Source organism: Pseudomonas sp. IT-93MI4, from assembly GCF_949767635.1.
Taxonomy (GTDB): Bacteria; Pseudomonadota; Gammaproteobacteria; order Pseudomonadales; family Pseudomonadaceae; genus Aquipseudomonas; species Aquipseudomonas putida_A.
Map to the genome: position 1 here is coordinate 1 of NZ_CATKPP010000058.1, position 113,236 is coordinate 113,236.

The 113,236-nt window shown below is 60.2% G+C and carries 103 protein-coding genes, 4 tRNA genes and 2 pseudogenes (1 of these 109 cut by a window edge); 51 read left to right on the forward strand and 58 right to left on the reverse strand.

Going from position 1 to position 113,236, the window contains the following annotated elements:
- Window positions 1-194: 194 nt before the first annotated feature.
- From msrQ to ACM6I7_RS26065, 6 genes are all read right to left on the reverse strand, one after another.
- Entirely contained in the window at window positions 195-806 is a 612-nt protein-coding gene (gene msrQ, locus ACM6I7_RS26040; protein ID WP_414889531.1) for a protein-methionine-sulfoxide reductase heme-binding subunit MsrQ, read from the reverse strand.
- On the reverse strand, window positions 806-1,819 hold the full coding sequence (gene msrP, locus ACM6I7_RS26045; RefSeq protein WP_414889532.1) for a protein-methionine-sulfoxide reductase catalytic subunit MsrP: 1,014 nt from the start codon (window positions 1,817-1,819) through the stop codon (window positions 806-808). The genes msrQ and msrP overlap by 1 nt, the downstream gene beginning before the upstream one ends.
- 63 nt (window positions 1,820-1,882) lie before the next feature.
- Window positions 1,883-2,740, reverse strand: a complete 858-nt coding sequence (gene pssA / locus ACM6I7_RS26050) for a CDP-diacylglycerol--serine O-phosphatidyltransferase (protein ID WP_027614080.1) — start codon at window positions 2,738-2,740, stop codon at window positions 1,883-1,885.
- 146 nt (window positions 2,741-2,886) lie between these two features.
- The gene (gene ilvC, locus ACM6I7_RS26055; protein ID WP_007959661.1) at window positions 2,887-3,903 is read right to left on the reverse strand and encodes a ketol-acid reductoisomerase; all 1,017 of its coding nucleotides are present in this window, start codon (window positions 3,901-3,903) and stop codon (window positions 2,887-2,889) included.
- A gap of 48 nt (window positions 3,904-3,951) precedes the next feature.
- Window positions 3,952-4,443, reverse strand: a complete 492-nt coding sequence (ilvN, locus tag ACM6I7_RS26060; protein WP_003205610.1) for an acetolactate synthase small subunit — start codon at window positions 4,441-4,443, stop codon at window positions 3,952-3,954.
- Between the two features lie 2 nt (window positions 4,444-4,445).
- Window positions 4,446-6,170: an acetolactate synthase 3 large subunit gene (locus ACM6I7_RS26065; RefSeq protein ID WP_098968456.1), complete on the reverse strand. Its 1,725-nt coding sequence runs from the start codon at window positions 6,168-6,170 to the stop codon at window positions 4,446-4,448.
- Between the two features lie 399 nt (window positions 6,171-6,569).
- Between ACM6I7_RS26065 and ACM6I7_RS26070 the strand changes: the two genes are divergently transcribed.
- Window positions 6,570-6,986, forward strand: a complete 417-nt coding sequence (locus ACM6I7_RS26070) for a DUF4124 domain-containing protein (RefSeq protein ID WP_027614082.1) — start codon at window positions 6,570-6,572, stop codon at window positions 6,984-6,986.
- A gap of 45 nt (window positions 6,987-7,031) precedes the next feature.
- Here the strand turns inward: ACM6I7_RS26070 and ACM6I7_RS26075 are convergent, their stop codons facing one another.
- From ACM6I7_RS26075 to mrcB, 3 genes are read right to left on the reverse strand one after another with little or no spacing between them, the layout of a single operon-like run.
- Window positions 7,032-7,367: a YqcC family protein gene (locus tag ACM6I7_RS26075; RefSeq protein WP_414889533.1), complete on the reverse strand. Its 336-nt coding sequence runs from the start codon at window positions 7,365-7,367 to the stop codon at window positions 7,032-7,034.
- A complete protein-coding gene (locus ACM6I7_RS26080) occupies window positions 7,367-8,122 on the reverse strand; it encodes a tetratricopeptide repeat protein (protein ID WP_150367921.1) in 756 nt (251 codons plus the stop codon). Before ACM6I7_RS26080 ends, ACM6I7_RS26075 begins: the two co-directional genes overlap by 1 nt.
- Before the next feature lie 16 nt (window positions 8,123-8,138).
- On the reverse strand, window positions 8,139-10,463 hold the full coding sequence (mrcB, locus tag ACM6I7_RS26085; RefSeq protein WP_098965621.1) for a penicillin-binding protein 1B: 2,325 nt from the start codon (window positions 10,461-10,463) through the stop codon (window positions 8,139-8,141).
- Between the two features lie 116 nt (window positions 10,464-10,579).
- Between mrcB and ACM6I7_RS26090 the strand changes: the two genes are divergently transcribed.
- From ACM6I7_RS26090 to ACM6I7_RS26105, 4 genes are all read left to right on the forward strand, one after another.
- Window positions 10,580-12,136 carry an AAA family ATPase gene (locus ACM6I7_RS26090; RefSeq protein WP_414889534.1) on the forward strand — a complete coding sequence of 519 codons (1,557 nt, stop codon included), beginning with the start codon at window positions 10,580-10,582 and terminating at the stop codon, window positions 12,134-12,136.
- Between the two features lie 91 nt (window positions 12,137-12,227).
- Complete coding sequence (locus ACM6I7_RS26095; protein WP_007963914.1) at window positions 12,228-12,572, forward strand: pentapeptide repeat-containing protein; 345 nt, start codon at window positions 12,228-12,230, stop codon at window positions 12,570-12,572.
- A 280-nt stretch (window positions 12,573-12,852) separates the two neighbouring features.
- Window positions 12,853-13,125 carry a TfoX/Sxy family protein gene (locus ACM6I7_RS26100; protein ID WP_003228231.1) on the forward strand — a complete coding sequence of 91 codons (273 nt, stop codon included), beginning with the start codon at window positions 12,853-12,855 and terminating at the stop codon, window positions 13,123-13,125.
- 16 nt (window positions 13,126-13,141) lie between these two features.
- On the forward strand, window positions 13,142-13,942 hold the full coding sequence (locus tag ACM6I7_RS26105) for a Crp/Fnr family transcriptional regulator (RefSeq protein WP_414889535.1): 801 nt from the start codon (window positions 13,142-13,144) through the stop codon (window positions 13,940-13,942).
- 226 nt (window positions 13,943-14,168) lie between these two features.
- On the opposite strand, the gene ACM6I7_RS26110 is transcribed toward ACM6I7_RS26105, so the two are convergent.
- Genes ACM6I7_RS26110 through ACM6I7_RS26125 form a run of 4 tightly spaced genes read right to left on the reverse strand, consistent with a single transcriptional unit; the run spans window position 14,169 to window position 17,714 of the window.
- Entirely contained in the window at window positions 14,169-15,020 is an 852-nt protein-coding gene (locus tag ACM6I7_RS26110) for a ChaN family lipoprotein (RefSeq protein WP_414889536.1), read from the reverse strand.
- 20 nt (window positions 15,021-15,040) lie between these two features.
- A complete protein-coding gene (locus ACM6I7_RS26115; protein ID WP_414889537.1) occupies window positions 15,041-15,808 on the reverse strand; it encodes a heme ABC transporter ATP-binding protein in 768 nt (255 codons plus the stop codon).
- On the reverse strand, window positions 15,808-16,791 hold the full coding sequence (locus tag ACM6I7_RS26120; protein WP_177416216.1) for a FecCD family ABC transporter permease: 984 nt from the start codon (window positions 16,789-16,791) through the stop codon (window positions 15,808-15,810). The genes ACM6I7_RS26115 and ACM6I7_RS26120 overlap by 1 nt, the downstream gene beginning before the upstream one ends.
- A 50-nt stretch (window positions 16,792-16,841) precedes the next feature.
- Window positions 16,842-17,714, reverse strand: a complete 873-nt coding sequence (locus ACM6I7_RS26125; protein WP_414889538.1) for a heme/hemin ABC transporter substrate-binding protein — start codon at window positions 17,712-17,714, stop codon at window positions 16,842-16,844.
- A gap of 162 nt (window positions 17,715-17,876) precedes the next feature.
- Here ACM6I7_RS26125 and ACM6I7_RS26130 point away from each other — a divergent pair, with 162 nt between their 5' ends.
- Entirely contained in the window at window positions 17,877-18,194 is a 318-nt protein-coding gene (locus ACM6I7_RS26130; protein ID WP_414889539.1) for a Rieske (2Fe-2S) protein, read from the forward strand.
- On the opposite strand, the gene sfsA is transcribed toward ACM6I7_RS26130, so the two are convergent.
- Together sfsA and ACM6I7_RS26140 are read right to left on the reverse strand one after the other, a co-directional pair.
- Window positions 18,191-18,904, reverse strand: coding sequence for a DNA/RNA nuclease SfsA (sfsA, locus tag ACM6I7_RS26135; RefSeq protein WP_414889540.1), 714 nt, complete (start codon window positions 18,902-18,904; stop codon window positions 18,191-18,193). The two genes, ACM6I7_RS26130 and sfsA, sit on opposite strands and share 4 nt — an antisense overlap.
- Entirely contained in the window at window positions 18,904-20,076 is a 1,173-nt protein-coding gene (locus ACM6I7_RS26140) for a pyridoxal phosphate-dependent aminotransferase (RefSeq protein ID WP_414889541.1), read from the reverse strand. The genes sfsA and ACM6I7_RS26140 overlap by 1 nt, the downstream gene beginning before the upstream one ends.
- Window positions 20,077-20,410: 334 nt before the next feature.
- On the opposite strand from ACM6I7_RS26140, the gene dksA reads away from it, so the two are divergent.
- The 16 genes from dksA to ACM6I7_RS26220 all read left to right on the forward strand — a co-directional run bounded on the left by dksA (window position 20,411) and on the right by ACM6I7_RS26220 (window position 41,591).
- Window positions 20,411-20,854 carry an RNA polymerase-binding protein DksA gene (gene dksA / locus ACM6I7_RS26145; protein WP_027614094.1) on the forward strand — a complete coding sequence of 148 codons (444 nt, stop codon included), beginning with the start codon at window positions 20,411-20,413 and terminating at the stop codon, window positions 20,852-20,854.
- 340 nt (window positions 20,855-21,194) lie between these two features.
- Window positions 21,195-22,091 (forward strand): tRNA glutamyl-Q(34) synthetase GluQRS, encoded by an 897-nt coding sequence (gene gluQRS / locus ACM6I7_RS26150; RefSeq protein WP_414889542.1) that lies wholly within the window; start codon window positions 21,195-21,197, stop codon window positions 22,089-22,091.
- Window positions 22,092-22,168: 77 nt separating this feature from the next.
- Window positions 22,169-22,345, forward strand: a complete 177-nt coding sequence (locus tag ACM6I7_RS26155) for a hypothetical protein (RefSeq protein WP_003176118.1) — start codon at window positions 22,169-22,171, stop codon at window positions 22,343-22,345.
- Window positions 22,329-25,283, forward strand: a complete 2,955-nt coding sequence (locus tag ACM6I7_RS26160; protein ID WP_027614096.1) for a sensor histidine kinase — start codon at window positions 22,329-22,331, stop codon at window positions 25,281-25,283. The genes ACM6I7_RS26155 and ACM6I7_RS26160 overlap by 17 nt, the downstream gene beginning before the upstream one ends.
- Window positions 25,284-25,305: 22 nt before the next feature.
- On the forward strand, window positions 25,306-26,742 hold the full coding sequence (locus ACM6I7_RS26165) for a sigma-54-dependent transcriptional regulator (RefSeq protein WP_103367311.1): 1,437 nt from the start codon (window positions 25,306-25,308) through the stop codon (window positions 26,740-26,742).
- A gap of 724 nt (window positions 26,743-27,466) precedes the next feature.
- Window positions 27,467-28,867, forward strand: coding sequence for a polynucleotide adenylyltransferase PcnB (locus ACM6I7_RS26170; RefSeq protein ID WP_103367310.1), 1,401 nt, complete (start codon window positions 27,467-27,469; stop codon window positions 28,865-28,867).
- A gap of 3 nt (window positions 28,868-28,870) precedes the next feature.
- Window positions 28,871-29,356: a 2-amino-4-hydroxy-6-hydroxymethyldihydropteridine diphosphokinase gene (gene folK / locus ACM6I7_RS26175; protein ID WP_414889543.1), complete on the forward strand. Its 486-nt coding sequence runs from the start codon at window positions 28,871-28,873 to the stop codon at window positions 29,354-29,356.
- Between the two features lie 397 nt (window positions 29,357-29,753).
- Window positions 29,754-30,554: a 3-methyl-2-oxobutanoate hydroxymethyltransferase gene (gene panB / locus ACM6I7_RS26180; protein ID WP_414889544.1), complete on the forward strand. Its 801-nt coding sequence runs from the start codon at window positions 29,754-29,756 to the stop codon at window positions 30,552-30,554.
- Entirely contained in the window at window positions 30,551-31,411 is an 861-nt protein-coding gene (gene panC, locus ACM6I7_RS26185; protein WP_097089210.1) for a pantoate--beta-alanine ligase, read from the forward strand. Before panB ends, panC begins: the two co-directional genes overlap by 4 nt.
- Window positions 31,412-31,610: 199 nt before the next feature.
- Window positions 31,611-31,991 carry an aspartate 1-decarboxylase gene (panD, locus tag ACM6I7_RS26190; RefSeq protein ID WP_007963888.1) on the forward strand — a complete coding sequence of 127 codons (381 nt, stop codon included), beginning with the start codon at window positions 31,611-31,613 and terminating at the stop codon, window positions 31,989-31,991.
- Window positions 31,992-32,221: 230 nt separating this feature from the next.
- Window positions 32,222-33,886: a glucose-6-phosphate isomerase gene (pgi, locus tag ACM6I7_RS26195; RefSeq protein ID WP_027614102.1), complete on the forward strand. Its 1,665-nt coding sequence runs from the start codon at window positions 32,222-32,224 to the stop codon at window positions 33,884-33,886.
- Between the two features lie 213 nt (window positions 33,887-34,099).
- The gene (gene acs / locus ACM6I7_RS26200; protein WP_098965651.1) at window positions 34,100-36,037 is read left to right on the forward strand and encodes an acetate--CoA ligase; all 1,938 of its coding nucleotides are present in this window, start codon (window positions 34,100-34,102) and stop codon (window positions 36,035-36,037) included.
- Between the two features lie 51 nt (window positions 36,038-36,088).
- A complete protein-coding gene (locus tag ACM6I7_RS26205; RefSeq protein WP_414889545.1) occupies window positions 36,089-36,961 on the forward strand; it encodes an oxygenase MpaB family protein in 873 nt (290 codons plus the stop codon).
- Window positions 36,962-37,110: 149 nt separating this feature from the next.
- The gene (locus ACM6I7_RS26210) at window positions 37,111-38,127 is read left to right on the forward strand and encodes a class I SAM-dependent rRNA methyltransferase (RefSeq protein WP_414889546.1); all 1,017 of its coding nucleotides are present in this window, start codon (window positions 37,111-37,113) and stop codon (window positions 38,125-38,127) included.
- 219 nt (window positions 38,128-38,346) lie between these two features.
- On the forward strand, window positions 38,347-41,295 hold the full coding sequence (locus tag ACM6I7_RS26215; protein WP_414889547.1) for a DUF748 domain-containing protein: 2,949 nt from the start codon (window positions 38,347-38,349) through the stop codon (window positions 41,293-41,295).
- Window positions 41,295-41,591, forward strand: a complete 297-nt coding sequence (locus ACM6I7_RS26220; protein WP_027614107.1) for a DUF2845 domain-containing protein — start codon at window positions 41,295-41,297, stop codon at window positions 41,589-41,591. The genes ACM6I7_RS26215 and ACM6I7_RS26220 overlap by 1 nt, the downstream gene beginning before the upstream one ends.
- A 270-nt stretch (window positions 41,592-41,861) precedes the next feature.
- Here ACM6I7_RS26220 and ACM6I7_RS26225 read toward each other — a convergent pair whose 3' ends face one another.
- Together ACM6I7_RS26225 and ACM6I7_RS26230 are read right to left on the reverse strand one after the other, a co-directional pair.
- Window positions 41,862-42,218, reverse strand: coding sequence for a BON domain-containing protein (locus ACM6I7_RS26225; RefSeq protein WP_007963876.1), 357 nt, complete (start codon window positions 42,216-42,218; stop codon window positions 41,862-41,864).
- A gap of 296 nt (window positions 42,219-42,514) precedes the next feature.
- Window positions 42,515-42,955, reverse strand: a complete 441-nt coding sequence (locus tag ACM6I7_RS26230) for a pilin (RefSeq protein ID WP_027614108.1) — start codon at window positions 42,953-42,955, stop codon at window positions 42,515-42,517.
- A gap of 228 nt (window positions 42,956-43,183) precedes the next feature.
- On the opposite strand from ACM6I7_RS26230, the gene pilB reads away from it, so the two are divergent.
- From pilB to yacG, 5 genes are read left to right on the forward strand one after another with little or no spacing between them, the layout of a single operon-like run.
- Complete coding sequence (gene pilB, locus ACM6I7_RS26235) at window positions 43,184-44,884, forward strand: type IV-A pilus assembly ATPase PilB (RefSeq protein WP_097089222.1); 1,701 nt, start codon at window positions 43,184-43,186, stop codon at window positions 44,882-44,884.
- Window positions 44,885-44,886: 2 nt separating this feature from the next.
- On the forward strand, window positions 44,887-46,104 hold the full coding sequence (locus ACM6I7_RS26240) for a type II secretion system F family protein (RefSeq protein WP_098965663.1): 1,218 nt from the start codon (window positions 44,887-44,889) through the stop codon (window positions 46,102-46,104).
- A 1-nt stretch (window position 46,105) separates the two neighbouring features.
- Window positions 46,106-46,978, forward strand: coding sequence for a prepilin peptidase (locus ACM6I7_RS26245; RefSeq protein WP_414889548.1), 873 nt, complete (start codon window positions 46,106-46,108; stop codon window positions 46,976-46,978).
- Entirely contained in the window at window positions 46,975-47,598 is a 624-nt protein-coding gene (gene coaE / locus ACM6I7_RS26250; RefSeq protein WP_414889549.1) for a dephospho-CoA kinase, read from the forward strand. The genes ACM6I7_RS26245 and coaE overlap by 4 nt, the downstream gene beginning before the upstream one ends.
- Window positions 47,595-47,792 (forward strand): DNA gyrase inhibitor YacG, encoded by a 198-nt coding sequence (yacG, locus tag ACM6I7_RS26255; RefSeq protein ID WP_003228296.1) that lies wholly within the window; start codon window positions 47,595-47,597, stop codon window positions 47,790-47,792. The genes coaE and yacG overlap by 4 nt, the downstream gene beginning before the upstream one ends.
- Before the next feature lie 6 nt (window positions 47,793-47,798).
- On the opposite strand, the gene ACM6I7_RS26260 is transcribed toward yacG, so the two are convergent.
- On the reverse strand, window positions 47,799-48,014 hold the full coding sequence (locus ACM6I7_RS26260; RefSeq protein ID WP_003228298.1) for a hypothetical protein: 216 nt from the start codon (window positions 48,012-48,014) through the stop codon (window positions 47,799-47,801).
- Window positions 48,015-48,079: 65 nt separating this feature from the next.
- Window positions 48,080-48,769 (reverse strand): energy-coupling factor ABC transporter permease, encoded by a 690-nt coding sequence (locus ACM6I7_RS26265; RefSeq protein ID WP_123588154.1) that lies wholly within the window; start codon window positions 48,767-48,769, stop codon window positions 48,080-48,082.
- A gap of 117 nt (window positions 48,770-48,886) precedes the next feature.
- Here ACM6I7_RS26265 and ACM6I7_RS26270 point away from each other — a divergent pair, with 117 nt between their 5' ends.
- The 4 genes from ACM6I7_RS26270 to ACM6I7_RS26285 all read left to right on the forward strand — a co-directional run bounded on the left by ACM6I7_RS26270 (window position 48,887) and on the right by ACM6I7_RS26285 (window position 51,624).
- The gene (locus ACM6I7_RS26270; RefSeq protein WP_025108806.1) at window positions 48,887-49,513 is read left to right on the forward strand and encodes a DUF1780 domain-containing protein; all 627 of its coding nucleotides are present in this window, start codon (window positions 48,887-48,889) and stop codon (window positions 49,511-49,513) included.
- Window positions 49,510-50,037 carry an MOSC domain-containing protein gene (locus tag ACM6I7_RS26275; RefSeq protein WP_414889550.1) on the forward strand — a complete coding sequence of 176 codons (528 nt, stop codon included), beginning with the start codon at window positions 49,510-49,512 and terminating at the stop codon, window positions 50,035-50,037. Before ACM6I7_RS26270 ends, ACM6I7_RS26275 begins: the two co-directional genes overlap by 4 nt.
- A gap of 51 nt (window positions 50,038-50,088) precedes the next feature.
- Window positions 50,089-50,262 carry a DUF3094 family protein gene (locus ACM6I7_RS26280; protein ID WP_003228304.1) on the forward strand — a complete coding sequence of 58 codons (174 nt, stop codon included), beginning with the start codon at window positions 50,089-50,091 and terminating at the stop codon, window positions 50,260-50,262.
- A gap of 63 nt (window positions 50,263-50,325) precedes the next feature.
- The gene (locus ACM6I7_RS26285) at window positions 50,326-51,624 is read left to right on the forward strand and encodes an NAD(P)/FAD-dependent oxidoreductase (RefSeq protein ID WP_150367937.1); all 1,299 of its coding nucleotides are present in this window, start codon (window positions 50,326-50,328) and stop codon (window positions 51,622-51,624) included.
- Window positions 51,625-51,765: 141 nt separating this feature from the next.
- Here ACM6I7_RS26285 and ACM6I7_RS26290 read toward each other — a convergent pair whose 3' ends face one another.
- The 9 genes and pseudogenes from ACM6I7_RS26290 to rluD form a co-directional block, all read right to left on the reverse strand.
- On the reverse strand, window positions 51,766-52,629 hold the full coding sequence (locus tag ACM6I7_RS26290; protein WP_414889606.1) for a methyl-accepting chemotaxis protein: 864 nt from the start codon (window positions 52,627-52,629) through the stop codon (window positions 51,766-51,768).
- A pseudogene (locus ACM6I7_RS26295) lies at window positions 52,621-53,391 on the reverse strand (MCP four helix bundle domain-containing protein); the annotation flags it as partial. The gene ACM6I7_RS26290 and the pseudogene ACM6I7_RS26295, both read right to left, overlap by 9 nt.
- Before the next feature lie 161 nt (window positions 53,392-53,552).
- Window positions 53,553-53,629 (reverse strand) — tRNA-Pro (locus ACM6I7_RS26300).
- A 97-nt stretch (window positions 53,630-53,726) separates the two neighbouring features.
- A tRNA-Lys gene (locus ACM6I7_RS26305) sits at window positions 53,727-53,802 on the reverse strand.
- Window positions 53,803-53,807: 5 nt separating this feature from the next.
- Window positions 53,808-53,884: transfer RNA gene (locus tag ACM6I7_RS26310), tRNA-Pro, on the reverse strand.
- A 9-nt stretch (window positions 53,885-53,893) separates the two neighbouring features.
- Window positions 53,894-53,969, reverse strand: a tRNA-Asn gene (locus tag ACM6I7_RS26315).
- A 296-nt stretch (window positions 53,970-54,265) separates the two neighbouring features.
- Window positions 54,266-56,830: an ATP-dependent chaperone ClpB gene (clpB, locus tag ACM6I7_RS26320; RefSeq protein ID WP_007963856.1), complete on the reverse strand. Its 2,565-nt coding sequence runs from the start codon at window positions 56,828-56,830 to the stop codon at window positions 54,266-54,268.
- 130 nt (window positions 56,831-56,960) lie between these two features.
- A complete protein-coding gene (gene pgeF, locus ACM6I7_RS26325; RefSeq protein WP_414889551.1) occupies window positions 56,961-57,683 on the reverse strand; it encodes a peptidoglycan editing factor PgeF in 723 nt (240 codons plus the stop codon).
- On the reverse strand, window positions 57,680-58,642 hold the full coding sequence (gene rluD, locus ACM6I7_RS26330; RefSeq protein WP_007963852.1) for a 23S rRNA pseudouridine(1911/1915/1917) synthase RluD: 963 nt from the start codon (window positions 58,640-58,642) through the stop codon (window positions 57,680-57,682). Before rluD ends, pgeF begins: the two co-directional genes overlap by 4 nt.
- Window positions 58,643-58,792: 150 nt before the next feature.
- On the opposite strand from rluD, the gene ACM6I7_RS26335 reads away from it, so the two are divergent.
- The 4 genes from ACM6I7_RS26335 (at window position 58,793) to ACM6I7_RS26350 (ending at window position 63,098) form a co-directional block, all read left to right on the forward strand.
- Window positions 58,793-59,815, forward strand: coding sequence for an outer membrane protein assembly factor BamD (locus ACM6I7_RS26335; protein ID WP_027612809.1), 1,023 nt, complete (start codon window positions 58,793-58,795; stop codon window positions 59,813-59,815).
- 127 nt (window positions 59,816-59,942) lie between these two features.
- Entirely contained in the window at window positions 59,943-60,176 is a 234-nt protein-coding gene (locus ACM6I7_RS26340; protein WP_027612810.1) for a PP0621 family protein, read from the forward strand.
- The gene (locus ACM6I7_RS26345) at window positions 60,166-61,755 is read left to right on the forward strand and encodes a sensor histidine kinase (protein WP_027612811.1); all 1,590 of its coding nucleotides are present in this window, start codon (window positions 60,166-60,168) and stop codon (window positions 61,753-61,755) included. The genes ACM6I7_RS26340 and ACM6I7_RS26345 overlap by 11 nt, the downstream gene beginning before the upstream one ends.
- On the forward strand, window positions 61,752-63,098 hold the full coding sequence (locus ACM6I7_RS26350) for a sigma-54-dependent transcriptional regulator (protein WP_134787358.1): 1,347 nt from the start codon (window positions 61,752-61,754) through the stop codon (window positions 63,096-63,098). Before ACM6I7_RS26345 ends, ACM6I7_RS26350 begins: the two co-directional genes overlap by 4 nt.
- Before the next feature lie 115 nt (window positions 63,099-63,213).
- Here ACM6I7_RS26350 and thiO read toward each other — a convergent pair whose 3' ends face one another.
- From thiO to ACM6I7_RS26385, 7 genes and pseudogenes are all read right to left on the reverse strand, one after another.
- Entirely contained in the window at window positions 63,214-64,314 is a 1,101-nt protein-coding gene (gene thiO / locus ACM6I7_RS26355; RefSeq protein ID WP_414889552.1) for a glycine oxidase ThiO, read from the reverse strand.
- A gap of 58 nt (window positions 64,315-64,372) precedes the next feature.
- The gene (locus ACM6I7_RS26360; RefSeq protein ID WP_103367293.1) at window positions 64,373-64,774 is read right to left on the reverse strand and encodes a type IV pilin protein; all 402 of its coding nucleotides are present in this window, start codon (window positions 64,772-64,774) and stop codon (window positions 64,373-64,375) included.
- Between the two features lie 15 nt (window positions 64,775-64,789).
- On the reverse strand, window positions 64,790-67,873 hold the full coding sequence (locus ACM6I7_RS26365; protein ID WP_414889553.1) for a pilus assembly protein: 3,084 nt from the start codon (window positions 67,871-67,873) through the stop codon (window positions 64,790-64,792).
- Window positions 67,860-68,339: a PilX N-terminal domain-containing pilus assembly protein gene (locus tag ACM6I7_RS26370; protein ID WP_045122842.1), complete on the reverse strand. Its 480-nt coding sequence runs from the start codon at window positions 68,337-68,339 to the stop codon at window positions 67,860-67,862. The genes ACM6I7_RS26365 and ACM6I7_RS26370 overlap by 14 nt, the downstream gene beginning before the upstream one ends.
- 10 nt (window positions 68,340-68,349) lie before the next feature.
- Window positions 68,350-69,063, reverse strand: coding sequence for a PilW family protein (locus ACM6I7_RS26375; RefSeq protein WP_330207123.1), 714 nt, complete (start codon window positions 69,061-69,063; stop codon window positions 68,350-68,352).
- A pseudogene (pilV, locus tag ACM6I7_RS26380) lies at window positions 69,060-69,509 on the reverse strand (type IV pilus modification protein PilV). Before pilV ends, ACM6I7_RS26375 begins: the two are co-directional and overlap by 4 nt.
- Window positions 69,506-69,979, reverse strand: coding sequence for a GspH/FimT family pseudopilin (locus ACM6I7_RS26385; protein ID WP_285376178.1), 474 nt, complete (start codon window positions 69,977-69,979; stop codon window positions 69,506-69,508). Before ACM6I7_RS26385 ends, pilV begins: the two are co-directional and overlap by 4 nt.
- Window positions 69,980-70,110: 131 nt before the next feature.
- Here ACM6I7_RS26385 and ACM6I7_RS26390 point away from each other — a divergent pair, with 131 nt between their 5' ends.
- Window positions 70,111-70,680, forward strand: coding sequence for a GspH/FimT family pseudopilin (locus ACM6I7_RS26390; RefSeq protein ID WP_414889554.1), 570 nt, complete (start codon window positions 70,111-70,113; stop codon window positions 70,678-70,680).
- On the opposite strand, the gene ispH is transcribed toward ACM6I7_RS26390, so the two are convergent.
- The 6 genes from ispH to murJ form a co-directional block, all read right to left on the reverse strand.
- On the reverse strand, window positions 70,637-71,581 hold the full coding sequence (ispH, locus tag ACM6I7_RS26395; RefSeq protein ID WP_097089253.1) for a 4-hydroxy-3-methylbut-2-enyl diphosphate reductase: 945 nt from the start codon (window positions 71,579-71,581) through the stop codon (window positions 70,637-70,639). The genes ACM6I7_RS26390 and ispH overlap by 44 nt on opposite strands.
- A 234-nt stretch (window positions 71,582-71,815) precedes the next feature.
- Entirely contained in the window at window positions 71,816-72,253 is a 438-nt protein-coding gene (gene fkpB / locus ACM6I7_RS26400; RefSeq protein ID WP_177325639.1) for an FKBP-type peptidyl-prolyl cis-trans isomerase, read from the reverse strand.
- Window positions 72,254-72,260: 7 nt separating this feature from the next.
- Window positions 72,261-72,773 (reverse strand): signal peptidase II, encoded by a 513-nt coding sequence (gene lspA / locus ACM6I7_RS26405; RefSeq protein WP_007963824.1) that lies wholly within the window; start codon window positions 72,771-72,773, stop codon window positions 72,261-72,263.
- Complete coding sequence (gene ileS / locus ACM6I7_RS26410; protein ID WP_027612823.1) at window positions 72,766-75,597, reverse strand: isoleucine--tRNA ligase; 2,832 nt, start codon at window positions 75,595-75,597, stop codon at window positions 72,766-72,768. The genes lspA and ileS overlap by 8 nt, the downstream gene beginning before the upstream one ends.
- Window positions 75,598-75,610: 13 nt before the next feature.
- Window positions 75,611-76,549, reverse strand: coding sequence for a bifunctional riboflavin kinase/FAD synthetase (gene ribF, locus ACM6I7_RS26415; protein WP_003228347.1), 939 nt, complete (start codon window positions 76,547-76,549; stop codon window positions 75,611-75,613).
- Between the two features lie 129 nt (window positions 76,550-76,678).
- A complete protein-coding gene (gene murJ, locus ACM6I7_RS26420) occupies window positions 76,679-78,217 on the reverse strand; it encodes a murein biosynthesis integral membrane protein MurJ (protein ID WP_027612825.1) in 1,539 nt (512 codons plus the stop codon).
- 252 nt (window positions 78,218-78,469) lie between these two features.
- On the opposite strand from murJ, the gene rpsT reads away from it, so the two are divergent.
- Window positions 78,470-78,742: a 30S ribosomal protein S20 gene (gene rpsT, locus ACM6I7_RS26425; protein WP_003228351.1), complete on the forward strand. Its 273-nt coding sequence runs from the start codon at window positions 78,470-78,472 to the stop codon at window positions 78,740-78,742.
- Between the two features lie 182 nt (window positions 78,743-78,924).
- On the opposite strand, the gene ACM6I7_RS26430 is transcribed toward rpsT, so the two are convergent.
- The 5 genes from ACM6I7_RS26430 to rplU form a co-directional block, all read right to left on the reverse strand.
- Entirely contained in the window at window positions 78,925-79,392 is a 468-nt protein-coding gene (locus ACM6I7_RS26430) for a CreA family protein (protein WP_003228353.1), read from the reverse strand.
- Window positions 79,393-79,404: 12 nt separating this feature from the next.
- Window positions 79,405-80,523: a glutamate 5-kinase gene (gene proB / locus ACM6I7_RS26435; protein WP_027612826.1), complete on the reverse strand. Its 1,119-nt coding sequence runs from the start codon at window positions 80,521-80,523 to the stop codon at window positions 79,405-79,407.
- A gap of 137 nt (window positions 80,524-80,660) precedes the next feature.
- Entirely contained in the window at window positions 80,661-81,884 is a 1,224-nt protein-coding gene (gene cgtA, locus ACM6I7_RS26440) for an Obg family GTPase CgtA (RefSeq protein ID WP_097089258.1), read from the reverse strand.
- Between the two features lie 194 nt (window positions 81,885-82,078).
- Entirely contained in the window at window positions 82,079-82,336 is a 258-nt protein-coding gene (rpmA, locus tag ACM6I7_RS26445) for a 50S ribosomal protein L27 (RefSeq protein ID WP_003228360.1), read from the reverse strand.
- A gap of 35 nt (window positions 82,337-82,371) precedes the next feature.
- Window positions 82,372-82,683: a 50S ribosomal protein L21 gene (gene rplU / locus ACM6I7_RS26450; RefSeq protein WP_003228361.1), complete on the reverse strand. Its 312-nt coding sequence runs from the start codon at window positions 82,681-82,683 to the stop codon at window positions 82,372-82,374.
- Window positions 82,684-82,924: 241 nt separating this feature from the next.
- Here rplU and ACM6I7_RS26455 point away from each other — a divergent pair, with 241 nt between their 5' ends.
- From ACM6I7_RS26455 to ACM6I7_RS26465, 3 genes are all read left to right on the forward strand, one after another.
- Entirely contained in the window at window positions 82,925-83,893 is a 969-nt protein-coding gene (locus ACM6I7_RS26455) for a polyprenyl synthetase family protein (RefSeq protein WP_003228362.1), read from the forward strand.
- A 124-nt stretch (window positions 83,894-84,017) separates the two neighbouring features.
- The gene (locus tag ACM6I7_RS26460) at window positions 84,018-84,359 is read left to right on the forward strand and encodes a zinc ribbon domain-containing protein YjdM (RefSeq protein ID WP_003228364.1); all 342 of its coding nucleotides are present in this window, start codon (window positions 84,018-84,020) and stop codon (window positions 84,357-84,359) included.
- 204 nt (window positions 84,360-84,563) lie between these two features.
- Window positions 84,564-84,821: a hypothetical protein gene (locus ACM6I7_RS26465; protein ID WP_003228365.1), complete on the forward strand. Its 258-nt coding sequence runs from the start codon at window positions 84,564-84,566 to the stop codon at window positions 84,819-84,821.
- 136 nt (window positions 84,822-84,957) lie between these two features.
- Here the strand turns inward: ACM6I7_RS26465 and ACM6I7_RS26470 are convergent, their stop codons facing one another.
- From ACM6I7_RS26470 to ACM6I7_RS26480, 3 genes are all read right to left on the reverse strand, one after another.
- Window positions 84,958-85,575 carry an FKBP-type peptidyl-prolyl cis-trans isomerase gene (locus ACM6I7_RS26470; RefSeq protein ID WP_003228367.1) on the reverse strand — a complete coding sequence of 206 codons (618 nt, stop codon included), beginning with the start codon at window positions 85,573-85,575 and terminating at the stop codon, window positions 84,958-84,960.
- Between the two features lie 121 nt (window positions 85,576-85,696).
- Window positions 85,697-86,002 (reverse strand): DUF6482 family protein, encoded by a 306-nt coding sequence (locus ACM6I7_RS26475; RefSeq protein ID WP_027612827.1) that lies wholly within the window; start codon window positions 86,000-86,002, stop codon window positions 85,697-85,699.
- A 135-nt stretch (window positions 86,003-86,137) separates the two neighbouring features.
- Entirely contained in the window at window positions 86,138-86,626 is a 489-nt protein-coding gene (locus tag ACM6I7_RS26480; protein ID WP_007963798.1) for a TIGR00645 family protein, read from the reverse strand.
- Between the two features lie 174 nt (window positions 86,627-86,800).
- On the opposite strand from ACM6I7_RS26480, the gene ACM6I7_RS26485 reads away from it, so the two are divergent.
- Window positions 86,801-88,633, forward strand: a complete 1,833-nt coding sequence (locus ACM6I7_RS26485) for a hypothetical protein (RefSeq protein ID WP_414889555.1) — start codon at window positions 86,801-86,803, stop codon at window positions 88,631-88,633.
- A gap of 6 nt (window positions 88,634-88,639) precedes the next feature.
- On the opposite strand, the gene ACM6I7_RS26490 is transcribed toward ACM6I7_RS26485, so the two are convergent.
- Window positions 88,640-88,969, reverse strand: a complete 330-nt coding sequence (locus ACM6I7_RS26490; RefSeq protein WP_007963794.1) for a hypothetical protein — start codon at window positions 88,967-88,969, stop codon at window positions 88,640-88,642.
- Between the two features lie 264 nt (window positions 88,970-89,233).
- Window positions 89,234-91,672, reverse strand: coding sequence for a Lon protease family protein (locus tag ACM6I7_RS26495; protein ID WP_027612829.1), 2,439 nt, complete (start codon window positions 91,670-91,672; stop codon window positions 89,234-89,236).
- Between the two features lie 277 nt (window positions 91,673-91,949).
- On the opposite strand from ACM6I7_RS26495, the gene ACM6I7_RS26500 reads away from it, so the two are divergent.
- The 4 genes from ACM6I7_RS26500 (at window position 91,950) to ACM6I7_RS26515 (ending at window position 95,529) form a co-directional block, all read left to right on the forward strand.
- Window positions 91,950-92,438, forward strand: coding sequence for a DUF3015 domain-containing protein (locus ACM6I7_RS26500; RefSeq protein WP_007909797.1), 489 nt, complete (start codon window positions 91,950-91,952; stop codon window positions 92,436-92,438).
- Between the two features lie 96 nt (window positions 92,439-92,534).
- Entirely contained in the window at window positions 92,535-94,388 is a 1,854-nt protein-coding gene (locus ACM6I7_RS26505; protein ID WP_414889556.1) for a DUF4105 domain-containing protein, read from the forward strand.
- Window positions 94,389-94,606: 218 nt separating this feature from the next.
- On the forward strand, window positions 94,607-94,963 hold the full coding sequence (locus ACM6I7_RS26510) for a hypothetical protein (RefSeq protein WP_007963787.1): 357 nt from the start codon (window positions 94,607-94,609) through the stop codon (window positions 94,961-94,963).
- A 71-nt stretch (window positions 94,964-95,034) separates the two neighbouring features.
- Window positions 95,035-95,529 (forward strand): GreA/GreB family elongation factor, encoded by a 495-nt coding sequence (locus ACM6I7_RS26515; RefSeq protein ID WP_096795243.1) that lies wholly within the window; start codon window positions 95,035-95,037, stop codon window positions 95,527-95,529.
- Here ACM6I7_RS26515 and gdhA read toward each other — a convergent pair.
- A complete protein-coding gene (gene gdhA, locus ACM6I7_RS26520; RefSeq protein WP_150367950.1) occupies window positions 95,526-96,863 on the reverse strand; it encodes an NADP-specific glutamate dehydrogenase in 1,338 nt (445 codons plus the stop codon). The genes ACM6I7_RS26515 and gdhA overlap by 4 nt on opposite strands.
- Window positions 96,864-97,212: 349 nt before the next feature.
- On the reverse strand, window positions 97,213-98,877 hold the full coding sequence (ettA, locus tag ACM6I7_RS26525) for an energy-dependent translational throttle protein EttA (protein WP_003228391.1): 1,665 nt from the start codon (window positions 98,875-98,877) through the stop codon (window positions 97,213-97,215).
- Window positions 98,878-99,164: 287 nt separating this feature from the next.
- Between ettA and morA the strand changes: the two genes are divergently transcribed.
- The 5 genes from morA (at window position 99,165) to ACM6I7_RS26550 (ending at window position 107,621) form a co-directional block, all read left to right on the forward strand.
- Complete coding sequence (gene morA, locus ACM6I7_RS26530) at window positions 99,165-103,013, forward strand: cyclic di-GMP receptor MorA (protein WP_183784152.1); 3,849 nt, start codon at window positions 99,165-99,167, stop codon at window positions 103,011-103,013.
- Between the two features lie 239 nt (window positions 103,014-103,252).
- Window positions 103,253-104,506: a serine hydroxymethyltransferase gene (gene glyA, locus ACM6I7_RS26535; RefSeq protein ID WP_003228394.1), complete on the forward strand. Its 1,254-nt coding sequence runs from the start codon at window positions 103,253-103,255 to the stop codon at window positions 104,504-104,506.
- Between the two features lie 278 nt (window positions 104,507-104,784).
- The gene (locus ACM6I7_RS26540; protein ID WP_414889557.1) at window positions 104,785-106,098 is read left to right on the forward strand and encodes a C4-dicarboxylate transporter DctA; all 1,314 of its coding nucleotides are present in this window, start codon (window positions 104,785-104,787) and stop codon (window positions 106,096-106,098) included.
- A gap of 84 nt (window positions 106,099-106,182) precedes the next feature.
- A complete protein-coding gene (locus ACM6I7_RS26545) occupies window positions 106,183-106,887 on the forward strand; it encodes a FadR/GntR family transcriptional regulator (protein ID WP_414889558.1) in 705 nt (234 codons plus the stop codon).
- Between the two features lie 23 nt (window positions 106,888-106,910).
- Window positions 106,911-107,621: a GntR family transcriptional regulator gene (locus ACM6I7_RS26550; protein ID WP_414889559.1), complete on the forward strand. Its 711-nt coding sequence runs from the start codon at window positions 106,911-106,913 to the stop codon at window positions 107,619-107,621.
- An 87-nt stretch (window positions 107,622-107,708) separates the two neighbouring features.
- On the opposite strand, the gene yjiA is transcribed toward ACM6I7_RS26550, so the two are convergent.
- The 3 genes from yjiA to ACM6I7_RS26565 all read right to left on the reverse strand — a co-directional run bounded on the left by yjiA (window position 107,709) and on the right by ACM6I7_RS26565 (window position 111,112).
- On the reverse strand, window positions 107,709-108,680 hold the full coding sequence (yjiA, locus tag ACM6I7_RS26555) for a GTPase (RefSeq protein ID WP_414889560.1): 972 nt from the start codon (window positions 108,678-108,680) through the stop codon (window positions 107,709-107,711).
- 152 nt (window positions 108,681-108,832) lie between these two features.
- A complete protein-coding gene (locus ACM6I7_RS26560; protein ID WP_003228401.1) occupies window positions 108,833-109,030 on the reverse strand; it encodes a YbdD/YjiX family protein in 198 nt (65 codons plus the stop codon).
- Between the two features lie 15 nt (window positions 109,031-109,045).
- Complete coding sequence (locus ACM6I7_RS26565; RefSeq protein ID WP_007963766.1) at window positions 109,046-111,112, reverse strand: carbon starvation CstA family protein; 2,067 nt, start codon at window positions 111,110-111,112, stop codon at window positions 109,046-109,048.
- Between the two features lie 159 nt (window positions 111,113-111,271).
- Between ACM6I7_RS26565 and ACM6I7_RS26570 the strand changes: the two genes are divergently transcribed.
- Window positions 111,272-111,640, forward strand: coding sequence for a PilZ domain-containing protein (locus ACM6I7_RS26570; protein ID WP_103367278.1), 369 nt, complete (start codon window positions 111,272-111,274; stop codon window positions 111,638-111,640).
- 111 nt (window positions 111,641-111,751) lie between these two features.
- On the opposite strand, the gene radA is transcribed toward ACM6I7_RS26570, so the two are convergent.
- Window positions 111,752-113,119, reverse strand: a complete 1,368-nt coding sequence (radA, locus tag ACM6I7_RS26575; protein ID WP_007963764.1) for a DNA repair protein RadA — start codon at window positions 113,117-113,119, stop codon at window positions 111,752-111,754.
- A gap of 43 nt (window positions 113,120-113,162) precedes the next feature.
- Window positions 113,163-113,236: the final stretch of an ankyrin repeat domain-containing protein gene (locus ACM6I7_RS26580; RefSeq protein ID WP_097089277.1), read on the reverse strand. It continues 463 nt past the right edge of the window; 74 of the gene's 537 nt are visible here — the last part of the coding sequence; the start codon falls outside the window, past its right edge — the gene reads right to left on this strand; it ends in the stop codon at window positions 113,163-113,165.

Below are 113,236 nucleotides of genomic sequence, written 5' to 3' on the forward strand. Positions count from 1 at the left end.
CGAGAAGATCGAACCGTCAAAAGAGCCAAACATCACTGCTCTTTCAACTCCTTCAAGACTTCGATGAACTGAAGTAAGCCGCTGCCGAAAACTGCGTAACTCATTGAATCTCAAGGAGTTTTCCGTTTCGACTGCGCCGGAAGTGGGGCGAATTATAGACTTCCTGAATCTGCCGTCAACCGTTAATTTCAGTTTTATTGCAAAACCTGCTTTTTAGTCAGCAAACGAGGGATGCGACGCGCAACAGCGGGCACACGTAGCAGCAAAAGCGCTGCACCTATAAAGGCGTAGATTGCCCACTCTTTAAGATCAGCTCGCACAATCCACAGCATGTGCAGCAATCCAAGCCCGAGAATCACGTACACCAACCGATGCAGTTTCTTCCAGCGCACACCTAAATGACGCTGGCTGTAGCGATTAGAGGTTACTGCCAACGCCAACAACCCGATAAAACCCAGCGTACCCACAATGATGTACGGCCGCTTACGCAACTCCACGCCCAACTGCGACCAGTCGAAGCCGAGGATAAACGCCATATAGCTGAACAAATGCAGACTCACATAGGCAAAACACCAGAGTCCCAACTGACGGCGCACAGCAATCCAGCCCGCCCACCCCGTCAATTTCTGCAGCGGCGTCATGCTCAATGTAATCAACAGCAATACCAACGTCCCCAGCCCCAATCGATCAACCAGGACTTTGCCAGGATCCGGCCCGAGCAAATCGGCGAACGCTTGATAAAACCAAAGCAATGGCCAAATCGCCGCAGCGATAAAAACGCCTACACGCCAGAACGGATATCGCATCAGTAGTTCTTCCGCAGATCGAGCCCTGTATATAAAGAAGCGACTTCATCCGCATAGCCGTTGAACATCTGTGTATCACGCACATTCGGCTTGAACAGACTGTTCGGCAGACGCCGCTCCCGTGCCTGAGTCCAGCGCGGGTGATCAACCGTCGGATTCACGTTGGCATAAAACCCGTACTCATCTGCCGCGATGCTCTGCCAGGTAGTTTTCGGTTGCTCGCTGACCAGACTGATACGCACGATGGACTTCACACTCTTGAAGCCGTACTTCCACGGCACCACCAGACGCAACGGCGCACCGTTCTGATTCGGCAATTCACGGCCATACATGCCAACCGCCAGAATCGCCAAGGGATTCATTGCCTCATCCAGGCGCAAGCCTTCTACATAAGGCCAATCGATCAGGGCGAACCCCGAACGCTGGCCTGGCATGCTCTTGGGATCCTGCAGGGTTTCGAAGCGAATGTATTTGGCCTTGGAGGTCGGCTCGACCTGTTTGAGCAGCGCAGAGATCGGAAAACCAATCCACGGGATGACCATCGACCACGCCTCAACACAGCGAAGGCGATAAATACGCTCCTCCAACTGGTACGGTTTCATGAAGTCTTCCAGGGCGTAACGTCCTGGCTTACCCACCTCCCCATCGACGACAACGCTCCACGGCTCGGTTTTCAGCGAGCCAGCATTCGCCGCAGGGTCACCCTTGTCGGTGCCGAACTCATAGAAGTTGTTGTAATGGGTTGCGTCTTTATAAGGCGTGATCGCCTCATCCTTGACGTTGACTGCGCCCCATTTAGTAGAGGACAGCTTGTCGGTAAACCAGGCAGGCGCTTTACCGGGTTCGACATCGGCGTACCGAGCGGCATCCTCGGCATTGGCCCAGCGCGGCAGGCTACTGACAGCAAGTCCGGCAGCAGTAGCCCCCAACAATTGGCGACGAGAAAGATAAATGGATTCAGGCGTGACATCCGACTCATGGCAGTCGGACGCTTTGGGGATTTTGATCAGCATGGCAACTCCGCAGTTTTGGAGGACAGATGCACCCATAGACTGCGGAGTATGCGGGAAATTACATCATTCGGCGTTTTTGTGACGACGAAGACGCAACAGGTATTGCACAGGGCCGGAAGCGGCGTAACCGAGGAACACCAGCAGTAGAATTCGCGGTGGATCGCTGAACACCACGGCGAACACCAGCACCACGGCGAGGATCGCCACGAACGGCACGCGCCCCTTCAAGTCCAGCTCCTTGAAGCTGTTGTACTTGATGTTGCTGACCATCAGCATGCCGGCAGCCGCCACCATCAGCGCGACCAGGAACGACATCTTCGAACCCTGAATGCCGTAATCGCTGAAGGCCCAGACGATGCCTGCGACCACGCCGGCAGCTGCCGGGCTGGCCAGGCCGATGAAGTATCGCTTGTCAGCCGTACCGACCTGGGTATTGAAACGCGCCAGACGCAATGCTGCACCGGCTACATAGATGAAGGCGACCATCCAGCCGACCTTGCCCATGTCGCCCAATGCCCAGCCAAAGGCCAGCAGCGCCGGCGCTACACCGAACGCGACCATGTCCGACAACGAGTCATACTCGGCGCCGAAGGCACTTTGCGTATTGGTCATGCGCGCTACACGGCCATCAAGACCATCGAGCACCATGGCCACGAAAATCGCGATCGCGGCGAAGGCGAAATACTTGCTCGCATTCGCAGAGTCACCGGCGCTCAAGGCAGCCTGGGCACTCATCGAGTTGATGATGGAATAAAACCCTGCGAACAGGTTCGCAGTGGTGAACAGATTCGGCAGCAGATAGATACCACGATGCCGGACTTTACGACCTTCTGCGTCGTGCCCTTCCTCGACATGTTCATCGATGGGCAGCAGGCTTTCGGCGTCAGAAGCCTGGTTCGGCTCTTCGGGACGTTCGCTCATGGACATTACCTTGCAACGGTTTGGAAAAATTCGACAGGTGCCTGTGACGACGGTTCGGCCACAAACGATGCAGCTTTATACCAGAACCATCGGTTTCAAACGAAAAAACGCGGCCGAGGCCGCGTTTTTCGTACAAAGATGACGACTTAGTTTTTGGCTTTGTCGACGATCTTGTTGGCACCGATCCACGGCATCATGGAGCGCAGTTGCTCGCCGATGATTTCGATACCGTGAGCGGCGTTGTTACGACGCTTGGCGGTCATCGAAGGGTAGCCGGTAGCGCCTTCGCTGATGAACATTTTGGCGTATTCGCCGTCCTGAATACGTTTCAGGGCATTGCGCATGGCCTGACGGGATTCGGCGTTGATCACTTCCGGGCCGGTCACGTACTCGCCGTATTCAGCGTTGTTGGAGATCGAGTAGTTCATGTTGGCGATACCGCCTTCGTACATGAGGTCAACGATCAGCTTCAGTTCGTGCAGGCACTCGAAGTAGGCCATTTCCGGCGCGTAGCCAGCTTCAACCAGAGTTTCGAAACCGGCTTTCACCAGCTCAACGGTACCGCCGCACAGTACGGCTTGTTCGCCGAACAGGTCGGTTTCGGTCTCGTCCTTGAAGGTGGTTTCGATGATGCCGGTACGACCGCCACCCACGCCAGCTGCGTAGGACAGTGCAACGTTTTTGGCGTTGCCCGAAGCGTCCTGGTAGATCGCGATCAGGTCAGGGATACCGCCGCCCTTCACGAACTCGGAACGCACGGTGTGACCCGGGGCTTTCGGCGCGATCATGATCACGTCGAGGTCGGCACGCGGAACAACCTGGTTGTAGTGAATAGCGAAGCCGTGGGAGAAGGCCAGGGTGGCGCCTTTCTTGATGTTCGGCTCGATTTCGTTCTTGTACAGCTGGGACTGGAATTCGTCCGGGGTCAGGATCATGACCAGGTCGGCGCCAGCAACAGCGGCAGCCACGTCGGTCACTTTCAGGCCGTGAGCTTCGGCTTTGGCAACAGTGGCCGAACCTTTACGCAGACCAACGGTAACGTCGACACCGGAATCTTTCAGGTTGCACGCCTGGGCGTGGCCCTGGGAACCGTAACCGATGATGGCAACTTTCTTGCCCTGGATGATCGACAGGTCGCAGTCTTTATCGTAGAAAACTTTCATGAATTTCCCCTATATATCCAGGCCGTTCAGGCCATTCGCTAATTTGGTTTAGATGCTGAGTACTTTGTCGCCGCGGGCAATGCCGGTCACGCCGCTACGGACGGTTTCCAGAATCGATGCGGTGCCGATGGACTGAATGAAGCTGTCGAGCTTGTCGCTGGTACCGGTCAGTTGAACGGTATACACGCTGGCGCTGACGTCGACGATCTGTCCACGGTAAATATCGGTGGTGCGTTTGATCTCGGCGCGCTGGGCGCCAGTGGCCTTGACCTTGACCAGCATCAGCTCGCGCTCGATGTGAGCGCTTTCCGACAGGTCCACCAGCTTGACCACTTCGATCAGCTTGTTCAGGTTTTTGGTGATCTGCTCGATGATTTCATCGTGGCCAACAGTGGTCAGCGTCAGACGCGACAGAGTCGGGTCTTCGGTTGGCGCCACCGTCAGGCTTTCAATGTTGTAGTTGCGCTGCGAGAACAGGCCGACTACGCGAGACAAAGCGCCGGGTTCGTTTTCCAGAAGCAGGGAAATAATGTGCCGCATGATTAAGTACGCTCCGTCTTGCTCAGCCACATATCGCGCATGGAGCCGTCTTTGATCTGCATCGGATAGACGTGCTCGCTGGTATCGACCGAAATATCGATCACCACCAGACGATCTTTCATGGCGAACGCCTCTTCCATCTTCGACTTCAAGTCTTTCGAATCGGTGATGCGCACGCCGACGTGACCGTAGGCTTCAGCCAGTTTGACGAAGTCAGGCAGCGACTCCATATAAGAGTGCGAGTGGCGGCTGCCATAGCTCATGTCCTGCCACTGACGAACCATCCCCAGAACACCGTTGTTCAGGATGACGATTTTCACCGGCAAGCCATATTGCAGGCAGGTCGACAGCTCCTGGATGTTCATCTGGATGCTGCCTTCACCGGTGACGCAGGCAACGTCGTCATCCGGGAAGCTCAACTTGATGCCCATGGCCGCCGGGAAACCGAAGCCCATGGTGCCCAGACCACCGGAGTTGATCCAGCGGTTCGGCTTGTTGAACTTGTAGTACTGCGCCGCGAACATCTGGTGCTGGCCCACGTCGGAGGTGATGAAGGCATCGCCCTTGGTCACTTCGCACAGGGTCTCGATCACGGTCTGCGGTTTGATCAGGCTGCCGTCGCCCTTTTCATAAGGAAACAGGCCGCGATCACCACGCCACTCATCGACTTGCTTCCACCAACTGGCAACGGACTCCTTGTTCGGGGTCTCACCGATTTCCTTGAGGATCGCGACCATTTCGGTCAGGACGCTCTCCACCGGGCCAACGATTGGCACGTCGGCCTTGATGGTCTTGGAGATCGAAGCCGGGTCGATGTCGATGTGGATGATCTTGGCGTTCGGGCAGAACTTCGCCGCGCCGTTGATCACACGGTCATCGAAACGCGCGCCGACAGCCAGGATCACGTCGGCATGGTGCATCGCCAAGTTGGCGGTGTAGCTGCCGTGCATGCCGAGCATGCCGATGAACTGCCGGTCGGTGCCAGGGAAACCGCCCAGGCCCATCAAGGTGTTGGTCACTGGCAGGTTAAGCATTTTCGCCAGTTCGGTCAGCGGTGCGGAACCGTTGCCGAGGATCACGCCGCCACCGGAATAGAGCACTGGGCGTTTGGCTGCCAGGAGCATTTCTGCCGCCTTGCGGATTTGCCCGGAGTGGCCGCGGACGGCCGGGCTGTAGGAACGCAGCTTGGCTTTTTTCGGGAAGATGTATTCGAACTTCTCGGCCGGGTTGGTCATGTCTTTCGGGATATCGACCACGACCGGGCCCGGACGACCGGATTGCGCCAGGTAGAAGGCCTTCTTCATGACTTCCGGGATTTCCGAGGCGTGCTTGATCATGAAGCTGTGCTTCACGATCGGCCGGGAGATACCGATCATGTCGGTTTCCTGGAACGCGTCGGTGCCGACCATGGTGCTTGGCACCTGACCGGAAATGATCACCATTGGAATCGAATCCATATAGGCGGTGGCGATACCGGTGATGGCGTTTGTGGCGCCAGGACCTGATGTCACCAATACCACGCCGGCTTTACCGGTGGCACGGGCATAGCCGTCAGCCATATGGGTAGCCGCTTGTTCGTGACGAACCAGGATGTGGGTCACTTCCGGTTCTTTGAACAGGGCATCGTAAACATGAAGAAGAGCACCACCCGGGTACCCGTAGATATATTTGACGCCTTCGTCACGCAAGAAGCGGACGAGCATCTCACCGCCAGATAAAAGCTCCACGTTGTTCACCTCTAAAACGCCAGAATACCGTCCACACAAAAGGGGCGGGTCTTAATAGGTTTACTTCTCGGCAGAGCATGAGCGACGGTGGTCGCCGACTACGTCAGCACTGACTGAGCAAGTATTGGGATCGTCCCAAGTGTTGCGGGCCTTTCCCACCCAGCGCGAGGTAACGCGTTGCGGGTGTAACAGGTCGACGCGGATATGCGCCTCATGATCTACCGAGTGGGTCTGCTTCTGGCAGTCCCTCTACAGCGGACTTTGGATTCTTCTGTTTCGCCCTCTCCAAGTCAAGCCGTCAATGTGCTTAATTGTGGGTAAGCACATGAGAACGCAAGAAAAAACCTGAAAACAGCTACTCTGTTAGCGTCAATTGCGCAATTTTGCCAAGGAATCAGCATGCGAACGCTTCTGTTAACTCTGCTGATCGGCCTCAGCCCCTGGTGCTCGGCCGCTCAAATCTACAAATGGGTAGATGCCCAGGGCGTCACGCACTTCGATGCGCAGCCACCGCAAGGGCTGCCGGCGACGACTGTGCAGACGCCCTCCTCGCCCCCAACGAAACCTGCCGCCATGCCTGGCAGTGGTGCGCTGGGCGATCAGAAAGCCATCGACGACAAGGTGAAGAAACAGGTGGCGGAGCAGCAGGCGCAGCTCAAGGCGTTTTGCGAGCAGGCACGGACGAACCTGGCGCAATTGCAGAACAATCCGCGGTTGAGGGAGGAAGTGGAAGGACAATTACGGCGGCTGGATGATGCGCAGCGGCAGGAGCGCATTGTCGAAGCGCAGAAGCAGATTGCGCAGAACTGCGAATAAAAATCTGTAGGAGCTGCCGCAGGCAGCTCCTACAGGGGATCGGCTCTAGCGGGAAGCGGTAATCAGCAGGTCAAACTCTTTGAGCAGCACCTGCAGCTGTCGATCCTTGCCCTGCAGATTGCGCTGGGCGAAGACCATTTCAGCCATTTCCTGAATGCCCGAGGCGTTGGGCAACGACAGATCCTGCTCAAGGATCATTTTCATCCGTGGCAGGAAGATCCATTGCAGCCATTGCTCGAAATCCAGCGTGTCGACCGAAAACGGCTCCACACTGCTCAAAGCCTCGGCGGACGGCTGGACCTCGTCCCACCAACCCTGCGCGCGCAGTTCACGCTCGATCAGCAGCAACTGATCGGCGATTTTCGGGAAACGGGAATCCATCACAGCGAAACCTTGGCCTTCTGACGAGCCAGCGCTGCGCCGGCGGAATCGCCTTGTTTCTCACGGGACTGCGCGATGATCTCCCACAGGTTGGCCTGCAAGTCCGGACGACCGTTGGCCATGGTCAGCGCACGACGGGCGAACTGCTCGGCCTGTGGCGCGTCGCCTTGGGCCATGCGCACTTGCGCCAGACGATAGAGCACTTGCGGCTCACGCGGGGCTACACGCTGAGCACGCTCGAGGCTGGAAGACGCACCGTTGAGGTCGCCACCAGCCTGCTGCTGTTGCGCAGTGGTCAGCAAGGCGAGCACCGGGCCATCGAGCTGTTCGTCCGCCGACAGACCACCGCCACTGCTGGCCGAAGGAATCCCGCTTGGCGTTGAAGGCATGCTGTAGCTGCCGGAGTTGATCGGTGCCGACTCGACCGGCGACGGGTTGTACGGCCCTGCGGTGATTCCGCCGGAAGCCGGGCCCGGCACGATCGGCGAGGAGCTGATCGGCGCCGATGTTGTGGCGCCACCACCCGGCACCATCACCACCACGCCGGTATCGCCTTGCGGGATGGCCTGGGATTGCGCCTGGCCCTGGACTGGGCGTTTGACCGTCGTCTTGCGGAAACCGCCGTTGGCCGACAGCCGTTCGCTGTTGGACACGGCTGTGCCGGCGTCCACCACCGGGATCGAACCACGCTGTACGGTAGAGCAGCCACTGAGCAAAGCCACGGCAGTCACCGCCGGAATCAACCACTTGTTCACTTGAAACCCTCTTTGCTTAATTCATCCAGCCCTTGACCCAATCCATCACCGACTCCGGCGAGGCAGGCGTTTCGCTTGCACACGCGGCGCCGGGTGGCGGTTCGCTGCCGCGAATATACGGCATCTGCACCGCCCCCGGACAGTTGGCATCGGAGCCTTGCCCGGTACGCGAATCGACCCACGCCTGCACAATGTTGTCCGGCTGCGGCATGTCCAGCGGCAGCGGATCGGCCTTGCGCATGAAACTGGTCCAGACCTGCAATGCACCGGTCGCCCCGGTGAACGGGGTCTTGCCGTTGTCGTCGCGACCCAGCCAGACCACGGCCAGCAGATCCTGACTGAAACCGGCGAACCAGCTGTCACGCGAATCGTTACTGGTACCGGTCTTGCCGGCCAGCGTCAGGGTCTTGGGCAGCACGTTATAAACCGAGCTGCCGGTACCTTCACGCATCACCCGCTGCATGGCGTTCTGGATCAGGTAGATGGACGCCGGATCGAAACGCTGCTCGATCTGGAACGGATAACGCTTGAGCGGCTCGCCCTCGGCGGTCAGCACACTGCGAATCCCGCGCATCGGCGTATTGAAACCACCGTTGGCGAGGGTCTGATACATGGTCGCCACTTCGATCGGGGTCATGCCGCCAGCCCCGAGCAGCATCGACGGGAACGCCGGGAATTCCCGGGTCACGCCCAGACGCGCAAGGGTCTTGAGCACATTCGGCACACCGACTTCCAGACCCAGGCGCGAGGTCGACAGGTTGTACGAATGCGCCAGCCCTTGATAGAGGAAGACTGTGCCGTGGGAGCGACGGTCATAGTTCTGTGGTTTCCACACCTGGCCGTCCGCGCCTTTGATCGACAGCGGATCATCCGACAGCCAACTGGTCAGCGTGTAACGGCTCGGCTTTTCCAGTGCGGTCAGATACACCGCTGGCTTGACCAGGGAACCGATCGGCCGCACGGCGTCCAGCGCCCGGTTGAAACCGGCATAACTGGCCTGACGACTACCGATCATCGCCTGCACTTCGCCGGTTTCCGGGTTGGTCACGACCATCGCCGCTTCCACGTCATCGGAGCCCTTGCGTCCAGCCAGCCGTTTGAAGGTGTCATTCACCGACGCTTCGGCCTTCATCTGCAGAATCGGGTCGAAACTGGTGAAGATCCGCAAGCCTTCTTCGGTCAAGTCCTCGTCGCGATAGTCTTCGCGCAACTGGCGTTTGACCAGATCGATAAAGCCCGGGAACGAGCTGTCGGCAAGCTTGCCGCGCGTGGTCACGCCCAAGGGCATTTTCTTCGCCGCTTCAACCTGTTCGGCAGTCGCCACGCCTTGCTGCTCAAGCACGTCGAGCACCAGATTACGGCGCTCTAGCGCTCGCTCCGGGTTGCGACGCGGGTTGTAATAGGACGGGCCCTTAACCATGCCGACCAGCAGCGCGACCTGATGCAGCTTCAGCTCGGACAGTGGCTGACCAAAGAAGAACTGGCTGGCCAGACCAAAACCGTGCACAGCACGCTGACCGTCCTGCCCGACAAAGACTTCATTGAGGTAGGCCTCAAGGATTTCCTTCTTGTCGTAATGCAGCTCCAGCAGCATTGCCATCATCGCTTCAGTGAGCTTACGGCTCAGGCTGCGCTCGTTGGTGAGGTAGAAGTTCTTGACCAATTGCTGGGTCAGCGTACTGCCGCCCTGGGTCATCTTGCCGCCAGAGGTATTGACCCAGATCGCCCGGGCAATCGATTTCGGCGATACGCCCCAGTGGCTGTAATAGTCGCGATCTTCCACCGCTACCAGGGTTTCCAGCAGGTACGGTGGCACCTGATCGAGCTTGATCAGGATGCGGTCTTCGAGGTTTTTCGGGTAGATGCCGCCGATCATCAGCGGCTCGAGCCGCACCACGGACAATTTACCGCCGTTGAGCCCGGAGAGCTCGGCCACATAGTCGCCAGAGAAACGCACGCGTACTGGCTGGGCTTTTTCCAGGCCTTCATAGAACTGGAAGCCGCGGGTATTCAGATCAACGGTATTGCCGTTGACGGCGGCAGCGCCGGGGCCATTGCTCACAGCTTCGCGGCGATAGCCCAGGGCATCGAGTTCGGTGAGGAAATCGTCCTTGCTCAGCTTTTGTCCGACGAACAGCTCAAGCGGACGCGCGTAGACCTTGGCCGGGATGGTCCAGCGCTTGCCGGAGAACTTCTCCTGCACCACGGCATCGAGGTAAACGGCGAAGCCGGCCAGCACCACAAGGCCGACCAGACTGAGTTTAATGGCCCAGCTCAACCATGGGCTGAGGCCCTTGGAGACTGGTTTTTTCTTGGTACGGGGGGATCGAGTTCGAGTCATGGCGGCGGATTATACGCACTTTATTCATACTCAACAGGAGCGCTCCGAGGTTTGCGTCAGGCTGGCGAGCGGCCATAATGGCGACCTCGAATTTCCCAGTCTCTGAAGGATCGCCCGTGAGCCAGTCCCTGATCGCTGCCCTGCAAAACCCGGCCCTCTACCCGCACCCCGTCGAAGGGTTCCAGGTCATCGAAACCCATATCTCGTGGGTGATCCTCACCGGCCCGTTTGCTTATAAAGTGAAGAAGCCAGTGAATTTCGGCTTCCTCGACTTCACCAGCCTCGAAGCGCGCGAGCATTTCTGCGCTGAAGAACTGCGCCTGAACCAACGTCTGACCGATGATTTGTATCTGGACGTGTTGCCGGTGACCGGCAGCGTCGAGGCGCCACAACTGGGTGGCGACGGCCCGGTGATCGAATATGTGCTGAAAATGCGTCAATTCCCGCAGACCGGCCTGCTCAGCACCCTGCAAGCCAACGGTGAGTTGACCACCCAGCACATTGATGAAATGGCCGAGCAGATCGCCAAATTCCACCTCAGTGCGCCAAAAGTCCCGGCCGAGCACGACGCCGGTACCCCGGACAGCGTGATGGCCCCGGTGCGCCAGAACTTCGAGCAGATCCTGCCGTTCCTCAGCGACAAAAACGATCTGCTGCAACTCGAAGCCCTGCAAGCCTGGGCCGAAAGCAGCTTCGATCGTCTCAAGGCACTGTTCAGCCAGCGCAAGGCCGAGGGTTTCACTCGCGAATGCCACGGTGACATCCACCTGGGCAACGCCACTGTCATCAATGGCAAAGTGGTGATCTTCGACTGCATCGAGTTCAACGAACCGTTCCGCTTCACTGACGTCTGGGCCGACACCGGTTTCCTGGCGATGGACCTGGAAGACCGTGGCCTGAAATCCCTGGCCCGCCGCTTCATCAGCCAGTACCTGGAGCTGACCGGCGACTATCAAGGCCTGGAAGTGCTGAATTTCTATAAAGCCTACCGCGCACTGGTTCGTGCCAAAGTCGCGCTGTTCAGCATGCCGGCGGATGCCACCCCGGTGCAGCGCGCAACCACCCTGCGCCAGTACCGCAACTACGCCAACCTGGCGGAAAGCTACAGCACCATTCCATCGCGCTTCATGGCCATCACCCACGGCGTATCGGCTGTCGGCAAGAGCCACGTGGCCATGCGTCTGGTCGAAGCGCTGGGGGCGATTCGCCTGCGTTCCGACGTCGAGCGCAAGCGCCTGTTCGGCGAGCAGACCGTAGCCAACGACGTGCAGGCCGGGATTTACAGCGCCGACGCCAGCGCCGCCACTTATGCCCGCCTGCATGAGATTGCCGGAGTGATTCTGCACGCCGGTTTCCCGGTGGTGATCGATGCGACCTACCTCAAGCGCGAGCAACGCGACAACGCCGCTCAAGTGGCCGAAGCCACCGGCACGCCGTTCCTGATCCTCGACTGCAACGCACCGCAAGCCGTGATCGAAAGCTGGCTGGCGATTCGTCAGGCCGACAAAAAGGACCCTTCCGACGCCACGCTGGCCGTGATCGAGGCCCAGCAATCTAGCCGCGAAGCCCTGACGCCAGAGGAAATTCTGCGCAGCAAGCGCGTGCAGACCAATGAAAGCGGGACCCTCGACACCGTAGTCGCACAGATTCGTCAGCGCCTGCCAGGCCTGTAAGAAACTATTTCGGCCGTGAAGCCCTCGCTTGCTTCACGGCCGTCAAATAGTGGCACTATACTGGCGTCATAAAACCAACAGGTGATGTGACATGAGCCAGCCGAAACTTCTCGACACCCCGCTTTATGCCCTGCTGCACAAAGACGACATCGCAGGCTTCAACAAGGAACGCCCGAACGACGGCCCGATCGATATGGTCGGTGGCGACTTCCGTGGTCTCGACTTGCGTGAACTGAACGCCGATGGCGTGGATTTCCGGGACGCCTACTTCCGCTCTGCCGATTTGCGTGGCATCGATTTCCGTAATTCATCGCTCGAAGGCGCGAGCCTGGCCCATGCGCAGATTTCCGGCGCGTACTTCCCGCCGGAACTGAGTGCGGACGAGATCCTGATGTCGATGAATTTCGGCACCCGCCTGCGCTATCGCACTCGCTGATAATTTTTATCTTTCTCTGACCCGACGCCTTTCCCGTGTGGGAGCGGGCTTGCTCGCGAAGGCGTAGTGTCAGTCGATACATCTGTTGGCTGAAAGCCCCCCTTCTCGAGCAAGCCCGCTCCCACATTATTTCCGCGTTTCTTCCCTCCTTTCTGCGTTCGCAGCCCCTTTCTTAGAAGCGTTTGCGTCTAATCCGACCAAACAACCACGCTTTTCCTACTGATGGCTACACTCCTGAGAAGATCGCCCACGCACCATTCGGCCGTCGCAAGGAGGCTTGATGAATGATGAACTGCAACACCTGAAGAATCTTGGCAAGACGTCGGCGCAGTGGCTGCATGCCGTGGGCATCCACAGCGCCTCGGACTTGCGTCGCCTGGGGGCGGTGGACGCCTATCGGGCCGTGCGTACCCGCGGGTTTCGCGCATCAAAGGTGTTGTTGTACGCGATCGAAGGGGCGCTAATGGATGTGCACTGGAACGACATCCCGGCCGAACGCAAAGACGCCTTGAACAAGCAGCTCGAAGCCATCTCCTCGCGTCACAAGAACTGAACAGGCGCTGACGGCCATGTATTTGCTCGGGGAACAATCGGCACCGGTCGATGCACTGATCAATCGTTTGCAGAGCTTGCCCGCGCGCTGGCTGGAAGGCCTTGCGCCGTGCGGGCGAGCCTTTGAGCCAGAAGTCTCTGACGACCTGATGGCGCAGCTCCCACACGATCAGCTGTTTCTGCTGACAGAAGGCGTGATCCACGGCTACATCGGCGGCCGTGCGTTGTTTTACTGGCAAGAGGGCGATCTGATCGGTCTACAGCAAAGTGACGCCTGGGCCGATTGCCGACTGCGCAGCGACGGACCATCGCGCTTGTTGCCCTATCGGCGAACCGAACTGTTCCAGCATTTGTATGCCGAACCGGATCGGGCCGAGCAATGGCTTGAGTATCTGCTGGGGCAGATGGCGCTGCTGGCACACGCGGTGGCCGAACTGAAACCGCGGGAGTTTCGCAGCACCAATGGCTTCAAACGGGTCGAGAGTGGTGAGGTGTTGATCCGGCAGGGCGATGCCGCTGATCACGTCTTCGTGATCATTGAGGGGCATGCCGAAGCGTTTGTTGATGGGCACAAGGTCGGCGAAGTGCCCAAGGACGAGATTTTCGGCGCCATGGCGGTGTTCACCGGTGAACCGCGCAATGCCACTGTCATCGCTCACGAGCCAAGCACGGTGATGCTGATTCCAGGCGAGCAGTTTCTGAGCATGACCCGCAACAATCCGAAGATTGCCCACAGCCTGATTGAGAGCATGGCCCGGCGCATTGGCCAGCTCAATCAACAGATCACGCAACTGAGTGCGATCAAGGCTGCGCGTTAAGCCCCCTGTTTCCGGGACATTCCGGCCATTTGTACGACTAAATCAAGTAAATGGAAAAACAGTGGTTGACTCGCTAATGAGAATCGCTATGATTATCACAACTGGTCGCGAGATCAGTCGATATTCTGAAAAGCCCTTGGTTCGGACTCTCAGATTATCTCCTCATCAGGCTAATCACGGTTATTTGACCCGGTTTTTACCGGGTCTTTTTTTGCCTGTGGAAAAGTCACTGGCCGAACTGTTTGCGCATCTGTGCGCAGTAATCCTGCGCGGGCGTGGCCGGGGTGTACCAGACGTAATCGGCCATCGCCGCAGTCACCTCGGCGCCCTGCTCGGCCAGCATCAGCACCGTTGGCGCTTGGGCTGCGCCCAGATCCAGCACATGCAGCGGCACGCCAGCATCCTTGCGCGCATGCCAGGCACCCGCCAGCAGCAAGGCTGGCATCGGCGCTGCCAGCAAACGTTCGGCCATGCGTCGATCGCGCTGTTGCTGAACCGCGAGCATCGCCGGCATCTGTGATTTGGGCAGCAAGCCGCAATGTGAATCGCTGATCTGTTCGAGCAGCGTGGCTTTCACCAATGCCGCATTGCTGCGAACACCGCTCAGGGCGGGCGACTGGCGATAGACAGCGCGGATTTCGCCGTCATCCAGATTGGCCGCCAACAGCGGATAGGGTTGCGTGAGGGCAAACCGAATGATCGGTCCATAGAAATTCCAGTCCCAGCCATCCTGCCAGGCCAACGCGGCGGGAAGATCAGTAGGGGGCGCTGCTGCATGGCGAACCTGGTCAACGTTCGGCTGTTGCTTCGGCGTGAGCATTTCCAGCAGCAGACTGCCCTGAGGACGCTGCTCCCCAAGTGCCTGCAACAGCCACAACTGCGCGGCGTGGTGATCGGCGTTGTCATGCTGCTCGCCGATGATGAGCAGTTGCGGCCCCGACAGTCGCGTCAGCAGTTCCTGTGCCGTCAGTATCTGGCCGCTGTGCAGATCACGAATTTCGCCACTGATTGGCGGGGGCGGGGCAACATGCTGACACCCTGCAAGCAGCAACACCGCTAACAACCACATCCCGCGCATACCAACACCTCAATGAGAAATCAGCGGGCGATGATCAGCGGATGCCCACGCTCCGGGTGCGGCTGCACCAATACCTCGAGACCGAACACAGCTTTGAGCGAGTCCGGTCGCAAGACTTGCTGCGGCGTATCCAGCGCCACCGGGCGCCCGCCTTCGAGCAGCAACACCCGATCACAATAGCGCGCCGCCAGATTCAGATCATGCAGGATGACCAGCACCGCCGCGCCACGATCGGCAAACTCGCGCACCGCCTGCAACGTGGTGTGTTGATGCAAGGGATCGAGCATCGAGGTCGGCTCATCCAGCAACAAGGTTTGCCCGACCTGCCCCGGCCATAACTGCGCCAGCACCCGCGCCAGATGCACACGCTGGCGCTCGCCGCCCGACAGCGCCAGATAACTGCGCCCGCTCAGATGCCCGGCATCCGCAGCGGCCAGCGCTGCCACAACGATCTCGTCGTCGCGCGCCCGACCGCTTTGATAAGGCAGGCGGCCCATGCCGACCACTTCTTCCACGCGAAAGGCAAAATCCAGCGTCGACACCTGCGGCAACACCGCCAGGCGCTGAGCGCGCTGTGTACCTGTCCAGTGACTCAGCACCTTGTCGTCGAGCAACACCTCACCGTCACTGGCCGTCAGCTCACCGCACAAGGCACCGAGCAAGGTGCTTTTGCCGGCACCGTTCGGTCCGAGCACACCCAACACCTCACCGGGTTCAAGCTGCAGGGTGACGTCGCTGAGCACGGTCTTGCGCCCGCGGCGGATGTGCAGATTGTGCGCACGCAGCATCAGGCACGACCTCGCAACAGCAGGTAGAGGAAGAACGGCGCGCCGATAAACGCCGTGACGATACCGATCGGCAACTCCGCCGGCGCCAGCGCCAGCCGCGCCACCAGATCCGCCAGCAACAACAGGCTCGCACCCGCCAGTACCGACGCTGGCAGCAACACCCGGTGATCGGGCCCGGCCAATAAACGCACCAGATGCGGCACCACCAGCCCGACGAAACCGATCATCCCGGCTGCCGCTACCGCCGCGCCAACACCCAACGCCGTGCAGAACACCAATTCACGTTTGAGCCGCTCGACATCGATCCCCAGATGCCCCGCCTCGGACTCCCCGAGCAACAACGCATTCAGCGCCTTGGCACGCCGCGGCAACCACAGCGCGACGCCAGCGCTGATAATCAGCAACGGCCACAAACGCGCATAACTCGCACCATTGAGGCTGCCCAGATTCCAGAAAGTCAGCGTGCGCAAAGTCGCGTCATCCGCCAGATAGGTGAACAGACCCACCGCCGAGCTTGCCAATGCCGTCAGGGCGATCCCTGCCAGCAGCATGGTCGCGACGTTAGTCTGGCCGTTGCGCCGACCGAGCCGATAGACCAGCGCCGTCACCCCCAGTCCACCGAGAAACGCGCACGCCGACAACAGGTACGGCCCGAACCACTCCGGCAAACCGCCAAAAAATGACCCGCCGACAATCGCCACCGCCGCACCCAGCGCTGCCCCACTGGAAACCCCGACCAACCCGGGATCGGCCAGCGGATTGCGAAACAAGCCCTGCATCGCCACACCCGACAGTGCCAGCACACCGCCGACGGCCAGACCGAGCAAGGTGCGCGGCAGACGGATCTGCCCGAGGATCAGCTCGGCCTGCTCCAGACCGTCCGGCGCCAACGGCACACCGACCATGCGCAATGCAGCGCGTAACGTATCGAACAGCGGCAGGCTCACCGGCCCCAGCGCCAACGACAGCCAGATGGCCAGCAAACACAGGAGCGTCAGGCCGATAAACAGGCTTCGTGGTTTGACCAGTACGGTCATTGGCCGCTCGCAGTCAGGTAGAAGCCGTCAGACAAATTCTTCAGTGCCGCCGGTAAACGCGGCCCGAGCCCGCCGACCAGCAGCGTCGGATCCAGCTCCAGCACCCGTCCGGCCTTGGCCGCGCGGCTTGAATTGAGAATGGGGTTTTCCTTGAACAATGCCGCTTTTGCCGCCTCACCGCTCAACGCGCGATCAGCAAACACCAGCACCTCAGGATCGAGCCCGGCCAGCGACTCCACGGAGAACGGCTTGTAACCGGTATGCGTCGCCAAGTTATGTCCGCCGGCCCGTTGCAGCAGCCAGTCGGCGGCAGTGTCCTTGCCGGCAATCAATGGCTTGCCGCCGGCATGCCCGATCAGCACCAGCACACCGGGCGCTTTATGTTTGGTCTGCAACTCGGCGACTCGGGCTTTCTGCGCGGTTAGCTGCTGTTGATAACTTTCCAGCAACTGCGCCGCCTGGGCTTGCGCGCCGAGCAACTGCCCCAGATGCGTGATGTTTTTTTCCAGTGTCGGCAGATCCGGCTGCGCCGAGAACAGTTCGACCTGTACCTTGGCGTTTTTCACTTGAGCGATAACCGGTGGCGGGCCCATTTCTTCGGTACCGATGAGAATGTCCGGGCGCAGGCTGAGAATGCCTTCAGCCGAGAGGCTGCGTTGATAACCGATGCTTGGCAGCTGCTTCAGCGACTGCGGATGCTGGCTGGTGGTGTCGACCCCGACCAGTTTGGATTCGCCACCCAATGCACTCACCCACTCCGAAAGCGCCCCACCGGCGCTGACCCAACGCTGTGGCAAATCGGCAGCTGTCGCCTGAAGGCTGGCGAGCAGTCCGACACACAGCACGGCAACGCGGGTAATCAGGCGCATACGCAGCTTTCCTTGAAAAGTTTTCCCGGGCAGCGAACCGGCGGGCCAAGTATCCTTGACGGCGGTTGCGCGCAGTGGGCGAAGGCGGCCATTTGATAATTGTTTGCATTTAAACGTCAAGCTCGGACATTTCCTGAAACGAGCAGACATTTGAGGATAGCCATGAAGTTTTTGTGCGCCGGTACCGATCTCGCTGAGGCCGGCAGCCGTGGGTTCGACATCGATGGCAACAAACTGTTTGCCGTGCGCCGCAATGGCCAGGCCTATGTTTATCTCAACCGGTGCCCGCATCGCGGCGTCGGTCTGGAATGGCACCCCGACCAGTTTCTCGACCCGAGCAACAGCCTGATCCAGTGCGCCACCCACGGCGCACTGTTTCTGATCGAGGACGGTGAATGCGTCGCCGGGCCCTGCGCCGGGCAATCGCTGACCGCCATCCCCTGCCGCGAAGATGCCAAAGGGTTGTGGATAGATATTTAACCGCTGAGCAAAACGTCCAGCCGCCGGTCGATCACCATCTCTTCGTGGTTCAAACGCACACCGTAGGCCAACACCTCGACCCCGCACGCCACCGCTTCACGCAGGGCATCCGCGTACGCCGAATCGATTTCTTCGGCCGGTCGCACCGCTTCAATCCCGCTGAGATTGACGCAATACAACTGCACCGCACGAATACCGTCACGGGCCAGATGCGCCAGCTCGCGCAGATGCTTGGCGCCGCGCTGGGTAACTGCGTCGGGAAACGCCGCCACATTCGTCCCGTCGAACCCCAAAGTGACACTCTTCACTTCCACATAAGCCGGCCCGCTCGGGTATTCGAGGCGAAAGTCGATACGGCTCTTTTCCTGACCGTACGCCACTTCGCGTTTAAGCGCCGTGAAGCCGTTCAACTCGCTGATGACACCGGCCTGCAGCGCCTCTTCAACGAGGGCGTTGGCGCGGCCGGTGTTCACGCAGAACAGTCGACCCTGCGGCGTTTCCCCGATTTCCCAAGTGCCGGGCAGTTTGCGCTTCGGGTCGTTTGAGCGACTGAACCACACTTGCCCGCCTTCGACCTGACAGTTGAGCATCGAGCCGGTGTTCGGGCAGTGCAGGATCAACAGCTCGCCATTGACCGTTTCAACGTCCGCCAGAAAACGTTTGTAGCGGCGAATCAGCCGCGCCTCTTCCAGAGCCGGATAAAAGCGCATCAGCCTTGCCAGCTCTTCAAGCCGCGAGCGATACGTTCCGCCGCTTCCTGTAAGCGAGGGAGGTTTTGCGTGTAAGCGAAACGCACATGGTGGCTGGCCTGATAACGCCCGAAATCCAGCCCTGGGGTGAAGGCAACGTGTTCGGTTTCGAGGAAATGACGGCAGAACGCGAAGGCATCACCGCCGAACTGGCTGATATCGGCATACAAGTAAAACGCACCTTCAGGCTCGACGGCGATATTGAAACCCAACTCGCGCAACGCCGGCAGCAGGAAGTCGCGGCGGCGGCCAAATTCGGCGCGGCGCTCTTCAAGAATGCTGATGGTGTCCGGTTCGAAACAGGCCAGTGCCGCGTACTGCGCTATGCTCGGGGCGCTGATGTAGAGGTTCTGTGCGAGCTTTTCCAGCTCACTGACCGCAGCCTCCGGCGCCACCAGCCAGCCGAGCCGCCAACCGGTCATGCCGAAATATTTGGAGAAACTATTGAGGACAAAGGCACTGTCATCGACTTCCAGCACGCTCGCGGCATCAGTGCCATAAGTCAGGCCGTGGTAGATCTCGTCCACCACCAGATGCCCGTGGCGCGCCTTGATCGCTGTGGATAACCCGGCCAGTTCATCGCGGGTCAGGATAGTCCCGGTGGGGTTGGCTGGCGACGCCACCAAGGCACCAACGCTGTCGTGGTCCCAGTGCCGCGCCACCAGATCCGGAGTCAGTTGGTAACGCACCTCCGGCCCGACCGGCACCAGTTGCGCCGCGCCTTCGACCAGACGTAGGAAGTGCCGGTTGCACGGGTAGCCCGGATCTGCAAGCAGCCAGTGTTTGCCGGGATCCACCAGCAAGGCACTGGCCAGCAACAGCGCACCGGAGCCACCGGGGGTGATCAGGATCCGCCGCGGATCGATGTTCAAACCGTAACGCGATTGATAGAACCCGGAAATCGCCTCGCGCAGTTCAGGAATACCGCGCGCCGCGGTGTAGCGGGTCTTGCCCGCCGTCAGCGCAGCCTGCCCGGCACGGATGATCGGCTCGGCCGTGGTGAAGTCCGGCTCGCCGATTTCCAGGTGGATCACGTCGTGACCTTCGGCCTGCAGTTCGTTTGCCCGCGCCAGCAGCGCCATCACATGGAACGGTTCGATCGCACGACTGCGCGCACTGTAAGGCTGAGCCATTGGTTTTCCTTCGACGGGGAAAAAGAGACGATTCTACCCATCTGCCGGAACGAGCGAGAACCCGTCGCGGTCACAGCCTCAAGAACGCTGGACTGTAACGATATGCGCGTACGCTCCAGGATTGACTAAAATCAGAGATTGATCAGGTCTCCATCACTGTCAGACATGGCTTGCCAGACTTCTGCAAGCGCCACCCGCCGGGGCCTCGACATCCGGGAGTAGCGCAGGCCGAATTGATCTGGTAAGTTCGCCCGCTTGCAGCCGCAGGGCCGGCAGGTGTCGGTGATGGAGCAATCCTGCGCAATGGATTACAAGAGTAGAGGCGGTCCATTTCATGCCCACCCAAGCAAAGCAACAGCAGCAAGTGACGATCAGCGGCTTCGAACCTTACGTTCCGAAGGAAGGCGAGGAGTACATGGGCGCCCCGATGCGCGCGCACTTCACCAAGATCCTGAACAAGTGGAAACAGGACTTGATGCAGGAAGTCGACCGTACTGTTGATCACATGAAAGACGAAGCGGCCAACTTCCCTGACCCGGCCGACCGTGCCAGCCAGGAAGAAGAATTCGCACTCGAGCTGCGCGCCCGCGATCGCGAGCGCAAACTGATCAAGAAGATCGACAAGACCCTCGAACTGATCCAGGACGAAGAGTACGGCTGGTGCGAGTCCTGCGGCATCGAAATCGGCGTCAAGCGCCTCGAGGCCCGTCCTACTGCGGATCTGTGCATCGACTGCAAGACCCTGGCGGAAATCAAAGAAAAGCAGGTCGGCAAGTAATCTCGACCTGAATGAAAAACGGAGCGTGCGAACGCTCCGTTTTTGTTTCTGCCTTTTGCCTTTGCCCTTTATGCCTTGCTTTTGTGGGAGGGGGCTTGCTCCCGAATGCGGCCGGCAATTCAACATCCAGGTTGTCTGAACTGACGCTTTCGCGAGCAAGCCCGCTCCCACAAGGGTAATGTTTCTACCTTTTGCCCTGTTTGCGCTTTTGGTGGGAGGGGGCTTGCTCCCGAATTCGGTGTGTCATTCAACATCAAAGATGTCTGAGCCGACGCTTTCGCGAGCAAGCCCGCTCCCACAGGGGTAATCTGCGCGGATCCTGAAAAGTTATATTGTCCACATGACTGCCAAAACCGCCCCCGCCTACATCGGCCGCTTCGCCCCGACCCCCAGTGGCCATCTGCACTTCGGCTCGCTGATTGCCGCCCTCGCCTCTTATCTCGACGCGCGCGCGGTCGGCGGGCGCTGGCTGGTGCGTATGGAAGATCTCGATCCACCCCGGGAAGAGCCCGGCGCGCAGGCGGCCATTCTCAAAGCGCTGGAAAGCTACGGTTTCGAATGGGACGGCGAAATGGTGCGCCAGAGTGACCGGCACGACGCCTACGCCGAAGTCCTCAACAGTCTGTTCAATCATGGCCTGGCCTACGCCTGCACCTGTTCGCGCAAGCAACTGGAGCCGTATCACGGCATGTACCCGGGCTTGTGCCGCAACGCCGGGCATGAGCAGCAAGACGCGGCGATCCGCCTGCGCGTGCCGGAACTGGAATACCACTTCATCGACCGGGTGCAGGGCGAGTTCCGCCAGCATCTGGGGCGCGACGTCGGCGATTTCGTGATTCGCCGCCGCGACGGCCTCTACGCCTATCAACTGGCGGTGGTGCTGGATGACGCCTGGCAAGGCATCACCGACATCGTGCGCGGTGCCGACCTGCTCGATTCCACGCCGCGCCAGCTCTACCTGCAAGAACTGTTGGGCCTGCGTCAGCCCCGCTATCTGCACCTGCCATTGATCACGCAGCCGGACGGCAACAAGCTCGGCAAATCCTACCGTTCGCCGCCGCTTGAGGTCGATCAGGCCACGCCGCTGCTGTTGCGAGCCTTGCGTGCGCTGGGGCAAAACCCCGGTGCCGAACTGGCCCATGCCACCCCCGAGGAATTGCTGAAATGGGGCGCAGCCCACTGGGATGCGACAAAGATCCCGCGCACACTGACCCTGCCCGAAGCGCAACTGCAATGACGACACTTGCAGTGGCGCGCCCATCCGTTACCATCGCCGCACGTTTTCGGGCACGCGCATAAAAAAGAGAGGCCGGGATGTACATCTATCGCTTGGTCCTGCTTCTGGTCGTGGGAATCTATCTGTTTTCGCCAGCCATCATGGATTGGTGGATCGACGCCACGGGCGCCTGGTATCGGCCGTATCTGCTCTGGTTGATCCTGATTGTCGTGACCTTCATCCTGCAGAGCCAAAAAGATGCCGATGAGCTTTAGCCTGACCCAGATGATCCTGGTCAGCGCCGCGTACCTGACGGTGCTGTTCGGCGTCGCCTGGATCAGCGAACGGGGCATGATCCCGCGAGCGATCATTCGCCACCCGCTGACCTACACCCTGTCGCTGGGGGTCTATGCCAGTGCCTGGGCGTTTTACGGCACCGTGGGCCTGGCCTATCAGTACGGCTACGGTTTTCTCTCCAGTTATCTCGGGGTGTCCGGCGCGTTTCTGCTGGCACCGGTGCTGCTGTATCCGATCCTGAAAATCACCCGCACCTATCAACTGTCGTCGCTGGCGGACCTGTTCGCCTTCCGCTTCCGCAGCACCTGGGCCGGCGCGCTGACCACGATCTTCATGCTGATCGGCGTACTGCCGCTGCTGGCATTGCAGATTCAGGCGGTGGCCGATTCCATCGGCATCCTCACCGGCGAGCCGATCCAGAGCCGCGTCGCGCTGGCGTTCTGTGCGCTGATCATTCTGTTCACGATCTTTTTCGGCTCCCGGCATATCGCCACCCGCGAGAAACACGAAGGGCTGGTGTTCGCGATTGCCTTCGAATCGGTGATCAAACTGATAGCCCTCGGCGGCGTCGGCCTCTATGCGCTGTACGGCGTGTTCGACGGCCCGCAACAGCTTGAACTGTGGCTGCTGCAAAACCAGACCGCCCTCGCCGCGCTGCACACGCCGCTGCAGGAAGGGCCGTGGCGCACGCTGTTGCTGGTGTTCTTCGCCTCGGCGATCGTGATGCCGCACATGTACCACATGACCTTCACCGAAAACCTCAATCCGCGCTCGCTGGTCAGTGCCAGTTGGGGCCTGCCGCTGTTCCTGTTGCTGATGAGTCTGGCGGTGCCGTTGATTCTCTGGGCCGGCCTGAAGCTCGGCGCCACCACTGACCCGGAATACTTCACCCTCGGCATCGGCATTGCCGCCAACAGCAAACCGCTGGCCTTGCTGGCGTACGTCGGCGGATTATCGGCGGCCAGTGGCTTGATCATCGTCACCACCCTGGCGCTGTCGGGCATGGCCCTGAACCATCTGGTGCTGCCGCTCTATCAGCCGCCGGCCGAAGGCAATATCTACCGCTGGCTGAAGTGGACCCGCCGGGCGCTGATCGTCGCGATCATCATGGCTGGCTTCTGCTTTTACCTGATGCTCGGCGCCGGGCAGGATCTGGCCAACCTCGGCATCGTCGCCTTCGTCGCCACCTTGCAGTTCCTGCCCGGCGTGCTCTCGGTGCTGTACTGGCCGACCGCCAACCGTCGCGGCTTTATCGCCGGCCTGCTGGCGGGGATTCTGGTGTGGGTGGTGACCATGCTGTTGCCGCTGGTCGGCAACCTGCAGGGTTTCTACATCCCCCTGTTGAACATGATTTACGTACTGGACGACACCAGTTGGCACATGGCGGCCATCGCCTCGCTGGCAGCCAACGTATTGATGTTCACGCTGATCTCGCTGTTCACCAACGCCAGCCCCGAAGAGGCCAGCGCCGCCGAAGCCTGCGCAGTGGATAACGTGCGCCGTCCGCAACGTCGCGAACTGCACGCCGCCTCGCCCCAGGAATTCGCCACGCAACTGGCCAAACCCTTGGGCGCCAAAGCCGCGCAGAAAGAAGTCGAACAGGCCCTGCGCGACCTCTATCTGCCGTTCGACGAACGCCGTCCTTATGCCTTGCGCCGCTTGCGCGACCGGATCGAAGCCAACCTCTCAGGCCTGATGGGCCCGAGCGTGGCGCAGGACATGGTCGAAACCTTCCTGCCGTACAAGGCCGGCGGCGAAAACTATGTGACCGAAGACATCCACTTCATCGAAAGCCGCCTTGAGGATTACCACTCGCGCCTCACCGGGCTGGCCGCCGAGCTCGACGCCTTGCGCCGCTATCACCGCCAGACCCTGCAGGAGCTGCCAATGGGCGTCTGCTCGCTGGCCAAGGATCAAGAAATCCTGATGTGGAACAAGGCCATGGAAGAACTTACCGGCATCGCCGCGCAACGCGTGGTCGGCTCGCGCCTGAGCACCATCGCCAATCCGTGGAAGCAGTTGCTGCAAGGCTTCATCAACCTGCCCGACGAGCATTTGCATAAACAGCACCTGGCCCTCGACGGCCAGACCCGCTGGCTCAATCTGCACAAAGCGGCGATCGATGAACCGTTGGCCCCGGGCAACAGCGGACTGGTGCTGCTGGTGGAAGACCTGACCGAAACGCAGATGCTCGAAGACAAACTGGTGCACTCGGAACGTCTGGCGAGCATCGGCCGACTGGCGGCGGGTGTGGCTCATGAAATCGGCAACCCGATCACGGGTATTGCGTGTCTGGCGCAGAACCTGCGCGAAGAGCGCGAAGAAGATGGCGAGCTGACGGAAATCAGCGGGCAGATTCTCGAACAGACCAAGCGCGTGTCGCGCATTGTGCAGTCGCTGATGAGCTTCGCCCACGCCGGCAGCCACCAGCACAGCGACGAGCCCGTCTGTCTGGCCGAAGTCGCGCAGGATGCAATTGGCCTGCTGGCGCTGAACCGGCGCAACTTCGAAGTGCAGTTCTACAACCTGTGCGACCCCGATCACTGGGTCGAAGGCGATCCGCAGCGCCTCGCCCAGGTGCTGATCAATCTGCTCTCCAATGCCCGCGACGCCTCGCCGCCGCACAGTGCCGTACGGGTCAAGAGTGAAGCCGGCGAACACACGGTCGATCTGATCGTCGAAGACGAAGGCAGTGGTATTCCGCAGAACATCATGGACCGATTGTTCGAACCTTTCTTCACCACCAAGGATCCGGGTGAAGGTACCGGTCTGGGCCTTGCACTGGTCTATTCCATCGTTGAAGAGCATTATGGACAAATCACCATCGACAGCCCGGCTGATGTACAAAGCCAGCGCGGCACCCGTATCCGGGTGACCTTACCGCGTCATGTCGAAGCGACGTCCGCTGTGAACTGAGACCGTCGAGAGTATCGAATCAATGCCGCACATTTTGATCGTCGAAGACGAAACCATTATCCGCTCCGCCTTGCGCCGCCTGCTGGAACGCAACCAGTATCAGGTCAGCGAAGCCGGTTCTGTGCAGGAAGCACAAGAACGCTTCAGTATTCCCACATTCGATCTGATCGTCAGCGACCTGCGCCTGCCTGGCGCCCCCGGCACAGAGCTGATCAAGCTTGGCCAGGGCAAACCGGTGCTGATCATGACCAGCTACGCCAGCCTGCGCTCGGCGGTCGACTCGATGAAGATGGGCGCGGTGGACTACATCGCCAAGCCTTTCGATCACGATGAAATGCTTCAGGCGGTCGCGCGGATCCTGCGTGATCACCAGTCGACGCCTGCCGCCGGCGAAGTGCCTGCCGGCAAAGCAGCCAATGGCAGCGGCAAGTCGTCTGTCGACAACAGCAACGGCGAGATCGGCATCATCGGTTCGTGCCCGCCGATGCAGGATCTGTACAGCAAGATCCGCAAAGTTGCGCCGACCGATTCCAATGTCCTGATCCAGGGCGAGTCCGGCACCGGTAAAGAGCTGGTGGCCCGCGCCCTGCATAACCTGTCCAAGCGTGCCAAGGCACCGATGATTTCGGTGAACTGCGCTGCCATTCCGGAAAGCCTGATCGAGTCCGAACTGTTCGGCCACGAAAAAGGCGCGTTCACTGGCGCCAGCGCCGGTCGCGCCGGTCTGGTGGAAGCGGCGGACGGCGGCACGCTGTTCCTCGACGAGATCGGCGAACTGCCGCTCGAAGCCCAGGCCCGTCTGCTGCGCGTGCTGCAGGAAGGCGAGATTCGCCGCGTGGGGTCGGTGCAGTCGCAAAAGGTCGATGTGCGTTTGATCGCCGCGACCCACCGTGACCTCAAGAGCCTGGCGAAAATCGGCCAGTTCCGTGAAGACCTGTATTACCGCCTGCACGTGATTGCCCTGAAATTGCCAGCCCTGCGTGAACGTGGCGCCGACGTCAACGAAATCGCCACGGCGTTCCTCGCTCGCCAGAGTGCGCGCATCAACCGTACCGACCTGAAATTTGCCGCCGATGCCGAACAGGCCATCCGGCACTATTCCTGGCCGGGTAACGTGCGCGAGCTGGAAAACGCGGTGGAGCGCGCGGTGATTCTGAGCGAAAGCCCGGAAATCTCTGCCGACCTGCTGGGCATCGACATCGAGTTGAGCGATCTGGAAGACGACGAGTTCATCGGCTTGCCTGCGCAAACCGCAGGTAACACCAGCAACAGCAGCCATGAGCCGACGGAAGACCTGTCGCTGGAAGATTACTTCCAGCACTTCGTTCTTGAGCATCAGGACCACATGACCGAGACCGAGCTGGCGCGCAAACTGGGCGTCAGCCGCAAGTGCCTGTGGGAACGCCGTCAGCGCCTGGGCATTCCACGGCGCAAGACCGGGGTCGCCAGCGAGAGCTGAACGTTACCTGTCGAGTGTGCGCGTAACGCTTGAAGATGTGAAAAAACTGTTACCTCAGTCCTTTCACGTAACAGAAGCCGGGGCTATCGGTAACGAAACCCCGGCTTTTTTTCGCCCCGAGAAAACCGTTATATCGACCTAACCCCTTGTTTTATTGGGCTTCGCAAAAGTTGGCACGGCACCTGCTATATGTTTGGTACAAGAACAATAACAAGCAATGCACAAGACAATAAAAATAAGACGAATCGACTCACGCACAATAAAAACAAGACGGCGAGAGGCGCAGCTAACTGATTCTTTTGGAGAGGCGTTGTATTTGGGGCTAGCCCCACGACCAGGCCGAGAACAACAAAAACTGTCCTAAGACAGAGCCTGTACTGGTTGGATCGCAAGATCACTGCAACACAGCGACCAAAGCAATCCGTTTGCTCTTGGCTCCCGATTGGGAGGGTCATGAAGGAAAAGCTTCATGGCGAGGGCACTCAACAAAAACAAGAAGCCCGAATCAATAATAAAAAGAGCACGCAACTACTTCTGGGGGAGCTTCGGCTCCCCTTGTAGTTTCTTCCCCCCCCGCAAAAAACCGCGCCCAAAGCCTTTAGCCTGCGACTTACAGCGCAAATCCGCTGCGTCCTACACCATCCCCCGACTAAATGCTAGAATCTGCGCCCATCATGCGGTCATTCTTTGGTATGGCCGAACATTCCTTCAAACAGTGCATCCCATGCTGAAGAAGCTGTTCCAGTCATTCCGAACTCCCGTGCGTCGTACGCAACACATCCGCAGCACCCCTGAAGTGCTCAACAGCGGCCAACATTCGCTGCAGAAGGGGCAATTCAGCCGCTATGCGGTCAATATCGTCGAACGCTTGCAGGGCGCCGGCTACCAGGCCTATCTGGTCGGTGGTTGCGTGCGTGACATGCTGTTGGGCATCACGCCCAAGGACTTCGACGTCGCCACCAGCGCCACCCCCGAGCAAGTCCGTGCCGAATTCCGCAATGCGCGGATCATCGGTCGCCGCTTCAAACTGGTGCATATCCATTTCGGTCGCGAAATCATCGAAGTCGCGACCTTCCGCGCCAATCACCCGGTCAATGAAGACGACGAGGACAGCAACCAGTCTTCGCGCAACGAGAGCGGGCGGATTCTGCGCGACAACGTCTACGGCACCCTGGAAGAAGACGCGCAACGCCGCGACTTCACCATCAACGCCTTGTATTACGATCCGGTCAGCGAGCGCATTCTCGATTACGCCAACGGCGTACACGACATCCGCAATCACCTGATCCGCCTGATCGGCGATCCGAAGCAGCGTTACCAGGAAGACCCGGTGCGCATGCTGCGTGCCGTGCGTTTCGCCGCCAAGCTGAATTTCGGCATCGAAAAACACACTGTGCAACCGATCCGCGAACTGGCGCCGATGCTGCGCGAGATCCCGTCGGCCCGCCTGTTCGAGGAAGTGCTCAAGCTGTTCCTCTCCGGCCATGGCGCGATCACGTTCGAGATGCTGGTCGATCTGCAGCTGTTTGCCCCGTTGTTCCCGGCCAGTGCCGACGCACTGGAGCACAACCCGGAATACACCCACACGCTGATCAGCGAAGCGCTGACCAACACCGACCTGCGCATCAAGCAGAACAAGCCGGTAACCCCGGCATTCCTGTTTGCCGCCCTGCTCTGGCCTGCCCTGCCGGCCCGCGTGTTGCGTCTGCAAGAGCGTGGCATGCCGCCGATTCCGGCGATGCAGGAAGGTGCGCACGAGCTGATCGCCGAGCAGTGCCAGCGCATCGCCATTCCAAAGCGCTTCACCATGCCGATCCGCGAGATCTGGGACATGCAGGAACGCCTGCCACGCCGCAGCGGCAAACGCGCCGACCTGCTGCTGGACAATCCACGTTTCCGCGCCGGTTACGACTTCCTGCTGTTGCGTGAAAGCGCTGGCGAGCAGACCGATGGCTTGGGCGAATGGTGGACGGATTATCAGGACGCCAACGACAGCGAGCGTCGCGAGATGATTCGCGAACTCAGCGGCAAGGGCGATGACGGCAGCGGCGCGCCGCGCAAACGTCGCCGCAGCAGCGGTTCCAAGCGCAAGCGCGCCGGAGCTCCGAGCGCGTCGGGCGAATAAGGCATGGAACGCATCTATATCGGCCTGGGCAGCAACCTCGCTGACCCGGCCGAACAATTGCGCAGCGCGCTCAACGCGCTGGGGCATTTGCCGCAGACTTCCCTTGCTGGTGTTTCGGCGTTCTATCAAAGCGATTCACTGCTGCCGGGACAACCGCGTTACACCAACGCGGTCGCCGCCCTCGACAGTGATCTCGCGCCGCTCGATTTGCTCGATGCGCTGCAAGCCATCGAGAACGACCAGGGCCGCGAACGCCTCGAACGCTGGGGCCCGCGCACGCTTGATCTGGACATCCTGTTGTTCGGCGATCGCCTGATCGACGAGCCACGCCTGAAAGTCCCGCATTATCAGATTCAAGAACGGGCGTTCGTGCTCTATCCCCTGGCCGAACTGGCTCCCGAGGATCTGCGCCTGGCCGATGGCCGCGCGCTGTCCGATCTGCTCGCCGCCTGCCCCTTCGTAGGCCTCGAACGCCTCCCGACAGATTGATTACAATCCCCTGTGGGAGCGAGCCTGCTCGCGAAAGCGGTGTGTCATTCAACACTGCGTTGACTGATCCGTCGCCTTCGCGAGCAGGCTCGCTCCCACATTGGTTTATTGCATACGCTGGATTTTGTCGGACAAAAAACCCGCCAATCAGCCCCGCCGCGCCGCTGAATCGCATCAGTAACGCCGGTAACACTCCCCTCGTAACAATGCGGTAACACACGCAATTGACTTCCGCTTGGCTCCTCACGACTATAGGCGTCCCGCTGCCGCCAACCCGGCACATACGGGCGCAATCCAGGCCTTATAAGCACGACAAAAGAGCGTGCGCCTGAGTAGACGAAGAATCACGCGCGTTACTCGCAGTAGTTTCCAGAGCGCCTGAACGAGGATTTTTTACATGCCAGCCATCACCCTGACCACGCTCCAGAGCCTCAAGCAGAAAGGTGAAAAGATCACCATGCTGACCTGCTATGACGCGACCTTCGCCCACGCCTGCAACGAGGCCGGTGTCGAAGTGCTGCTGGTGGGCGACTCCCTCGGCATGGTTCTGCAAGGGCACGACAGCACCTTGCCGGTGACCATCGCAGAAATGGCCTACCACACCGCCTGCGTCAAACGCGGCAACACCGACGCCCTGATCCTGGCTGACCTGCCGTTCATGGCCAACGCCACCCTCGAACAAACCATGACCAACAGCGCCATGCTGATGCAGGCCGGTGCGCACATGGTCAAGGTCGAGGGTGCGCTGTGGCTGGCGGAGTCGATCCGCCTGCTGGCCGAGCGCGGTGTGCCGGTCTGCGCGCACATGGGCCTGACTCCACAAGCGGTGAACATTCTTGGTGGCTATAAAGTGCAGGGCCGCAACGAGAACCAGGCGCGGCAGATGCGTGCCGACGCGATCTCGCTGGAACAGGCCGGTGCTTCGATGCTGCTGCTCGAATGCGTGCCGAGCGAGCTGGCTGCGGAAATCAGCCAGGCGGTGAAGATTCCGGTCATCGGCATCGGCGCCGGTAGCGATACCGACGGCCAGGTGCTGGTGCTGCACGACATGCTCGGCCTGTCGATCACCGGCCGCGTGCCGAAATTCGTCAAGAACTTCATGCAGGGTCAGGACAGCATCCAGTCCGCACTTAAAGCCTACGTCAACGAAGTCAAAGGCGTTACTTTCCCTGGGATCGAACACGGATTCTCTGCATGAACACCGTTAAAACCGTACGCGAACTGCGCGCCGCCGTGGCGCGCGCCCGCAGTGAAGGCAAGCGCATCGGCTTCGTGCCGACCATGGGCAACCTGCACAGCGGCCATATCGCGCTGATCACCAAAGCCACTCAGCGCGTGGATTTCGTGGTCGCGAGCATTTTCGTCAACCCGCTGCAGTTCGGCGCCGGCGAAGACCTCGACAAGTACCCGCGCACCCTGGCGGCGGATCAGGAAAAGCTGCTGCAAGCCGGCTGCCACTTGCTGTTCGCCCCGACCGTCGAAGAGATGTACCCCGACGGCATGGCCGGGCAGACCCGGGTCAGCGTTCCGCAACTGTCCGAAGGCCTGTGCGGCGCCAGCCGTCCGGGGCACTTCGAAGGTGTGGCGACGGTGGTCAGCAAGCTGTTCAACATGGTCCAGCCGGATCTGGCGATCTTCGGCCAGAAAGACTTCCAGCAACTGGCGGTGATCCGCGCGCTGGTGCATGACCTGAACATGCCGATTCAGATCATCGGCGAACCCACCGTGCGTGCGGCCGATGGCCTGGCGCTGTCGTCGCGCAACGGCTTCCTCAGCGAAGACCAACGTGCGGTGGCCCCGGTGGTCTATCGCACCCTGAGCACGATTGCCGAGTCGATCAAGCACGGTGAGCGTGACTACCCGGCGCTGATCGCAGCCCAGGTGCAACAGCTGGAGGCCGCCGGCCTGCGTCCGGATTACCTGGAAATTCGCCACGCCCTGACCTTGCGTCCGGCGACGGCTGAAGACCGCGATCTGGTGATTCTGGTGGCCGCGTTCCTCGGCACCACGCGGTTGATCGACAACCTGCACCTGAACCTCGATAGCCCGACTTAAAAAACAGCGCAATACCCCTGTGGGAGCGGGCTTGCTCGCGAATGCGGTGCATCATTCAGCCGATAGGTTGACTGACACACGGCATTCGCGAGCAAGCCCGCTCCCACAGGGGTTTCTGGTGTCCACACAGACCATATTGCCGCCCCCAAAGCCTTCGGGCACACTGCCCGCCGTTTGCTTCCAACCCGGGAAATCCCTCATGCACGCCATCATGCTCAAGGCCAAGCTGCACCGCGCCGAAGTCACTCATGCGGTACTCGATTACGAAGGTTCCTGCGCCATTGATGGCGAGTGGCTGGACTTGTCCGGCATCCGTGAGTACGAGCAGATCCAGATTTACAACGTCGACAACGGCGAGCGCTTCACCACCTACGCGATTCGTGGCGAAGAAGGTTCCCGGATGATTTCGGTGAACGGCGCAGCCGCGCATAAAGCCAAGGTCGGCGACCGCGTGATCATTTGCGCCTACGCCCATTACAGCGAAGCGGAACTGGTCAATTTCAAACCGCGCATGCTGTACATGGCCCCGGGCAACGAGCTCAGCCACACCAGCAACGCCATACCGGTTCAGGTGGCCTGAGCCGCTTCGAGACGCCACTCCCCTTCCGTTGGTCGGCCCGTTCCCGGTATTGATGTTAAAAAAGTACAGGGAACAGGTCAGAAGAAGTCAAGACAGATCGCAGCGCGAGGTTTACTGTATTCGCCCTGCGTTGAAAAATCGTGTCGACGCATTTGACCCTCGCCCAAACATGGCGTATCGGTCTGTTCTGTGTTCAAAAGGCCGTTCAAGTAAAAAGGAAAACCGCAGCGATGGCGTACTACCGCACTCCTCATGACGTTACCGCTCTGCCTGCCTGGCAAGCGTTGAAAGATCACCGCCAAGCCATGCAGGATTTCAGCATGCGCGAAGCCTTCAACGCCGATCCGCAGCGCTTCAATCAATTCACGCTCAGCAGCTGCGGACTGTTTCTCGATTATTCGAAGAACCTGATCAACGCCGAAACCCGCAACCTGCTGGTGGGTCTGGCCAATGAAGTCGATCTGAAAGGCGCGATCAAAGCGCTGTTCGACGGCGAAATCGTCAACGCCTCCGAAGGCCGCCCGGCGCTGCACACCGCCCTGCGCCGTCCGGTCGGCGACAAGCTGTCGGTCAACGGCGTCAACGTGATGCCGGAAGTGCACAAGGTGCTGAACCAGATCACGGATCTGGTCGGCCGCATCCACGACGGCCTGTGGCGTGGTTACACCGAGAAGCCGATCACTGACGTGGTCAACATCGGCATCGGTGGCTCGTTCCTCGGCCCGGAGCTGGTCTCCGAAGCGCTGTTGTCCTACGCGCAGAAAGGCGTGCGTTGCCACTACCTGGCGAACATCGACGGCAGTGAGTTCCACGAACTGACGCAAAAGTTGCGCGCCGAAACCACACTGTTCATTGTTTCGTCGAAATCCTTCAACACCCTCGAAACCCTGAAGAACGCGCAGGCCGCCCGCGCCTGGTATCTGGCTCAGGGTGGTTCGGAAGCCGAGCTGTATCGCCACTTCATCGCGGTATCGAGCAACAACGCTGCGGCCGTTGCGTTCGGCATCCGTGAAGAAAACATCTTCCCGATGTGGGATTGGGTCGGCGGTCGTTACTCGCTGTGGTCGGCCATCGGTCTGCCGATTGCTTTGGCCATCGGCATGTCCAACTTCAAGGAACTGCTGTCCGGTGCCTACACCATGGACCAGCATTTCCAGAGCGCACCGTTCGAACAGAACATGCCGGTGCTGCTGGCCCTGCTCGGCGTCTGGTACGGTAACTTCTGGGGTGCGCAAAGCCACGCGATCCTGCCGTACGACCACTACCTGCGTAACATCACCAAGCACTTGCAACAGCTGGACATGGAATCCAACGGCAAGAGCGTGCGTCAGGACGGCACCTCGGTGTCGACCGATACCGGCCCGGTGATCTGGGGCGGCGTCGGCTGCAACGGTCAGCACGCTTATCACCAGTTGCTGCACCAGGGCACCCAACTGATCCCGGCTGATTTCATCGTGCCGATCGTCAGCTTCAACCCGGTCTCCGATCACCATCAGTGGCTGTACGCCAACTGCCTGTCGCAAAGCCAGGCGCTGATGCTCGGCAAGACCCTGCCGGAAGCCGAAGCCGAACTGCGCGAAAAAGGCATGAGCGAAGAGCAGGTGCACAAACTCGCACCGCACAAGGTGATCCCGGGCAACCGTCCGAGCAACACCATTGTGGTCGAGCGCATCAGCCCGCGTCGTCTTGGCGCGCTGGTCGCCATGTATGAGCACAAAGTGTTCGTGCAGAGCGTGGTCTGGGGCATCAACGCCTTCGACCAGTGGGGCGTGGAACTGGGCAAGGAATTGGGCAAAGGCGTTTACAACCGTCTGGTCGGCAGCGATGAAACCGTTGCTGACGATGCCTCCACCCAGGGCCTGATCAACTACTTCCGCGGTCGTCACCGCGGGTGATGTGAATGGGTTGCCCACAATTCCTGTGGGCAACCCATTTCCAATGTGGGAGCGAGCCTGCTCGCGAATTCGGTGTGTCATTCAGCATCTTTGTGACTGATACACCGCATTCGCGAGCAGGCTCGCTCCCACAGTTGTTTTAGGGATGACTTGAACCTCCGGGCCGCTCGGCGCATCTTTATTCCTGTCGCACAACAAGAATAAGGAACCGTCATGTTCGATATCAGCACGTTCCCCAAAGCCGATGCCGTCCGCCGGGCTGCGCAGTTGAGTCAGGACGACTATAAGCGTCTGTACCGCGAATCCATTGAACACCCCAGCGCCTTCTGGGCCGAACAGGCCACCCGCTTCCTCGACTGGAGCACACCGTGGCAGACCGTTCAGCGTTACGACCTGAAAACCGGTGAAGCGTCCTGGTTTGCCGGCGGCCAACTGAACGTCAGTTACAACTGCATCGACCGTCACCTCGCCCAGCGCGGCGAGCAGACTGCGATCCTCTGGGAAGGCGACGACCCGGCCGAATCAGCGCAGATCACCTACAAAAAACTCCACCATCACGTCTGCCGCCTGGCCAATGTGCTGAAAAGCCGTGGGGTGAAAAAAGGCGATCGGGTGTGCATCTACATGCCGATGATCCCCGAGGCGGCCTACGCCATGCTCGCCTGCGCGCGGATCGGCGCGATTCATTCGGTGGTGTTCGGTGGTTTTTCCCCGGACTCCTTGCGCGACCGCATCCTCGATGCCGACTGCCGCACCGTGATCACCGCCGATGAAGGCGTACGCGGCGGCAAGTTCGTGCCGCTCAAGCACAACGTCGACAAGGCCCTGCAAAGTTGTCCGGACGTCAGCACCGTCGTCGTAGTCGAGCGCAGCCAAGGCAAAGTCGATTGGGTCGAAGGCCGTGACCTCTGGTATCACCAGGCCGTGCGTGACGTCAGCGATGACTGTCCACCGGAGCCAATGGACGCCGAGGATCCGCTGTTCATCCTTTATACCTCCGGCAGCACCGGCAAACCCAAGGGCGTGCTGCACACCACTGGCGGCTACCTGCTGCAAGCGGCGATGACCTTCAAATACGTGCTCGATTACCGCGATGGCGAAGTGTTCTGGTGCACCGCCGACGTCGGTTGGGTTACCGGCCACAGCTACATCGTCTACGGCCCGCTGGCCAACGGCGCGACCACGCTGATCTTCGAAGGCGTGCCAAGTTATCCGAGCACCTCGCGCTTTTGGCAGGTGATCGACAAACACAAAGTGAACATCTTCTACACCGCACCGACCGCCCTGCGCGCGTTGATGCGCGAAGGCGCCGGGCCGTTGCAGGAAACGTCGCGCCAAAGTCTCAGATTACTCGGCAGTGTCGGTGAGCCAATCAACCCGGAAGCGTGGGAATGGTATTTCAACGTGGTCGGCGAGCAGCGCTGCCCGATTGTCGATACCTGGTGGCAGACCGAAACCGGCGGCATCATGCTCAGCCCGCTGGTCAGTGCGCAACGCATCAAGCCGGGTTGCGCCACGCAGCCGATGTTCGGCGTGCAACCGGTGCTGCTCGACGAGCACGGCAAGGAAATCAAAGGCGCCGGCAGCGGCGTGCTGGCGATCAAATCCAGTTGGCCGGCGCAGATCCGCAGCGTCTACGGCGATCCGCAAAGAATGGTCGACACCTATTTCAAACCCTACCCCGGCTATTACTTCACCGGTGACGGCGCACGCCGCGACGAGGACGGCGATTACTGGATTACCGGGCGCATCGACGACGTGATCAACGTCTCCGGCCACCGCATCGGCACCGCCGAAGTGGAAAGCGCGCTGGTGCTGCACGACAGCATCGCCGAAGCCGCCGTGGTCGGTTACCCGCACGATGTCAAAGGCCAGGGCATCTACGCCTTCGTCACCCCCATGAACGGCGTCGAGCCGAGCGACGAGCTGAAGAAGGAACTGCTGGCCCACGTCAGCAAGGAAATCGGCAGCTTCGCCAAACCGGACCTGATCCAGTGGGCGCCGGCCTTGCCGAAAACCCGTTCAGGCAAGATCATGCGGCGCATCTTGCGCAAGATTGCCTGCAATGAGCTCGACAGCCTTGGCGACACGTCGACCCTGGCCGATCCGAGCGTGGTACAGGGCTTGATCGATAAGCGCCTGAATCAGTAACGTCCGTGGCGCGGTCACCCGGCCGCGCCCGTCCACCACCAATGAGTTGTCATGGAATTCATCCGCAGCCGTATCGAAAACCAACTCATGAGCCTGACCGGTTTGTCCCTCGGTCAGCTCGATCTGGAAAATCCCAAGGGCGATCCCGGGCTGTTCGGGCCGGACTCGGTCAGTTGGCAAGTGCATGGCGACTTCAGCAGCATGCTGATTGGCGGCATCAGCGCGTTGTTGTTGCAAGCCCTGCATCCGCTGGCGCTGGCCGGGGTCTGGGATCATTCGAATTTTCGTCAGGACATGCTCGGTCGTTTGCGCCGCACCAGTCAGTTTGTCTCCGGCACCACCTTCGGCTCGCGCCGCGACGCCGAATGGCTGATCGACAAAGTGCGCACCATTCACCTGCAAGTGGTCGGCACTGCGCCGGATGGCCGGCCTTACTCGGCCAGCGATCCGGACCTGCTGACCTGGGTGCATGTGGCCGAGGTCAGTCACTTTCTCGCGGCGCATTTGCGTTACCGCAACCCGCAATTGTCGGGGACGGATCAGGATCGTTACTACGCGGAAATCGCCGTGGTCGCCGAGCGTCTGGGTGCGCGGAATGTGCCGAAATCGCGGCAGGCCGTGGCCGACTATCTGCAACGCATGCGCCCGCAACTGCTCTGTGATGACCGCAGCCGCGAAGTCCTGCGCCTGCTGCTCGACGCCCCGGCACCGAGCGTGCTGGCCCGTCCGTTTGGCGACCTGATGATGAAGGCCGGCATCGACCTGCTGCCGGACTGGGCCAGCGCCATGTTCGGCATACGGCAGAGTCCGCTGCAACGCCAGCTGATCCGAGCCAGCGTGAAGCGCAGCGCGCCGATGCTGCGCTGGGCGATGCGCAACGGTTCGGTGCAGCGCGCCAAACGCCGAATGGGACTGCTGACCTAAAAGCTTCGCGAGCAGGCTCGCTCCCACAGGAGATTTGATTTGCAGCATAGATCCTGTGTGGGAGCGAGCCTGCTCGCGAAGGGCGCAACTCGATTGCCCGCCAAGCTGCTAAACTCCCGCGCCCCCATTCTCATCAGCAAGGCGCACGCATGTCTTCCTTGAATCAGGCGCTGCGCGCCGCTCTCGATAAACGCCAGAATCTGCTCGCTGAGCTGCACAGCCAGGGCACCGATTGCTATCGGCTGTTTCATGGCAGCCAGGAAGGCGCCGGTGGCCTGACCGTCGACCGCTACGGTCCGCAATTGCTGGTGCAAAGTTTTCACCAGACGCTGGAGCGTGACGACCTGCTGCAACTGCACGCCATGGTCAATCAGACCCTGGGCTTTGAAACGCTGCTGGTCTACAACGACCGCTCCCGGGGCAACTCGCGGATCGACCGCGAAGACAGCGTCTACAAAGCTGACGCCGCCGCGCTGGCGGATCTGGTCGGTCACGAATGGGGCCTGAACTATCGCGTGCGCGGGCGGCATGCCGGGCAGGATCCGCTGCTGTTTCTCGACCTGCGCAACACCCGTGGCTGGGTCAAGGATCACGCCAAGGGCAAAAGCGTGCTCAACCTGTTTGCCTACACCTGTGGCGTCGGCCTGAGTGCCGCTGCCGGCGGTGCGCGCGAGGTGTGCAATTTGGATTTCGCCGAGGGCAATCTGGCGGTCGGCCGGGAAAACGGTCTGCTCAACCCGCAATTGCCCGAGATGCAATTCATCCAGTCCGATTACTTCCCGGCGATCCGTCAGCTCGCCGGCCTGCCGATCAGCCAGCGGCGCGGGCAGAAACTGCCGAGCTATCAGCGACTCGACCAGCGTCAATACGATCTGGTGCTGCTCGACCCGCCCGCTTGGGCCAAGAGCGCCTTCGGCACCGTCGACCTGCTGCGCGACTATCAGAGCCTGCTCAAGCCGGCGCTGCTGACCACCGCTGACAACGGCGTGCTGATCTGCTGCAACAACCTGGCAAAAGTCAGCATGGACGACTGGCGCGAACAGGTCCTGCGTTGTGCAGAGAAGGCCGGGCGACCGGTCCGCGAATGGAGCGTGTTGACTCCGGGCGCGGACTTCCCGTCGCTGGATCAACAGCCACCGCTGAAAACCCTGATCCTGCAGTTGTAACCCTCCTCTGTGGCTGACAGCTGCCCACTGTGGGAGCGAGCCTGCTCGCGAAAGCGGTGTATCAGCCACCAGACAGGGTGACTGATAGAACGCCTTCGCGAGCAGGCTCGCTCCCACAGGGTTTTGTGTTGCTGCAGAACAATCTGAACAATCCTGCCCCCCACGATGTACTTCGGAACCAGAATCGCGTGCCATACTCCAAGGCACTCCGATTCAGAGATGACGCCGCACATGCCCAAAGGATTGATTCGCGCGATTGGCGCCTTGCTGACTGCTCTGGCTCTCTACAGCCTGCTGGGGTTTCTGATTTTGCCGGGCATCGCCCTGCGCATCGCCAACCAGCAACTGGCGAACTACGCCACGGTGCCGGCGCATATCCAGCGCATCGAACTCAATCCGTTCAGCCTGGAAGTCACCCTATGGGGCTTGGTCGTCGGTGAGCCGGGCAAGGAGCAGGTCGGCTTCGAGCGGCTGTACGCCAACCTGCAACTCGACAGCCTGTGGACCAAGGCGCTGCACCTGGCCGATATCGAGCTGGACAAGCCCAAGACCGAAATCCTCTTCGCCAAGGACGGCCAGCTCAATCTGCTGGGCCTGTTCAAGATTCCCGCCAGCGAACCGACCCCGGCCGATCCGAATGCCAAGCCGTTCCCGCTGCGCATCGATCGCATCCAGCTGGCCGGTGGCAATGTACATTTCCAGGACGCCCGTCCGAGTGAACCGATCGAGTTCATCTACGACAAGCTCGACTTCGAGCTGAAAAACCTCAGCACTCTGCCCGACGACAACGCCGACATGACACTGGTCGCCGCCGGCCCGGCCGGTGGGCAGATCGACTGGAAGGGCAACTTCAGCCTGATCCCGTTCACCTCCGAAGGCACCTTGAAAGTCACCGACGGCAAGATGAAATCATTCTGGCCCTACGTGCGTGACGCGCTGCCGCTGGTACTCGAAGACGGCGTGCTGAATCTCAGCACCGAGTACAAACTGAATCTGTCGAAAGAAACCGAACTGCTGTTGAACAACGTCGCGGTGAGCATTGCGCCGTTCGCGATCAAGGCGCCGGACGGACGCCAATTGGCGAAACTTGAACGCCTCGACGTCAGCGAAACCTCGCTGGACCTGGCCAAACAGCAAGTGGTAGTCGGCAAGATCCGCAGCAACAAACTGGAAACCTGGGCCGCGCTCGAAGCCGACGGCCAGCTCGACTGGCAGAAACTGTTCGCCAGTCAGCCATCAAAACCTGCCGCCAAGGCCGCCGCCGAACCCAAGACCACTCCGGCCGCCGCCGACTCGCCGAAAGAACCGGTCGCGCCGAGCAAGCCCTGGCAAGTGCTGCTCAAAGACGTCCAATTACGCAACTACACCGTGCATCTCGCCGACCGTTCGGCCAACCCGCCGGTGGCACTCGATGTCACCCCGCTGAATATCGATCTGCAGGATTTCGACAGCCTCAACGGTTCGCCCTTCAAGGTCAGGCTCGACAGCGGCCTGGGCAAGCAAGGCAAGATCAACGCCGACGGCGTGGTCAACCTCGCGCCGGTCACCGCCCAGCTCAATGTGAAAACCCAGGACATCGATCTGCGTGTCGCGCAGTCCTACATCAATCCGTTCATTCGCCTGGAGCTGCGCAGCGGCATGCTCGGCAGCGACCTCAAGGTCAACCTCAAGAGCACCGCCCCGCTCGCACTCGGCGTGACCGGGCGCGCGCAGATCGATCAACTGCACACTCTCGACACCCTGAAAACCCGCGACTTCCTCAAGTGGCAGCAAGTGGTGGTTGAAGGCATCAACTATCAACACGGTGACAGCCTGTCGATCGACAAGGTCAACCTGTTCCAGCCCTATGTGCGTTTCATGATCAACGATGACCGCACCACCAACATCGACGATCTGCTGATCCCGCAGCCCGCCGACAATGGTGCGAAAACCGCAGCGGCGAAACCGGCCAGTAAAGACAAACCACTGGGCATTCACATCGGCGCGATTGCAATCAACGATGGCTCGGCCAACTTCGCCGATTTCAGCCTGACGCCGAATTTCGCCACAGCAGTTCAACAGCTCAACGGCCAGATCGGCACCATCGACAGCCGTCAGGCGAAACCGGCCAGCGTCGACATCAAGGGCAAGGTCGACCGCTATGCCCCGGTGACCATCAAAGGTGCGGTCAATCCGTTCGACCCGATGGCCAGCCTCGACATCGCCACCAGTTTCAAACGCGTCGAGCTGACTACCCTGACCCCGTATTCCGGCAAGTTCGCCGGTTACCGCATCCGCAAGGGCCGGCTCAACCTCGACCTGCATTACCTGATCACCAAGGGCCAGTTGAAGGCTGAAAACAAAGTGGTGGTCGAGCAACTGCAACTCGGCGAGAAAGTCGACAGCCCGGATGCCGTGAGCCTGCCGCTGAAACTGGCGATTGCCCTGCTCAAGGACGTCGATGGCAAGATCTCCATCGAACTGCCAGTGACCGGCGACCTCAACAACCCGCAGTTCAGCGTGATGCCGATTGTCTGGCAGACCCTGCGCAACCTGATCGTCAAGGCCGCCGCCGCACCGTTCAAGATGATTGGCGGGCTGATCAACGGTGGCGGCTCCGAAGACCTCGGTACCGTGTCCTTTGCTGCGGGCTCAAGCGATTTGAGCAAGGATGCCGAAGCAGCGCTGGATAAACTGTCCCAAGCCCTCAAGGAACGTCCAGCCCTGCGTCTGGAAATCGAAGGCACTGCCGCACAGAGCAGCGACGGCCCGTTGATTGCCGAGCAGCGTCTGGAGCGCGAATACCAGTACAACTACTACAAGATGCTCCAGCGCCGTGGCGACAAGGTGCCGGCGCAAGCGTCCCTGCTGCAAGTGCCGGAGAGCGAGAAAGGCCCGCTGCTCGAAGGCATCTACCGCACCCGTCTGAAAACCCAGCCACCTGCCGAATGGAAGGATCTGGGCAAGGAAGAACGCACGGCGAAAATGCGTGATGGTGTGATCAAGTTCTGGAGTTCCAGCGATGTACTGCTGCGGCAGCTGGGTCAGGAACGCGCCAGCAGCATCAAGGACTATCTGGTCGACAAAGGTCAACTGGCCGATGATCGGGTGTACTTCATCGATGCCAATCTGGGCGAAGCCGAGAGCGATGGCCGAGTGGTGACGCAAATGCACCTGGACGCCGAATGATGAACCACAAGTGGCTGCTTGCGCTGATGCTGGTGCTCGCCGCCAGCCCGGCTCTGGCCTCTGACACGCTGCGTTGTGGCAGCCAGTTGGTCAGTCTCGGTGACCGCGCCAGCGAAGTACTGCAGAAGTGTGGCGAACCGGTGAGCCGCGATGTCCTCGGCTACAAGCGCAGCGCCAACCGCCGCGAAGAATTTCAGGTCGAGGAATGGACATACGGCCCGAGCAACGGCATGTATCAATACCTGCGCTTTGAAGGCAATCGCCTGCGGCAGATCAACAGCAAGCGCGGTAATTGAACCAAAACCTATATCCCTGTGGGAGCGGGCTTGCTCGCGAATGCGGTGGGTCAGTTAATGAATATGCCTGCTGACACACCGCATTCGCGAGCAAGCCCGCTCCCACATTTCGTTTTTTATCACCTGAAAATAGAACAGGCCCCGACACAAGTGCCGGGGCCCGTAATGGTCACATCCGTGTGACCGTTCGCATGAACTCTAAAGTTGCGGCAGACGTATTGCTCGGCCCGTCTGTCGCGTCTTCTCCCGGTCCAGGCGAGAAGTCATGCCTTACTCGGCTTTCAGGCCGTCAGCGGAGACCGCTTTGACGCCTTTGATTTTCTTGGTGATGTTCACAGCGGTGGTTTTCTGAGCTTCGGTGACAGCGACGTCAGAAGACAGGGAAACCACACCCTTGTTGGTTTCGACTTTGATGTCGGTACCAGGAATGCCTTTTTCGGTTACCAGATCGCTTTTGACTTTGGTAGTGATCCAGGTATCGGAAGTAGCTTCTTTAGCCTTGGTCATTTCACCAGCAGCCAGAGTCATTGGAGCCTGAGTAGCCTGGGTGGATTGTGCGAAAGCACCGGAAGCCATGGTCAGGGTCAGCGCGGTAGCAGCAGCGGCAGTGATAGCGAACTTCTTCATACGAGTAACTCCTGTTTTTCTGGAAAGTCTGCTGGTTGTCTTGTCAGCAGGGTTACTGGGTATATTGCGAAGGCTGTGCCAACTTTTCGAAAGACAATAAATCCTTTTAAATCAATGATTTACGAATTAAGCAAATTTTCGGAATCATGCAATTTGCATGACAAGTGCATTATCGACATGCAAGTTGCGGCTTTTCGGAAAGTTCCTAACACGCTGAAATTCTTGAAGCTTTTTTCCAGCGTCAAAAGACAAAAAAATGCCCCGCAAAGCAGGGCATTTTCCTTCAGACCATCGCATCAAGTGCCGCTGGCGGTGCAGCCTTTTGGCGAATAGTCAGCATTGACTGTTGTGGCGCAGGTCCACACACCAGAGGTGTTGCCTGTTGCGGCACCCGAACGGCTGAGTGTGATGGTTTTGCCCAATACCGGACCCGGTGCGTTCACCAATGTGCAAGTAATCGAGCCGGCACCGGTCGAGGCAGTTCCCGACGCCGCCAGCGTGCAGTTGGAGGTAGTGGCTGAAGCGCCCCCCGCCACCAGTGTCAGCGTAGGGTCAGTACCTTGATTAATGGTGTCCTCGAACGGCACCTTCAGCGCACTGATTTCGGCCAGACCTGCCGTCACTTTCGAACGCGCCTGGTATTTTGAGTATTGCGGCAAGGCAATCGTCGCCAGAATCCCGATGATCGCCACCACAATCAGCAGCTCGATCAGAGTGAAACCTTTTTGGTTGTTCATAGACAGGCTCTCCATGCATGAGTCGGAATCTCATGATCTGCAAAGGGCTCAGCATAGGCCGTGCCAACCGCTTGCAGACCCCATGCGCTCGGCATAAAGGTGCCGTGTCGCGCTTTCCTACAACCCGTAACCGCACTATCTGACACTTTTTGTCACCTGTACCGGGCGTGTTTGGCGCTGTCACTTGACTAGGCTATAAGTCATGAACTGTCAGCATCCGGAATCCCCATGAATGACATCGCTCTGAGCGGTCTGGCCAAGCAATTGGTGCAGGCCGAACTGCTTACGGAAAAAAGCGCCCAGCAGGCCTGGCAACAGGCGCAGCGCAATCGGCTGTCGCTGGTCAGCTACCTGGTGCAGAACAAACTGGTGAAGAGCTCACAGGTGGCCGAGATCGCTTCCGAGCATTTCGGTATGGCCTTCATGGACCTCAATTGCCTGGACAAGGAAACCCAGCCCAAAGGCCTGGTCAGTGAAAAACTGGTGCGCCAGCATCACGCCCTGCCCTTGTGGCGCCGTGGCAACAAGCTGTTCGTGGGCATTTCCGACCCGAGCAATCATCAGGCGATCAATGACATTCAGTTCAGCACCGGGCTGAGCACCGAAGCCATTCTGGTGGAGGACGACAAGCTCACCGAGGCCATCGAGAAATTCTTCGACACCCACGCCAGCGGCCTCGAAGAAATGGCCGACGTCGATCTCGACGGCGTGGATGTCGAGTCCGTCGACGACAGCCGCCAGGACGCCATCGGCGGACTCGACGCCGATGACGCGCCGGTCGTGCGTTTCGTGCACAAGATGCTGCTCGACGCGATCAAGAGTGGCTCCTCTGACCTGCACTTCGAACCTTACGAAAAGACCTTCCGGGTGCGGGTGCGCACCGATGGCATCCTGCGCGAGGTGGCCAAACCGCCGATCCAGTTGGCCGGGCGAATCGCCGCACGCCTGAAAGTCATGGCTAGCCTCGACATCTCGGAACGGCGCAAACCCCAGGACGGGCGGATCAAGATGCGCCTGTCGAAGACCAAGTCCATCGACTTCCGGGTCAACACTTTGCCGACCCTATGGGGCGAAAAAGTGGTGATCCGGATCCTCGATCCGTCCAGCGCGCAGATCGGCATCGATGCATTGGGTTACGAACCGGCGCAGAAAGAACTGTACATGGCCGCGCTCAAGCAGCCCCAAGGGATGATTCTGGTAACCGGGCCAACGGGTTCGGGGAAAACCGTATCGCTGTACACCGGCCTGAATATTCTCAACACCGTCGACATCAACATTTCCACCGCCGAAGACCCGGTGGAAATCAACATGGAAGGCATCAACCAGGTCAACGTCAATCCGAAACAGGGGCTGGATTTTGCTCAGGCCCTGCGTTCGTTTCTGCGGCAGGATCCGGACGTGATCATGGTCGGGGAAATCCGCGACCTGGAAACCGCCGAAATCGCGATCAAGGCCGCGCAGACCGGCCACCTGGTGCTGTCCACGCTGCACACCAACAGCGCCGCTGAGACTCTGACCCGCCTGCACAACATGGGCATTCCCGGGTTCAACATCGCCACCTCGGTCAGCCTGATCATCGCCCAGCGCCTGGCGCGCAAGCTGTGCAGCCACTGCAAAAAACCGATCGAGATCCCCCGCGAAACACTGATCAAGGAAGGTTTCCCGCCGGAACAGATCGGCAGTTTCACGATCTATGAGCCGGTCGGTTGCGACCTCTGCAACGGCGGCTACAAGGGACGCGTGGGGATTTACGAAGTGGTGAAAAACACTCCTGACCTGCAACGGCTGATCATGGCCGAAGGCAATTCGCTGGAAATCGACAGCCAGATGCGTCGCGACGGCTTCGACGACCTGCGCACCTCCGGCCTGCACAAGGCCATGCAAGGCATCACCAGCCTGGAAGAAATCAACCGGGTCACCAAGGACTGAACATGGCGGTCAAGGCAGCGAAAATCAGCATCTACGCCTGGGAAGGCACGGATCGCAAAGGCAGCAAAGTCACGGGCGAGTTGAGCGGGCAGAACCCCGCGCTGATCAAGGCTCAACTGCGCAAGCAAGGAATCAATCCGGGCAAGGTACGGAAGAAATCCACCTCCCTGCTCAGCCTCGGCAAACGCATCAAGGCCCAGGACATCGCCCTGTTCACCCGGCAGATGGCAACCATGATGAAAGCCGGCGTACCGCTGCTGCAGTCGTTCGACATCATTGGCGAAGGCTTCGACAACCCGGCGATGCGCAAACTGGTAGACGAGGTGAAGCAAGAGGTGGCGGCCGGCAACAGCTTCGCCGCCGCACTGCGCAAGAAACCGCAGTATTTCGATGAGCTGTATTGCAACCTGGTGGATGCCGGCGAGCAATCCGGCGCCCTCGATACGTTGCTTGAGCGGGTCGCGACCTATAAGGAAAAAAGCGAAGCACTCAAGGCCAAGATCAAGAAAGCCCTGACCTACCCCAGCGCCGTGGTGCTGGTGGCAATGGTCGTCACCGGGATTCTGCTGGTAAAAGTGGTGCCACAGTTTCAATCGGTATTTTCCGGCTTCGGCGCCGAATTGCCGGCCTTCACCCTGATGGTGATCAGTATCTCGGAGTTCCTGCAGCAATGGTGGTGGGCCGTGCTTGGTGCGCTGATCGCGGCGGTGTTCGGCATCCGCCATGCGCTGAAGAAATCCCAGGCCTTGCGCGACCGCAAAGACACCTGGCTGCTGAAGCTGCCGCTGGTGGGCACGCTGATGTACAAATCGGCGGTGGCGCGATTCGCCCGCACTCTGTCGACTACCTTTGCCGCTGGCGTACCGCTGGTGGAGGCACTGGATTCGGTGGCGGGTGCCACCGGTAACGTGGTGTTCAAACGCGCGGTGCTGCGCATCCGTCAGGACGTCGCCACCGGCATGCAGCTGAATTTCTCAATGCGCAGCACTGGAGTCTTCCCCAACATGGCGGTGCAGATGACCGCCATCGGTGAGGAATCGGGCGCGCTGGATGACATGCTCGACAAGGTCGCCGGTTTTTATGAAGAGGAAGTGGATAACATGGTCGACAACCTCACCAGCCTGATGGAGCCGTTCGTCATGGTGGTACTCGGGGTCATCGTCGGCGGGCTGGTCGTGGCCATGTACCTGCCGATCTTCCAGCTTGGCTCAGCGATCTGACATGCCTATCGACGAACTCTTCAGTCTGTATCCGCTGGCCTTTGTGTGCACCGCCCTGCTGCTGGGTCTGGTGGTCGGCAGTTTTCTCAATGTACTGGTCTGGCGTCTGCCGAAAATGCTCGAGCGCGATTGGCGCCAGCAGGCGCAGGACGTCCTCGGCCTGCCGAGCGAAACACCACTGCCGACCTACAACCTGATGCTGCCGCACTCCCAGTGCCCGCACTGCGGCCACCGGATTCGTGCATGGGAAAATATTCCGCTGCTCAGCTATCTGCTTCTGCGAGGGCGCTGTTCCGCGTGTGCCGCGCCCATCAGCAAACGTTATCCCCTGACCGAACTGGCCTGCGGCCTGCTTTCGGCATTCGTTGCCTGGCATTTGGGTTTCGGCTGGCCGGCCGGTCTGTTGATCGTCCTTACCTGGGGGCTGCTGGCGATGAGCCTGATCGACACCGAACATCAACTGCTGCCCGATGTGCTGGTGTTGCCGTTGTTGTGGCTGGGGCTGATCGTCAACAGTTTCGGGCTGTTCGTCTCGCTGCACGCGGCGTTGTGGGGTGCGGTGGCCGGTTACATGGCGCTGTGGTCGGTGTTCTGGCTGTTCAAGCTGCTGACCGGCAAGGACGGCATCGGCCACGGCGATTTCAAGCTGCTGGCGCTGCTCGGGGCCTGGGGCGGCTGGCAGATTCTGCCGCTGACGATCCTGCTTTCATCGCTGGTGGGGGCGATTGTCGGGGTGGTTCTACTGCGTCTGCGTGAGCAGAAAACCTCGACGCCGATGCCCTTCGGCCCGTATCTGGCAATTGCCGGCTGGATTGCCTTGCTCTGGGGTGGTCAAATAACCGACTTCTATTGGCAGTTTGTCGGTTTGAAATGAATACCCCTGTGGAAAAACCCTGGATTCTCGGCCTGACCGGCGGCATCGGCAGCGGCAAAAGCGCCGCGGCCCAGCACTTCATCGATCTCGGGATCCATGTGGTCGACGCCGACCACGCGGCGCGCTGGGTGGTCGAGCCGGGGCGTCCGGCACTGGCGAAGATTGCTGAACACTTCGGTTCCGGCGTCCTGCAATCCGATGGCACGCTGGACCGTGCGGCCCTGCGCAAGTTGATCTTTGAAGTGCCTGAAGAACGCCGCTGGCTCGAAGCCCTGCTGCATCCGTTGATCGCCGAGGAAATCGCTCACCATCTGGGGCTGGCAACATCGCCTTACGCGATTCTGGTTTCACCGTTGCTGATCGAATCCGGGCAGTACGCGATGACTCAAAGAATTCTGGTGATCGATGCCCCGCAACAACTGCAGATCGAACGCACCTTGCAGCGTGACCAGACCAGCGAACAGCAGGTCCAGGCGATCCTCAAGGCCCAGTCGAGCCGCGAAGACCGCGTGAGCCGTGCCGACGATGTGGTGGTCAACGACCGCGACCTCGCCTGGTTGCACAGCGAAGTCGAGCGCCTGCATCACTTTTACCTGACTTTATCCGGAGGCCAGTCATGAGCCCTACAACCGTCGAATGCCCAACCTGCGGCGCCCCCGTGGAATTTACCCCCGAGAACAAATTCCGCCCGTTCTGCTCCGATCGCTGCAAGCTGATCGACCTCGGCGCCTGGGCGTCCGAAGAGCACAAGATTCCGGTCGCCCCGGATGCCGAAGACGAAATGTTCTCCGGCGATTTCGACCCGCGTCACTGATCGCGATCAGGGCCGCATGAAGCCGTAGTCCTGATCGTCGTCGAGGTTTTCCGCGAGAAAGCGCAACTCGTCGGCCAGGTCTTCGGCGTTGCGCACCGTCTTGCTCTGTTGCACCACCGCGCTGAGCAAGGCGCGCAAACTCAGGCCCGGATCGAAGCCCACCTCCAGCGCCATGTCCAGACTCTGCCGCGTCTCCTGCCTCGCCCACTCGTAAACACTCATGCCGCTGCTCCTGAAGGAATTTGGCCGAGCATGAAATGCCGCGTGGATGACGGATTTGATGTGGATCAAGACTTGGGGTCGTCGTCCTTCCACGGCGCCGAAAGGTAGCGGGTACGATTGAAGGTTTCCAGCCACTCGGGGCTGAACACCACCAGCGCGCTGATCACCATGCCGTTGATAAAGGCTTCGGGGAAAATCAGCAGCCACAGGTAGCCGATGAAGTCTTCCAGCCATTCCGGCATGGCAAACAGGCCGTCGTACCAGAGCAGGCCCAGACTCAGCGTCAGACACAGCAATGCGGACAACGCTGCGGCAAAGAACCCGGAACAGAAGATATACACAAACGGATTACGCGGCTGGGCGCGCTCGACCACCATCGCCACACACTCGGTGATCAACACCGGCAACAGGATCAGCAACGTACCGTTGACCCCGACCGCCGCCAGATCCTGGCGCCCGAGCAACACCAGCCCGAGCTGCGCCACCAGCCCGCCGATGATCGCCAGCGGCCAGTCGAGCAGCAACGTCACGGCGGTCATGCCGATGAAGTGATAAGAAACCCCGGTGTCGAAATCCCTGCGCACCATCCACAGCAGAAACAAGGCGAACACAGTGCCGAACAGCAGATGCTGACGACGACTGTCGCTGAACAACTCGACCCACGGCGCGCGAACAACCGCCCACAGCAGCACCGGCAGATAAATCAGCCAGCCGAGTGTCAGGCTCGTCGAGGACAGCAGTTCTGCACCGATCATGAATCCCTTACCTTCTCCATGGGTTTAATTCCTTCATCGGAGTCTACACCGCCCTCTTCCGGGCATCAGCCGATGCAAAGCTTTCTGCTTGTCGCATTTGAACGCTAAGCTTGGCCTATGGATGACTCAGATTACTTACGCCTGCTGACCATTGCGGCCGAGCAAGCCAACGCGTTCCTGTCCAATGCCCGCAAATGGGAGCGTGAGCGTTGGGTCTGCCAGCGCCTGCTGCAAGGCTTGAACATTCCCTACCGTGTCGATGAGTTCGCCCCCGCCGGCGAGCCGCCGGACGTGCTGTTTCGCGACGCCAATTTCGAGGTGTTCTTCGTTCTTGATGAAGGGCGCCGACTCAACGACGAATGGCGCGACGAACTGCAACGCCGGCGCAGTGCGTTTTCCCTCAGCCAATTGGTGCGCCGTGAAGCCAAGCCACGGCGGATCCCGGCCAATGAGTTCCTGTTGCGACTGGCGCCGACCTTGCGCAAAAAAGCGCACAACTACAAGGAACGCGGCATGGACCTGGGCGAACTGGACATCATTGCCTTCGCCAGCCTCAAGCGCGAGGTGCTGGACCTCAACAGCCACTTCCCTCCGCCCACCGAATATCTGCGTCAGGGTTGGCGCTCGCTGTCGCTGGTCGGCCCGACCTTCGCCCGGGTGCTGTTCGCCCATCCCGATGCGCCGGACTTTCTGCGCAGCAACCTCGGTCGCAGTATCGTCTTCGATGTCGGGATCAGCCTGTGACGCCGCTGCAGCAGTTGATTGCCGACGTCCCGCAGACTGGCCGCGTACGCTGGATCGGCGTGCGCCCCGAGTCTCGCGGCCCGATGATCGAGCTAGACGCGGTCGAGGCACGGCTCGAAGCCGGATTGACCGGTGACCACGCCCGCCCCGGCGTGCGCAACGCGCGGCAAGTAACGTTGATTCAGTTCGAACACCTGGCCGTGATCAGCGCGCTGATGGGCCGGCCTAAAGATCAACCCGTGAGGCCTGAAGACCTGCGGCGCAATCTGGTCATCAGCGATATCAATCTGTTTAGTCTGAAGGGTCGGCGCTTTCGCATCGGTCAGGCAATATTCGAGACCACCGGTTGGTGCCAGCCCTGCGCGCGCCTGCAAAACAACCTTGGCCCCGGCACCTTTCAAGCGGTGCGCGGGCATGGCGGAATAACCGCGCGGGTGTTACAAAGCGGGATCATTCGCCTCGACGACGGTGTGTCTGTCGAACCGGTTCCGGACAGCGGCTATGCTGCGTTCAACCCCGGTTGAAAACCGCTGTAGCTTCTGCACATTCAGCAACGTCTACCTGACGAGGCCTTTATGACCAGCCGCCTGAACCCCGAAGACCAAAAGCATGTCGAAGAGTACCTGCAACTGTCCCAACACCGTGTCGAGCGCCGGCCTTTTCGGCCGTGGATGCTCCTGGTGCTGGTGCTGGCAGTGACCATTGGTCTGGGCCTGCTGAGCCGACTTATCAGTTACCTGACGCTATGAGCAGCATTGCGCTCGCGAAGGTGATTGCACCGATTTCCTTTAAAAACCTTGCGAGTGATCCCTATGTCCCATCGTATTGTTATTGTCGGCGGCGGCGCCGGCGGTCTGGAGTTGGCTACCCGTCTGGGTAAGACTCTGGGCAAGCGCGGCACGGCCAGTGTGATGCTGGTCGACGCAAACCTCACGCACATCTGGAAGCCCCTGCTGCACGAAGTGGCCGCCGGATCGCTGAACTCTTCCGAGGATGAACTCAACTATGTTGCCCAGGCGAAATGGAACCACTTCGAGTTCCAGCTGGGACGCATGAGCGGGCTTGATCGCGCGCAGAAGAAAATCCAGCTGGCCGCCACCTACGACGAGAACGGCGTAGAGCTGGTTCCCGCGCGTGAAGTAGCCTACGACTCGCTGGTGATCAGCGTCGGCAGCACCACCAACGATTTCGGCACCCAGGGCGCAGCGCAGCACTGCCTGTTCCTCGACACCCGCAAACAGGCCGAACGCTTTCACCAACAATTGCTCAATCACTACCTGCGCGCACATGCCGGGCAGACCGATGTGATCGAACAGATCAGCGTGGCGATCGTTGGTGCCGGCGCCACAGGCGTCGAGCTGGCGGCAGAACTGCACAACGCCGCACATGAACTGGCCGCTTACGGCCTCGACCGGATCAAACCGGAGAACATGCACATCACCCTGATCGAAGCCGGCCCACGGGTGTTGCCAGCCCTGCCGGAGCGCATCAGCAGCCCGGTGCACAAGACTCTGGAGAAACTCGGGGTCAACGTGATGACCAACGCTTCGGTCAGCGAAGTGACCGCCGACAGCCTGATCACCGCCGATGGCAACGTGATCAAGGCCAGCCTGAAAGTCTGGGCTGCCGGGATTCGCGCGCCGGGTTTCCTCAAGGACATCGACGGTCTGGAAACCAACCGTATCAATCAACTGCAAGTGCTGCCGACGTTGCAGACCACCCGCGACGAAAACATTTTCGCCTTCGGTGACTGCGCCGCCTGCCCGCAACCGGGTTCGGATCGCAACGTGCCGCCGCGTGCGCAAGCCGCGCACCAACAGGCGTCGTTGCTGGCCAAGTCGCTGAAGCTGCGTATCGAAGGCAAAACCCTGCCGGAGTACAAGTACACCGACTACGGCTCGCTGATTTCGCTGTCGCGTTTTTCGGCTGTGGGTAACTTGATGGGTAACCTGACCGGCAGTGTGATGCTGGAGGGCTGGCTGGCGCGGATGTTTTACGTGTCGCTGTACCGCATGCACCAGATGGCACTGTACGGACCGTTCCGCACGGCGATGCTGATGCTGGGCAGCAAGATCGGCCGCGGCACCGAGCCACGCTTGAAGCTGCATTGATCTAAAACTGTGGGAGCGGGCTTGCTCGCGAAGAGGTCGTGTCATTCAACATTCATGTCGACTGATACACCGCTTTCGCGAGCAAGCCCGCTCCCACACTGTTTTGCGCAGCTCAAAAATCCAGCAATCGATCTCTGCACATCAGAGCTGGAAGCGCCGCACCATGCCTTGCAGCGCGTTGGCCAGTTGCGACAGTTGGTGACTCGACGCGCTGGTCTGATCGGCTCCCGCTGCCGAAAGCACCGACAGGTCGCGAATATTCACCAGATTACGATCCACTTCCCGCGCAACTTGCGCCTGCTCCTCCGCCGCACTGGCGATCACCAGATTGCGCTCATGAATCTCATGCACTGACGCGGTGATGGTTTCCAGCGCCTCCCCGGCGCGCTCGGCCAACGCCAGCGTGGTCGTGGCCCGCGCAGCGCTGGCCTGCATCGAATCCAGCGCCAGGCTTGAACCGGTGCGCATGCCCTGCACCATCTGCTCGATCTCCTGCGTCGATTGCTGAGTGCGATAGGCCAGCGCCCGCACCTCATCGGCAACCACCGCAAAACCGCGTCCGCTCTCCCCTGCGCGTGCTGCCTCAATGGCCGCGTTGAGCGCAAGCAGGTTGGTCTGCTCGGCAATCGCACGGATCACATCCAGCACTTTGCCGATGTCTTGCGACTGGTTGGCCAGCGATTGCACCAATTCGCCGGTGTGCTGCACATCGCTGGCCAGCGCATTGATCGCCGATGCGGTGTCACTGACCCGCGCCTGCCCCAGTTGCGCCGACTCACTGGATTGGCGGGTGGCATCGGACGTCGACACCGCGTTGCGCGCGACTTCTTCAACCGCCGTGGTCATTTCATTGACCGCCGTGGCGGCCTGTTCGATTTCGTTGTTCTGCTGCTGCATGCCTTGTGTGCTGTCGAGCGTCACCGCGTTGAGCTCATCGGCAGCGGTCGCCAGTTGCGTGGCCGAACCGCTGATGCCTTGCAGCGTTTCCCGCAGGTTCTGCTGCATGGTTGCCAGCGCCTTGAGCAAACGGCTGACTTCATCGTTACCGTGGGTTTCGATCGGTCGGGTCAGGTCGCCCCCGGCCACACTTTCGGCAGCGCTGACGGCGGTGCTCAGCGGACGGACGATGCTGCGGGTGAGCAACATCGCCAGCGCCACCGTGGCCAGCGCCGCCAGCGCGATGAACAGACTGACGATGGTGCGTGAGGTCTGGTAGTGGTCAGCGGATTTCTGGCTCTCCGCAGCAACCTGTTTGGCGAACAGATCCGCCAGGTCATTGAGCTGCTTGCCGGAGCCGTCGACCACGGTCTTCATATCAACCAGCAACAGTTTGGTCAGCTCGTCACGCTGGCCTTGATCGGCCAGGGTGAAGGATTGCGCGATGCCGGTGCGATACGCGGCGAAGGTTTTTTTGAACTGGTCATAGAGCTGCTGGCCTTCCGCCGTGGTGACCAGTTTGTCGTAGGCGGCGATCTTCTCGCTCAGCTCCTTGTCGCGGGTATCCATCTGGCTGCGGTAAGTCGCGACGTTCTGCGGATCCTGATCAAGCGCCATGCGCAGGGAAATCGTGCGGATCCGCAACATCAGCTCGCGAATCTCGTCACCGCCGCGAATGCTCGGCAACCACTGGCTCTCGACCGCGACCTCACTGTCACGGATGCTCGACATCTGCCCCAAGGCGAATACCCCAAGCAGCGCCACCAGGACCGCGATCAGGGCAAAACCCAGCGCGGCACGTGGAGCAATATTCAACTGACGAAGCAACATGACGAACGCCCTTATTCTTGTATTGGCCAGATTGAAGGGGCGAACAGTGGCAGCCCCTCTCGTTAGCGGGCTATCGGCAAGTTGTACGATGACTTGAAAGGAATTGTCTGACGCGAGGACAAAAAAAATCCCCGTATCTTTCGATACGAGGATTTTTAATATGGTCGGGGTAAGGGGATTCGAACTCCTGACATCCTGCTCCCAAAGCAGGCGCGCTACCGGACTGCGCTATACCCCGGTAAAAAAAAGGCGACCTTTCAAAGATCGCCTTCTTCGATCAGCGCTTTTGGCCTCTGATCTTAAGATTCGATCCCAGTGTTACCTGGTTTCAAAAATGGTGGGTCGTGTGGGATTCGAACCTACGACCAATTGGTTAAAAGCCAACTGCTCTACCAACTGAGCTAACGACCCAAAAATGGTCGGGGTAAGGGGATTCGAACTCCTGACATCCTGCTCCCAAAGCAGGCGCGCTACCGGACTGCGCTATACCCCGGTTTGAAATTGGCTCCGTGACCAGGACTCGAACCTGGGACCCAATGATTAACAGTCATTTGCTCTACCGACTGAGCTATCACGGAACTACATATTTCAATTTACAACGGTGAAACTTACAGCTCTTAGACTTCCGTTCGCATCGCTGCGTTCGTGTGTCTGAGGCGCGCTATTCTACAACCTAGAACACCTCTGTCAACCCCCTAAATCGCTTTCAAGTTAATGATTTGCAACTTATTTCAGATTTCAGCTCAGTGAGCTGAGATGCTGCGGGTGACTGACTGCGGGGCGCACTTTACAAGCCTTTTCCTTAGAGTTCAACAGCCTAACGAAAAAAAGGCCTCGCAAAGCGAGGCCTTCCTTATTTCATTGGCGTTGCCGCTCAGTCGAAAACGATTTCGTCGTTCACGACCTTGCCGGTTGCCGTATCGCCCGGCAGGAAATGCCCCGACAGGATCAACTGCGCCAACGGGTTTTCGATCCAGCGCTGGATCGCACGTTTGAGTGGACGTGCGCCATACACCGGGTCGTAACCCACGGCAATCAGCTTGTCCATCGCTTCCGGACTCAGTTCCAGCTTCAGCTCGCGCTCGGCCAGACGACTGCGCAGACGGCCCAACTGGATCTCGGTAATCCCCGCGATCTGATCCCGCGCCAGTGGCTCGAAGATCACCACTTCGTCGACCCGGTTGATGAACTCGGGACGGAAGTGCGACGTCAGCGCGTCCATCACCGCTGCACGCTGGGCCTCACGATCACCGACCAGTTCCTGGATCTGCGACGAACCGAGGTTCGAGGTCATGACGATCACGGTATTGCGGAAATCCACCGTGCGTCCGTGACTGTCGGTCAGACGCCCATCCTCCAGCACCTGCAGCAGGATGTTGAACACATCCGGATGTGCCTTCTCGACCTCGTCCAGCAGGATCACCGAGTAAGGCTTGCGGCGTACCGCTTCGGTCAGGTAACCACCCTCCTCGTAACCCACGTAGCCTGGTGGCGCACCGATCAGCCGTGCCACGGAATGTTTCTCCATGAACTCGGACATGTCGATCCGCACCATCGCCTCTTCGGTATCAAAGAGGAATTCGGCCAGCGCCTTGCACAGCTCGGTTTTACCGACACCGGTCGGGCCGAGGAACATGAACGAGCCGCTCGGACGATTCGGATCCGCCAGTCCGGCACGCGAGCGCCGTACCGCGTTGGCGACCGCGACCACCGCCTCGTCCTGACCAATCACACGCTGATGCAACAGGCTTTCCATCTTCATCAGCTTGTCGCGCTCGCCTTCGAGCATTTTCGACACCGGAATACCGGTCCACTTCGAAACGACTTCGGCGATTTCCTCTTCGGTCACCTTGCTGCGCAGCAACTGGTTTTCGCTCTTGCCGTGCTGGTCGACCATTTGCAGGCTGCGCTCCAGATCCGGGATCACCCCGTACTGCAATTCGGCCATGCGGTTGAGGTCGCCTTTACGGCGCGCCGCTTCCAGCTCCTGACGCGACTGCTCGATCTTCTGCTGAATCTGCGCCGAACCCTGCACCTCGGCTTTTTCCGAGTTCCAGATTTCTTCCAGATCCGAATATTCACGCTCGAGGCGGACGATTTCTTCCTGGAGTTTTTCCAGGCGTTTCATCGCCGCTTCATCGCTTTCTTTCTTCAGGGCCTGAGATTCAACCTTGAGCTGAATCAGGCGACGCTCCAGACGATCCAGCACTTCCGGCTTGGAGTCGATCTCCATGCGGATACGGCTGGCGGCCTCGTCGATCAGGTCGATGGCCTTGTCCGGCAACTGCCGATCCGTGATGTAACGATGGCTGAGCTTGGCCGCGGCGATGATCGCGCCGTCGGTGATCGCCACTTTATGGTGAACCTCATAACGCTCTTTGAGGCCACGCAGAATGGCGATGGTGTCTTCTTCGCTCGGCTCGTCCACCAGGACTTTCTGGAAACGCCGTTCGAGGGCCGCATCCTTCTCTATATATTGGCGATACTCGTTGAGCGTGGTAGCGCCGACGCAGTGCAGCTCACCGCGCGCCAGTGCCGGTTTGAGCATGTTGCCGGCATCCATCGAGCCTTCGCCCTTACCGGCGCCGACCATGGTGTGCAGCTCGTCGATGAACAGAATGATCTGCCCTTCCTGCTTCGACAGTTCGTTGAGCAGCGCTTTCAGGCGTTCCTCGAACTCACCGCGATACTTGGCACCGGCAATCAGCGCGCCCATGTCCAGCGACAGCAGACGTTTGCCCTTCAGGCCGTCCGGCACTTCGCCGTTGATAATGCGCTGGGCCAGACCTTCGGCAATCGCGGTTTTACCCACGCCAGGTTCACCGATCAGCACCGGGTTGTTCTTGGTGCGACGCTGCAGAACCTGAATAGTGCGGCGAATTTCGTCGTCACGGCCGATCACCGGATCGAGCTTGCCGTCTTCGGCGCGCTTGGTCAGGTCGACGGTGTATTTGTCCAGCGCCTGACGCGACTCTTCGTGGTTGGCGTCATTTACCGCCTCACCACCGCGCAGGTTGTTGATCGCGTTTTCCAGGGCTTTTTTGCTCACGCCCTGGCCGAGCAGCAATTTGCCGAGTTTGCTGTTCTCGTCCATCGCGGCGAGCAGCACCAGCTCGCTGGAAATGAACTGGTCGCCCTTCTGCTGGGCCAGACGATCCGCCTGATTGAGCAGACGCGCCAGATCCTGCGACATGTTGACGTCGCCGGTCGGGTTCTGGATTTTCGGTAATTGATCGAGCTCTTTGGTCAGCTCTTTACGCAGGCTGTTGACGTCGAAGCCGACTTGCATCAACAGGGGTTTGATCGAACCACCCTGCTGTTCAAGCATGGCCTGCATCAAGTGCGCCGGCTCGATGGCCGGATGATCGTGGCCAACGGCCAGGGATTGGGCGTCGGACAACGCCAACTGTAATTTGCTGGTTAAACGGTCTATACGCATGGGTCACCTTCCTTTTGAGCAGGCCGGACCTAAAAACCATCCTGAATAAAGAAACCTGCCAGATACCACTGTAGATGCGGTCGATTCTGGGAGATTCAAGCGTCAGCGAGTTGATTCAGGTCAGGCAAGTCTAGCGGGTGAGCCAGACAAGGGAGGCGAAACGGCCAGTGCGCGACGCACGGCGGTAAGAAAAGAAGCGCGGGTCGGTCACGGTGCAGAAACCGCCGCCATAAACCGCAGTGACACCGCGTTCAGCCAGGCGCAGGCGCGCCAGCAGATAGATGTCAGCCATGAACTTGCCAGCATTGTGGCTGGGGGCGAAGGCGGATGCCGCTTCCGGCAATTGATTGACGAAGACTTCGCGGACTTCCGGGCCGACTTCAAAGGCCTTCGGGCCAATGGCCGGACCGAGCCAGACCAGTACGTCCGCCGCAGCGGTGTCGAGATGATCGAGAGTGGCTTCCAGTACGCCCGCCGCCAAACCGCGCCAACCAGCGTGAGCCGCCGCGACGCGAGTACCGGCACGGTTGCAGAACAACGCCGGCAGGCAATCTGCGGTCATCGCCGTGCAGGCAATCCCGGGAGTCGCCGTCCAACTGGCATCGGCGGTGGCAACCACGCCCGGATCAGCATGAGCCACGGCAGTCCCGTGTACTTGCTGCAACCAGGCAGGCTTTATCGAGAAGTGTTCGGTCAGACGCCGACGATTCTCGGCGACTGCTTCCGGGCTATCATCGACATGATCACCCAGATTGAGGCTGTCGAACGGCGCCTCGCTGACACCCCCCTCGCGGGTGGTGACACAGGCCCTGACGCTGGCCGGCGCAGGCCAGTCCGGCGTCAGCCAGTTCATCCGACGAATGCCTCGCGATCCTGCTTGAGCAGGGTCAGCAGCCAGACGAAGTCTTCCGGCAGCGGCGATTCCCAGCTCATGCGCTCACCGGTGGTCGGATGATCCAGCTCAAGGAAGCGCGCGTGCAGGGCCTGACGCGGGAAGTGCTTGAGCGACTCGACCATGGTCGGGTTCGCGGCAGGCGGAATGCGGAAACGACCGCCGTACGCCGGGTCGCCGACCAACGGGAAGTTGATGTGCGACATGTGCACACGAATCTGGTGGGTCCGGCCGGTTTCCAGTTTGACCCGCACATGCGTGTGGGACCGGAAACGCTCCAGCACGCGGTAATGACTGACGGCCGGCTTGCCGCCTTCCATCACTGCCATGCGCTGGCGCTGCTGACCATGACGGCCGATCGGGGCGTTGATCTTGCCCCCGGCGGTCACGACACCGATAACGATGCACTCGTAGATCCGGCTGACACTGCGGCTTTGCAACTGGGCAACGAGCTTGGTCTGCGCCTGAATGGTCTTGGCCACCACCATCAGACCGGTGGTGTCCTTGTCCAGGCGGTGCACGATACCGGCGCGCGGGACATTGATGATGTCCGGCACGTGGTGCAGCAAGGCATTGAGCAAGGTGCCATCAGCGTGGCCGGCAGCCGGGTGCACCACCAGGCCCGCAGGCTTGTTGATCACCAGGATGTCGTCGTCTTCATAAACGATGTCGAGCTCGATGTCCTGGGCGATCCACTCGCCCTGGGCTTCCTGCTCGGCAGTCAGCTCAAGAATGGCACCGCCATGCACGATGTCGCGCGGGCGGATGACCGCCCCGTCCACAGTCAGGCGACCTTCTTTGATCCAGGCGGAAAGGCGCGAGCGTGAGTGCTCAGCGAAGAGTTGGGCGGCGACTTGATCGAGGCGTTGGCCGCCCAAATCGGACGGCACCTCTGCGCGAAGTTCAATTTTATCGGACATGCTCTGACTGGCGTCGGCACAGCCTTTGGTTTCGGCTGCGCGCTTGTGGTTAAATACGGCGTCTTTTGCCCCGAGGCTTTTCAACGGGGCGCTCATCATAACAGGACGGCCCCGCCCAAGACAGCGGCCGTCATAGGGACGCAAGCCGCCATGCAAGTGAAACACCTGCTGCTGATCGCCATCCTCGCATTGACCGCTGCTTGCTCATCGAAGGAAGTCGTAGACGAAAACCTCAGCGAAGCCGAGCTGTATCAGCAGGCTCAGACTGACCTGGACAACAACAGCTACACCAGCGCCACAGCCAAGCTGAAGGCCCTGGAGTCGCGTTATCCGTTCGGTCGCTACGCCGATCAGGCACAGCTGGAGTTGATCTACGCCAACTACAAGAACGCCGAGCCGGAAGCTGCAAAGTCCGCCGCCGAGCGTTTCATTCGTTTGCATCCGCAGCATCCGAACGTGGATTACGCGTACTACTTGAAAGGTCTGACCTCTTTCGACCAGGACGTCGGCCTGCTGGCGCGCTTCCTGCCGCTGGACATGACCAAGCGTGACCCCGGCGCTGCCCGCGACTCGTACAACGAGTTCGCACAGCTGACCAGCCGCTACCCGAACAGCCGCTACGCGCCGGACGCCAAGCAGCGCATGATCTACCTGCGCAACCTGCTGGCGGCCTACGAAATCCACGTAGCCGACTACTACCTGACTCGTCAGGCCTACGTCGCCGCCGCCAACCGTGGCCGTTATGTAGTGGAAAACTTCCAGGAAACCCCATCGGTCGGCGACGGCCTGGCGGTGATGACCGAGGCTTACCAGCGTCTGCACCTGGACGATCTGGCCGCCACCAGTCTGGAAACCCTGAAGCTCAACTACCCGAACCACCCAAGCCTGCAGGACGGTCAGTTCGTGCCATCGGTCGCCGAAGCCGACAACCGTTCGTTCCTGAGCAAGGCGACGCTGGGCCTGATCGAATCGCGTCCACCGCTGCCGCCGGGAGAAACCCGCGCCAACCAGGACGTGCAGAAGCAGTTCCAGGACGCGAAAGACGCAATCCCGAACGAGCTCAAGCCTAAAGACGAAAACGGTGACGTGATCGAGGAAGAACATCACGAGGCTGAAGGCAACAACGATGACCGTTCGTGGTTCAGCTACATGACCTTCGGCGTGTTCGACTGATCACACCGGGCGTTACAAAAAAGGGAGATCTGCGGATCTCCCTTTTTCATGGCTGCGCATTAATAGTCTGTGCGCTTGCCGGCGCCTTGGCTAAACTGCCGAATCATTAGCCGAAAAGCCGCCCATCATGCTTCGTTTACTGTTCTGGATTGTCCTGATTTTCGCTGCGGTATGGCTGTGGCGCAAATTCAAGGCGCCCGCCTCGTCTGCCCAATCGCCCCGCGAGCAAGACGCCGCGCCGATGGTGCGCTGCGCTCACTGCGGCGTGCACCTGCCCCGCGACCGCGCGCTGAACCTTCAGCAACAATGGTATTGCAGCCAGGCTCACCTTGAGCAAGGCCCGGGTGCCAGTGATCGCTGAGGTCGCCAACGCCGACCGTAAACAGGCGCAGCGCCTGCTGCGCCTGTATCATCTCTACCGTTTGAGCGTCGGCATCACGCTGGTGCTGCTGATCTCCAGCAACATGGACAACCGCCTGCTGACGTCAGCCGACGACGATCTGCTGCGCAGCGGCAGTTGGTTGTATCTGGTGCTGAACATTCTGCTGGTGGTGTTCCTGGAGAACACCCGCCGCCCGGCGCAGTTGTTCACCCTGGCCTTGGTCGATGTGCTGTTGCTGTGCGGCCTGTTCTACGCGGCGGGCGGCGTGGCCAGCGCCATCGGCAACCTGTTGATTGTCTCGGTGGCGATCGCCAACACCCTGCTGCGCCGGCGCATCGGCCTGCTGATTGCCGCCATCGGCGCACTCGGCATTGTCGGCTCCAGCTTTCTGCTGGGCTTCAGTCACCCCCTGAGCGCCAATGACTATCTGCAAGCCGGGACCCTCGGCGCTTTGTGTTTTGCCGCGTCGTTGCTGGTCCAGGGCCTGATCCGGCGTCTGGAAGTCAGCGAAAATCTCGCCGAACAGCGTGCCAGCGAAGTCACCAGTCTTGAAGCCCTCAACGCCCTGATTCTGCAACGCATGCGCACCGGCATCCTGGTGCTCGACGAACAGCGCCGGGTACAGCTGGCCAATCACAGCGCGAAAAATCTGTTGGCCCAGTCGCATCTTGAAGGGCATTTGATCAGCGACTACTCGCCGGCATTAGTCGAGCGTCTGCAGCTGTGGCTGAGCAACCCGACCCTGCGCCCGCAGAGCCTGAAGATCCCCGGCAACGGCCTGGAACTGCAACCCAGCTTCATCGCCCTCGACCAGAGTCCCAACCAGCAAACCCTGGTGTTCCTCGAAGATCTGGCGCAAATCGCTCAGCAAGCCCAGCAGCTCAAACTCGCCGCACTGGGGCGTCTGACTGCCGGCATCTCCCATGAAATCCGCAATCCACTGGGCGCCATCAGTCATGCCGCGCAGCTATTGGCGGAGTCCGAGGAACTCGATAGCGCCGATCGGCGTCTGACGCAGATCATTCAAGACCACTCCCAGCGCATGAACCGAGTCATCGAAAACGTCCTGCAACTGTCGCGCCGCCAGCAAAGCGCTCCGCAACGGCTGGATCTCAAACCGTGGCTGGAACACTTTGTTGCCGAGAGCCGCGAGCAGGCGAGCGAGCGCCAGTCGATTCATTTGCGGATCAATTCCGGGGACTTCATCACGTTGATGGATCCCGACCAGCTCACGCAGATTCTCGACAATCTGTTACGCAACGGCTGGCGGCACAGCGCCCTGCTGCACCAGCAGGCCGAAGTCTGGCTGGCGCTGTTCGTCGACCCCGACAGCCAGCTGGCGGTGCTCGAAGTACAGGACAACGGCCCCGGTGTCCCGTCCGATCAGCAGGCGCATCTGTTCGAACCGTTCTTCACCACCAGCAGCCAAGGCACCGGCCTTGGGCTTTATCTGTCCCGTGAGCTGTGCGAAAGCAACCAGGCGCGCCTAGACTTCAAACCACGCCAAGGCGGCGGCTGCTTTCGCATCACCTTTGCTCACGGACGGAAACAAAGTTGAACACGAGCCCACGGCAAAAAATCCTCATCGTCGACGACGAACCGGATATCCGCGAACTCCTGGAAATCACCCTGGGACGGATGAAACTCGACACTTTCAGCGCTCGCAACCTCGGCGAAGCCCAGGCGCTGTTGCAACGCAATGCGTTCGACCTGTGCCTGACCGACATGCGCCTGCCCGACGGCACGGGGCTGGACCTGGTGCAGCACATCCAGCAACGTCATCCACAACTGCCGGTGGCGATGATCACCGCCTATGGCAGCCTGGAAACCGCGATCAATGCGCTGAAAGCCGGAGCCTTCGACTTCCTCACCAAACCGGTTGATCTCACGCGCCTGCGCGAACTGGTCAGCACCGCGTTGCGCATGCCAGCGGCGGGTGGCGTCGCATCGTCGATAGATCGGCGCCTGCTCGGCGACTCGCAGCCCATGCGCGACCTGCGCAAACAGATCGACAAATTGGCGCGCAGTCAGGCCCCGGTCTACATCAGCGGCGAATCGGGCAGCGGCAAAGAACTGGTCGCGCGGTTGATCCACGAACAAGGGCCGCGCGCGCAACAGCCGTTTGTACCGGTCAACTGCGGGGCGATCCCTTCAGAGCTGATGGAGAGCGAATTTTTTGGCCATCGCAAAGGCAGCTTTACCGGCGCGGTGGACGACAAACCGGGGCTGTTTCAGGCCGCGCACGGCGGCACCCTGTTTCTCGATGAAGTGGCGGATCTGCCGCTGTCGATGCAAGTCAAGCTGCTGCGGGCGATTCAGGAAAAAGCCGTGCGCAGCGTCGGCGGCCAGCAAGAAACCGTGGTCGATGTGCGCATTCTGTGCGCCACACACAAAGACCTGGAAGCGGAAGTCGCCGCCGGGCGCTTTCGCCAGGACCTGTATTACCGCTTGAATGTGATCGAACTGCGCGTGCCGTCCCTGCGCGAACGGCGCGACGACATCGAAGTGCTGGCCACGCACATGCTCCAGCGTCTGGCCAGCAACAGTGGCCAGCCGGCAGCCCAATTGCACCCGCAAGCGCTTGAAGCACTGAAGCGTTATCGTTTTCCCGGAAATGTGCGAGAACTGGAGAATGTCCTCGAACGCGCGCACACGCTGTGCGAAAACCAGGTGATCGAGGCTGCGGATTTGCGCTTGAGCGAAGGCAATTGCGCAGTCGAGGACGGTATTGCCGACCTGACGCAAATCGACAACCTTGAGGATTATCTGGAGAACGTCGAGCGCAAGCTGATCCTGCAGGCGCTGGAGGAAACGCGCTGGAATCGCACGGCGGCGGCGCAGCGCTTGAGTTTGTCGTTCAGGTCGATGCGTTATCGGCTGAAGAAACTCGGTCTGGATTGAGGGCCCCTTCGCGAGCAAGCCCGCTCCCACATTGGATTTTGTGATCGACAAAGATCAACTGTGGGAGCGAGCCTGCTCGCGAAAGCGATCTGCCAGGCTACAGAGAAATATCTGACTAAATGCGACCTGCAGGCGCATACGGCGCCGGATCGATAATCGGCGCACGCCCCAACATCATATCGGCAAACAACTGACACGACGCCGGCGCCAGCACCAGGCCATTGCGGTAATGCCCGCAGTTCAGCCACACCCCCTCAAACCCCGGCACGCGGCCGATATACGGGATTCCCTCAGGCGAGCCCGGGCGCAAACCGGCCCAGTGCCCCACCACTTCGGCCTCCGCCAGCGCCGGCAGCAGCTCGACGGCCGAAGCCTTGAGGCTCTGCAACGCGACATCGGTCGGCGTCTTGTCGTAGCCTTCGTGCTCCAGCGTACTGCCGATCAGAATGTGCCCGTCGCGACGCGGAATCGCATAACGCCCCTTGGCCAGCACCATGCTCGACAGGAAATCCGCTGCGCATTTGTAGAGAATCATCTGGCCCTTGACCGGCTCCACCGGCAGCATCAGGTCCAGCGTCTTGAGCAGATCACCGCTCCATGCCCCGGCCGTCAGCACCACCTGATCGCCACTGATCACGCCTTTGGACGTCTCGACGCCAACCACCCGCTCGCCTTCGCGAACAAACCCGCTGACTTCGCATTGCTCGTGAATCGTCACGTTCGGCAGCGCCAGCAAAGCGGCTTTCAATGATTTGACCAGACGCGGGTTACGCACATTGGCCACATCGGCCATGTAGATCGCCCGGGAGAACCCGCCGCCCAACACCGGCACTGCGTCGTGCGCCGCCGAGATATCAACAGCCCGCAGCGGACGGTTTTCCCGCTCGGCCCAAGCCAGCGCCTCGGCTTCATCCTCCAGATCCAGCCAATACAGGCCGGTGGTGTGCACTTCGGGATCAACCCCGGCATCGGCAAACAGCCGCTCGCCCAGCTGTGGATAAAAATCCTGCGACCAATGCGCCAGCGCGGTGACTGCCGGGCTGTAGCGCCACGGGTACAGCGGTGAAACGATACCGCCGCCGGCCCAGGACGATTCCTGGCCGACGTTCGAGCGATCCAGCAGCACCACGCTGCGCACTTCGGAGGCGAGGTTGTAGGCGGTCAGCAGGCCAATCACCCCGCCACCGACAATCACCACTTGCTGTTGCCTGGTCATGTTTGATCCAACCGTAAAAAAGACAGTGGGCGCAAAAAGACGCCCTTAAGAAGGTACCTCAGCGGCCCCAGCAATCCTTGGTGGTCAGCCCGGTGGTAGCGTTGTTCATGCTTCTGACGCCGGTGTTGGACAGGGTGAAGTCCCCGCACTTGTCGGTGGCCATGGCAGTGCCAGCCTTGCGTGTGGCGGTCAGCAGGAAGGTCTGATCAGCGATCGTCGGGGTGATGGTGTAGAAATCATTGCCCGTGCTCAGACCAGTGATGCCGGTGTAGACGTTGTTTTTGGTATAGAAGCGTTCGAGGCTCTGCGCCTGCTCCGAGAGCAGCGACACCACTTCGGCGCGCCGGCCCTTTTTCAGGTATTCGGTGTAGCTCGGTGCGGCGATGGTGATGATGATCCCGATGATCGCAATCACGATCATGATTTCGATCAGGGTGAAACCTCGGTTGAATCTGCGCATGCCTCAAACTCTCACTTACTGTATTTGTCGCCACATGATACGACGGCTGCCGCCGCCGGATTTTTCCACCAGTGTGGTGACGGTGCCACTGGAATCGTTGACGATCTTGCGCGTCGCGCCATTGACGATGGCGTTCAGGGTGGGGATCCCGCCGGTGAACACCACGCCGCTGGAAATCGTGTCGTTGCTGTCGACCACGCCATCGGCGTTGGTGTCGAGCACCGCGTAGTTGAGCATCTTACCGCTGAACGCATCGAGTTCGACCAGTTTGCCGGTGCCGAAACTGGCACACGGGTCGGTGGTGTCGACACTGGCGGTGGTAAACACGATGCGTCCGAGCACCAGACTGGCCTGATTGATCACCCGCTCGCCGGTCAGCACGTTGTTGTACACCAACGGCAGGTACCAGCCCTTCTCCCCCGGATAGGTCGTGTCGTTCTGGCTGGTGGTGATGAACTGCCCGGTGCTGCCGGAGAACACCCCGGTCACTGCTTGCGCCTGCAAACTGCTGACGGTCAACTGCCCGGAACCGCCATCGGCATCCCACACCGAGTAGAACGCCTGCAAATCCTTGTTGGTCTTGTCGGCGGTCTCGTTGAATTTGCCGGTGCCGACGAAGATCTGTTTGCCCCCCAGCGAATTGTCCGCCAGCAGCGGCTGCGCGGTGATCGGCTGAGTCGCCCCGCCTGCCGTGGTGAACAACGGTTTACCGGAAAACGCTACACCCCAACTGTCAGTCGATGTCGCGCTCAGATCGAACTTCCACAAGCGACCTTTCAGGTCACCGCCGTAAGCGGCCTGCACCACGTTCGACGAATTGACCTTGAGCTTCACCGACGACAGGCCATTGGTGGTTTCGGTGCTGTCGATCACGATCTTCTTGATCAACGAACCGTCACGCACATCCAGAACATACAACGCCGCCACCCCGGAGTTGCTGCCATAACCATTGGCAATGAATGCCGCCCAGCGACCATCGGCCAAGCGTGCCACTTCCGGCCGGGCATAGGCGTAACCCAGATCATTGAATGCGTTGGCGGTGTTAGCCGTGGCAGGTGCACTGACTTCCCACAGGGCATTGAGCACATTGCCCGCCGACGCGTCGAACAGTTGCAGCGCATAGAAAGTCTTGCCGCCAGCACCGGTACCGCCGATGGCCACGGTTTTCCAGGCACTGTTGAACTGAAGGTCGTAGACCCCGACCTGGCCGTCCACCAGAAACTTGTGGCTGACGCCATTGATGTAAGCCGGGTCGGCAATCAGCCGCAGCGACGGCAACACGCTGGACGGCATGTAGGCATAACGCCGGGTGCCGTTAGCCGAGTTGATCACGTTGACGAAACCGTCGTTGGCATTCACCACCAGATTCGAATTCATGTTCGCCGCTTTGGTGGTCAGGTACGTGGTGTAGGTGGTGTCACCCGAAAGGTCGGAGGCGGTTTTGTCGCTGGGCGAGGCCAGCACCAGCGGCGAGTTGATGATGTCGCCGAGCAATACGCTGCGCACTTTCAGCCCGGTCTTGTTGGTGCCCTTGCTCCACTCCACCAGATCGCTGCCGCTGATACCGGTGGGCAGGCTCTGGCTGAGCGTCGTCTGTTGGGCTGCGGAAAAGTTGCCATAGGCCAGGGTGACGGCGGCGTTACTGGAGGTGTTCCACGATTGATAGGTTGGAGCGGTCGCGCCCGGCACGATCGTGGTATCGGTGGTCCACAGGGCTGTCGAAGTATTCACCGCGCCGGCCGAGGTGAAGCCGAAAGACTTGATCGTCCCGCGCCAGTCCTTGGGATCGTAGCTGGTCTGGAAATAACTGGTGCCACTGGCCAGCGTGGTACCGCTGGTGACCCCGCTGCCGCCGGAACCGGCCTTGGAAGTGATGTCGCTCAACGCCGAGGACAGCGCGGTGTTGAGACCGGCGCTGTCGGTGGCTTGGTAATACCTGCCCTGCCCGTAAGCGGCGGCGTCCGACAGCATGTCGTTGTCGGCGGTAAAACCCACGGTGTAGGTGTTCATGTTCTGTTTGGGAAAATCCACGGCATTCCAGCTTTTGCCAGCGGCGTCAGTCCCCGTGGAACGCATGTCGATGTCGAAGGCGAATTTGGCAATGTCATCCAGATACAGCGTGTCACCCTCGTTATCGCCATTGAGGTTGTTGCCGTCATTGTTGATACCGTCCCAGTTCGGCAGGCGACTGCCACCCAGCGGATCATTGCTCGGGAAGGTGCGGTCGTAAGTCGGCAGACCGTCGGTGATCACCACGCCGTAGTTCTTCTGGCAGCGGTACTGGATCGGGCTGGTGTAGGTCGTCGGCGTGCTGTTGTAGTACGGCGCCATGCCACGCATGTAGCGGGTGATTTCGTAATAGGTTTCCGCCAGCGGCGTATTGGCCACGGCGCTCAAACCGTTGATCGAAGAAATCAGCGCGTTGTAGTTGGCGTCGGCCTGCGCCTGGGTCACGCTGCCGGAGACCGGTGACAGGTCGCTGATCGATCGCGCGATATATCCGCCATTGCCCGAGTTGTTACTGGTGACCGGATTGAAAGTCGACAGGCCCATACGCAGGGTACGGTTGCTGGTGACCAGCGCGGTGGACACGTTGCGCGCCACGTTGATCCGATAGTCGTTGGGAATCGCCCCGGTGGTGAAGTCACGGGTGCCGTTGTTGATCGCCAGCCCGACCACATAGGCGATGTAATCCCCGGTGTAGCGAGTGTTGCCGCCACCCACCGGATCCGGCAGTTTCAGGCACAGCGGCGCGACGCTGTTGTTGTAGAAGGCGAAGGCGCCGCCGGAGCAACCGGAGGTCGGCAGGTTCGAGAGAAACACCGGATCGCCAGTGATGGCAGTAGAACTCAGGCACAGTCCGAGCAACGCGTTGCACTGCCGGGCGGGGGTGCGATCGACGCCGGGATCGAATCCTGGCGCATAAATAATGCTGTTCATGCTGCCGGAATCGTCGATCAGCAACATCACGTTGGGCGACACCGCTGCAGCGCTCAACAGTGGCGAGTCGGACGGCGTGAACGCGTAGGCCGGTGCCGCCAGATACAAGCTCAGCAGCATGCCGGTCAATAACGTCCAGCAGCGCTTAATACTTCGCATAGACGCTCTCCACCACACTGCGCGAGGTACCGGCGATACCGACTGCCGTAACTCGATACAGCGTCGCCGAAGTGTTGCTCGGCACGTTGACCGCCGTCAGGGTGGTGCCAATGTTCTGTACACCATAAAAGCCGTTACCGGCTGCGACCCACGTTACGCCGGAAGTCGAATTGAGCCCCGCCGCACTGACCACAGAAGACTCCGCTGGCGGCGCACATTGCGTGGCGCTGGCACACACCGCCAGCGAATAACTGTCGAGTTGCACCGCACTCTCGCCGATGCGCAACGCTGCCTCGGCGGTCTGGAACGACTGATTGCGCAGGCTGACACTGCCGGCCATTTTCTCCTGCAGGTTGGCACTCTGCATCGAGGACAGCCCGATCAAGGTCAGCAGCAACAGAAACACCAGACTGACCAGCAACACCATGCCGCGCTGGGTTTGCCTCTGGTTGAACGTGATCCTCATCATTCCGGCCTCACTGCAAGCGGTTGCGCAAAGCGGCAACCACATTGAAGGTTTGATTGGCCACCCGGTTGTTCGGGTCGGTGAGGGTCAGGCTCAGGCGCACACTGCGGATGCGCGCCGGGTCACTGGGGTTGGCGCTGTAGGAGGACGCCGCGACGTCAGTGGCGGACGTCGCCAGACCGAACATGACGCTGAACGCACTGACATTGTTCACCAGCACCTGTTGGGTCGGGGTACCGCTGCCGGTGCCCATGAGAATCTGGTTGTTGCTGAAGCTGTAGATCAAGCGGCGGATCGGAAAAGCGATCTGCCCGCTCGCTGCCGCCCGCAACCCGGTATAGGCCGTGGCACTGTTGCGGCAATCGGAGACCACCGTCCAGGTCGGCGTGCCACCACTGCCGCCGACATCGGCGGTAACCAGAGTCAGCTTGAGGTTGCTGTTGTCCCAACTGATCGGGATGATCTGCGCCGCGTTGAAATCCCCCGCCGAGCTCGCGTCAGTAATCGTGCCCAGACAGCCGAACATGCCGACCATGCGCAGTTCCTGAATCATCTTGCTCAGGACAAAACGTGCGTCTTCCTGCATCGCAGCGGCGGTGTTCTGGCTGACGTAAGTGTTTTTGGCTGCAAGGAACGTCTGCACCACCCCCAGTACGATGATCAGCCCAAGCGCTAGCGCGATGAGCATTTCGATCAGGCCGAACCCCCGCTGATCATGCTTCATGGCGTGGCCACCGGATCGACCGTTGCACGGCTGGTCAGGACGAAACTGCGCGTGGTACCGGTGGCATTCGCGGCCCGTGAGTCATTCCAGTTGATGGTGATGGTGTACACCCGCTGATTGCGGGCGATCGTGCCGGTGGCGGTTGGCCCGCCGAAATTGACGATGTTGGTGGTAAAATCGTAGAGATCCTGATCGCGGGCGACACTGAGGTTGCCCGAGGTCGGCGGTGTCACCGTGTAATCGGCGGCGGCGTTGGCGCGGATGCGGTCCATCATGTCGTAGGCGATAAAGCTCGCCTGACTGGTCATCCGCGAACTGTCGGTGTACTTAAGCGCATTCACTTGAACAGCTGCCGCGCCCAATATGCCAACGGTCAGAATCAGCAACGCGACCAGCACCTCGATCAGCGACATGCCCTCCTGTGCCTATGTGCTCCCTGCCCTCATCCGCAACTTCCACCCAATTGAATTCGTCCATTCAGACACACGTTCAGCGTCCTGCTTTGTGTGCCCAACACGTAACTGATGGCCACCGCCGTCGACGGCGCCGCCAGACCGCCCAGATTATTGAAATCCAGTGCGGTCACTCCTGAGGGTAGCGTCAGAGTCGCGCCGCTGCTCATCGCTGGAACAACCCGCAATACATTGGCCGGTGTGCCAGTACTGTCGTAGACCGACAATTCGCCGGTCCACACGCTGCCGCCGGCGCTCGGGCGCAAGCGTGTGGTCACGCCGCGATCAATCGCCTCCAGCCGCGCGTAGTTGATGGCGCGCTGCAGGTCGCCCATTTCCGTGTCGGCCTTGCTGCTCTGGATCGAGCGGGTAAAACCCGGCACCGCCAGGGTGATGAGGATCACCATCACCGCTACCGCAGCCAACAACTCGGGCAGCGTGAAACCTTTTGTACGAAGATCCATCGATGCCCTCCGTTGCCGTCGGCTATACCTGCTTCTACAAACTAGAACATTCAACCGGCCTGCGTCGGTTGATTTGCCCTGCCCGGCGAAAAGGATCGCCCCGGGCTTCATGCTCCACGGAGGGAGTCGTCATGCCGCAACAGGGTTTCAGCCTGCTCGAATTGCTTATGGGACTGGCAATTGGCGCAATTGTTCTGGCGCTGGTCAGTCCGGCGTTCGCCGCCTTCACCGAGTCGACCCATCGCGACCAGGCAGCGCGGTCACTGGTTGAGGGCATTCGCAACGCCCGCACCCTGGCCATCACCCGCAATCAGAGCGTGGTTATCCATGGCATCAATGGCGACTGGAGTCAGGGCTGGCGGATCATTCTGGATATCAGCGGCAAGGGGTCGCTGGACAGCAGCAATCCGCTGCTGGTGGAGCATACGAGTGACGGGCGGACACCGATTGTCGGTAATTGGGCGGTCAGTCGTTACGTGCGCTTCAGCAGTCTGGGACAACCGCTGATGCCCGGGCGGGCATTTCAGGCAGGGACATTACATATCTGTTCGGCACGCGAGCCGGTCAGCCAGCGCCAGGTGGTGCTGGCGGCAACCGGTCGGGTGCGCCTGACCAGCGCAAAGGCTGAGCAGGCGCTGTGCCTGAAGGCGAAGAGCGTCAGATCGAACGGACGCGCAGCTCTTTCGGCATCGAGAAGGTGATGTTCTCTTCGCGACCGGCCAGTTCATCGGCACCGGTCGCGCCCCAGGCTTGCAATTGCTGGATCACGCCGCGCACCAGCACTTCCGGTGCGGAGGCACCAGCGGTGATGCCAATGCGCTCGACACCCTCGAACCAGCTCTTCTGCAGGTCTTCGGCGCCGTCGATCAGGTAGGCCGGCGTGGCCATGCGTTCGGCCAGTTCGCGCAGACGGTTGGAGTTGGAGCTGTTCGGACTGCCCACCACCAACACCACGTCGCATTCGTCAGCCAGTTGCTTGACCGCATCCTGACGGTTTTGCGTGGCGTAGCAGATGTCGTCCTTGCGCGGGCCACCGATGGCCGGGAAACGTGTGCGCAGGGCATCGATCACCCGACTGGTGTCGTCCATCGACAGGGTGGTCTGGGTCACGAACGCCAGTCTTTCCGGGTCACGCACTTGCAGTTCGGCGACGTCTTTCTCGTCTTCGACGAGGTAGATCGCGCCGCCATTGCTGGCGTCGTACTGGCCCATGGTGCCTTCGACTTCCGGGTGACCGGCGTGGCCGATCAGGATGCACTCACGTCCGTCGCGGCTGTATTTCGCGACTTCGATGTGCACCTTGGTCACCAGCGGGCAAGTGGCGTCGAAAACTTTCAGGCCACGGCCGGCGGCTTCGCTGCGTACGGCTTGAGAAACGCCGTGGGCACTGAAGATCACGATGACGTCGTCCGGCACCTGATCCAGTTCCTCGACGAAAATCGCGCCACGGCTGCGCAGGTCTTCGACCACGAACTTGTTGTGCACCACTTCATGACGCACGTAGATCGGCGGCCCGAAAACTTCCAGGGCGCGGTTGACGATTTCGATCGCCCGGTCCACACCGGCGCAGAAGCCACGGGGGTTGGCGAGTTTGATTTGCATGCTGTGCCTCGTGTCTTGCGCGCAAGAAATAGCGAAAACGGTTGAAAACATTGTGGGAGCGAGCCTGTTGTGGCGAGGGGATTTATCCCCGATCGATTGCGAAGCAATCGTCAAAACAGTCAACGCTTTCCGGTTCTGAATCGCGGTGATCAGATTCGGGGGCGCTTCGCACCCCATCGGGGATAAATCCCCTCACCACAAAAGCCCGCTCCCACAGTGGTTTTGCAGTGTTACTCAGATCGCTTTGACGTTGATGATCTCGACGTCAAAGGTCAGCGTCTTGCCGGCCAGCGGGTGGTTGAAGTCGATGGTCACTTGCGCGTCATCGAACTCTTTCACCACACCCGGCAGCTCAGTATTGGCCGCATCATTGAAGATCACCAGCAAACCCGGCGACAACTCCATGTCGACGAACTGCGAACGCGGGATGATCTGTACGTTTTGCGGGTTCGGCTGGCCGAAAGCGTTTTCCGGCTCGACGGTCAGCGTACGCTTGTCGCCGGCCTTGAAGCCGAACAATGCCGCTTCGAAACCCGGCAGCAGGTTGCCGTCGCCGACCTTGAAGGTCGCCGGAGCCTTGTCGAACGTGCTGTCGACCGTGTCGCCGTTCTCCAGGCGCAATGCAAAGTGCAAAGTGACTTCCGTGTTCTGGCCGATGCGTTGCTCAGCCAATACCTGTTCAGTCATGAACGGCTTCTCCGGTTTTCTTACTTTTGAACATGTCCAGTGCCAGCATCACCGCACCGACGGTGATGGCGCTGTCGGCAAAGTTGAACGCCGGGAAGTACCAGCGGTTCTGCCAGTGCACCAGAATGAAGTCGATCACATGGCCCAGGGCAATGCGGTCATACAGATTGCCCAGCGCACCGCCCAGCACCAGTGCCAGTGCGACAGCCAGCCAGGTATCGTTGCGGCCCAGACGCTTGAGCCAGACCACCAGCACCGCACTGACCACGATCGCGATCAGGGCGAACAGCCAGCGCTGCCAGCCGGAGCTGTCGGCCAGGAAGCTGAAGGCCGCGCCGGTGTTGTAGGCCAGGGTCCAGCTGAAGTAATCGGGAATGATCACGATCTGCTGGAACATTTCGAGCTTGCCTTCGAAGTAGAACTTGCTGGCCTGGTCGATGACCAGAACCAGCAAACTCAACCAGAGCCAGCTCAACCGTCCGAAACGGCCAACGGCGTTAGGCATAGTGACGAACCTCGCCGGCGCCGCTGATGTTGTCGACGCAACGGCCGCAGATTTCCGGATGCTCCGGGTTCACGCCGACGTCTTCGCGGCAATGCCAGCAACGCGCGCATTTCGGGAAGGCCGATTTGACGATCTTCAGTTTCAGGCCGCTGACTTCGGTGGCTACCGCGTCCGCAGGTGCCTGAACGAAAGGTGCCACGCTGGCAGTCGAAGTGATCAGGACAAAGCGCAGTTCGTTGCTCAGCTTGGCCAGGTCGGCGCTCAGCGCTTCTTCGGCGAACAGCGTCACTTCGGCTTGCAGGTTGCCACCGACGGCTTTGGCCGCACGCTGGATTTCCATTTCTTTGTTGACCGCCACCTTCACTTCCATGATGCGATCCCAGTACGCGCGACCCAGCTCGAAGCCTTCCGGCAACTCGGTCAGACCTTCGTACCAGGTGTTGAGCATCACCGATTCGTTGCGCTCGCCCGGCAGGTACTGCCACAGCTCGTCGGCGGTGAACGCGAGGATCGGCGCGATCCAGCGCACCAGCGCTTCGGAGATGTGGAACAGCGCGGTCTGGCACGAGCGACGAGCCTTGCTGTCGGCGCCGGTGGTGTACTGGCGATCCTTGATGATGTCGAGGTAGAAACCACCCAGCTCCTGCACGCAGAAGTTGTGGATCTTCGAGTAGACGTTCCAGAAACGGTATTCGCCGTAGTGCTCTTGCAATTCGCGTTGCAGCAGCAGCGTGCGATCCACCGCCCAGCGATCCAGTGCGAGCATGTCTTCAGCCGGCAGCAGGTCGGTGGCCGGGTTGAAACCGGTCAGGTTGGAAAGCAGGAAGCGCGCGGTGTTACGGATGCGACGATAGGCGTCCGCGCTGCGCTGCAGGATCTGCTCGGACACGGCCATTTCGCCGGAGTAGTCGGTCGACGCGACCCACAGACGCATGATGTCGGCGCCCAGGGTGTCGTTGACTTTCTGCGGCGCAATCACGTTGCCCAAGGATTTGGACATCTTGCGGCCGGACTCATCGACGGTGAAACCGTGTGTCAGCAACTCGCGGTACGGCGCGTGGTTGTCGATGGCGCAACCGGTCAACAGCGACGAGTGGAACCAGCCGCGGTGCTGGTCGGAACCTTCCAGGTACAGGTCGGCGCGCGGGCCGGTTTCGTGACCCATCGGGTGCGAACCGCGCAGCACGTGCCAGTGGGTGGTGCCCGAGTCGAACCACACGTCGAGGGTGTCGCTGATCTTGTCGTACAGCGGCGCTTCGTCGCCCAGCAGTTCGGCGGCGTCGAGCTTGAACCAGGCTTCGATGCCTTCGACTTCAACGCGCTTGGCGACTTCTTCCATCAGCTCGACGGTGCGTGGGTGCAGTTCGCCGCTTTCCTTGTTCAGGAAGAACGGGATCGGCACGCCCCAGTTGCGCTGACGGGAGATGCACCAGTCCGGACGGTTGGCGATCATCGAGTGTAGGCGCGCCTGGCCCCAGGCCGGAACGAACTTGGTGTCTTCGATGGCTTTGAGCGAGCGCACGCGCAGGGTGTCGCCGCTGACCGGCTCCTTGTCCATGCCGATGAACCACTGCGCGGTGGCGCGGTAGATCAGCGGGGTTTTGTGGCGCCAGCAATGCATGTAGCTGTGTTCGATGACGGTGGTGTGCAGCAGCGCACCGACTTCGGTGAGTTTTTCGACGATGGCCGGGTTGGCCTTCCAGATGAACTGGCCGCCAAAGAACTCCAGCGACGGCACGTACACGCCGTTGCTTTGTACCGGATTGAGGATGTCATCGTTGACCATGCCGTACTTCTTGCAGGTCACGAAATCGTCCACACCGTAGGCCGGGGCGGAGTGAACCACACCGGTGCCGGCGCCCAGTTCGACGTAGTCGGCCAGGTACACCGGCGACAGGCGGTCGTAGAACGGGTGACGGAAGTTGATCAGTTCCAGCTCTTTACCGGTGGTGGTCGCGATGACCGAGCCTTCAACGCCGTAACGCGACAGGCAGGATTCAACCAGCTCCTCAGCCAGCACCAGCAGCTTGTCGCCGATATCAACCAGGGCGTAATTGAACTCAGGGTGAACGTTCAATGCCTGGTTGGCCGGGATGGTCCACGGGGTGGTGGTCCAGATCACGATCGAAGCGGGTTTGCTCAGCGACGGCAGACCGAACGCGGCGGCCAGTTTGGCTTCGTCGGCGATCGGGAACGCCACGTCGATGGTCGAGGACTTCTTGTTCTCGTACTCGACTTCGGCTTCGGCCAGCGCCGAACCGCAATCGAAGCACCAGTTCACCGGCTTCAGACCCTTGAACACGAAACCGCCCTTGACGATTTCGGCGAGGGCGCGGATTTCACCGGCCTCGTTCTTGAAGTCCATGGTCTTGTACGGGTTGGCGAAGTCACCCAGCACGCCGAGACGGATGAATTCGCTCTTCTGCCCTTCGATCTGCTCGGTGGCATAGGCACGGCACAGCTCGCGGGTCTTGTCCGCGCCCAGGTTCTTGCCGTGGGTCACTTCAACCTTGTGCTCGATCGGCAGGCCGTGGCAGTCCCAGCCCGGGACATACGGCGCGTCGAAGCCCGACAGGGTCTTCGAGCGGATGATCATGTCCTTGAGAATCTTGTTCAGTGCGTGACCGATGTGGATCGTGCCGTTGGCATACGGAGGGCCGTCGTGCAGGACGAACTTCGGACGATCCTTGCCAATCTCGCGCAACTTTCCGTACAGGCCAATACTGTCCCAGCGCTGCAGGATCTGCGGTTCGCGCTGTGGCAGGCCGGCCTTCATTGGGAAGGCGGTGTCCGGAAGGTTTAGCGTGGCTTTATAGTCGGTCATTTAAGGCTCTTCATTAGCGATGGGCGCTAGGTGCGGCTAGTGCACGGGCGGCGGCGACATCCGCGTTGATCGCCGTTTTCAGTGCCTCCAGGGAGGCGAAACGCTGCTCTTCACGCAGCTTTTGGTGGAAAACCACCGTCAGACGCCGGTCATACAGATCGCCGGCAAAATCCAGTAGATGAACTTCAAGGTGGGCTTTGCCATCACCTTGGACCGTAGGCCGCACGCCAATATTGGCGACGCCGGGCCAGGTCTTGCCGTCGATGTCCACATCCACCAGGTAAACCCCGGTGAACGGTACGCGACGGCGCTTGAGTTGAATGTTGGCAGTGGGCGTACCCAGTTGCCGGGCCAGTTTCTGACCGTGCAGCACGCGACCGGCGATCCGGTACGGGCGGCCGAGCAGGCGTTCGGCCAAGGCAAAATCGGCGGCGGCCAACGCGTTGCGCACCTGAGTGCTGCTGACGCGAATGCCGTCCAGCTCGACGGTTTGCGCGGCTTCCACGGTAAACCCGTGGACCTGGCCGGCCTGCAGCAGAAAATCGAAATCGCCGAGGCGATCGCAGCCAAAGCGGAAATCGTCGCCGACTTCCAGATGCTGCACGCCGAGACCGTCCACCAGGATGGTATCGACGAATTCACTGGCGCTGAGCTTGCTCAGGCGCTGATTGAAAGCCAGGCACAACACCCGGTCGACGCCTTCGGCGGCCAGCAGCTGCAGCTTGTCACGCAAGCGGGCCAGACGCGCCGGAGCGGTCTCCGGGGCAAAGAATTCCCGTGGCTGCGGCTCGAAAATCACCACGCAGCTGGGTACGCCCAACTCGAGCGCACGCTCACGCAGCCGGGCCAGGATAGCCTGGTGACCACGGTGAACACCGTCAAAGTTGCCAATAGTGGCGACGCAGCCCCGATGCTGGGGGCGCAAGTTGTGGAGGCCTCGAACCAGCTGCATAACGCGCTTCTTGCTCATAAAGTGGTCGATTATAACCACACCCGACGGTCGACGACAGGCAACACCGTAACGCAAAGTGATCGAGCCGACAAAACTGCCGGCCCGTGCCCGGTTATAAAGGCTGAAACCTCAGCTCAAAGCCTTGCGATTGAAGTCGCGCAGACGGAAACCGAGCAGCAGCAACATACCGAAATACGCCACCACACCGGCAACTACCAATGCCCCCAGACGCAGGAAGCGCTCCAGCATGTGCCCCTGATCCCAGGCCGGCATGAAATGCATGCCCAGCAGCAATACCGCCGACATCACCGCTACCGCCACTACCAGCTTGAAGCCGAACATGTACCAGCCCGGTTGGGGCTGATACATCTTTTGCTTGCGCAGTTGATAGAACAACAGCCCGGCATTCAGACAGGCACCGGCACTGATCGCCAGCGCCAGCCCGGCGTGAGCCAGCGGGCCGATCAGCATCAGGTTGAACAGCTGTGTGCACACCAGTGTGAAGATTGCGATTTTTACCGGGGTGCGGATGTTCTGTTGCGCGTAAAAGCCCGGCGCCAGCACTTTGATCACGATAATTCCCAGCAGACCGACAGAATAGGCAATCAGCGCACGCTGGGTCATGGACGCATCAAACGCGCTGAATTGACCGTACTGGAACAATGAGACGGTCAGTGGCTCGGCGAGAATTCCCAGAGCCAGTGCACACGGCAACACCAGCACGAAGCACAGGCGCAGCCCCCAGTCGAGGATCCGCGAATATTCGTGGCGATCCTTGCTCGCATAAGTCTTGGCCAGCGTCGGCAGCAAAATGGTGCCCAACGCTACGCCGAGCACACCGGACGGCAATTCCATCAAACGGTCGGCGTAATACATCCACGACACCGAGCCGGCGACCAGAAACGAGGCAAAAATGGTGTTGATGATCAGCGAAATCTGGCTGACCGAAACACCGATGATCGCCGGCAGCATTTGCTTCATCACTCGCCAGACGCCGCTATCGCGCAGATTCAGGCGCGGCAGCACCAGCATGCCGATCTTTTTCAGGTGCGGCAGTTGATAGAGCAACTGCGCCAGACCACCGACCAGTACCGCCCAGCCGAGGGCCATCACCGGCGGATCGAAATACGGCGTGAGGAACAGCGAAAACACGATCATGCTGACGTTGAGCAGGGTCGGCACGAAGGCCGGCACCGAAAAGCGGTTCCAGGTATTGAGGATCGCCCCGGCCAGCGAGGACAGGGAGATCAGCAATATATAAGGGAACGTCACCCGCAACAGGTCGGAGGTGAGCTGGAATTTTTCCGGCGTGTCGGCAAAACCCGGCGCCGTGGCCCAGATCACCCACGGCGCGGCGATCATGCCCAACGCGGTGACCAGCGCCAGCACCAGCGTCAGCAGGCCCGAGACATAAGCAATAAAGGTACGGGTCGCCTCTTCACCCTGCTGACTTTTGTATTCCGCCAGAATCGGTACGAAGGCCTGCGAGAACGCGCCCTCGGCGAAGATTCGCCGCAGCAGGTTGGGCAATTTGAAGGCAATGAAGAAGGCGTCCGTGGCCATTCCGGCGCCGAACGTGCGAGCGATGAGCGTGTCACGGACGAACCCGAGAACCCGGGAAAGCATGGTGATAGAGCTGACGGCGGCCAACGATTTGAGCAGATTCATTGAGGGAATGTGTGCCTGTCGATAAACAGCAGGCGAACAATGCGCCTACTTGTGCGATACTCTGCGCCGCAACAGCACAGAGCCAAAGCTCGCGAGTTTACAGGTCAAGCGCCGGAAATAAATATCCCGCCTCTTTACACCTACCACTTAGCGGAACGTTTCAAGCGCCCTTGACAAGACTTCTCTTCATCGGCATGATTCGCGGCCTATTTTGTTTGCTATTTCCTAAAAAGTCTTTCGAGGAGCTCGACGGTGGCCAACTCACCTTCCGCCAAAAAACGTGCAAAACAGGCTGAGAAGCGTCGCAGCCACAACGCCAGCCTGCGTTCCATGGTTCGTACCTACATCAAGAATGTAGTTAAGGCCATCGACGCAAAAGACGCTGAAAAAGCTCAAGCTGCATACGTTCTGGCTGTGCCAGTTATCGACCGTATGGCCGATAAAGGCATCATCCACAAGAACAAGGCTGCTCGTCATAAGAGCCGTCTGAATGGCCACGTCAAGGCACTGAAAGAAGCTGCTTAATCGACGTAGTCATTAAAAAACCGACCTTAGGGTCGGTTTTTTATTGCCTGCGATTTGGTGAATCCCGCACTCAAAAAAGTGGGAGCGGGCTTGCTCGCGAATGCAATCTGTCAGCCGACATCTCTAGCAACTGACACGACCTCTTCGCGAGCAAGCCCGCTCCCACATTCGGATTTGCGTTGTTACTGCTGGACGGGTACCCACGGCACGATCGGAATCGCGGTTACCGCATTCTGCGGGCTGCCTTCGATCACGCGATCGCTGTAAACCAGGTACACCAGCGTATTGCGCTTCTTGTCGAGGAAACGCACCACCTGCATGGTCTTGAACACCAGCGATGTGCGCTCCTTGAACACCTCATCACCATCCTTCAGTTCGCCCTTGAACTTGATCGGACCGACCTGACGACAGGCGATCGACGCCTCGGCGCGATCCTCGGCCAGACCCAGACCACCCTTCACCCCTCCCGTCTTGGCGCGAGACAGGTAGCAGGTCACACCGTCGACCTTCGGATCATCGAAAGCCTCGACCACGATCCGGTCATTCGGGCCGACGAACTTGAACACCGTCGACACCTGACCGATTTCCTCGGCCGAGGCCAGCAATGGCAGCGCCATCAGCAGACCCAACAATCCTTTAGCCATGCGCATGCGTATTTTCCCTTAGACCAGAATCAGGTTGTCACGGTGAACCAGTTCCGGCTCAGCCATGTAGCCCAGCACGCCGACAATTGCATCTGACGACTGACCAATGATTTTTTGCGCCTCAAGCGCACTGTAGTTGGCCAGGCCACGGGCAATCTCACGACCGTCCGGCGCCACGCAGACCACCATCTCGCCACGCCGGAAGCTGCCCTGGACCAATTTGACGCCGACCGGCAACAGACTCTTGTTGCCCTGCGACAACGCCGACACCGCGCCTTCGTCCAGCACCAGCGTGCCGCGAGTCTGCAGATGCCCGGCCAGCCACTGCTTGCGCGCCGCCAGCATGCCGCGCTCAGGCGACAGCAGCGTACCGATGCGCTCGCCAGCCTTCAGGCGATCGAGTACTCGCTCCAGACGCCCACCAACGATGATCGTGTGCGCCCCGGAGCGCGCCGCCAGCCGCGCCGCACGCAGCTTGGTCTGCATACCACCGCGCCCCAGTGCGCCACCGGTGCCGCCCGCCACCGCATCCAGGGTCGGATCATCGGCGCGCGCTTCGTAAATCAGTTGCGCATCAGGATTGTTGCGCGGATCGGCGTCGAACATGCCGTCGCGATCGGTGAGGATCACCAGCAGATCAGCCTCGACCAGATTGGCCACCAGCGCCGCCAGCGTATCGTTGTCGCCGAAACGGATTTCGTCGGTGACCACGGTGTCGTTTTCGTTGATCACCGGGATGACTTTCAGCTCGACCAGCGCACGCAGGGTGCTGCGGGCGTTGAGGTAGCGCTTGCGGTCGGACAGGTCATCGTGAGTCAGGAGAATCTGCGCGGTGTGCCGGCCATGCTCGGCAAAGCTCGACTCCCAGGCCTGCACCAAGCCCATCTGGCCGATTGCAGCAGCGGCCTGGAGCTCGTGCATCGCACTGGGTCGTGCGGTCCAGCCCAGGCGGCTCATGCCGGCAGCCACTGCCCCGGAGGACACCAGCACCAACTCGACACCCGCCTCATGCAGGGCGACCATCTGCTCGACCCATACACTCATTGCCGCACGATCCAGCCCTTTGCCATCAGCTGTCAGCAAAGCGCTGCCGATCTTCACGACCCAACGCTGCGCACCTGTCACTTTGCTCCGCATCATCTTCAACCTTAGCTTGAGGACAGCGCGACCCAGCGCTGCCCGTGACGTTAATCGTGGCTATTGGTGACCAACGATCGATTTCCAGATACTAAAACGCCGCTCGATTGAGCGGCGCTTAAGTTTACTGCAACGAATCAGTCGCGCACGTAAATGATTTCCGGACCGTCTTCATCATCCACATCTTCTTCGTCCCAGTCATCGTCGCCGATGTCGTGGACCGACTTCACGCCGCTGCGACGCAGAGCACGCTTGTCATCCAGCGCCTGCAACTGTGCACGGGCTTCGTCTTCGATGCGCTGATCGAGATCGGCAAGCTCTTCCTTGTACACCGGGTCGTTAGCCAGGCGATCGGCACGATCTTCCAGATAACGCATGATGTCGCGCGTCAGGCGCTCGGTGCCTTCTTTGGCGATGGCCGAGATCACGTAGACCGGACCCTCCCACTGCAGGCGATCAACGATTTCCTTGACGCGCTCTTCGTGCTCTTCCTCGAGAATCTGGTCGCACTTGTTCAGCACCAGCCAGCGATCACGCTCGGCCAGCGACGGACTGAATTTGACCAGCTCGTTGACGATCACTTCAGCCGCGTCCGGTGCGCTGGTGTCATCCAGCGGCGCCATGTCGACAAGGTGCAGCAACAGACGCGTACGCGCCAAATGCTTGAGGAAGCGAATGCCAAGTCCGGCACCGTCGGACGCACCTTCGATCAGCCCCGGAATGTCGGCGATGACGAAGCTTTTCCAGCGATCAACGCTGACCACACCCAGGTTCGGCACCAGCGTGGTGAACGGGTAGTCGGCGACTTTCGGCTTGGCCGCCGACACCGAACGGATAAAGGTACTTTTACCGGCGTTCGGCAAGCCCAGCAGACCGACGTCAGCCAGCACTTTCATTTCCAGTTTCAGGTCACGCTGCTCACCCGGCTTACCCGGAGTGGTCTGGCGCGGCGCACGGTTGGTACTGGATTTGAAACGGGTATTGCCCAGACCGTGCCAACCGCCCTGCACCACCATCAGCTTCTGGCCGGCCTTGGTCAGGTCGCCAATTACTTCCTGGGTGGCCGAGTCGATCACGGTGGTACCGACCGGCACGCGCAGGATCAGGTCTTCACCCTTCTTGCCGGTGCAATCGGTGCTGCCGCCGTTGGAGCCACGCTCGGCATCGAAGTGCCGGGTGTAACGGTAGTCGACCAGGGTGTTGAGGTTTTCGTCGGCCATCATGTAGATGGAACCGCCGTCACCGCCGTCACCGCCGTTCGGGCCGCCGTTTTCAATGAATTTTTCCCGACGGAAACTCATGCAGCCATTGCCGCCGTCGCCAGCTTTTACGCGGATCGATACTTCGTCTACAAACTTCATAACTCAACGCCTCTCGCCATACGGACGAGCCGAAAAACAATCAAGACATAAGACTCTTGCAAAAATGAGCGCAGCGACCCCAAAACACGACCTGCATCGCACGCCGACAGCCCATACAAACAGTTTTGCAAGAGACTCACCCCACAAACGAAAAAGCCCCGTCGCAAGACAGGGCTCTTCCAGCGATCTCGCGATTAAGCCGCGACAACGCTCACGTAACGACGACCGAAGGCGCCTTTTACTTCAAACTTGATCACGCCTTCGATTTTCGCGAAGAGGGTGTGATCCTTACCCATGCCAACGCCGTAGCCAGCGTGGAATTGGGTGCCGCGCTGACGCACGATGATGTTGCCGGCCTTGATGACCTGGCCGCCATACATCTTCACGCCAAGGCGTTTGGCTTCTGAGTCGCGACCGTTACGGGTACTACCACCAGCTTTTTTGTGTGCCATGAGTTCAATTCTCCTAGTGAGGAATTAGGCTGTAATTAAGCCTGAATACCGGTGATTTTGATCTCGGTGAACCACTGGCGGTGGCCCATACGCTTCATGTGGTGCTTACGGCGACGGAACTTGATGATGCGGACTTTATCGTGACGACCTTGGGAGATCACTTCAGCCTTGACGGTTGCGCCAGCAACAACAGGTGCGCCGATGTTCACGTCGTCGCCATTGGCGACCAGCAGAACGCGGTCAAAAGTCACGGATTCGCCAGTAGCGACTTCCAGTTTTTCGATCTTCAGGTATTCACCTTCAGCGACCTTGTATTGCTTACCGCCGGTAACGATTACTGCGTACATGGTATTTCTCCGATAATCCTGCTCACCCAGCTCTTTATAAGAAGAGGTATTGGCTGGCATGGCTGCATGGGGCTGGAACGGCCCAAGTGCAATTGCGTAAGGCAGGTGCTGCCCAGGAAGTTCAGGGTGCGCGATTGTACGCAAGCCGCGAGAGTCACGCAAGTGGCCGTCCATCGCGCCTTGACAGGCCCCGGTGTGGGTCCTAGCATGCCGCGCAACCCTTCTGGAGCAACTGTCGCTGATGCAACCCCAAGCTTTCTACCGCGCGGTGGCGGACGATTTTAACGCCGTCGACGGCATCATCAAGAAGCAGCTGACTTCCCGAGTGCCGCTGGTATCGAAAATCGGCGATTACATCACCTCGGCCGGCGGCAAACGCCTGCGTCCTTTATTGGTGCTGCTGTGCGGCAAGGCCCTGGGTCGCGAAGGCGACGACATGCGCCTGCTGGCCGCCACCATCGAATTCCTGCACACCGCGACCCTGCTGCATGACGACGTGGTCGACATGTCCGGCATGCGCCGTGGCCGCTCGACCGCCAACGCCATGTGGGGCAACGCCCCGAGCGTGCTGGTAGGCGACTTCCTGTACTCGCGCTCGTTCGAAATGATGGTCGAGCTGGGCTCGATGCCGGTGATGAAGATCCTGTCCCAGGCCACGCGCATCATCGCCGAAGGCGAAGTGTTGCAACTGTCCAAGGTACGCGACGCCAGCACCACCGAAGAAACCTACATGGAAGTCATCCGCGGCAAGACCGCGATGCTTTTCGAAGCCTCGACCCACAGCGCCGCCGCACTGGCCGGTGCCACCGCCGAGCAGAGCGAAGCCCTGCGCACCTTCGGTGATCACCTCGGCGTGGCGTTCCAGCTGGTCGACGACCTGCTGGACTACAAGGGCGATGCCGAGACTCTGGGCAAGAACGTCGGTGACGATCTGGCCGAAGGCAAGCCGACCCTGCCGCTGATCTACACCATGCGCGAAGGTACGCCGGAGCAAGCTGCTCTGGTACGTCAGGCGATCCAGAAAGGCGGGATCGAAGACCTCGAAAGCATCCGCATCGCCGTGGAAGCCTCGGGTTCGCTGGAGTACACCGCGCAACTGGCCCGCGACTACGTGGCCCGTGCGATCAAGTGCCTCGACGCGCTGCCGGCCAGCGAATACCGCGATGCACTGGTGGAATTGAGCGAATTTGCGGTCGCCCGCACGCACTGATCACCGCGCAATCAAAGAGCCGCAGCCTTCCGCCGAAGCCTGCGGCTTTTTGTTGCCTGCCCTCTACGCGCTAAAACCTTATACAATGTGCGACTTTTAGCGATCCACATCCCAAGGAGCCTTAGTGAGCACGTTGCCACCCTGCCCGAAATGCAATTCCGAATACACCTACGAAGACGGTGCCCAACTGATCTGCCCTGAGTGCGCCCACGAGTGGTCGGCCAACGGCGAAGCCGAAGTGGCATCCGATGATGCCGTGAAGAAAGATTCGGTCGGCAACGTGCTGCAGGACGGCGACACCATCACCGTGATCAAGGACCTGAAGGTCAAGGGCACCTCGCTGGTGGTCAAGGTCGGCACCAAGGTCAAGAACATCCGCCTGTGCGACGGCGACCACGACATCGACTGCAAAATCGATGGCATCGGCCCGATGAAGCTCAAGTCCGAGTTCGTCAGAAAGGTCTGATCCTGCTGTCATCCATCCCGCGCCCGCCGCGGGATGGTGCGTCACCCTCCCCGCCAGCCCCCGCATTCTCGCGTAATAGCCAGACGCCAGCCGTTTTGACCTTACGCAATCTTTACCCGGAAAAAATCGCATTCCGCCAATAGGCACTTGCTATTTGACGAATAAGAATTATTCTCATTGAAACCTTTCAAGGAGATGAGACCCATGACTTATTTGATCGATGCCTGGCTGGACCGCCCACACCCGTACCTCAGGATCCTGCATCGGGAAACCGGCGAAGTCTGTGCGGTACTGGAAGAAGAAGCCCTACATGAGCTGCAGGATCAGGGTGATCTGGACGTCAGCAGCCTGAATTCCAGCGAACCGCTGGTGCTCAAGGAGCTGGTGCGCAATCTGTTCCTGTTCTGCTATGCCCGGGCCTTGCGCCCGACCAATGAGCTGCATCACAAGATCGAAATATGAGTAGCGCGGAAAAAACTGTGGGAGCCAGCCTGCTGGCGAAAGCGCTGTGTCAGGCAACGGATGATTGCCTGAAAGGACGCCTTCGCGAGCAAGCCCGCTCCCACATTATTGACCTGTCACCGGGACAGGCCAGGCATTACAGAACGTCCAGCAGCTCGACGTCGAATACCAGAACGCTGTGCGGCGGGATGCTGCCGACGCCTTGAGCGCCGTAAGCCAGTTCGCTCGGCACGTACAAGCGCCATTTGCTGCCGGCATTCATCAGTTGCAGAGCTTCGGTCCAGCCAGCAATCACGCCGCCAACCGGGAATTCTGCTGGCTGGCCACGATCGTAGGAGCTGTCGAACACAGTGCCGTCGATCAGCATGCCGTGGTAGTGAGTACGCACGGTGTCTTCACGGGACGGCTTGGCGCCTTCGCCCTGGGTCAGCACTTCGAATTGCAGACCGGAAGCCAGAGTAGTGATGCCTTCTTTCTTGGCGTTTTCAGCCAGGAAAGCACGGCCTTCACCGGCAGCCGCTTCAGCTTTGGCGGCGGCTTCGGCTTGCATGATCTCGCGGATAACCTTGAAGCTGGCGGACATGGCTTCCTGATCGACACGGCTTGGCTTGCCGGCGAATGCGTCGGTCAGACCGGCCAGGATGGCGTCCAGGCTGACACCCGGTGGCGGGTTGTCGCGCAGCTGGTCACCCAGCTGACGGCCAATACCGTAGCTGACGCGGGTTTCGTCGGTGGACAGATTTACTTCGGACATGACACTGCTCCGCTGTGCGGACGGCCATCAGACTTGCCGTGCGTGCACAGCGCGTCCCGGCGCGCCCGGAACCAAAAGGGCGAGCAGACTAGCACAGATGCCCGGCGATGGGGCGCAAGGCCTATAGGGCCGAACGCCAGGCCAGTGGCACTTTCAGGCTTTCATCGACGCTGCCGCCCAGGCCGCACATTTCGTCGTGCACCGAGGTGTGCACAAGGTTGAACGGCAGCACCGGAAAGTTATGCAAAAGATCCCGTGCATGCTCCACCGAACGCAGCTGCAGCATCTCGCCCTTGAGATCACTCAGCGGATACGCCGCCCCGTGCATCCGCGCTTCGAGCAGATAAATCCCGCCCTCCATGGAGATCAGGTTCAGCTCATCGACCTTTCTGGCGATGGCAAACGCATTCAACTCTTGCAGGTTCATGAACGCACCTCGTGCGATGGCGAGCCAGGACCCTTACAGGGATATGCCCGCGCGCACCAAAGCACAAGCCACAAACGACACCGCCCGTCTGTTTCGCAACAGACGGGCGGTGTTTTTGCAGCGATCAGCCAATGATCAGTGCTTGGTGAGCTTGTCCAGATAACCCATCGCGAACGCCGAAATCACGAAGGTCATGTGGATGATCACGTACCACATCAGGTGCTCGGGATCGACGTTCTTGGCATCCATGAAGATCCGCAGCAGGTGGATCGAGGAAATCGCCACGATCGACGCCGCCACTTTCATCTTCAGCGACGAGGAGTCCATGGTGCCCAGCCAGCTGAGCTTCTCTTTGCCTTCGTCGATGTTCAGCTCGGACACGAAGTTCTCGTAGCCGGAAATCATCACCATCACCAGCAAGCCGCCCACCAGCGCCATGTCGATCAGCGACAGCAGCACCAGGATCAGATCCGATTCGGCCATGGAAAACACGTTGGGAATGACATGAAACACTTCCTGGAAGAATTTCAATGCCAGCGCCAGCAGCCCGAGGGACAGCCCGATATAGATCGGCGCCAGCAGCCAGCGCGTGGCGTACATTGCATTTTCGATAAAGCGTTCCATTGACTCTCACACAATAAGGATTGAAATCGGCGGCGAGTATACCAGCCGCCCGTGACCGCCAGAAACCGCCCGGCTCGCACCTCCCATCACCGCAACCTGCGTGTGTGTGTGAATTTTTTTCTGCTACTGTCCAAACCATTGACCGCCTAGCGAAAGTGGACAGGACGACTGGAAATGCATGTGCGATTACCGTTGACGACTGCCGGAGTTTGCCTCGTTCTGCTGCTGGGTGGCTGCTCACCCGGCGATGAGAAAAAGCCCTCGGTCAGCCTCGACGCGAAGACGGCAACCTTCGAACACTCACTGGACGCCATTACCGACCCGAAACTCAAGGACGCCGTGACCGAGCTCGGTGGTTCGCTGCTGCTGCTCGAACGCGCGCAGCTCAAGCTCGACAGCACCCCGCTGAAAACCGTCTACGGCGAAGACACCCTCGGCATCCTCAAGCACTACCCTTCGCCGCAGGCGCTGGTCGATACCTTTATCAACGGCCTGTTCGTGCTGCACAAGGACGCCAGCTCCGATTACCTTACCGACCTGCAACCGGTATTCCCGTTCAACCTGAACATTCCCGGCGGCTTTCTATTCCCGCACGGCGTGGAATGGCAGTCGGTGACCCTGAGCAACAAGCGCGTGATCGCCTATCAGCCGGAGTGGTCGGAAACCGATCCCGGCATTCAGTTGAGCCCGTCCAGCTCCAACGTCAACAACCCCGATGACCTGACCGTGACCTACCCGTTCATCGAAGGGCTGGACGTGGACAAGAAGAGCCAGCCACAACCGGTGAGCCTGCAAGGCAAAGTCGAAGTCATCGCGCCGCGCCGCCTGTTCAGCTTCAACCTGAGCCAGAAGGACGTCGGCCAGACCCGCACCGATGACAACCTCAGCGTCACCCTGCTGAAGCTTGAAAAGAACTACGCCGAAGTCGAATTCAGCAACAGCCTGCCACTGGCCCCTGAGGTCGAGGGTGCGCAGCTCAATCCAGTCATCGTTCAGGCCCGTGACACCAACGGGCAATACCTGGTGCGCGCCGGCTCAATCAATGAGAGCCCGGCACAAGTCGCTTTCTACGAGAAACAACTGGCGCATCTGCAACAGCAGAAAACCTGGAGCGAGGCGTTGGAAAAACAGCTCGAGGACGAACAGCAGACCTTCGAGCAGCAGCATCCGCGCCGCTACAACAAGGTCTACTTCAACGGCCCTATCGACACTCTGGAAGTCAGCGTGCTCGATTTCTCCTCGGCGACCGTGACCCGCAAGGCGCTGGATCTGCCAGTGCGCACTTTCAGCCAGCACACCACCGAAAAAGCCATCCAACCGCTGGACCCGGCGGTGGTCGTCTATGACGATCTGGCGCCGAACTGGCTCAAGGGCGCTAGCCTGACCGGGGAAGCGTTGAAGGCCGGTATCCGCATCCATCAGTCCGTGGAGGATCCGAGCGCTGCACGCATCGAGTTCTCTCACCGGCGAACCTTCAACGATGAATTGCTCGGTGATGATTTCAGCCCCGGCGAGAGTCCCGTGACGTTCTTCACCGAGAAACGCAGCGGCAAACTCGACGAGCCCATCGAACTGCCGCCCGAGGCGTATCAGGTCGATCCGCTGCAAGCGACCATTACTTACGATTTGAACCTGTTCCCGGAAACCCCGGCGATTGCCGTGGGGTCTATGCCGCTGTTTCTCGCCAGCGTGGAGAAAAAAGCCTACGACGCCAAATCCCTGCCCAAAGGCCTGGAGATCAAGAACAACACGTTGGTGGTGGACCTGAAACTGTTTCCGGCCAACGCCTGGCGATTCTTCGTCAAGGACGACAGCGGCAACTACCTGAAACAGATTCTCTCAGTCAGTCATGACGCGAGTGCGGATGGCCCGGCGCTGTTCGGCGTGCATTACTTCTATGGTCGTCCAACGCACGTGGAGACCTATCAGCGGACCGAGCTCAACACCGTGCAATACGGCTTTGAGGTCAAACTCGACAAGGCGCAGCAGTCCGACACCGCGCCATGATTGCGCCTAGTGGTCGAACACGCCGACCGTACGCCCACGCCCGCCATTGATCTGGCGCAACTGTGCCTGCAGGTGCAGGCTCCAGATCTGCGGATCGTCGGCCAGCTCGTAGCCGTGCATCGTCAGGCTTTCCACAATAGTGTCGAGAATCGACTCGGCGGCGACTGGCCCGTGAAACGGGCCCTGGGCCTTGATGGCGGAGGGTTGTTCGCCGGCCATGCCGGCAGCGAAGAGCAAGGTCCACATGCCGTTATCGCCGGCCAACGGTTTGATGGCGCATTCGATGCGGGTCACGAGACCCAGGCACTGACGGGTGAGGCAGAGGTTGCGCGACATGGCGGCGACCCTCGGTAAAGCCTGTATTCAGCCTTCACGCGAAGGCTGTTTCGATCCAGTGATACTGTCGATGTCCTTGAGCAGAGAATAGAAGAAAAGTCCGCTGCGCAAGCTGGATAGAACCAGAAGGCGCCGAATGGTCATTGTGTGAATTCTGACGTCAGAGTAGTGGCACTTTTCCCGAAGATCAGCGCAAAAATCAATCTGGAAAAACAACTGTGGGAGGGAGCAAGCCCCCTCCCACAGTTTTTACCGCGTTTGCGGTCAGGCTGGTTTGGCTTCGGCTAGTGCCTCCTGCGCCAGTTCCTTTTCCGCCTCTTTGAGGTCGTCTTCACTGATCATCTCGGCAATCACCCGCAGACGCTCGACCACGCGCGCGTTGACGCTGCCTTCAGGGAACTGACCGTCAGCATCCGGCTCACCGGCCGGCTCGCCGACCAACAGGCTCAGCGCTTCGTCAGCCTGACGCACCGCGTACACGTGGAACTGCCCGGCGCGCACCGCCGCCAGCACCTTCTCGTCGAGCATCAGCGTGGCGACGTTGGCCTGCGGAATGATCGCGCCCTGCTCGCCGGTCAACCCACGTGCTTCGCAGAGACGGAAGAAGCCCTCGATTTTCTCGTTGACCCCGCCGACCGCCTGCACTTCACCGAACTGGTTGATCGAACCGGTGATCGCAAAGCACTGCTTGAGCGGCGTCTTCGACAGCGCCGAAATCAGCGTGCAGGCCTCGCCCAGCGACGCACTGTCGCCATCGACGTAACCGTAGGATTGCTCCAGCGCAATGCTCGCGGAAATCGCCAGCGGGAACTCCTGGGCGTAACGGCTGCCCAGATACCCGGTGAGGATCATCACGCCCTTGGAGTGGATCGGCTGACCCAGGTTGACCTCGCGCTCGATGTCGACGATACCGCTGCCGCCCGGGTACACCGTGGCGGAAATCCGCGCCGGCACACCGAACGCCGAATCACCCACTTCGAGCACGGTCAGCCCGTTGCACTTGCCGACCGCGGCGCCGTCGGTGTCAATCAGGATGATCCCGGCGAGCATGTCGTCGAGAATCCGCGCCGAGACCCGACCGGTGCGAGTGGCCTTGGCTTTCAGCGCACGCTCGATGTGCCCGGCATCGGTCATTTCATCGCCGGCCAGATGACGGATGAAGTCCGCCTCGCTGACCAGTTGGAACAGATCGCCGATCCGCGCCGACAAACGCCCCTGATGCTCGGCCAGCCGTGCACTGTAGGTCGCCAGACGCGCCACCGCATCGGCGGTCAGCGGCGCCATGCCTTCTTCCGAAGTGCGGGTTTTCAGCAACTGGGCAAATTGCTCCAGGCTTTCGTCGACCATCGGGATGTCTTCGTCGAAGTCGACCAGCACGCGGAACATCTCCTGGAAGTCCGGATCGAGGTCCTGCAACGTGTAATACAACTGCCGCGCGCCGATGATGATGACTTTGACCTGCAACGGAATGTGTTGCGGGTTGAGGGTCACCGTGGCGAAACGGCCCATCTCGCCCAGCGGCGATTCCATTTTCAGCTTGCGCGATTGCAGGGCGCGTTTCAGCGCGTCCCACACGAACGGCTCGCTGAGCATTTTTTCCGCTTCAAGGATCAGGAAGCCGCCGTTGGCGCGATGCAAAGCACCTGGGCGCAACTGCCGGTAAGTGGTGTAAAGCGCGCCCTGATCGGTGGTGTACTCGATGCGCCCGAACAGGTTTTCGTAAGTCGGGTGCGGCTCGAACACCACCGGCGCCCCGCCGCTGGCCGGATGCCCGACCACCAGGCTCGGCGCGTATTGCTCTTCCAGCAGCTTGCGCGCCACGGCGTCGGTCTTGCTGTCGTCGACCAGTTGCTCGACCACGGTTTTCAGCAAGTACACCTGCATCGCTTGCAGGTAACCGCAGACCGCAGCGTTCTCCGCGTACTTCTCGGACAACGGCGAGAGCAACGGCTGCAAGGCCAGGGTGATGGTTTCCTCGTTGAGCTGACGCAGTTGATTGTTCGACTCACGCTTCCACTGCGGCAGGCTGGCGAGTTCTTCGTTCAGACGCTCTTCGAGGCCGGAGATGTCTTCGTGAAACCGTTCGCGCTCGGCTTCCGGCAATTGGGCGAATTCCGCTTCATCCAGCGCCTTGCCTTCAAGCATCGGCGTGAAGGCGATATTGCTGCTGTCGCGGTACAGGGCGACGTCCTTCTCCAGCGCCAGCCGCTCGATGATATCGAGGGCCTTGTCGTAGCGCTGGTTGAAGGCGCGGTCGATGGCGCTTTTCTTCTGCTGGTAGGACGGGTGTTCGAACACGGCCGGAAAGGTTGCCAGCAGGTTATCGATCAGGCCGTTGATGTCACCGATGAACGAAGCCGCAGTGCCAGAAGGCAATTCCAGCGCGCGGGGCTCGCGCGGTTCATCGAAATTATTGACGTAGACCCAGTCCGCCGGGGTCTGCAGGCGCTTGCCTTCGGCCTTCAGGTAGCGTTTGACGAACGAAAAGCGGCCAGTGCCGGGCTCGCCCATGACAAAGACGTTATAGCCGGGGCGTGGCATCGCCACACCGAACTGCAAGGCTTCGACCGCACGTTCCTGGCCGAGCACACCGCGAAAGGGCTCCAGATCATTGGTGGTAGTGAAGCTGAACTGTTCAGCGGAAAACGGACGAGTCAGCGCTTCGGGCGCTATACGCAGGCTGGCAGCAACAGGATCAGGCATCGGGCTTCCTTAACAATCAGGCGGGGCGGATAGCGGCATTCTGGCGCTGCCCGTGCCCCACTGGCAAGGCGCGCCACACGACAAAGCATAGACAACCGGGTGACCCTGCCCCGCCCCCCGGCAAATCGGGGTTATCGCCAAATCTTTTGTAAAAACTCACGGAACCCCTGGAACGTGCCTAAACTCCAAACTGCGCGGCTGGAACGAATACTGGCCCACTGGCACCTTCAGGTGTCAGAACCCTGTCCATTGGTATGCACACAAAGAGAACAAAGCTATGAAACGGATTCTTCTCGGTACTCTCTTCACCGCTGTTTCCATCAACGCCATGGCGCAAGCCCCGGGTGGCCCGGATTGCGGTTGGGGCAACATGCTGTTCGAAGGTCAGCGTGGCACCCCGGCACACTTCCTGGCATCCACCACTAACGGCACCTCCGGTAACGCTACGTTCGGTATGACTTCCGGCACCAACGGTTGCTCGACCAACGCGTCGCTGACCTACGGCGGTAAATCCTGGTTCGCCATGAATGGCATGATGAACGAGCTGTCCGAAGACATGGCCAAGGGCAACGGCGAAGCGCTGACGACCTACGCCGTGGTACTGGGCGTGGCGCCGGAAGACCGTGCGCACTTCGCTGCTGTCACTCACGAGCACTTCCAGCAGATCTTCAGCAAAGCTGACGTGACCGCAGAAGACGTGCATACCAACACCCTGGCCGTGCTGAAGTCGGACCCACGTCTGGCCAAGTACGCAACTCAGGCTTAAGCTCGACCCCACCCGCTTCTTTCGGGAAGCGGGTTTTGTTTTTTTGGACCTGCCCTCCTTGGGTCTTTTGTTTCTTTTCGACTTAAGTTGCCACCTATGCTCAAACGCCTTGCCTGGTTGGCGCTCTGTGTCTGCGCCCCGCTGTCCGCCGCGCCTCACATCGACCCTCAACGTTTGCAGCAACTGGCCAACCACCGCTTCTGGATTTCCCTCGGTCATTACGAAACCGCCAAGCTTGGCGGCTGGCGCAGCTATGTCAGCGACAGGAAATTCTTTCTTGCGCCCGATGGCAACGAACACCCCGACCATGAGCTGGCCGCCACCGTGCAGGCGCTGTACGCCCCGGCCAGTCTCGGCGAGCAACACGCGCAATGCGTCTATCCGGCGCGCACCCGCTGGCTGAAAGCGCAGCTCAATCTCGCCGATCTGCCCGCCCCCGATTGCGCCGAATTCAAGAAGTGGTTCAAGGACGTCTCGCCGCACAGCGCGGTGATGATCTTCCCGGCGGCCTACCTCAACAGCCCGTCGTCGATGTTCGGCCACACCCTGCTGCGCATCGACCAGGCTGACGTGCAGGCCGACAAGACCTCACTGCTGAGTTACGCGATCAATTTCGGCGCCTACATCGAAGGCTCGGACAACAGCATTCTCTACGCCTGGAAAGGCTTGATGGGCGGCTACCCGGGGCTTTTTGCGCTGGTGCCGTATCAGGAAAAACTTTCCGAGTACCGCAGCCTGGAAAACCGCGACCTGTGGGAGTACCGGCTGAACCTGACGCAAGCAGAAACCGCGCGCATGGTCGAGCATGTGTGGGAGCTGAAGCAGATCCAGTTCGACTATTTCTTCTTCGACGAAAACTGCTCCTATCGCCTGCTCGAACTGCTGCAAGTGGCACGTCCAAGCCTGCGCCTGACCGAGCAATTCCCGCTGACCGCTATCCCTACCGATACGGTCAAAGCGGTGAAAGAGGCCGGGCTGGTGGAAAGCATCGAATATCGTCCGTCCCGCGAGCGTGAACTGCTCAGCCGCGCCGAGCCGTTGAATAAGGAAGAACAGCAATGGGTGCTGAAGGTCAGCGCCGATCAACAGGTGTTGCAGGAGCCGACCTTCAAGGCCCTGCCCCGGGATCGTCAGGCGCTGATCATCGATGCCGCCTATCGTCTGGAGCGTTACCGCGCCAACGGGCAGGAACGTGATGCGCAACGTGCACAGCGCAGCTTCGAACTGCTGCGGGCGATCAACAAGAACCCGGCGCCGGAGTTGCAGATTCCACAACCGGGCCTGCCGGAAGACGGCCATGAATCACGCACCTGGCAGGCCGGCATCGGCACCCGCGGTGATCGTGCATTCGGCGAGTACGGCTTGCGCATGGCCTATCACGATCTCAATGACAACGCCGAGAGCTTCCCCCTCGGCGCGCAGATCGAAATTCTACAGATGAAGCTGCGCCAGTATGAAGGCAACCAGTGGCAGTTCCAGCAACTGGACCTGGCGACCATCCGCTCGCTGACCCCGCGCAATGAACTGCTGCAGCCTCTGTCGTGGCAAGTCACCGGTGGCCTTGAGCGAGTGCCGGGCAAGCATGATGACGAGACGCTGGTCAGCCACGTCAACGGTGGTGGTGGCGGTACCTGGGCGTTAGGTGATGACGTATTGGGTTTTGCCCTCGGCACCGTGCGCGTTGAACACAACAATGACTTCGCCGAGTTCGTCTCCCCGGCCGGCGGTTTCAATACCGGCGTGTTGTGGAAAAACCCGTTGGGCAATCTCAGCCTGGAAGCCAAGGGCGATTACTTCTTCAATGGTGAAGTGCGCCGTAGCTTGAGCCTGAATCAGCAATGGGAGCTGTCGCGCAACCTCGGTTTGCGCCTGAGTGCGCAGCGTGACTTCAGTCATGTGGCGACACCGGAAACCGAAGTGATGCTTGAGGTGAAGTGGTACCACTACTGATCTGAAGCCTAATCAATACCCCCTGTGGGAGCGGGCTTGCTCGCGAAGGCGTCGTGTCAGGCGATTCAAATCTCGACTGACCCACCGCTTTCGCGAGCAAGCCCGCCCCCACAGGGTTCTCCGGTATTCAACGAATTACTTACATGTCTTTCACCAACGCCCGACGAATCCGCTTCTAGACTTTCCCTATCAGCCGAGAATCGGCGCGGGAGAGTGCGATGTGGCGGTGTGCGGGATTGCTGGGTGTTTTGCTGTTGCTCGGGGGTTGCCAGACCACCCATGAAGACTTGATCGCCAAAGGTTATCCACCGGCCTTCGCCGACGGCTTTGATGATGGCTGCGTCAGTGGTCGGCAAGCCGCCGGTTCGATCAGTGGCGAGTTTCGCAAGAACGTGCCGCGCTATCTCAAGGACAAGCAATACGCCGAAGGCTGGACCGACGGCTTCCGCCAGTGTCAGGCAATGCTGGAAAACAAGGATCGCGAAGAGTATCGCAACGAGCACTGGGACGAACGCGAGCGCGCCTGGCAGCAGCAGAAAGATCAGGACGCCGGGCGGGCTTATCGCTCGCAATAGGTCGCTTCCAGACATCCAGTGAAACCAAATGCCGGCGACCATGGCCCAAACTCTTTGCAGAGGAGGACAGCATGAGCCGCGCTTTCGTCAACGAAGATAACGCCGCTGCGCAAGCCGATCAGCCCGTCGAACGGCAGGTCAGTGCGCAGCCCAATTACGTCACCCCCCAAGGATTGGTGCAGTTGCAGGCTAAAGTCGCCGAACTGCAAGCCTTGCACGCCGAACAATCGGCCAAGGGCGAACAGGCCGACAAGCAGCGCCAAGCCGATCTCGAAAGAGATTTGCGCTACTTCAACCAACGCCTCGCCAGCGCACAGGTCGCGGCCCCGGCGATCTCGACCGATAAAGTGCAGATTGGCAGTTGGGTAACCTACGCCGACGAACACGACACCGAAAGTCGGGTGCAACTGGTCGGCGAAGATCAGGCCGACGCCAGTCAGGGCCTGATCAACTGGGCTTCGCCGCTGGGCCGGGCGCTGCTCGGCGCCCGGCTCAATGACGAAGTGCTGTGGCAGCGCCCCGCTGGCGATCAGTTGATTGAAGTGATTCGCATCGAACCGGCTTAAACCACACCCTGCGCGAGCATCGCATCCGCGACTTTGACGAAGCCGGCGATGTTCGCGCCTTTGACGTAGTTGATCCGCCCGTTCTCTTCGCCGTAATGCACGCAGGCGTGGTGGATCGACTGCATGATCGCGTGCAGCTTGCTGTCCACCTCGCCGGCCGTCCACAGCAGACGCATGGCGTTCTGCGACATCTCCAGACCGCTGACCGCGACCCCGCCGGCGTTCGACGCCTTGCCCGGGGCGAACAGAATGCCGGCCTCGACGAAGATATCCACAGCCGCAAGCGTGGTCGGCATGTTCGCGCCCTCGGCCACGCATACGCAGCCGTTGCGCAGCAGCGTACGTGCGGCGTCTGCATCGAGTTCGTTCTGCGTGGCACACGGCAGCGCGATGTCGCACGACAGCGACCAGGGCAACTGACCGGCGCGGAACTCCAGACCGAACGCCGTGGCCAGTTCGCTGATGCGTCCGCGTTTGACGTTTTTCAGCTCCAGCAGCGCCTGCCACTGTTCTTCGCTCAAGCCCGATTCGCAGTACAGCGTGCCTTCGGAGTCGGACAGCGAAATCACCTTGCCGCCCAGGTCCATGACCTTGCGCGCCGCGTACTGCGCGACGTTGCCGGAACCGGAGATCGCCACGCGCTTGCCTTCGACGGTCTGCCCGCGGCGCTTGAGCATCTCCTCGGCGAAGTACACGCAACCGAAACCGGTGGCTTCCGGGCGAATCAGGCTGCCGCCATAGGTCATGCCTTTACCGGTCAACACGCTGGTGAACTGGTTGCTCAGGCGTTTGTACTGGCCAAACAGGAAACCGATCTCCCGCGCACCGACACCGATGTCACCAGCCGGCACGTCAACGTCCGCGCCGATGTGGCGGTACAGCTCGCTCATGAACGCCTGGCAGAAACGCATGACTTCGGCGTCGCTCTTGCCCTTAGGATCGAAGTCCGAACCGCCCTTGCCGCCGCCCATGGGCAACGAGGTCAGGGAGTTCTTGAAGGTCTGTTCGAAGGCGAGAAACTTCAGCACGCCCATGTTCACCGAAGGATGGAAGCGCAAGCCGCCCTTGTACGGGCCGATTGCGCTGTTCATCTGAATGCGGAAACCGCGATTGACCTGGACCTTGCCCTGATCGTCGACCCACGACACGCGGAACACCACTGCGCGCTCCGGCTCGCAGATGCGCTCCAGAATGCCTGAGGTCAGGTAACGCGGATTGGCTTCGAGAAACGGCCACAGACTGCGCAGGACCTCTTCGACGGCCTGGTGGAATTCGGGTTGATCCGGGTCGCGTTTTTTCAGGCGGGCGAGGAAGGATTCGACGGATTCGATCATGGGAAAAGTCTCGGCAAATTTATTGTCGTTGGAAGCGATTGAGCCGGACTGTAGCAAACGATTTGCGCACAGGAACAGCGCAAAATGTCGCAGTTATGAAATTAAATGGTGCACAGGATATAAATCAGGCGGTTTTTTGAGCTGGTTTTGCACCTGAATGGGGAGGTCAAATCGAAGTAATGCACCAACAATTACACCGCTATCGCGAGCAGGCTCACTCCTACAGGGGACCGTATTTCAATTGTAGGAGTGAGCCTGCTCGCGATGGCCACGACTCGGTATCACTGAAAAAAACTCAAAAAAAACGGAGCCCGAAGGCTCCGCTCTTTTTCATGCAACCAGCCTGATATCAGGCCAGTTTCTTGTGGCGTACCCGATGTGGCTGGGCCGCCGCTTCGCCGAGGCGCTTTTTGCGGTCGGCTTCGTACTCGGTGTAGTTACCTTCGAAGAACACCGCTTGCGAGTCGTCTTCGTACGCCAGGATGTGGGTCGCGACGCGGTCCAGGAACCAGCGATCGTGAGAGATCACAATGGCGGCGCCCGGGAAGTCCAGCAGGGCTTCTTCCAGCGAACGCAGGGTTTCAACGTCGAGGTCGTTGGACGGTTCGTCGAGCAGCAGGACGTTGCCGCCCTCCTTCAGGGTCAGCGCCAGGTGCAGACGACCGCGCTCACCACCGGACAGGTCCTTGACGAACTTCTGCTGGTCGCCGCCCTTGAAGTTGAAGCGACCGACATAAGTGCGCGATGGGATCTCGTAGTTGCCGATGCGGATCTGATCGGAACCGTCGGAGATCTGCTGGAACACGGTCTTGCTGCCGTCGAGGTCTTCGCGGCTCTGGTCAACGCAGGCCAGTTGCACGGTTTCGCCGACTTCGATGGTGCCGGAATCCGGAGTTTCCTTGCCCATCAGCATGCGGAACAGGGTCGACTTACCGGCACCGTTACCACCGATCACGCCGACAATGGCGCCCTTCGGCATGGAGAACGACAGGTTGTCGATCAGCACGCGATCGCCGTAGCCCTTGGTGACGTTCTTGAATTCGATGACCTTGTCGCCCAGACGCGGACCGGCCGGGATGTAGATCTCGTTGGTTTCCGAACGCTTCTGGAATTCCTGCGACTGCATTTCTTCGAAGCGTTGCAGACGAGCCTTGGATTTCGACTGACGGGCTTTCGCGCCTTTGCGCACCCACTCCAGTTCTTCCTTCATGGCTTTTTCGTGAGCCGACTGCTGCTTGGATTCGGCCGCCAGACGATCGGACTTGGCTTCGAGCCAACCCGAGTAGTTGCCTTCGTAAGGAATGCCCGCGCCGCGGTCGAGTTCGAGAATCCAGCCAGCAACGTTATCCAGGAAGTAACGGTCGTGCGTGATCGCGACCACGGTGCCCGGGAAGTCGTGCAGGAAGTGCTCCAGCCACGCCACGGAGTCAGCGTCCAGATGGTTGGTCGGTTCGTCGAGCAGCAGCATGTCCGGAGCGGACAGCAGCAGACGGCACAGGGCCACACGACGTTTTTCACCACCAGACAGGTGTTCGACCTTGGCGTCCCAGGCCGGCAGACGCAGGGCGTCAGCGGCGACTTCCAGTTGACGCTCCAGGTTGTGACCATCGCTGGCCTGCAGGATCGCTTCGAGCTTGGCCTGTTCGGCAGCCAGCTTGTCGAAGTCGGCATCCGGGTCAGCGTAAGCGGCGTAGACCTCGTCCAGACGCGCTTGCGCATCCTTGATCACGCTGACGGCTTCCTCGACCACTTCACGCACGGTCTTGGTCGGATCAAGTTGTGGCTCTTGCGGCAGATAACCGATGTTCAGATCCGGCATCGGACGGGCTTCGCCCTCGAACTCGGTGTCGACGCCGGCCATGATTTTCAGCAACGTGGATTTACCCGAACCGTTGAGGCCGAGTACGCCGATCTTGGCGCCGGGGAAGAACGACAGCGAAATGTTTTTCAGGATTTCCCGCTTCGGCGGAACAACTTTGCCCAGCCGATGCATGGTGAAGACGTATTGAGCCATGGAGAACCTTGGGTCAGTGACAGATGAATGATTGGAGCGCAGGCGATGCCCGGCCAGACCGATGCGCGTCGTTCACTTGATGGTCATCAATGCGTGCGCGCGGAAAAAAGTCTGATTCTAGGAGCTGGAACGCTCCCGCGTAACCGGCAAAGCTACCTTAATGACGGAAGGCAGTCCAGCCGAGTGGGGCTGGCACTTCGCCACAACTCAAGGCATGCTAGCCGCCCTTCGGGCGTCCGGCTTATAGTGCACGTCGCGCCAGTCCAGCCAAACCGCAGGATTTCAGCTTGTCCAACGTTACCCCGCCAGCTTCTGTGAGCGCGTCCAATCCGGGGACCGGCTCGCCCCTGCGCGGAACACTGAAGGGTGCATTGGCGACACTGGTACTTTTGCTCCTGGCATTGCTGTTCTGGCAACTGCTCGATCAATTGCGCGAGACCCAGAAAAATCAGCGTCAGTACACCATCGACTACACCGCCGACCTCGCCTCGCAGGTCAGCCTGAACATGTCGCTGAATGCGCAAATCGCCCTCAACCTGCTACCGATCGTCGAACAGCCGCAGTCGTCCGACGAACAGCAGGCGCTGCTGCGCAAGCTCCAGCAATCGCTGCCGGACCTGCGCAGTCTGGCCCTGCTCAGCCCGTCCGGGAAAATCCTCAACGACAGCGCCAGCGACAGCCACGACGCCGATTACCTCGCTGAACTGGTGCGCCGCAGCCGCGCCCAGGCGCATTACTTCAGTAACGCCGACGACGGCTCGGTGGTGCATCTGTTGTTGCATCAGGCCAGCGGCAGCACGCGCGGCTACTGGGTATTGCGCCTGACCCCGACCTTCTTCGACTCGCTGACCAAGCTGGGCGAAACCGGCATCCGCCCGTTGTGGCTGGTGGAAAACCGTCTCAACCATCAGATCATCAGCCGCGACGAAGCGCTATCCTCCGCCCGGCCCGGGGTGCTGAGCCCGGACGACATGGCCAACACCGTGCTGACCGTGCCACTGAGCAGCAGCGACTGGCAGTTGCGCGGGCTGTTCGATCGCCAGCGCGTGCTCGAAGAACTGCTGCCGGCGTTCATCGGCAAATGCCTGCTGGGTCTGGCGTTCTCGATGTTGCCGGTGATCGCCCTGCTGAACATGCGTCGCCGCCAGCGCCAGTTGCATGAAGGTCGCCGACGTTATCAGGACATCTTCGAAGGCACTGGCGTTGCGTTGTGTGTGCTCGATCTGTCCGGCCTCAAGCAGGTGTTCGACAAGGCACAGATCCAGACCAGCGACCAGCTCAAGGCCTGGCTCGACCAACCGGCCCAGCGCCAGCAACTGCTGCAAGAGCTGCGCGTCACCGAAGTCAATCAGGTCGCGCTGCAGCTGCTCAATGTCAATTCCTGCGAGCACGCCTGGCAGTTGCTGATCGATGGCCATCCGCACAGCCAGTGCGCCATCGGCAACCAGGTGCTCGACGCGGTTCTGCAGCAGCAAAAACAGCTGGAGCTGGAAATCAGACTGCCGGACATCAACGGCCGCGATCAGCACCTGTGGATGGTTCTGCGCCTGCCACAGGAACAGCACGACTACAAAGCGGTGATTCTGAGCATCAACGACATCACCAGCCGCAAGCTGATCGAACTGTCGCTGCTGGAGCGCGAAGGTTTCTGGTCGGACGTGGTGCGCACCGTGCCGGACCATCTGTATGTGCAGGACGTGATCAGCCAGCGGATGATTTTCAGCAACCACCACCTCGGCCAAACCCTCGGTTACAACCGCTCCGAGCTGCACCAGATGGGCGAGTACTTCTGGGAAATCCTCCTGCACCCGGAAGACGCCGACTATTACCACCGCTCGCGGCAGATGCAGCGGCACGCCGGTTACAGCCAGTTGTTGCAGTGCCAGTTGCGCTTCCGCCATCGCGACGGCAAGTGGCGGCGCTTCGACATTCGCGAGCAGGCGCTGGCCCGCGACAAGCATGATCAGGTCACGCGAATCATCGGCGTGGCCAAGGACATCACCGAGCAGATCGAGGCCAGCGAATCGCTGCGCGACAGCGAGCAGCGCTACCGCATGCTCGCCGAAAGCATCAGCGATGTGATTTTCTCCACCGACAGCAAGCTGTCGTTGAACTACGTCAGCCCGTCGGTGCAGGCGGTGCTGGGTTATGACGCCGAGTGGATCTTCCAGAATGGCTGGCAATCGACGATCGCCAACCCGCAGCAGCTATCCGGCATCTACACCTTGATGGATCGGGTCAGCAAAGCGCTCGACAAGCCTGAGCAACTCGCGCAACTGCGAAGCCAGGTACAGACGCAGATGTTCCTGTTCGACTGCCTGCGCGCCGACGGCCGCAAGATCCCGATCGAGCTGCGGCTGGTGCTGGTGTGGGACGAACACGGCGCGTTCGAAGGCGTGCTCGGCGTCGGTCGCGACATCAGCCAGCAGCGCCGCGCCGAGAAAGACTTGCGCATGGCCGCCACCGTATTCGAGCACTCGACCTCGGCGATCCTGATCACCGACCCGGCCGGTTACATCGTGCAGGCCAACGAAGCCTTCAGCCGGGTCAGCGGTTACGCGGTGTCGGAGGTGCTCGATCAGTTGCCGAACATGCTCACCGTCGACGAGCAACAGGACGCGCACCTGCGCTACGTGCTCAAGCAATTGCATCAGCACAGCACCTGGGAAGGCGAAGTCTGGCTCAAGCGCCGTAACGGCGAGCATTACCCGGCGTGGGTCGGCATCACGGCGGTACTCGACGATGAAGGCGATCTGGCCAGTTACGTGTGCTTCTTCAGCGACATCAGCGAGCGCAAGGCCAGCGAACAACGCATCCATCGTCTCGCTTACTACGACGCCCTGACCCACCTGCCGAACCGCACGCTGTTCCAGGATCGTCTGCACACCGCGCTGCAATCGGCCGAACGGCAGAAGTCATGGGTGGTGCTGATGTTCCTCGACCTCGACCGCTTCAAACCGATCAACGACTCCCTCGGCCACGCGGCTGGCGACCGCATGTTGAAAGACATGGCCACGCGGTTGCTGGCCTGCGTCGACGATGACGACACCGTGGCGCGCATGGGCGGTGACGAGTTCACCTTGCTCCTGCAACACCGCTCCAGCCGCGAAATGGCGCTGAACCGAGCGATTCATGTGGCCGAGCAGATTCTCGCCAGCCTGGTGCGTCCATTTGTGCTGGAAGGTCGCGAGTTCTTCGTCACCGCCAGTATCGGTATCGCCCTGAGCCCGCAGGACGGCAACGAACTCAGCCAGTTGATGAAGAACGCCGACACCGCGATGTACCACGCCAAGGAGCGCGGCAAGAACAACTTCCAGTTCTATCAGGCCGACATGAACGCCAGTGCGCTGGAACGTCTGGAGCTGGAAAGCGACCTGCGTCATGCGCTGGAGCAGAACGAATTCGTCCTGTATTACCAGCCGCAATTCAGTGGCGACGGCAAACGCCTGACTGGCGCCGAGGCACTGCTACGCTGGCGCCATCCGCGTCGTGGACTGGTGCCGCCGGGGGATTTCATTCCGGTGCTGGAAGAGCTGGGTCTGGTGGTCGACGTTGGCGACTGGGTGATCAGCGAGGCCTGCCGTCAGCTCAAGACCTGGCACCAGAATCGGGTGCGCGTGCCGAAGGTGTCGGTGAACATTTCGGCGCGGCAGTTCTCCGATGGCCAGCTCGGTACGCGCATCGCCACGATCCTGCGCGAAACCGGGCTGCCACCGGCGTGTCTGGAGCTGGAGCTGACCGAAAGTATCCTGATGCGCGAAGTCAGCGAAGCAATGCAGATTCTGGCCGGGCTGAAAAACCTGGGCCTGAGCATTGCGGTCGACGACTTCGGCACCGGTTATTCGTCGCTGAACTACCTCAAGCAATTTCCGATCGACGTGCTGAAGATCGACCGTACCTTCGTCGACGGCCTGCCGTCCGGCGAGCAGGACGCGCAGATCGCTCGCGCAATCATCGCCATGGCCCACAGCCTCAATCTGGCGGTAATCGCCGAAGGCGTGGAAACCCATGAGCAACTGGACTTCCTGCGCGAGCACGGCTGCGATGAGGTTCAGGGCTATCTGTTCGGACGGCCAATGCCGGCGAGCCGGTTTGAAGCGCAGTTCAGTAACGACGCCCTCTTCATGTTCGACTGAACATCGGCGGCGCGCCCTTCGCGAGCAGGCTCGCTCCCACAGGGATTGATGTCGATCACAAAATCGCAGGCCTGCCTCGATTACTGTGGGAGCGAGCCTGCTCGCGAAGAGGCCGGCAAAAGCACCGCACATCTGTCATGAACGCCACTTGTCTGCGACATGATGTCGTTTCATATGCCATCCAAAACCCATTGGGTTAGAATGCCCCCCTTTTCTGCCCCCGATCCTTGAGGACCGCCATGTTCAGCCGTGATTTGACTATTGCCAAGTACGACGCCGATCTCTTTGCCGCCATGGAGCAAGAAGCTCAGCGCCAGGAAGAGCACATTGAGCTGATCGCTTCGGAAAACTACACCAGCCCTGCGGTGATGGAAGCTCAAGGCTCGGTACTGACCAACAAGTACGCCGAAGGCTACCCGGGCAAGCGCTACTACGGTGGTTGCGAGTACGTCGACGTTGTTGAGCAACTGGCCATCGACCGCGCCAAAGAGCTGTTCGGCGCCGATTACGCCAACGTTCAGCCGCACGCCGGTTCCCAAGCCAACGCCGCTGTTTACCTGGCCCTGCTGCAAGGTGGCGACACCATCCTGGGCATGAGCCTGGCCCACGGTGGTCACCTGACCCACGGCGCCAGCGTTTCGTCCTCCGGCAAGCTGTACAACGCCGTGCAGTACGGCATCGACGCCAACGGCCTGATCGACTACGACGAAGTCGAGCGTCTGGCGGTTGAACACAAGCCGAAAATGATCGTGGCCGGTTTCTCTGCCTACTCGCAGATCCTCGACTTCCCACGCTTCCGCGCCATCGCTGACAAGGTCGGTGCCTACCTGTTCGTCGACATGGCGCACGTGGCCGGTCTGGTCGCCGCCGGCGTCTACCCGAACCCGGTGCCATTCGCTGACGTGGTCACCACCACCACGCACAAGACCCTGCGCGGTCCTCGTGGCGGTCTGATCCTGGCGCGCGCCAACGCCGAGATCGAGAAGAAGCTGAACTCCGCGGTATTCCCGGGCGCCCAGGGCGGCCCGCTGGAGCACGTGATCGCCGCTAAAGCGATCTGCTTCAAGGAAGCGCTGCAGCCTGAGTTCAAGGCTTACCAGGAACAAGTGGTGAAGAACGCCCAGGCCATGGCCGAAGTGTTCATCGAGCGCGGTTTCGACGTGGTGTCCGGCGGTACCAAGAACCACCTGTTCCTGCTGTCGCTGATCAAGCAGGACATCTCCGGTAAAGACGCCGACGCCGCGCTGGGCAAAGCGTTCATTACCGTGAACAAGAACTCCGTGCCTAACGATCCTCGCTCGCCGTTCGTGACCTCCGGTCTGCGTTTCGGTACCCCGGCTGTGACCACTCGCGGCTTCAAAGAGGCTGAGTGCAAAGAGCTGGCCGGCTGGATCTGCGACATCCTGGCTGACCTGAACAACGAAGCGGTGATCGACGCCGTTCGCGAGAAAGTCAAAGCCATCTGCAAGAAACTGCCGGTGTACGGCGCGTAATCGCGACGTTAAATCCGCAGCATGAAAAACCGGCCAAGTGATTGGCCGGTTTTTTTGTGCCCACATTTTTCAAACGCCTGAACCGCTCAAGAATGGGACTCACCGCACAGCTGGTCAGACCGGTCATGCCAATTCGTCAATTTTCACTTGCGATCCGCAAAAATCCGCGCCTAGACTGCACCCGCACTGGACATACCGGTAAGACCACAATAATTAAGTTCTGAATCTGATGCGCCCAAAGGCGCACGGCAGCCAGGACACCGACCAGGATTCCTCCCATGCTCAGATGGTGCTCGCGTTCAATCTTCCTCCAAGTGGTTCTCGGACTGGTGCTCGGCATCGTCTGCGGGCTGACCCTTCCCGAATATTCCGCTCAGCTCAAACCCTTGGGTGACGGCTTCATCAAACTGATCAAGATGCTCATCGGCCTGATCGTGTTCTGCGTGGTGGTCAGCGGCATCAGCGGCGCAGGGGATCTGAAGAAGGTCGGGCGCATCGGCCTCAAGTCGGTGATCTACTTTGAAGTGCTGACCACCATCGCGCTGGTGATCGGTCTGGTATTCGCCTTCAGCACCGGCATCGGCAGTGGCGCGAATATCCATCTGGAGCAGTTGTCCGCCGCCGACATGGGCGACATCGCCGAACGCGGCCAGCATATGCACACCACCACGCAGTTCCTGCTGGACCTGATTCCGACCTCGGTGCTCGGCGCCTTCGCCGACAACAACATTCTGCAGGTACTGCTGTTCTCGGTGCTGTTCGGCAGCGCGCTGAATCTGGTGGGCGAAGCGGCTTCCGGGATCTCACGGCTGATCAACGAACTGAGCCATGTGATTTTCCGGATCATGGGCATGATCGTGCGTCTGGCGCCGATCGGGGTGTTCGGCGCCATCGCCTTCACCACCAGCAAGTACGGCCTCGATTCGCTGCAACACCTGGGCAGTCTGGTGGGCTTGTTTTACCTGACCTGCATGGCGTTCGTCAGTGTGATCCTCGGCGTGGTAATGCGCGCCTCGGGCTTGCGCCTGTGGCCCCTGCTCAAGTACCTGCGCGAAGAATTGCTGATCGTCATGGGCACCGCTTCTTCCGACGCCGTGCTGCCACAGATCATGCGCAAACTTGAACACCTGGGGATTGGCAGCTCGACGGTCGGGCTGGTGATTCCCACCGGCTATTCGTTCAACCTCGACGGTTTCTCGATCTACCTGACCCTGGCCATCGTGTTCATCGCCAACGCCACCGGCACGCCACTGGCGATGACCGATCTGCTGACGATTCTGCTGGTGTCGCTGATCACTTCCAAGGGCGCCCACGGCATTCCCGGCTCGGCGCTGGTGATTCTGGCGGCGACGCTGACGGCGATCCCGGCGATCCCGGTCGTGGGTCTGGTGCTGGTACTGGCGGTGGACTGGTTCATGGGCATCGGCCGGGCACTGACCAACCTGATCGGCAACTGCGTCGCCACCGTGGCCATCGCCCGTTGGGAAAAGGACATCGATGTGCAACGCGCAAACAAAGTACTCAGCGGTCAGCAGGGCTACACCTTTCAACCGCGTAAAACCGGAACTCCGGCGCACCAGCAAGAGTTCTGATTTTCAACCCCGCAGGAGCTGCCGCAGGCTGCGATCTTTTGATCTTGTTTGCGGCATCCCCTATGGGCTTACGGAGCTAGACAAGTGATCACCACATCAACCGTCGTCAACTCAGTCGTAGAAAAACTGCGCGCCGCCCTCGCCCGCGGTCAGTGGCGCTCCGGCGACATGCTGCCGGGTCAGCGCGAACTGGCCGAACAACTGGGCATCAGCCGCCCAAGCCTGCGCGAAGCGGTGATCGTCCTGGAAACCCTTGGCCTGGTGCGTTCGATGCCGGGCAAAGGCGTGGTGGTGCTCGACGCCCAACTCAGCGACAGCCAGAGCCACGACAGCCCGGTGGCCGGCGCCAGCCTCGAAGACGTGCTGCAACTGCGCTACACCCTAGAGCCGTTCATCGTCGGTCTGGTCGCGCAGTCGATCAGCAGCAAGGAAGTCGGCCAGTTGCGCCTGACCCTGATGGACATGCGCGAAGCCCTTGAAGCGGGCGACAGCGAAGCCGGGGTCAGCGCCTACATCGCCTTCCACGAAGAGCTGTTCACTCTGACTTCGAACCCGATCTTCCAGAGTGTGGTGCAGCAAACAAGCAATGCCCTCAAGCAAAGTGCCGACGTACTGCGCAATTCGCCTGAGCATCTGGCCGAACGCCTGGAAGAAAACGAAGCGGTGGTGCGCGCAATCCGCAGCAAGAACAGCGCTCAGGCCAGCGCCGAAATGCGTCGGCACATTCTGCGCGAAGGCCAACGGATGGGCGTTGAATTGAACATTCCGGATGACAACCTCAGCCACTGATTGATTCACACTGGAGACCGGCCATGAACAGTCTTGCCACGTCGCCGCACACTCGTCAGATGTCGGCCCCCCTGCCCTTCTCTCGCCTGCAGGCGTCGGCAGACGATCTGTACCCGCGGCTGTTCGACGCGATTCTGGACCGGCGAATCGACCCGGCCAGCCGCTTCACCGAAGACAGTCTCAAGCAGATGTTTGGCGTCAGCCGCGCCGATGTGCGCCGGGTGCTGACGCAGTTGTCCCATGAGCAGGTGATTGTGCTGCGCGCCAACCATCGGCCACGGGTCGCCACACCGGATGCCGAGCAGACCCGGCAAACCCTGCACGCCCGGCGCCTGACCGAAGCGACGCTGGCGCGTCTGGCTTGTCAGAATGCCTCAGCGGAGGGTTTGAAACGCTTGCGCACGCTGGTCGAACGCGAACGTCTGGCCGTGACACAGGAACGGCGTGCGGCGGCGATTCGTTTGTCCGGCGAGTTTCATCTGCAGTTGGCCCAGATGGCGGGGAATGCACCGTTGGCACATTTCCTTGGCAGCCTGGTGCCGTTGACGTCGCTGGCGATTGCGCGGTGTGATGGATCGACGCCCGGTTGCTGCGCGTGGCAGGAGCATCTGGCGATTGTCGAGGCGGTCGCGTCTGGGGATATGTCCATGGCTGAGCGACTGATGAATCAACACCTGGATCATCTTGAGCAGACCTTGCTGGGTACAGCCCTTGAGCATTGTGTTGCAGGTTAGACTGCTATCGCGAGCAGGCTCACTCCTACATTTCCCTGTAGGAGTGAGCCTGCTCGCGATGGCGTTATTACAGGCACCACAAACCCATCAGGCAGAAGCTACCCTGGCAAACCCAGCCCGAATCTTCTCTTCCGGCAAATCATCGGCAATAAACACAATCACACTTTCCCGCGCCTCACCCTCGGCCCACTCGGTGTCCCAGTCGAACCCGTAAAGTTTCAGCACGCCCTGAAACACCAAGCGCCGATCTTCACCCGCAATGTTCAGAACACCTTTGTAACGCAGCAATTGCTTGCCGTGCTCTTCCAGCAGCTCGTTCATGAACTCACTGAGCTGATCGATATCCAGCGGCTGGTCTGTGCGCAGCACCAGACTGGAGATGCGGTCGATGGACGGCGCCTTGCTCACCGGACGCAGGCTCACCCCGCCACCGAGGTCGGCATTGAGATTGAAGCCACGCACGTCGAGCAGTTCGGCCAGATCGATGTTGCCATGCTCGACCACGCGGATCGGCGCACGACGATTGATCCGCGTCAGGCGTTCGCTCAGCGCGGTGAACGTGGCCTCATCCACCAGATCGGTCTTGCTCACCAGCAAGCGGTCGGCGAAACCGATCTGCGCCTGGGCGATGGTCTGGGTCAGGTGCTGGTCGGCGTGAGCCGCATCCACCAGGGTGATGATGCCGTCGAGCAGATAGCGCTCGCGCAGTTCTTCGTCGATAAAAAAGGTCTGCGCCACCGGGGCCGGATCGGCCAGACCGGTGCACTCGATCACCAGACGGTCGAAGGCGATTTCACCGCTGTCCAGGCGTTCGAGCAGCAGGTACAGGGCCTTGGTCAGATCGGTGTGGATGGTGCAGCAGACGCAGCCGTTGGCCAGGGTCATGACTTGCACCGGTTCGTCGCCGAGCAACTGGGTGTCGATGCCGGCGTCGCTGAATTCGTTCTCGATCACGGCGATCTTCAGGCCGTGCTCGGCTTTAAGCAGATGGCGCAGCAAGGTGGTCTTGCCGGCACCGAGGAAACCGCTGAGTACCGTTACAGGTATGGGAGAAGACAAAACACGATCTCCTGAAACAAACACAAAACAAATGTGGGAGCGAGCCTGCTCGCGAAAGCGGTGTGTCAGTCAAATCATTCATCAACTGACACTCCGTATTCGCGAGCAGGCTCGCTCCCACAGGAGGATTACCTCAACTGCAGGCTGTCAGCTCAACAGCACTTCGGCCCACCCTTGCCACCGTAACGCGCTTCCTGACGTTCGCGGAAGAACATCTCGTAGCTCATCACCGGTTTGTCCGGGTGTTTGGTTTGCATATGCTCGACGTAGGTGTCGTAGTCGGGCATGCCGACCATCAGGCGTGCGGCCTGACCGAGGTATTTACCGAGGCGACTCAGGTCATTGAACATGGTGCAATCCTCTGGTTACGCGTCCGGCAGGGCCTGGAATGGCGATTCTTTATCCGTTCGCTCTTTTTTGCCCCAGGCAGCGATGCCGACCTTGAGCGCATAGAACAGGATGCTGAAGACCACGAACAGGAACAGCGCAGTGAGCGTTGCGTTGGTGTAGGCGTTGAAGATCACGTGCTGCATCTGCTCGATACTCTTGGCCGGGGCAATGACTTGCCCGGCGGCCAGGGCATCGCTGTACTTCTTGGCCAGCGACAGGAAGCCGATCGCCGGGTTGGCGTCGAACAGCTTGATGAAGCCTGCAGTGGTGGTGCAGATCAGCAGCCAGGCGGCTGGCAGCAGGGTGACCCAGATGTAGCGCTGGCGCTTCATCTTGATCAGGACCACGGTGCCGAGCATCAGCGCGATACCGGCCAGCATCTGGTTGGAGATACCGAACAGCGGCCACAGGGTGTTGATGCCGCCCAGCGGATCGATCACGCCCTGATACAGCAACCAGCCCCACATCGCCACACAACCGGCGGTGGCGATCAGGTTGGCAGTCCACGATTCGGTGCGCTTGAGCGCCGGAACGAAGGAGCCGAGCAGGTCCTGCAGCATGAAGCGCCCGGCACGGGTGCCGGCGTCTACAGCGGTCAGGATGAACAGCGCTTCGAACAGAATCGCGAAGTGGTACCAGAACGCCATGGTGTTTTCACCCGGCAGGACACTGTGCAGGATCTGCGCGATACCGACCGCCAGGGTCGGCGCGCCGCCGGCACGGGCGAGGATGGTGGTTTCGCCGATGTCGTGAGCCACGGCTTGCAGCGCCTCCGGCGTGATCGCGAAGCCCCAGCTGCTGACCATCTGCGCCACCGATGCGACGTCACCGCCGACCACGGCGGCCGGGCTGTTCATGGCGAAGTACACGCCCGGCTCGATCACCGAAGCGGCAACCATGGCCATGATCGCCACAAACGATTCCATCAGCATGCCGCCGTAACCGATGTAACGCGCGTTGGTTTCGTTATCCAGCAACTTCGGCGTGGTGCCCGAAGAGATCAGTGCGTGGAACCCGGACACCGCACCGCAAGCGATGGTGATGAACAGGAACGGGAACAGACCGCCCTTCCACACCGGGCCGGTGCCGTCGACGAACTGGGTCAGCGCCGGCATTTTCAGCTCGGGCATGGTCACCAGAATGCCGATCGCCAGGGCGATGATGGTGCCGATCTTGAGGAACGTCGACAGGTAGTCGCGTGGCGCGAGGATCAGCCACACCGGCAACACGGCGGCGACGAAGCCATAACCGATCAGCATCCAGGTGATTTGCACGCCGGTGAAGCTGAAGGCCTTGGCCCACACCGGATCAGCGGCAATCTGCCCGCCGAGCCAGATCGAACCGAGCAGCAGCAACACACCGATGACCGAGATCTCGCCGATGCGGCCCGGGCGGATGTAGCGCATGTAGATGCCCATGAACATCGCGATCGGGATGGTCGCCATCACGGTGAAGATGCCCCATGGGCTCTCTGCCAGTGCCTTGACCACGATCAGCGCCAGCACCGCGAGGATGATGATCATGATCAGGAAGCAGCCGAACAGGGCGATGGTGCCGGGGATGCGGCCCATTTCTTCACGCACCATGTCGCCCAGGGAACGGCCGTTGCGCCGGGTCGACATGAACAGAACCATGAAGTCCTGCACCGCGCCCGCCAGCACCACCCCGGCAATCAGCCACAGCGTGCCGGGCAGATAACCCATCTGCGCCGCCAGTACCGGGCCGACCAGAGGTCCTGCGCCGGCGATGGCCGCGAAGTGGTGACCGAAAAGAATGTGTTTGTTGGTTGGAACGTAGTCCAGACCGTCGTTGTTGAGCACGGCGGGGGTGGCCCGACGCGGATCGAGTTGCATCACATTGTTGGCGATGAACAGGCTGTAGTAACGGTACGCGACCAGATAAATAGCCACTGCCGCGACCACGATCCACAAGGCGTTGATCGCCTCTCCTCGGCGCAATGCCACTACGCCCAGGGCGCACGCTCCTACGATTGCCAGCACTAGCCAGGGTAAGTGGCGTAGCAGGCTATTATTATTTTTCATTTTATTATTCCAGCCAGGGTGGACAAGAAAGACAGCCACCCCGAGTTTAGCGCTTACGGCGCCAAAGGCCATACCCCGACGTTGGTCTAGACGGCTCGTTGATTGGCAGCCACCCGCGAGTCGGGTCTATAGTCAGCGAACTCTCCCGAGGATTGCGCCATGAGCGAACACCCAGCCAATCGCCGTCGCTTCAAACGTATTGCGTTCGATGCCAGAACCGAGTTGCGCCAAGGTGAATATATCTGGCCGGTGAAACTGATCGACCTGTCGCTCAAAGGGCTGCTGATCGAACGGCCGGAGCCGTGGCTTGGGGATAGGGAGCAGGATTTCTTCGTCAACATTCATCTGAGCGATGATGTCGATATCGAGATGGATGTACACCTGGCTCACGAAGATCACGGACAACTAGGCTTCGTCTGCCGGCATATCAGTCTGGAGTCGATCCAGCGCTTGCGACGGTTGATCGAGCTCAACCTGGCTGACGAAGCCGAGCTTGAGCGCGAACTCGGCGCCCTGATCGAAATCTAGCCATCAATACAAATCCCCTGTGGGAGCGGGCTTGCCCGCGAAGAAGCCGTGTCAATCAACATTGATTTCGACTGACACACCGCTTTCGCGGGCAAGCCCGCTCCCACAGGACTATTCGAACAATGCGTCGAGCGCCTGTTCCAACCGGGTCACGGCAATGATCTGCAACCCCGGCGGCGCCTCTTTCGGTGCATTGCCCTTGGGCACGATCGCCCGTTTGAAGCCATGCTTGGCCGCTTCCTTCAAGCGCTCCTGGCCGCTCGGCACCGGACGCACCTCGCCGGACAAACCGACTTCGCCAAACACCAGCAGATCATGCGGCAACGGCCGGTTGCGCAGGCTCGACATCACCGCCGCCATCAACGCCAGGTCGGACGCGGTCTCCAGCACCTTCACCCCGCCGACCACGTTGAGGAACACGTCCTGATCATGGGTCGGAATGCCGCCATGGCGATGCAATACCGCCAACAACATCGCCAATCGGTTCTGATCAAGGCCCAACGTCACGCGCCGTGGATTGGCCAGATGGCTGTCATCGACCAACGCCTGCACTTCCACCAGCATCGGCCGGGTGCCTTCCCAGGTGGCCATCACCACACTGCCCGGGACTTCTTCCTGGGCACGGGTGAGAAAAATCGCCGAAGGGTTGGAGACTTCTTTCAGGCCCTTGTCGGTCATGCCGAACACGCCCAGTTCATTGACCGCACCGAAACGGTTTTTCACCGCCCGCAACAAACGCAAACGGCCATCGGATTCGCCTTCGAAATACAGCACGGTGTCGACCATGTGTTCGAGAACCCTTGGGCCTGCCAATGCGCCTTCCTTGGTGACGTGACCGACGAGGAAGATCGCGGTGCCACTCTGCTTGGCATAACGCACCAGCAGCGCCGCACTCTCACGTACCTGCGAGACGCCACCCGGCGCTGATTGCAACTGTTCGGTGAAAATGGTCTGGATCGAGTCGATCACCATCACCTTGGGTTTTTCCTGACGGGCGGTGGCGATGATGGTTTCGATGCAGGTTTCGGTCATCACCCGCAGTTGATCCTGTGGCAGCCCCAGACGCCGGGCGCGCATTGCCACTTGCTGCTGGGATTCTTCGCCGGTGACGTACAGCGCCGGCATGCTCTTGGCGAGGTTGCACAGGGTCTGTAACAGAATCGTCGACTTGCCGATGCCCGGATCACCACCTATCAGCACCACCGAGCCATCGACCAGACCGCCACCCAAAACCCGATCCAGCTCACCGGACGCGGTGGAGAAGCGCGGGATCTCCTCGATGCTGACTTCGGCCAGGGTCTTGATCTGCGCTTGCTGCCCGGCCCAGCCGGTACGCCCGGTGGGCGCCGTGGCCCCGCCGCTTTCGATCATGGTTTCGGTCAGGGTGTTCCAGGCGCCGCACTCGCCGCACTGGCCCGCCCACTTGGGAAAGGTTGCGCCGCACTCGGTGCAGCCGTACATGCGCTTGGCCTTGGCCATCTGGATCCCCCGGCAAAAACCGCGATGATAACGCAGCCACCGCTCAGCGCGGCGCGGCGGTACGGATTTCGCCGTTGGCCAGACGCGCGGCGCTGTTGCCCAGCGGGTCTTCGGCAT

What these genes read in the sequence shown, in the direction of transcription:
- msrQ (WP_414889531.1), bottom strand. Translation starts at nt 806, where the DNA reads ATGCGATATCCGTTCTGGCGTGTAGGCGTTTTTATCGCTGCGGCGATT.
- msrP (WP_414889532.1), bottom strand. Translation starts at nt 1,819, where the DNA reads ATGCTGATCAAAATCCCCAAAGCGTCCGACTGCCATGAGTCGGATGTC.
- pssA (WP_027614080.1), bottom strand. Translation starts at nt 2,740, where the DNA reads ATGAGCGAACGTCCCGAAGAGCCGAACCAGGCTTCTGACGCCGAAAGC.
- ilvC (WP_007959661.1), bottom strand. Translation starts at nt 3,903, where the DNA reads ATGAAAGTTTTCTACGATAAAGACTGCGACCTGTCGATCATCCAGGGC.
- ilvN (WP_003205610.1), bottom strand. Translation starts at nt 4,443, where the DNA reads ATGCGGCACATTATTTCCCTGCTTCTGGAAAACGAACCCGGCGCTTTG.
- ACM6I7_RS26070 (WP_027614082.1), top strand. Translation starts at nt 6,570, where the DNA reads ATGCGAACGCTTCTGTTAACTCTGCTGATCGGCCTCAGCCCCTGGTGC.
- ACM6I7_RS26075 (WP_414889533.1), bottom strand. Translation starts at nt 7,367, where the DNA reads ATGGATTCCCGTTTCCCGAAAATCGCCGATCAGTTGCTGCTGATCGAG.
- mrcB (WP_098965621.1), bottom strand. Translation starts at nt 10,463, where the DNA reads ATGACTCGAACTCGATCCCCCCGTACCAAGAAAAAACCAGTCTCCAAG.
- ACM6I7_RS26095 (WP_007963914.1), top strand. Translation starts at nt 12,228, where the DNA reads ATGAGCCAGCCGAAACTTCTCGACACCCCGCTTTATGCCCTGCTGCAC.
- ACM6I7_RS26100 (WP_003228231.1), top strand. Translation starts at nt 12,853, where the DNA reads ATGAATGATGAACTGCAACACCTGAAGAATCTTGGCAAGACGTCGGCG.
- ACM6I7_RS26105 (WP_414889535.1), top strand. Translation starts at nt 13,142, where the DNA reads ATGTATTTGCTCGGGGAACAATCGGCACCGGTCGATGCACTGATCAAT.
- ACM6I7_RS26110 (WP_414889536.1), bottom strand. Translation starts at nt 15,020, where the DNA reads ATGCGCGGGATGTGGTTGTTAGCGGTGTTGCTGCTTGCAGGGTGTCAG.
- ACM6I7_RS26115 (WP_414889537.1), bottom strand. Translation starts at nt 15,808, where the DNA reads ATGCTGCGTGCGCACAATCTGCACATCCGCCGCGGGCGCAAGACCGTG.
- ACM6I7_RS26125 (WP_414889538.1), bottom strand. Translation starts at nt 17,714, where the DNA reads ATGCGCCTGATTACCCGCGTTGCCGTGCTGTGTGTCGGACTGCTCGCC.
- ACM6I7_RS26130 (WP_414889539.1), top strand. Translation starts at nt 17,877, where the DNA reads ATGAAGTTTTTGTGCGCCGGTACCGATCTCGCTGAGGCCGGCAGCCGT.
- sfsA (WP_414889540.1), bottom strand. Translation starts at nt 18,904, where the DNA reads ATGCGCTTTTATCCGGCTCTGGAAGAGGCGCGGCTGATTCGCCGCTAC.
- ACM6I7_RS26140 (WP_414889541.1), bottom strand. Translation starts at nt 20,076, where the DNA reads ATGGCTCAGCCTTACAGTGCGCGCAGTCGTGCGATCGAACCGTTCCAT.
- dksA (WP_027614094.1), top strand. Translation starts at nt 20,411, where the DNA reads ATGCCCACCCAAGCAAAGCAACAGCAGCAAGTGACGATCAGCGGCTTC.
- gluQRS (WP_414889542.1), top strand. Translation starts at nt 21,195, where the DNA reads ATGACTGCCAAAACCGCCCCCGCCTACATCGGCCGCTTCGCCCCGACC.
- ACM6I7_RS26155 (WP_003176118.1), top strand. Translation starts at nt 22,169, where the DNA reads ATGTACATCTATCGCTTGGTCCTGCTTCTGGTCGTGGGAATCTATCTG.
- ACM6I7_RS26160 (WP_027614096.1), top strand. Translation starts at nt 22,329, where the DNA reads ATGCCGATGAGCTTTAGCCTGACCCAGATGATCCTGGTCAGCGCCGCG.
- ACM6I7_RS26165 (WP_103367311.1), top strand. Translation starts at nt 25,306, where the DNA reads ATGCCGCACATTTTGATCGTCGAAGACGAAACCATTATCCGCTCCGCC.
- ACM6I7_RS26170 (WP_103367310.1), top strand. Translation starts at nt 27,467, where the DNA reads ATGCTGAAGAAGCTGTTCCAGTCATTCCGAACTCCCGTGCGTCGTACG.
- folK (WP_414889543.1), top strand. Translation starts at nt 28,871, where the DNA reads ATGGAACGCATCTATATCGGCCTGGGCAGCAACCTCGCTGACCCGGCC.
- panB (WP_414889544.1), top strand. Translation starts at nt 29,754, where the DNA reads ATGCCAGCCATCACCCTGACCACGCTCCAGAGCCTCAAGCAGAAAGGT.
- panC (WP_097089210.1), top strand. Translation starts at nt 30,551, where the DNA reads ATGAACACCGTTAAAACCGTACGCGAACTGCGCGCCGCCGTGGCGCGC.
- panD (WP_007963888.1), top strand. Translation starts at nt 31,611, where the DNA reads ATGCACGCCATCATGCTCAAGGCCAAGCTGCACCGCGCCGAAGTCACT.
- pgi (WP_027614102.1), top strand. Translation starts at nt 32,222, where the DNA reads ATGGCGTACTACCGCACTCCTCATGACGTTACCGCTCTGCCTGCCTGG.
- acs (WP_098965651.1), top strand. Translation starts at nt 34,100, where the DNA reads ATGTTCGATATCAGCACGTTCCCCAAAGCCGATGCCGTCCGCCGGGCT.
- ACM6I7_RS26205 (WP_414889545.1), top strand. Translation starts at nt 36,089, where the DNA reads ATGGAATTCATCCGCAGCCGTATCGAAAACCAACTCATGAGCCTGACC.
- ACM6I7_RS26210 (WP_414889546.1), top strand. Translation starts at nt 37,111, where the DNA reads ATGTCTTCCTTGAATCAGGCGCTGCGCGCCGCTCTCGATAAACGCCAG.
- ACM6I7_RS26215 (WP_414889547.1), top strand. Translation starts at nt 38,347, where the DNA reads ATGACGCCGCACATGCCCAAAGGATTGATTCGCGCGATTGGCGCCTTG.
- ACM6I7_RS26220 (WP_027614107.1), top strand. Translation starts at nt 41,295, where the DNA reads ATGAACCACAAGTGGCTGCTTGCGCTGATGCTGGTGCTCGCCGCCAGC.
- ACM6I7_RS26225 (WP_007963876.1), bottom strand. Translation starts at nt 42,218, where the DNA reads ATGAAGAAGTTCGCTATCACTGCCGCTGCTGCTACCGCGCTGACCCTG.
- ACM6I7_RS26230 (WP_027614108.1), bottom strand. Translation starts at nt 42,955, where the DNA reads ATGAACAACCAAAAAGGTTTCACTCTGATCGAGCTGCTGATTGTGGTG.
- pilB (WP_097089222.1), top strand. Translation starts at nt 43,184, where the DNA reads ATGAATGACATCGCTCTGAGCGGTCTGGCCAAGCAATTGGTGCAGGCC.
- ACM6I7_RS26240 (WP_098965663.1), top strand. Translation starts at nt 44,887, where the DNA reads ATGGCGGTCAAGGCAGCGAAAATCAGCATCTACGCCTGGGAAGGCACG.
- ACM6I7_RS26245 (WP_414889548.1), top strand. Translation starts at nt 46,106, where the DNA reads ATGCCTATCGACGAACTCTTCAGTCTGTATCCGCTGGCCTTTGTGTGC.
- coaE (WP_414889549.1), top strand. Translation starts at nt 46,975, where the DNA reads ATGAATACCCCTGTGGAAAAACCCTGGATTCTCGGCCTGACCGGCGGC.
- yacG (WP_003228296.1), top strand. Translation starts at nt 47,595, where the DNA reads ATGAGCCCTACAACCGTCGAATGCCCAACCTGCGGCGCCCCCGTGGAA.
- ACM6I7_RS26260 (WP_003228298.1), bottom strand. Translation starts at nt 48,014, where the DNA reads ATGAGTGTTTACGAGTGGGCGAGGCAGGAGACGCGGCAGAGTCTGGAC.
- ACM6I7_RS26265 (WP_123588154.1), bottom strand. Translation starts at nt 48,769, where the DNA reads ATGATCGGTGCAGAACTGCTGTCCTCGACGAGCCTGACACTCGGCTGG.
- ACM6I7_RS26270 (WP_025108806.1), top strand. Translation starts at nt 48,887, where the DNA reads ATGGATGACTCAGATTACTTACGCCTGCTGACCATTGCGGCCGAGCAA.
- ACM6I7_RS26280 (WP_003228304.1), top strand. Translation starts at nt 50,089, where the DNA reads ATGACCAGCCGCCTGAACCCCGAAGACCAAAAGCATGTCGAAGAGTAC.
- ACM6I7_RS26285 (WP_150367937.1), top strand. Translation starts at nt 50,326, where the DNA reads ATGTCCCATCGTATTGTTATTGTCGGCGGCGGCGCCGGCGGTCTGGAG.
- ACM6I7_RS26290 (WP_414889606.1), bottom strand. Translation starts at nt 52,629, where the DNA reads ATGCAGCAGAACCTGCGGGAAACGCTGCAAGGCATCAGCGGTTCGGCC.
- clpB (WP_007963856.1), bottom strand. Translation starts at nt 56,830, where the DNA reads ATGCGTATAGACCGTTTAACCAGCAAATTACAGTTGGCGTTGTCCGAC.
- pgeF (WP_414889551.1), bottom strand. Translation starts at nt 57,683, where the DNA reads ATGAACTGGCTGACGCCGGACTGGCCTGCGCCGGCCAGCGTCAGGGCC.
- rluD (WP_007963852.1), bottom strand. Translation starts at nt 58,642, where the DNA reads ATGTCCGATAAAATTGAACTTCGCGCAGAGGTGCCGTCCGATTTGGGC.
- ACM6I7_RS26335 (WP_027612809.1), top strand. Translation starts at nt 58,793, where the DNA reads ATGCAAGTGAAACACCTGCTGCTGATCGCCATCCTCGCATTGACCGCT.
- ACM6I7_RS26340 (WP_027612810.1), top strand. Translation starts at nt 59,943, where the DNA reads ATGCTTCGTTTACTGTTCTGGATTGTCCTGATTTTCGCTGCGGTATGG.
- thiO (WP_414889552.1), bottom strand. Translation starts at nt 64,314, where the DNA reads ATGACCAGGCAACAGCAAGTGGTGATTGTCGGTGGCGGGGTGATTGGC.
- ACM6I7_RS26360 (WP_103367293.1), bottom strand. Translation starts at nt 64,774, where the DNA reads ATGCGCAGATTCAACCGAGGTTTCACCCTGATCGAAATCATGATCGTG.
- ACM6I7_RS26365 (WP_414889553.1), bottom strand. Translation starts at nt 67,873, where the DNA reads ATGCGAAGTATTAAGCGCTGCTGGACGTTATTGACCGGCATGCTGCTG.
- ACM6I7_RS26370 (WP_045122842.1), bottom strand. Translation starts at nt 68,339, where the DNA reads ATGAGGATCACGTTCAACCAGAGGCAAACCCAGCGCGGCATGGTGTTG.
- ACM6I7_RS26375 (WP_330207123.1), bottom strand. Translation starts at nt 69,063, where the DNA reads ATGAAGCATGATCAGCGGGGGTTCGGCCTGATCGAAATGCTCATCGCG.
- ACM6I7_RS26385 (WP_285376178.1), bottom strand. Translation starts at nt 69,979, where the DNA reads ATGGATCTTCGTACAAAAGGTTTCACGCTGCCCGAGTTGTTGGCTGCG.
- ACM6I7_RS26390 (WP_414889554.1), top strand. Translation starts at nt 70,111, where the DNA reads ATGCCGCAACAGGGTTTCAGCCTGCTCGAATTGCTTATGGGACTGGCA.
- ispH (WP_097089253.1), bottom strand. Translation starts at nt 71,581, where the DNA reads ATGCAAATCAAACTCGCCAACCCCCGTGGCTTCTGCGCCGGTGTGGAC.
- lspA (WP_007963824.1), bottom strand. Translation starts at nt 72,773, where the DNA reads ATGCCTAACGCCGTTGGCCGTTTCGGACGGTTGAGCTGGCTCTGGTTG.
- ileS (WP_027612823.1), bottom strand. Translation starts at nt 75,597, where the DNA reads ATGACCGACTATAAAGCCACGCTAAACCTTCCGGACACCGCCTTCCCA.
- ribF (WP_003228347.1), bottom strand. Translation starts at nt 76,549, where the DNA reads ATGCAGCTGGTTCGAGGCCTCCACAACTTGCGCCCCCAGCATCGGGGC.
- murJ (WP_027612825.1), bottom strand. Translation starts at nt 78,217, where the DNA reads ATGAATCTGCTCAAATCGTTGGCCGCCGTCAGCTCTATCACCATGCTT.
- ACM6I7_RS26430 (WP_003228353.1), bottom strand. Translation starts at nt 79,392, where the DNA reads ATGCGCATGGCTAAAGGATTGTTGGGTCTGCTGATGGCGCTGCCATTG.
- proB (WP_027612826.1), bottom strand. Translation starts at nt 80,523, where the DNA reads ATGCGGAGCAAAGTGACAGGTGCGCAGCGTTGGGTCGTGAAGATCGGC.
- cgtA (WP_097089258.1), bottom strand. Translation starts at nt 81,884, where the DNA reads ATGAAGTTTGTAGACGAAGTATCGATCCGCGTAAAAGCTGGCGACGGC.
- rpmA (WP_003228360.1), bottom strand. Translation starts at nt 82,336, where the DNA reads ATGGCACACAAAAAAGCTGGTGGTAGTACCCGTAACGGTCGCGACTCA.
- rplU (WP_003228361.1), bottom strand. Translation starts at nt 82,683, where the DNA reads ATGTACGCAGTAATCGTTACCGGCGGTAAGCAATACAAGGTCGCTGAA.
- ACM6I7_RS26455 (WP_003228362.1), top strand. Translation starts at nt 82,925, where the DNA reads ATGCAACCCCAAGCTTTCTACCGCGCGGTGGCGGACGATTTTAACGCC.
- ACM6I7_RS26465 (WP_003228365.1), top strand. Translation starts at nt 84,564, where the DNA reads ATGACTTATTTGATCGATGCCTGGCTGGACCGCCCACACCCGTACCTC.
- ACM6I7_RS26470 (WP_003228367.1), bottom strand. Translation starts at nt 85,575, where the DNA reads ATGTCCGAAGTAAATCTGTCCACCGACGAAACCCGCGTCAGCTACGGT.
- ACM6I7_RS26475 (WP_027612827.1), bottom strand. Translation starts at nt 86,002, where the DNA reads ATGAACCTGCAAGAGTTGAATGCGTTTGCCATCGCCAGAAAGGTCGAT.
- ACM6I7_RS26480 (WP_007963798.1), bottom strand. Translation starts at nt 86,626, where the DNA reads ATGGAACGCTTTATCGAAAATGCAATGTACGCCACGCGCTGGCTGCTG.
- ACM6I7_RS26485 (WP_414889555.1), top strand. Translation starts at nt 86,801, where the DNA reads ATGCATGTGCGATTACCGTTGACGACTGCCGGAGTTTGCCTCGTTCTG.
- ACM6I7_RS26490 (WP_007963794.1), bottom strand. Translation starts at nt 88,969, where the DNA reads ATGTCGCGCAACCTCTGCCTCACCCGTCAGTGCCTGGGTCTCGTGACC.
- ACM6I7_RS26495 (WP_027612829.1), bottom strand. Translation starts at nt 91,672, where the DNA reads ATGCCTGATCCTGTTGCTGCCAGCCTGCGTATAGCGCCCGAAGCGCTG.
- ACM6I7_RS26500 (WP_007909797.1), top strand. Translation starts at nt 91,950, where the DNA reads ATGAAACGGATTCTTCTCGGTACTCTCTTCACCGCTGTTTCCATCAAC.
- ACM6I7_RS26505 (WP_414889556.1), top strand. Translation starts at nt 92,535, where the DNA reads ATGCTCAAACGCCTTGCCTGGTTGGCGCTCTGTGTCTGCGCCCCGCTG.
- ACM6I7_RS26510 (WP_007963787.1), top strand. Translation starts at nt 94,607, where the DNA reads ATGTGGCGGTGTGCGGGATTGCTGGGTGTTTTGCTGTTGCTCGGGGGT.
- ACM6I7_RS26515 (WP_096795243.1), top strand. Translation starts at nt 95,035, where the DNA reads ATGAGCCGCGCTTTCGTCAACGAAGATAACGCCGCTGCGCAAGCCGAT.
- gdhA (WP_150367950.1), bottom strand. Translation starts at nt 96,863, where the DNA reads ATGATCGAATCCGTCGAATCCTTCCTCGCCCGCCTGAAAAAACGCGAC.
- ettA (WP_003228391.1), bottom strand. Translation starts at nt 98,877, where the DNA reads ATGGCTCAATACGTCTTCACCATGCATCGGCTGGGCAAAGTTGTTCCG.
- glyA (WP_003228394.1), top strand. Translation starts at nt 103,253, where the DNA reads ATGTTCAGCCGTGATTTGACTATTGCCAAGTACGACGCCGATCTCTTT.
- ACM6I7_RS26540 (WP_414889557.1), top strand. Translation starts at nt 104,785, where the DNA reads ATGCTCAGATGGTGCTCGCGTTCAATCTTCCTCCAAGTGGTTCTCGGA.
- ACM6I7_RS26550 (WP_414889559.1), top strand. Translation starts at nt 106,911, where the DNA reads ATGAACAGTCTTGCCACGTCGCCGCACACTCGTCAGATGTCGGCCCCC.
- ACM6I7_RS26560 (WP_003228401.1), bottom strand. Translation starts at nt 109,030, where the DNA reads ATGTTCAATGACCTGAGTCGCCTCGGTAAATACCTCGGTCAGGCCGCA.
- ACM6I7_RS26565 (WP_007963766.1), bottom strand. Translation starts at nt 111,112, where the DNA reads ATGAAAAATAATAATAGCCTGCTACGCCACTTACCCTGGCTAGTGCTG.
- ACM6I7_RS26570 (WP_103367278.1), top strand. Translation starts at nt 111,272, where the DNA reads ATGAGCGAACACCCAGCCAATCGCCGTCGCTTCAAACGTATTGCGTTC.
- radA (WP_007963764.1), bottom strand. Translation starts at nt 113,119, where the DNA reads ATGGCCAAGGCCAAGCGCATGTACGGCTGCACCGAGTGCGGCGCAACC.